Origin of the sequence: Micromonospora sp. B11E3, assembly GCF_039871625.1 — a bacterium.
In the GTDB taxonomy this organism is placed as follows: Bacteria; Actinomycetota; Actinomycetes; order Mycobacteriales; family Micromonosporaceae; genus Micromonospora.
The window spans coordinates 56,953-139,172 of record NZ_JBDPMC010000011.1 but is presented as its reverse complement, the minus strand read 5'-3'; the positions used below and the strand labels follow the sequence as shown (position 1 = coordinate 139,172).

Annotated in this window: 73 protein-coding genes and 2 pseudogenes (1 of these 75 running past the window's edge); 42 read left to right on the top strand and 33 right to left on the bottom strand. The window is 73.7% G+C overall.

The genetic code is table 11. The annotated features are described in order from the left end of the window. The first annotated feature begins 217 nt into the window (after positions 1 to 217). Positions 218 to 1,789, top strand: a complete 1,572-nt coding sequence (locus tag ABGB16_RS09050) for an ATP-binding cassette domain-containing protein (RefSeq protein ID WP_347667515.1) — start codon at positions 218 to 220, stop codon at positions 1,787 to 1,789. A 145-nt stretch (positions 1,790 to 1,934) separates the two neighbouring features. On the opposite strand, the gene ABGB16_RS09045 is transcribed toward ABGB16_RS09050, so the two are convergent. Then, positions 1,935 to 2,357 (bottom strand): protein-tyrosine phosphatase family protein, encoded by a 423-nt coding sequence (locus ABGB16_RS09045; protein ID WP_347667514.1) that lies wholly within the window; start codon positions 2,355 to 2,357, stop codon positions 1,935 to 1,937. A gap of 94 nt (positions 2,358 to 2,451) precedes the next feature. Beyond that, complete coding sequence (locus tag ABGB16_RS09040) at positions 2,452 to 3,051, bottom strand: hypothetical protein (protein ID WP_347667529.1); 600 nt, start codon at positions 3,049 to 3,051, stop codon at positions 2,452 to 2,454. A gap of 711 nt (positions 3,052 to 3,762) precedes the next feature. On the opposite strand from ABGB16_RS09040, the gene ABGB16_RS09035 reads away from it, so the two are divergent. The 3 genes from ABGB16_RS09035 (at position 3,763) to ABGB16_RS09025 (ending at position 6,896) form a co-directional block, all read left to right on the top strand. After that, positions 3,763 to 4,104: a hypothetical protein gene (locus tag ABGB16_RS09035; protein ID WP_347667513.1), complete on the top strand. Its 342-nt coding sequence runs from the start codon at positions 3,763 to 3,765 to the stop codon at positions 4,102 to 4,104. Next, positions 4,101 to 4,763 (top strand): nucleotidyl transferase AbiEii/AbiGii toxin family protein, encoded by a 663-nt coding sequence (locus ABGB16_RS09030; protein ID WP_347667512.1) that lies wholly within the window; start codon positions 4,101 to 4,103, stop codon positions 4,761 to 4,763. Before ABGB16_RS09035 ends, ABGB16_RS09030 begins: the two co-directional genes overlap by 4 nt. Before the next feature lie 339 nt (positions 4,764 to 5,102). Further along, on the top strand, positions 5,103 to 6,896 hold the full coding sequence (locus tag ABGB16_RS09025; RefSeq protein WP_347667511.1) for a 5'-nucleotidase C-terminal domain-containing protein: 1,794 nt from the start codon (positions 5,103 to 5,105) through the stop codon (positions 6,894 to 6,896). A gap of 99 nt (positions 6,897 to 6,995) precedes the next feature. Here the strand turns inward: ABGB16_RS09025 and ABGB16_RS09020 are convergent, their stop codons facing one another. Further along, entirely contained in the window at positions 6,996 to 8,153 is a 1,158-nt protein-coding gene (locus ABGB16_RS09020; RefSeq protein ID WP_347667510.1) for a geranylgeranyl reductase family protein, read from the bottom strand. A gap of 181 nt (positions 8,154 to 8,334) precedes the next feature. Between ABGB16_RS09020 and ABGB16_RS09015 the strand changes: the two genes are divergently transcribed. The 3 genes from ABGB16_RS09015 (at position 8,335) to ABGB16_RS09005 (ending at position 11,895) form a co-directional block, all read left to right on the top strand. Then, positions 8,335 to 8,571 carry a hypothetical protein gene (locus ABGB16_RS09015; RefSeq protein ID WP_347667509.1) on the top strand — a complete coding sequence of 79 codons (237 nt, stop codon included), beginning with the start codon at positions 8,335 to 8,337 and terminating at the stop codon, positions 8,569 to 8,571. Between the two features lie 79 nt (positions 8,572 to 8,650). After that, positions 8,651 to 10,102 carry an MFS transporter gene (locus ABGB16_RS09010; RefSeq protein WP_347667508.1) on the top strand — a complete coding sequence of 484 codons (1,452 nt, stop codon included), beginning with the start codon at positions 8,651 to 8,653 and terminating at the stop codon, positions 10,100 to 10,102. A gap of 1,199 nt (positions 10,103 to 11,301) precedes the next feature. After that, positions 11,302 to 11,895 (top strand): hypothetical protein, encoded by a 594-nt coding sequence (locus ABGB16_RS09005; protein WP_347667528.1) that lies wholly within the window; start codon positions 11,302 to 11,304, stop codon positions 11,893 to 11,895. 105 nt (positions 11,896 to 12,000) lie between these two features. Here ABGB16_RS09005 and ABGB16_RS09000 read toward each other — a convergent pair whose 3' ends face one another. Next, a complete protein-coding gene (locus ABGB16_RS09000; RefSeq protein ID WP_347667507.1) occupies positions 12,001 to 12,618 on the bottom strand; it encodes a DUF4126 domain-containing protein in 618 nt (205 codons plus the stop codon). A 71-nt stretch (positions 12,619 to 12,689) separates the two neighbouring features. On the opposite strand from ABGB16_RS09000, the gene nucS reads away from it, so the two are divergent. Next, positions 12,690 to 13,349 (top strand): endonuclease NucS, encoded by a 660-nt coding sequence (gene nucS, locus ABGB16_RS08995; protein ID WP_347667506.1) that lies wholly within the window; start codon positions 12,690 to 12,692, stop codon positions 13,347 to 13,349. A gap of 133 nt (positions 13,350 to 13,482) precedes the next feature. On the opposite strand, the gene ABGB16_RS08990 is transcribed toward nucS, so the two are convergent. After that, positions 13,483 to 14,985, bottom strand: coding sequence for an aldehyde dehydrogenase family protein (locus ABGB16_RS08990; protein WP_347667505.1), 1,503 nt, complete (start codon positions 14,983 to 14,985; stop codon positions 13,483 to 13,485). 215 nt (positions 14,986 to 15,200) lie between these two features. On the opposite strand from ABGB16_RS08990, the gene ABGB16_RS08985 reads away from it, so the two are divergent. The 3 genes from ABGB16_RS08985 to ABGB16_RS08975 all read left to right on the top strand — a co-directional run bounded on the left by ABGB16_RS08985 (position 15,201) and on the right by ABGB16_RS08975 (position 18,709). After that, positions 15,201 to 15,620 carry an FHA domain-containing protein gene (locus tag ABGB16_RS08985; protein ID WP_347667504.1) on the top strand — a complete coding sequence of 140 codons (420 nt, stop codon included), beginning with the start codon at positions 15,201 to 15,203 and terminating at the stop codon, positions 15,618 to 15,620. A gap of 83 nt (positions 15,621 to 15,703) precedes the next feature. Then, positions 15,704 to 16,768 (top strand): alpha/beta hydrolase, encoded by a 1,065-nt coding sequence (locus ABGB16_RS08980; RefSeq protein WP_347667503.1) that lies wholly within the window; start codon positions 15,704 to 15,706, stop codon positions 16,766 to 16,768. A gap of 150 nt (positions 16,769 to 16,918) precedes the next feature. Next, positions 16,919 to 18,709: a 3-hydroxybutyryl-CoA dehydrogenase gene (locus ABGB16_RS08975; RefSeq protein WP_347667502.1), complete on the top strand. Its 1,791-nt coding sequence runs from the start codon at positions 16,919 to 16,921 to the stop codon at positions 18,707 to 18,709. A gap of 78 nt (positions 18,710 to 18,787) precedes the next feature. On the opposite strand, the gene ABGB16_RS08970 is transcribed toward ABGB16_RS08975, so the two are convergent. Further along, complete coding sequence (locus ABGB16_RS08970) at positions 18,788 to 19,072, bottom strand: hypothetical protein (RefSeq protein WP_347667501.1); 285 nt, start codon at positions 19,070 to 19,072, stop codon at positions 18,788 to 18,790. Positions 19,073 to 19,170: 98 nt separating this feature from the next. Here ABGB16_RS08970 and ABGB16_RS08965 point away from each other — a divergent pair, with 98 nt between their 5' ends. The 3 genes from ABGB16_RS08965 to ABGB16_RS08955 all read left to right on the top strand — a co-directional run bounded on the left by ABGB16_RS08965 (position 19,171) and on the right by ABGB16_RS08955 (position 20,749). Continuing rightward, on the top strand, positions 19,171 to 19,413 hold the full coding sequence (locus ABGB16_RS08965; protein ID WP_347667500.1) for a hypothetical protein: 243 nt from the start codon (positions 19,171 to 19,173) through the stop codon (positions 19,411 to 19,413). A 142-nt stretch (positions 19,414 to 19,555) separates the two neighbouring features. Beyond that, positions 19,556 to 19,882: a hypothetical protein gene (locus tag ABGB16_RS08960; protein WP_347667499.1), complete on the top strand. Its 327-nt coding sequence runs from the start codon at positions 19,556 to 19,558 to the stop codon at positions 19,880 to 19,882. A 66-nt stretch (positions 19,883 to 19,948) separates the two neighbouring features. After that, the gene (locus ABGB16_RS08955) at positions 19,949 to 20,749 is read left to right on the top strand and encodes an alpha/beta hydrolase (RefSeq protein ID WP_347667498.1); all 801 of its coding nucleotides are present in this window, start codon (positions 19,949 to 19,951) and stop codon (positions 20,747 to 20,749) included. Positions 20,750 to 20,811: 62 nt separating this feature from the next. Here ABGB16_RS08955 and ABGB16_RS08950 read toward each other — a convergent pair whose 3' ends face one another. The 4 genes from ABGB16_RS08950 to mce form a co-directional block, all read right to left on the bottom strand. Then, a complete protein-coding gene (locus tag ABGB16_RS08950) occupies positions 20,812 to 23,121 on the bottom strand; it encodes a hypothetical protein (protein WP_347667497.1) in 2,310 nt (769 codons plus the stop codon). A gap of 173 nt (positions 23,122 to 23,294) precedes the next feature. Then, the gene (locus ABGB16_RS08945) at positions 23,295 to 24,560 is read right to left on the bottom strand and encodes a cell division protein DivIVA (protein ID WP_347667496.1); all 1,266 of its coding nucleotides are present in this window, start codon (positions 24,558 to 24,560) and stop codon (positions 23,295 to 23,297) included. A 400-nt stretch (positions 24,561 to 24,960) separates the two neighbouring features. Next, a complete protein-coding gene (gene ccrA / locus ABGB16_RS08940) occupies positions 24,961 to 26,325 on the bottom strand; it encodes a crotonyl-CoA carboxylase/reductase (protein ID WP_347667495.1) in 1,365 nt (454 codons plus the stop codon). A 411-nt stretch (positions 26,326 to 26,736) separates the two neighbouring features. Next, complete coding sequence (gene mce, locus ABGB16_RS08935; RefSeq protein WP_347667494.1) at positions 26,737 to 27,204, bottom strand: methylmalonyl-CoA epimerase; 468 nt, start codon at positions 27,202 to 27,204, stop codon at positions 26,737 to 26,739. 61 nt (positions 27,205 to 27,265) lie between these two features. On the opposite strand from mce, the gene ABGB16_RS08930 reads away from it, so the two are divergent. The 6 genes from ABGB16_RS08930 (at position 27,266) to ABGB16_RS08905 (ending at position 34,077) form a co-directional block, all read left to right on the top strand. Beyond that, positions 27,266 to 28,465, top strand: coding sequence for an acetyl-CoA C-acetyltransferase (locus ABGB16_RS08930; RefSeq protein WP_347667493.1), 1,200 nt, complete (start codon positions 27,266 to 27,268; stop codon positions 28,463 to 28,465). Between the two features lie 127 nt (positions 28,466 to 28,592). Continuing rightward, positions 28,593 to 29,528: a methylmalonyl Co-A mutase-associated GTPase MeaB gene (meaB, locus tag ABGB16_RS08925; RefSeq protein WP_347667527.1), complete on the top strand. Its 936-nt coding sequence runs from the start codon at positions 28,593 to 28,595 to the stop codon at positions 29,526 to 29,528. Positions 29,529 to 29,610: 82 nt separating this feature from the next. Further along, positions 29,611 to 30,024 (top strand): Asp23/Gls24 family envelope stress response protein, encoded by a 414-nt coding sequence (locus ABGB16_RS08920; protein WP_347667492.1) that lies wholly within the window; start codon positions 29,611 to 29,613, stop codon positions 30,022 to 30,024. Positions 30,025 to 30,156: 132 nt separating this feature from the next. Continuing rightward, entirely contained in the window at positions 30,157 to 31,845 is a 1,689-nt protein-coding gene (locus ABGB16_RS08915) for a methylmalonyl-CoA mutase family protein (protein WP_347667491.1), read from the top strand. Between the two features lie 121 nt (positions 31,846 to 31,966). Next, entirely contained in the window at positions 31,967 to 32,890 is a 924-nt protein-coding gene (locus ABGB16_RS08910) for a tetratricopeptide repeat protein (RefSeq protein ID WP_347667490.1), read from the top strand. Positions 32,891 to 32,955: 65 nt separating this feature from the next. Then, the gene (locus ABGB16_RS08905) at positions 32,956 to 34,077 is read left to right on the top strand and encodes an arginase family protein (protein ID WP_347667489.1); all 1,122 of its coding nucleotides are present in this window, start codon (positions 32,956 to 32,958) and stop codon (positions 34,075 to 34,077) included. Between the two features lie 512 nt (positions 34,078 to 34,589). On the opposite strand, the gene ABGB16_RS08900 is transcribed toward ABGB16_RS08905, so the two are convergent. Continuing rightward, positions 34,590 to 36,560: a penicillin-binding transpeptidase domain-containing protein gene (locus ABGB16_RS08900; protein ID WP_347667488.1), complete on the bottom strand. Its 1,971-nt coding sequence runs from the start codon at positions 36,558 to 36,560 to the stop codon at positions 34,590 to 34,592. Positions 36,561 to 36,844: 284 nt separating this feature from the next. Between ABGB16_RS08900 and ABGB16_RS08895 the strand changes: the two genes are divergently transcribed. After that, positions 36,845 to 41,890 carry an NAD-glutamate dehydrogenase gene (locus tag ABGB16_RS08895; RefSeq protein ID WP_347667487.1) on the top strand — a complete coding sequence of 1,682 codons (5,046 nt, stop codon included), beginning with the start codon at positions 36,845 to 36,847 and terminating at the stop codon, positions 41,888 to 41,890. Between the two features lie 61 nt (positions 41,891 to 41,951). Here ABGB16_RS08895 and ABGB16_RS08890 read toward each other — a convergent pair whose 3' ends face one another. The 5 genes from ABGB16_RS08890 to ABGB16_RS08870 all read right to left on the bottom strand — a co-directional run bounded on the left by ABGB16_RS08890 (position 41,952) and on the right by ABGB16_RS08870 (position 46,339). After that, positions 41,952 to 42,674 carry a class F sortase gene (locus ABGB16_RS08890; protein WP_347667526.1) on the bottom strand — a complete coding sequence of 241 codons (723 nt, stop codon included), beginning with the start codon at positions 42,672 to 42,674 and terminating at the stop codon, positions 41,952 to 41,954. A 1-nt stretch (position 42,675) separates the two neighbouring features. Further along, positions 42,676 to 43,695, bottom strand: coding sequence for a hypothetical protein (locus ABGB16_RS08885; protein ID WP_347667486.1), 1,020 nt, complete (start codon positions 43,693 to 43,695; stop codon positions 42,676 to 42,678). A gap of 331 nt (positions 43,696 to 44,026) precedes the next feature. After that, positions 44,027 to 44,395, bottom strand: a complete 369-nt coding sequence (locus ABGB16_RS08880; RefSeq protein WP_347667485.1) for a hypothetical protein — start codon at positions 44,393 to 44,395, stop codon at positions 44,027 to 44,029. A 184-nt stretch (positions 44,396 to 44,579) separates the two neighbouring features. Then, positions 44,580 to 45,629: a hypothetical protein gene (locus tag ABGB16_RS08875; RefSeq protein ID WP_347667484.1), complete on the bottom strand. Its 1,050-nt coding sequence runs from the start codon at positions 45,627 to 45,629 to the stop codon at positions 44,580 to 44,582. Positions 45,630 to 45,640: 11 nt separating this feature from the next. After that, on the bottom strand, positions 45,641 to 46,339 hold the full coding sequence (locus tag ABGB16_RS08870; RefSeq protein ID WP_347667483.1) for a hypothetical protein: 699 nt from the start codon (positions 46,337 to 46,339) through the stop codon (positions 45,641 to 45,643). Between the two features lie 420 nt (positions 46,340 to 46,759). Here ABGB16_RS08870 and ABGB16_RS08865 point away from each other — a divergent pair, with 420 nt between their 5' ends. The 7 genes and pseudogenes from ABGB16_RS08865 (at position 46,760) to ABGB16_RS08835 (ending at position 54,055) form a co-directional block, all read left to right on the top strand. Beyond that, positions 46,760 to 49,075, top strand: coding sequence for a nitrate- and nitrite sensing domain-containing protein (locus tag ABGB16_RS08865; RefSeq protein WP_347667482.1), 2,316 nt, complete (start codon positions 46,760 to 46,762; stop codon positions 49,073 to 49,075). Then, entirely contained in the window at positions 49,075 to 49,497 is a 423-nt protein-coding gene (locus tag ABGB16_RS08860) for a roadblock/LC7 domain-containing protein (protein ID WP_347667481.1), read from the top strand. Before ABGB16_RS08865 ends, ABGB16_RS08860 begins: the two co-directional genes overlap by 1 nt. Continuing rightward, positions 49,487 to 49,876 (top strand): DUF742 domain-containing protein, encoded by a 390-nt coding sequence (locus ABGB16_RS08855; protein WP_347667480.1) that lies wholly within the window; start codon positions 49,487 to 49,489, stop codon positions 49,874 to 49,876. Before ABGB16_RS08860 ends, ABGB16_RS08855 begins: the two co-directional genes overlap by 11 nt. Beyond that, positions 49,857 to 50,459 carry an ATP/GTP-binding protein gene (locus tag ABGB16_RS08850; protein ID WP_347667479.1) on the top strand — a complete coding sequence of 201 codons (603 nt, stop codon included), beginning with the start codon at positions 49,857 to 49,859 and terminating at the stop codon, positions 50,457 to 50,459. The genes ABGB16_RS08855 and ABGB16_RS08850 overlap by 20 nt, the downstream gene beginning before the upstream one ends. Positions 50,460 to 50,632: 173 nt before the next feature. Beyond that, a complete protein-coding gene (locus tag ABGB16_RS08845) occupies positions 50,633 to 51,670 on the top strand; it encodes a lactonase family protein (RefSeq protein WP_347667478.1) in 1,038 nt (345 codons plus the stop codon). A 161-nt stretch (positions 51,671 to 51,831) separates the two neighbouring features. Further along, positions 51,832 to 52,356, top strand: a pseudogene (locus ABGB16_RS08840) (VWA domain-containing protein); the annotation flags it as partial. A gap of 283 nt (positions 52,357 to 52,639) precedes the next feature. Then, complete coding sequence (locus tag ABGB16_RS08835) at positions 52,640 to 54,055, top strand: sugar transferase (protein ID WP_347667477.1); 1,416 nt, start codon at positions 52,640 to 52,642, stop codon at positions 54,053 to 54,055. 46 nt (positions 54,056 to 54,101) lie between these two features. Here the strand turns inward: ABGB16_RS08835 and ABGB16_RS08830 are convergent, their stop codons facing one another. Further along, on the bottom strand, positions 54,102 to 55,232 hold the full coding sequence (locus ABGB16_RS08830) for a PP2C family protein-serine/threonine phosphatase (RefSeq protein ID WP_347667476.1): 1,131 nt from the start codon (positions 55,230 to 55,232) through the stop codon (positions 54,102 to 54,104). Positions 55,233 to 55,331: 99 nt separating this feature from the next. On the opposite strand from ABGB16_RS08830, the gene ABGB16_RS08825 reads away from it, so the two are divergent. Continuing rightward, entirely contained in the window at positions 55,332 to 55,946 is a 615-nt protein-coding gene (locus tag ABGB16_RS08825) for a MarR family transcriptional regulator (protein WP_347667475.1), read from the top strand. 318 nt (positions 55,947 to 56,264) lie between these two features. Here the strand turns inward: ABGB16_RS08825 and ABGB16_RS08820 are convergent, their stop codons facing one another. Next, positions 56,265 to 57,503, bottom strand: coding sequence for an ROK family protein (locus ABGB16_RS08820; protein ID WP_347667474.1), 1,239 nt, complete (start codon positions 57,501 to 57,503; stop codon positions 56,265 to 56,267). Between the two features lie 66 nt (positions 57,504 to 57,569). On the opposite strand from ABGB16_RS08820, the gene xylA reads away from it, so the two are divergent. The 4 genes from xylA to ABGB16_RS08800 all read left to right on the top strand — a co-directional run bounded on the left by xylA (position 57,570) and on the right by ABGB16_RS08800 (position 62,883). Then, the gene (gene xylA, locus ABGB16_RS08815) at positions 57,570 to 58,757 is read left to right on the top strand and encodes a xylose isomerase (RefSeq protein WP_347667473.1); all 1,188 of its coding nucleotides are present in this window, start codon (positions 57,570 to 57,572) and stop codon (positions 58,755 to 58,757) included. 11 nt (positions 58,758 to 58,768) lie between these two features. Further along, a complete protein-coding gene (xylB, locus tag ABGB16_RS08810; RefSeq protein ID WP_347667472.1) occupies positions 58,769 to 60,214 on the top strand; it encodes a xylulokinase in 1,446 nt (481 codons plus the stop codon). Positions 60,215 to 60,293: 79 nt separating this feature from the next. Continuing rightward, positions 60,294 to 61,394 (top strand): DUF5925 domain-containing protein, encoded by a 1,101-nt coding sequence (locus tag ABGB16_RS08805; RefSeq protein ID WP_347667471.1) that lies wholly within the window; start codon positions 60,294 to 60,296, stop codon positions 61,392 to 61,394. Positions 61,395 to 61,458: 64 nt separating this feature from the next. Next, a complete protein-coding gene (locus tag ABGB16_RS08800) occupies positions 61,459 to 62,883 on the top strand; it encodes an MFS transporter (RefSeq protein WP_347667470.1) in 1,425 nt (474 codons plus the stop codon). A 58-nt stretch (positions 62,884 to 62,941) separates the two neighbouring features. On the opposite strand, the gene ABGB16_RS08795 is transcribed toward ABGB16_RS08800, so the two are convergent. From ABGB16_RS08795 to ABGB16_RS08775, 5 genes and pseudogenes are all read right to left on the bottom strand, one after another. Beyond that, positions 62,942 to 64,618, bottom strand: a complete 1,677-nt coding sequence (locus ABGB16_RS08795) for an alpha-amylase family glycosyl hydrolase (RefSeq protein ID WP_347667525.1) — start codon at positions 64,616 to 64,618, stop codon at positions 62,942 to 62,944. A gap of 63 nt (positions 64,619 to 64,681) precedes the next feature. After that, a complete protein-coding gene (locus tag ABGB16_RS08790; RefSeq protein ID WP_347667469.1) occupies positions 64,682 to 65,740 on the bottom strand; it encodes a LacI family DNA-binding transcriptional regulator in 1,059 nt (352 codons plus the stop codon). A gap of 61 nt (positions 65,741 to 65,801) precedes the next feature. Continuing rightward, positions 65,802 to 66,767 carry a carbohydrate ABC transporter permease gene (locus ABGB16_RS08785; protein WP_347667468.1) on the bottom strand — a complete coding sequence of 322 codons (966 nt, stop codon included), beginning with the start codon at positions 66,765 to 66,767 and terminating at the stop codon, positions 65,802 to 65,804. A gap of 1 nt (position 66,768) precedes the next feature. Further along, entirely contained in the window at positions 66,769 to 67,818 is a 1,050-nt protein-coding gene (locus tag ABGB16_RS08780) for a sugar ABC transporter permease (RefSeq protein WP_347667467.1), read from the bottom strand. Positions 67,819 to 67,889: 71 nt separating this feature from the next. Then, positions 67,890 to 69,250 (bottom strand): annotated as a pseudogene (locus ABGB16_RS08775) (carbohydrate ABC transporter substrate-binding protein). Positions 69,251 to 69,512: 262 nt separating this feature from the next. Here ABGB16_RS08775 and ABGB16_RS08770 point away from each other — a divergent pair. Beyond that, positions 69,513 to 70,286 (top strand): peptidoglycan DD-metalloendopeptidase family protein, encoded by a 774-nt coding sequence (locus ABGB16_RS08770; RefSeq protein ID WP_347667466.1) that lies wholly within the window; start codon positions 69,513 to 69,515, stop codon positions 70,284 to 70,286. Positions 70,287 to 70,444: 158 nt separating this feature from the next. On the opposite strand, the gene ABGB16_RS08765 is transcribed toward ABGB16_RS08770, so the two are convergent. Genes ABGB16_RS08765 through ABGB16_RS08750 form a run of 4 tightly spaced genes read right to left on the bottom strand, consistent with a single transcriptional unit; the run spans position 70,445 to position 72,223 of the window. Continuing rightward, complete coding sequence (locus ABGB16_RS08765) at positions 70,445 to 70,588, bottom strand: GPGG-motif small membrane protein (RefSeq protein WP_347667465.1); 144 nt, start codon at positions 70,586 to 70,588, stop codon at positions 70,445 to 70,447. A gap of 6 nt (positions 70,589 to 70,594) precedes the next feature. Beyond that, positions 70,595 to 71,356 (bottom strand): metallophosphoesterase, encoded by a 762-nt coding sequence (locus ABGB16_RS08760; RefSeq protein ID WP_347667464.1) that lies wholly within the window; start codon positions 71,354 to 71,356, stop codon positions 70,595 to 70,597. 10 nt (positions 71,357 to 71,366) lie between these two features. Beyond that, positions 71,367 to 71,642 (bottom strand): hypothetical protein, encoded by a 276-nt coding sequence (locus tag ABGB16_RS08755; RefSeq protein ID WP_347667463.1) that lies wholly within the window; start codon positions 71,640 to 71,642, stop codon positions 71,367 to 71,369. Further along, positions 71,639 to 72,223, bottom strand: coding sequence for a nucleotidyltransferase (locus ABGB16_RS08750; RefSeq protein WP_347667462.1), 585 nt, complete (start codon positions 72,221 to 72,223; stop codon positions 71,639 to 71,641). The genes ABGB16_RS08755 and ABGB16_RS08750 overlap by 4 nt, the downstream gene beginning before the upstream one ends. 159 nt (positions 72,224 to 72,382) lie before the next feature. Here ABGB16_RS08750 and ABGB16_RS08745 point away from each other — a divergent pair, with 159 nt between their 5' ends. Next, entirely contained in the window at positions 72,383 to 73,120 is a 738-nt protein-coding gene (locus ABGB16_RS08745) for a dTMP kinase (protein WP_347667461.1), read from the top strand. Here the strand turns inward: ABGB16_RS08745 and ABGB16_RS08740 are convergent. After that, positions 73,105 to 73,797, bottom strand: coding sequence for an SDR family NAD(P)-dependent oxidoreductase (locus ABGB16_RS08740; protein WP_347667460.1), 693 nt, complete (start codon positions 73,795 to 73,797; stop codon positions 73,105 to 73,107). The two genes, ABGB16_RS08745 and ABGB16_RS08740, sit on opposite strands and share 16 nt — an antisense overlap. 216 nt (positions 73,798 to 74,013) lie before the next feature. Here ABGB16_RS08740 and ABGB16_RS08735 point away from each other — a divergent pair, with 216 nt between their 5' ends. The 3 genes from ABGB16_RS08735 (at position 74,014) to ABGB16_RS08725 (ending at position 77,353) form a co-directional block, all read left to right on the top strand. Next, positions 74,014 to 74,928 (top strand): MurR/RpiR family transcriptional regulator, encoded by a 915-nt coding sequence (locus tag ABGB16_RS08735; RefSeq protein ID WP_347667459.1) that lies wholly within the window; start codon positions 74,014 to 74,016, stop codon positions 74,926 to 74,928. Next, positions 74,925 to 75,875 (top strand): N-acetylmuramic acid 6-phosphate etherase, encoded by a 951-nt coding sequence (locus ABGB16_RS08730; RefSeq protein ID WP_347667458.1) that lies wholly within the window; start codon positions 74,925 to 74,927, stop codon positions 75,873 to 75,875. The genes ABGB16_RS08735 and ABGB16_RS08730 overlap by 4 nt, the downstream gene beginning before the upstream one ends. Positions 75,876 to 76,363: 488 nt before the next feature. Beyond that, entirely contained in the window at positions 76,364 to 77,353 is a 990-nt protein-coding gene (locus ABGB16_RS08725; RefSeq protein ID WP_347667524.1) for a sigma-70 family RNA polymerase sigma factor, read from the top strand. A gap of 96 nt (positions 77,354 to 77,449) precedes the next feature. On the opposite strand, the gene ABGB16_RS08720 is transcribed toward ABGB16_RS08725, so the two are convergent. After that, the gene (locus tag ABGB16_RS08720) at positions 77,450 to 78,421 is read right to left on the bottom strand and encodes a C40 family peptidase (RefSeq protein WP_347667457.1); all 972 of its coding nucleotides are present in this window, start codon (positions 78,419 to 78,421) and stop codon (positions 77,450 to 77,452) included. Positions 78,422 to 78,954: 533 nt separating this feature from the next. On the opposite strand from ABGB16_RS08720, the gene ABGB16_RS08715 reads away from it, so the two are divergent. Further along, entirely contained in the window at positions 78,955 to 79,434 is a 480-nt protein-coding gene (locus ABGB16_RS08715) for a DUF6232 family protein (protein ID WP_347667456.1), read from the top strand. Positions 79,435 to 79,476: 42 nt separating this feature from the next. Here ABGB16_RS08715 and ABGB16_RS08710 read toward each other — a convergent pair whose 3' ends face one another. After that, positions 79,477 to 79,803 (bottom strand): DUF3817 domain-containing protein, encoded by a 327-nt coding sequence (locus ABGB16_RS08710; RefSeq protein ID WP_347667455.1) that lies wholly within the window; start codon positions 79,801 to 79,803, stop codon positions 79,477 to 79,479. Between the two features lie 53 nt (positions 79,804 to 79,856). Then, entirely contained in the window at positions 79,857 to 80,300 is a 444-nt protein-coding gene (locus tag ABGB16_RS08705; protein ID WP_347667454.1) for a hypothetical protein, read from the bottom strand. Between the two features lie 122 nt (positions 80,301 to 80,422). On the opposite strand from ABGB16_RS08705, the gene ABGB16_RS08700 reads away from it, so the two are divergent. The 3 genes from ABGB16_RS08700 to ABGB16_RS08690 all read left to right on the top strand — a co-directional run bounded on the left by ABGB16_RS08700 (position 80,423) and on the right by ABGB16_RS08690 (position 81,707). Next, positions 80,423 to 80,749: a DUF6158 family protein gene (locus ABGB16_RS08700; RefSeq protein ID WP_347667453.1), complete on the top strand. Its 327-nt coding sequence runs from the start codon at positions 80,423 to 80,425 to the stop codon at positions 80,747 to 80,749. After that, the gene (locus ABGB16_RS08695; RefSeq protein ID WP_347667523.1) at positions 80,749 to 81,081 is read left to right on the top strand and encodes a hypothetical protein; all 333 of its coding nucleotides are present in this window, start codon (positions 80,749 to 80,751) and stop codon (positions 81,079 to 81,081) included. Before ABGB16_RS08700 ends, ABGB16_RS08695 begins: the two co-directional genes overlap by 1 nt. Before the next feature lie 86 nt (positions 81,082 to 81,167). Further along, a complete protein-coding gene (locus tag ABGB16_RS08690; protein ID WP_347667452.1) occupies positions 81,168 to 81,707 on the top strand; it encodes a DUF1360 domain-containing protein in 540 nt (179 codons plus the stop codon). Between the two features lie 19 nt (positions 81,708 to 81,726). On the opposite strand, the gene ABGB16_RS08685 is transcribed toward ABGB16_RS08690, so the two are convergent. Then, positions 81,727 to 81,924, bottom strand: a complete 198-nt coding sequence (locus ABGB16_RS08685) for a hypothetical protein (protein ID WP_347667451.1) — start codon at positions 81,922 to 81,924, stop codon at positions 81,727 to 81,729. Positions 81,925 to 82,042: 118 nt separating this feature from the next. Beyond that, on the bottom strand, positions 82,043 to 82,220 hold the 3' portion of the coding sequence (locus tag ABGB16_RS08680) for a hypothetical protein (protein WP_347667522.1). Its footprint extends 131 nt past the window's final position; the window shows 178 of its 309 coding nt (coding positions 132-309); its start codon lies beyond the right edge, outside the window; the stop codon is at positions 82,043 to 82,045.

Below are 82,220 nucleotides of genomic sequence, written 5' to 3'. Positions count from 1 at the left end.
CAAAGCGGAGTTCCTGGTCTCGAGGGTTTCTTGGAGTGACTCACCTCAATACCGGAACTCCGCTTCTGTTTGCCTGAGCGACACACCCCTCGACAGCCGCCACAACGCCTTAACCGAGCGGCGTTGGGACTACACCCCGCAGCAGTGGCAGGACCTGCTGCACAAACCCCTCACGAAGCTGAGGGTCGGTGGCGGCAACCTCACGTACGAGGGCCTTGTGGTCAAGGTCCGCCGGCTCTACCTGGGCGACAAGGAGCCGACGCAGCCGCACATCCGGGCGTTCGTCGAGCGGGCGGTCACCTTCACCACCTGCGGCGACTGCCACGGCGCCCGGCTCAACGAGGCCGCCCTGTCCGCCCGGATCGACGGCCGCAACATCGCCGAGTGCTCGGCGATGCAGATCAGCGACCTGGCCGAGTTCGTCCGGGGCGTGGACGACCCGTCGGTCGCGCCGCTGGTGGGCAACCTGCGGGACCTGCTGGCGTCGCTCGTCGAGATCGGCCTGGGCTACCTCAGCCTCGACCGCGAGTCGGCCACCCTCTCCGGCGGCGAGGCGCAGCGGGTGAAGATGGTGCGCCATCTCGGCTCCAGCCTCACCGACGTCACGTACGTCTTCGACGAGCCGACGGTCGGCCTGCACCCGCACGACATCGCCCGGATGAACGCCCTGCTGCTGCGGCTGCGGGACAAGGGCAACACGGTGCTGGTGGTGGAGCACAAGCCGGAGACCATCGCGATCGCCGACCACGTGGTCGACCTCGGCCCGGGGGCCGGCCCGGACGGCGGGCGCGTCTGCCACGTCGGCGACGTGGCCGGGCTGCGCCGCTCCGGCACGCTCACCGGACGGCACCTGGACCACCGGGTACGCCTGCGCGAGCACGTCCGCCGGCCCACCGGACACCTGCCCATCCGCGGGGCCGACCTGCACAACCTGCGCGACGTCGACGTCGACGTGCCGCTCGGCGTGCTGACCGCGGTGACCGGTGTCGCGGGCTCCGGCAAGAGTTCGCTGATCCACGGCTCGCTTCCCCGCCGCGAGGGGGTGGTGGTGGTCGACCAGTCCGCGATCCGCGGCTCCCGGCGCAGCAACCCCGCCACCTACACCGGGCTGCTCGACCCGATCCGTGCCGCCTTCGCCAGGGCGAACAAGGTCAAGCCGGCCCTGTTCAGCGCCAACTCCGAGGGCGCCTGTCCGGGATGCAAGGGCATCGGCCTGGTCTACACCGACCTGGCGATGACGGCCGGGGTCGCCTCGGTGTGCGAGCAGTGCGAGGGGCGCCGGTTCACCCCCGAGGTGCTCGCCTACACCCTGCGCGGGAAGAACATCAGCGAGGTCCTCGCCATGTCCGTCACCGAGGCCCGGGACTTCTTCCCCAGCGGCGCGGCCCGGTCGGTGCTGGACCGCCTGGCCGACGTGGGGCTGAGCTACCTGAGCCTCGGCCAGCCGCTGACCACCCTGTCCGGCGGCGAGCGGCAGCGGCTCAAGCTGGCCATTCACATGGGCGACAGGGCGAACACCTACGTGCTGGACGAGCCGACGACGGGGCTGCACCTGGCCGACGTCGACAACCTGCTGGCCCTGCTGGACCGCCTCGTGGACGCCGGCAACACGGTCGTGGTCATCGAGCACCATCAGGCGGTCATGGCGCACGCCGACTGGATCATCGACCTCGGCCCGGGCGCGGGCCACGACGGTGGGCGCGTCGTCTTCACCGGCACCCCGGCCGACCTCGTCGCGCGCGGCGACACGCTCACCGCCACCCACCTGCGCGAGTACGTCGCGCGCTGACGGGCCGGGACGTCGGGGCAGCAGTCGCCGGCGGGCGCCGGGACGTCGGGGCAGCAGTCGCCGGCGGGGGCCGGGACGTCGGGGCAGCAGTCACCGGCGGGCCGGACCGTCTGGCAGCGGCCAGCACGGCCGCCGCCGGAGGGGGTCAGCCCGGCAACCGCCGGAGCCAGCGCCGCTGCCACGGCGTCTCCACCGCGCGCGGATGGTAGCGCTCGCGTACCCACGCCACCGCCCGCTCGGCGGGCAGCCCGTCGAGCACGGCGAGCGCCGCGAGCGCCGTCCCGGTGCGGCCGACACCGCCGCGGCAGGCCACCTCCACCCGTTCCCCGGAGTACGCCCGACGCAGCGCCTCGCCGAGGGCGTCCAGGGCGTCGGCCCGGTCCAGCGGCAGCAGGAAGTCCGGCCAGCGCACACGCCGGTACGCCCACGCCGGCACCGGCCCGGGCGCCAGCAGCAGGGCGAAGTCGGCGGGCGTGGCCGGATCGCCGATCCGTCGGCCGCGTACCGTCGCCCCGCGCGGCAGCACCACCACCCCGGTCCGCTCCAACCATTCCCCCGTCGCACCCACGCCCTCATTCTGCTCCGAAGACACCGCTGGCCGGCACCCGTCCTCTGGGGTGCCGGCCAGCGGCGTCCTGCGTGCGTGTTCGATCGTGCTCGGGTCAGCTGTTCCAGTGCTGGGCGACGAGGTCGGCGGCCTGCTGCTCCCACTGGGCGTACGCGTCCGGGTACGCCGACACCTGCACCGTCTGCGCGGCCTCGGTCAGCGGCATGTCCTGCCACCCGTCCACCTGCTTCAAACCCTTCAGGAACGCCGTCGTCGAGTACTGCGGGTCCGTGATCTGCTCCGGGGTGCCCCAACCCGACGACGGACGCTGCTGGAACAGCCCCAGCGAGTCGTGGTCGTTACGGTCACCCAGGTGCCCCAGGTTCTCCAACTTCGACTCCTGCAGACTCGTGGCGATCGAGATCACCGCAGCCCGCTCGGGCAGGCCGGCCTTCTTCGTCGCCGCGATGATCGCCTCTGCGTTCGCCACCTGCTCGCCATCAAGGTCGATGCGCGACTGGGCGCCCTGCACCCCGTGCGGAATCAGCTTGGCCTTGCCCACGCCCGGCTTGTCGGCCTGCACGGCCACGGCAACCGGCTTCACCTGCGCCGGGACGGCGTGCGCGGCGGTGGCGTGCAGGGGACCGGCGGCCAGCCCACCGGCGAACGCGAGACCAGCAACACCGAGAACGCTCTTACGCAGCATCGTGTTCATCATCAAAGCTCCATTCGGGGGTTGGCGCACACACTGCCCAAGGGGGGTCGGGCGGGCGTGCGCAAGCACCGTCAGGCGCTCGAAAGAGGGGAAGTCTCTGGCCGGTGCGACCGCGGGGCAGGCGGTGCCTCGTCACGGGCGCCGGGACCATGCACAACGACCGGCGGCCCGTCACCATTCCGGGCCCGGCCCACCCGCCTCACGGACACGGAAGCGGGACGCCGTCCTCGGCCGTGCGTCAGGTGTAACGACCCCGCCCCGGCCACGATTCCGCCCCCACGATGCCGCCGATCACACCCAGCAGCAGCCGCGAACCAGACACACGGTGGCGAATCGCCGCACCCGGGCCGGGATGATCCACTCCGTGTCACCGACATCGGGGCATCCGTGTCACTCGGACAGCCCCATGTCGCCACCATGGAGTCGATCACGGCACCGGCATCCACCCCGCCCCGGCCACGACTCCACCCCGACGCCGGTCACACCCCAACCCACGGACCGGACATACGGGGCTGATCGCCGCACCCGGGTCGGGTGATCCACCCCCATGTCGCCGACATGGCGGCATCCGGAGGGCTCGGACACCCCCATGTCGCCGACATCGAGTCGATCAAGACGCGGCGGCCACCCTCGGGCCGGGGCGGACCCCACCGCACACCAACCGGGCAACGGCACCGCCCCACCACCCCGACCAGGCGTTACCCTGACACCATGCAGGGCGTCTCCCCCACCTCCACCGGCGTGGCCTTCCTGGCCCGGCCGGGCCGCCCCGCCGTGGTCGCCTCCACCCTGGCCGAGCTGACGGGCCCCACCCGAGGCATCGTCGAGTTGCCCGTACGCCTGATGTGGAACGCGGAGCGCACCTTCGACCTGGCCGACCCGGACGACCTGCTCTGGATGTACGAGAACGTGCTGCGCGAGACCACCCGCGCGGACGACCTGCGCGAACTGGTCAACGGTCACCTGCTGCGCCAGGTGTGGTGCCTGCTCAACCTGCCCCGCGGGGTCCGCGAGGCGTGGGAGCACCGGCACGACGAGCTGCGCGCGGCGTGAGTGACAACGCCCCGCCGGACGACTTCTACCGCGAGGTCGCCCGGGTCGCCCTGTCGGTCGCCGGGCGGCACCGGTTCGTGCTCGGCGGCGGGGTGGCCTGGGCCGCGCACGGGTTGACCTTCCGGCCGACGGAGGACGTGGACCTCTTCGCCGACGTCGAGGGAGCGGCGGCCGCGGCGGCGACGGGGGTACGGGCGGCGCTGGAGGAGGCCGGCTTCGAGGTGACCGACGCCGACCCGGACAGCGACCTGGGCGAGCTGTTCGCCGGGTTCGACCGGGACTTGAAGGACTTCGTGGTCAGCCGGGGCTCCCGGCAGATCCGGCTGAGCCTGGCCCGGCTCGACCGGCGACGCAGCCCGGTGGTGATGGACCTCGGACCGGTGATGGACCTGCGCGACCTGGTGGCGAACAAGACGGCCGCGCTGGTCAACCGGCGGGAGGTGCGCGACTTCATCGACGTGGCGGCGGCCCTGGAGCACTACCCGGTGCCCGAGCTGCTCGACCTGGCCCGCCAGGTGGACCCGGCGCTCGACCCGGAGGACGTCCGGGCCGCCGGCCGCTACCTGGACCGCCTGCCGGACCGCCGCTTCGCCCGGTACGGCCTGGGCCCGGAGCAGGTCGCCCGCCTCCGCGCCCGCCTGGCAGCCTGGCCCCGCTGAAGCCGAATGACACCTGAGCGGACGACCCCGCTGAAGCCGACAGACACGCCGGGCGGACGACCCCGCTGAAGCCGACAGACACGCCGGGCGGACGACCCCCGCTGAAGCCGGAAACACGCCGGGCGGGTGGCTCCGCTGCAGCTGAAAGACTCGTCGAGCGAATGGTCGGCTGCCACGCCGGGCTGTCGCTCGGCGCGTGCCGCGATGTCGGCGACACGGCGGTGTCCGGCCGCCGGGGTGGTGTGGAACAGCTCGGGCCGCTGTGACACCGGTGACCAGGGATGGTTATGGTGCGCTCGGCGTCCACGAGACGCGTACACCCCCATGGAAAGGCTCCTCATGACCTCTTCCTCCGGCGCATCGCGCCGCCAGGTGCTGGCCGTCGCGGCCGCCGCCGCGACCGCCCCCCTGATCGTCGGCGCTCCCGCCCGGGCGGCCGAGTCGAAGGGCACGAAGACCTGGGACCTGACGATCCTGGGCACCTCGGACACCCACGGCAACGTCTACAACTGGGACTACTACAAGGACGCCGAGTACGACGACAGCCGGCACAACGACATCGGCGTCGCAAAACTGGCCACCCTGGTCAACCAGATCCGGGCGGAGCGCGCGGGCAAGGCGACCCTGGTGCTCGACGCCGGCGACACCATCCAGGGCACCCCGCTGGCCACGTACTACGCCAAGCAGGAGCCGATCACCGTCACCGGCGAGACGCACCCGATGGCCAACGCGATGAACGTGCTGAGGTACGACGCCGTCACGCTGGGCAACCACGAGTTCAACTACGGGCTGCCGCTGCTGGCCAGGTGGATCGGCCAGCTCGGCTTCCCGGCCCTCGCCGCGAACGCGATCAACGAGGCCACCGGCAAGCCGGCGTACCTGCCGTACGTCATCAAGGAGGTCGACCTCGGCGGCGCCGGCGCGCCGAAGCTGAAGGTCGGCATCCTGGGCCTGACCAACCCCGGCGTGGCGATCTGGGACAAGGGCAACGTCGAGGGCAAGCTGGCCTTCGCCGACATGGTGGCGACCGCCGCCAAGTGGGTGCCGATCATGCGGGTGCGCGGCGCCGACCTCGTCGTGATCTCGGCGCACGGCGGCGACAGCGGCACCTCCAGCTACGGCCCGGAGCTGCCGAACGAGAACCCGTGCACCATGATCGCCGAGCAGGTGCCCGGAATCGACGCGATCCTCTTCGGCCACGCGCACAACGAGGTCGTCGAGAAGTTCGTGACCAACACGGAGACCGGCGCCCAGGTGCTGATGTCCGAGCCCTCGAAGTGGGGCCAGCGGCTGACCCGGATGGACTTCACCCTGGTCCGCGAGCGGGGCGGCTGGAAGGTCGCCGCCAAGCGCGCCAGCATGCTGAACACCAACACGGTGGTCGAGGACCCGGCGGTCCTCGCGGCCGTGCGCGGCCAGCACGGCAAGACCGTCGCGTACGTCAACCAGGTCGTCGCCCGGTCGAGTGTGGAGCTGTCGGCCGCCGAGTCCCGGTACAAGGACACCCCGATCCTGGACTTCATCAACCACGTCCAGACCGAGGTGGTCACGGAGGCGCTGGCCGGCACGGCGTACGCGGGCCTGCCGGTGCTGTCGATCGCGGCCCCGTTCAGCCGCACGGCGGTCTTCCCCGCCGGTGACGTGCGCATCCGCGACGTGGCCGGGCTCTACGTGTACGACAACACCCTCGAGGCCGTGGTGCTCACCGGCGCAGAGGTGCGGGCGTACCTGGAGTACTCGGCGAAGTACTTCACCACCCTGGCGGTGGGCGCGCCGGTCGACCCGGCAACGATCAGCGACCCGGCCGTCCCGGACTACAACTACGACGTCATCTCCGGGCTCGACTACGACATCGACATCAGCAGGCCGGTCGGCCAGCGGATCACCCGCCTGGTCCTGCCGGGCACCGGCACACCGGTGGCCGACGACGCGCAGTTCGTGATCGCGGTGAACAACTACCGGCGCAGCGGCGGCGGCAACTTCCCGGGCATCGTGAAGACCCAGGTCTACAACCAGCAGCAGGAGATCCGCCAGCTGCTGATCGACTGGGCGCAGGCCAAGGGCGTCATCGACCCGGCCGACTTCTACGTCCCCAACTGGAAGCTGGTGCGCGAGGGCGTGCCGGTCTTCTGACGCGACGTCGTGCGGCGGGCCGCGGGTGACCACACCCGCGGCCCGCCGGCGTAGGCGGCAGACGTGCCCGCGGGCCGCGGACGCGAGCAGATGTGCGGATCAGCCGGCGGCGGCCCGCCGACGGGTCTGCCGGGCCGACGGGAGGCGGTCCAGCAGGGCCAGCCCCGCCCGCACCGGCGCCCGCGTCAGTGTCTCCTCGAAGCTCGTCAGGCCCTGGCAGAACCGGACGAACATCCGCCAGCCGGGCGGGGTGGCCAGCAGCGCGTGGAAGACGTCCGGTCGCCGGGAGAACACGTCCAGCAGCCGGTACCCGGCCCGCATCGGGGGCACCAGGTCCCGCTCCACCGACCGCTGGTAGCCGTCCAGGTCGCCGTCGACGACGGCCGCCCCGGCCAGCGCCCCGGAGCGCAGCGCGTAGCTGATGCCCTCCCGGCTCCACGGTTCCAGCAGGCCGGCCGCATCGCCGGCGACCAGCACCCGGCCGTGGCGCAGCGGCGCGTCGTCGGCGCGGCAGCGGGTCAGGTGCCCGGAGTCGTGCTCCGCGCTCACCCCGGACAGGCCGAGCCGGTCGACGAATCGGCGCAGGTACTCGCGGGTCCGCTCCCCCTCGCCCCGGGCCGCGATCACCCCGACCGTCAGCCGGTCGCCTTTGGGGAAGACCCACGCGTACGACCCGGGGATGCGCCCCCAGTCCAGCAGGAGCCGCCCGCGCCAGCGGCGCTGCTCCCGCTCCGGCACCGGCAACTCCAGTTCCAGCCCCAGATCCACCTGCCGGTACCGGACGCCGACGTGCCGGGCGGTCACCCCGGAGGAGCCGTCGGCGCCGATCACCGTACGGGCGTGCACGGTCTCGCCGTCGGCGAGCCGCAGGCGTACCCCCTCGGGGTGCTGCTCCAGTGCGCGGACCGCGACCCGCTCGCGCAGCTCGGCCCGGGCGGCGACGGCGGCGGCGCGCAGCCGGTCGTCGAACTCCTCGCGGCGCACCATCGCCAGCAGGGGCGCCGCGTGCCGGCGGGTGAACTCCCGCCGGCCGTCCCGGGTGAACGTCACCCGGTCCACCCGGTCGTGCGCCGGCACGTCGATCCGGTCGCCGACGGCCGCGACGGACGTGCCGATGAGGCCACCGCCGCACGTCTTGTACCGGGGATGGGCGGCCCGCTCGACGACCAGGGTGCGCAGCCCGGCGGTGGCCGCGACGTGGGCGGCGGAGAGCCCGGCGGGGCCACCGCCGACGACGACCAGGTCCCAGTTGATCACGGTTGCAGCCTAGGGCACGGCCCGCCGCGACGGCCCGCGCGCCGCGCCCCGGCAGGTGGCGGGGCGCGTCCGGTACGGCGGGGCCGAACCGCTCGATCGGGCGGGCATCAACGGCGGGGCGGCGGGTAACCGCGCAGCGCAGTTCCGCCCCTGGCGGGCGGTCACGCCGAGGAGGAGAGCGATGCAGCAGGTACGTCTGTCGGACGTCGAGGAACGGGTGTACCAGGCGGTGGCGGCGCTGGAGGCCCGGGGACAGGTCCCGTACCCTGACATGATCGCGCAGGAGTCGGGGCTGTCCGCCGAGGAGATCCGCGCCCCGCTGCACATGCTGACCGAGAAGAACCTCCTGCACCGGGAGGACTCCCCCATGGCGGGCCTGGACTTCGGCCCCCGCTGGTGCGCCCGCCAGATGGCGTGAGCCCACCCGGTCGCGGTTTGCCCCCACGGGGCCCGGGTAGCGGTCAGGGACAGTCGACCGCCGGGCGACGGGGGGCACCGTGACCAGCGCCGAACAGCCGGGCCGGCCGGCGGACCCCGGCGACGAGCGGCGACGGTGGCAGGCGGTCGGCGTCGGGCTGGTCGCCGCCTTCATGACGCTGCTCGACGTGAGCATCGTCAACGTCGCGGTGCCGTCGATAGACCGGGCGCTGCGGGCCACCCCGAGCGACCTGCAGTGGGTCCTGTCCGGGTACGCGCTCACCTTCGGCCTGGCGCTCGTGCCGGCGGGCCGGTTCGGCGACGCCCGGGGACGGCGCAACGCGTTCGTTCTCGGCATCGCCCTGTTCACCCTCACCAGCGCCCTGGCCGGGCTGGCCCGCTCGCCAGAGTGGCTGGTCGGGGCGCGGCTGTTGCAGGGCGCCGCCGCCGGCATCGTCAACCCGCAGGTCACCGGCCTGATCCAGCAGCTGTTCCGGGGCCCGGAACGGGGTCGACCGTTCGGGCTGCTCGGCGCGACCATCGGCATCTCCACCGCGATCGGGCCGCTGCTCGGCGGGCTGTTGATCCAGCTCGGCGGCGAGCAGGACGGCTGGCGGTGGGTGTTCTTCGTCAACGTCCCGGTGGGCGTCGTCGCGGTCGTCCTCGGCTGGCGCCTGCTGCCGGCGCAGCCTGCCGGCACGGCCGACCGCAACCGACTCGACCCGCTCGGGGTGCTGCTGCTCGGCGCCGGCGTGGTGCTGGTACTGCTGCCGCTGGTGCAGGAGCGGCAGTGGCAGACGCCGTGGAAGTGGCTGCTGATCCCCGCCGGACTCGTCGTGCTCGCCGGCTTCGCGCTGTGGGAACACCGGTACGCGCGACACCGGACGCCGCTGTTCGACCTGCGGCTGTTCCGGTTCCGGTCGTACTCGCTGGGAGCCCTGATCGCGCTGCTCTACTTCGGCGGGTTCACCGCGATCTTCTTCATCTTCACGCTGTACCTGCAGATCGGTCTCGGCTACAGCGCCCTGGTCGCCGGCCTGGCGATCACGCCGTTCGCCCTGGGGTCGGCCGCCGCCTCCGCGCTGGGCGGCCGGATCGTCAACCGGTACGGCCGGCCACTGGTCGCCGTCGGCCTGTTCGTCGTGGTGCTGGGCCTCGGCGCGGTGGTGTTCGTGCTGCACGGCGAGCCGCACGGTGGCGTCCCGCTCCGTACGGCCGTCCCGCTCCTGGTCGCCGGGCTGGGCAGCGGCCTGGTCATCACGCCCAACCAGACCCTCACCCTCTCGCAGGTGCCGGTGCCCCAGGCGGGCAGCGGCGCGGGAATGCTCCAGACCGGCCAACGGATCGGTTCCGCCGCCGGCATCGCGGCCGTCGGCGCGCTCTTCTTCTCGTCGTTGGCCGCCACGCACGGGGACTGGGCCGCGGCGTTCCGGCACTCGCTGCTGCTGGCCGCCGGCATCGTCGCGCTCGCCCTGCTGGCCGCCCTGCTGGACATCCAGCGCGGACGGCGAAAGGGCAACGTCCCTCGCTGACACCCGTCACCATCGGCCACGCCGTCACCCTTCTGTGAGGTGCAAGGAGGGGGGCTGGGGGCGACCGTGCCCGGCTCCGGGCGGTCAGGCTTGATCCCTGCGCCGGTCACGGCGGGCCCCACCCGGCCCCGTCCCGGTTGCTGCCCGTTCGGCTCGTCCCGGTTGCTGTCCGTTCGGCTCGTCCCGGTTGCTGTCCGTCGGCTCGTTTCGGTTACTGCCCGTTCGGCCTGGTTGCGGTTCGGTAGCCGTGTGCACGGTTTGTGCCGATGTGCCCTACTCGTGCGGCAGGCCGGCGCGGTCTTTGCCTCGGTGTTCATGTTCGGGTGCCCGGTTCAGGTGGTGATCGACTCCATGTCGGCGACATGGCGGGCATCCCGGGGCTCGGACACCGCCATGTCGCCCGACATGGAGTGGATCAACTCGTCCGGGTGTGCCCATTCGCGTCGAATGTCCGGCCTGGGTGTGCCGGTGGGCGACCGGGGGCCCATCGTCGGGGCGGAATCGTGGCGGGGGTGGGGGCGTTGAACACCGGTGCGCGCCGAGAGGGCGCCCCGCGGGGTGGGTGACCCGGGTCCCCCGGAATGATGGCGGGCCGCCGGTCGTTGTGCATGGTCCCGGGCGCTGCGACGAGGCAATCCTCCGCCGAGGCACCCCCGCCCCGACCGAGGCGCCCCGCCGAGGAACCTCCACCGAGGCATCTCCACCGAGGCATCTCCGCCGAGGCATCTCCGCTGAGGCACCTCCGCTGAGGCACCTCCGCCGACGCGCCTTTCGCCCAGACCGAGGCACGCGCCCCCGGCTCGACCGAGGCACGCGCCCCCGGCTCGACCGAGGCATCCCCGGCTCGACCGAGGCATCCCCGGCTCGACCGAGGCGCCCCCGGCTCGACCGAGGCATCCCCGGCTCGACCGAGGCGCCCCCGGCTCGACCGAGGCGCCCCCGGCTCGACCGAGGCGCCCCCGGCTCGACCGAGGCAGGCACCTTCGCCCCGACCGAGGCATCCCCGCCCGGAACCGAGGCATCCCCGGCTCGAGCGCAGGCATCCTCGCCTTGACCGGGTCCCTGCCCCGCGGCGCGGCGGGCAGATCTTTCCCCTCTTCTTCCAGGCTTTCGAGCGCCCCGACGGTGCTCACACCCTGCACAGGGCCGTCCCCCTTGTGGCCCGGCGTGGGTGTCGACCCCCGAATGGAGCTTTGATGATGAACACGATGCTGCGTAAGAGCGTTCTCGGTATCGCCGGTCTCGCGTTCGCCGGTGGCCTGGCCGCCGGTCCGCTGCACGCCACCGCCGCCCACGCCGCCCCGGCGCAGGTGAAGCCGGTCGCGGTGGCCGTGCAGGCCGACAAGCCCGACAGCGGCAAGCTGGTCCCGCATGGGGTGCAGGGCGCCCAGTCGCGCATCGACCTTGATGGCGAGCAGGTGGCGAACGCGAAGGCGATCATCGCGGCGACGAAGAAGGCCGGCCTGCCCGAGCGGGCCGCGGTGATCTCGATCGCCACGAGCCTGCAGGAGTCGAAGCTGGAGAACCTGGGGCACCTGGGTGACCGTAACGACCACGACTCGCTGGGCCTGTTCCAGCAGCGCCCGTCGTCGGGTTGGGGCACCCCGGAGCAGATCACGGATCCGCAGTACTCGACGACGGCGTTCCTGAAGGGTTTGAAGCAGGTGGACGGGTGGCAGGACATGCCGCTGACCGAGGCCGCGCAGACGGTGCAGGTGTCGGCGTACCCGGACGCGTACGCCCAGTGGGAGCAGCAGGCCGCCGACCTCGTCGCCCAGCACTGGAACAGCTGACCCGACGAGCACAACCGAACACGCACGATCGAACAGGCAGGCACGACGCCGCTGGCCGGCACCCCGGAGGACGGGGGTGCCGGCCAGCGGCGTACCCGAGGTGGTTCAGACGCGGAAGCCGGCGGCGCGGGCCGCCTGGCGTTCCCGGCGGCGGTCCTTGCGCCGGCGGAAGAACCAGAACAGGAAAAGGACCAGGCCGAGCAGGAACGCCAGCACCAGCACCGGCAGGATGATCGCCACCAGGGACATCGCGATGCTGGTGGCGTCCTCGGCCGTGCTGGCCACCGGGGCGCCGACGCCGGCGGTGGTCGCGTTGATCACCGGGCGGGCGGCGGACTTGAGCGCGTGGACGCCGAAGGCGATCAGGATGCCGGTCACCACCGGCACCCACTGGTTGGACGAGAAGAAGTGGCCGGGGTCGGTGACGGTGACGGTCTCGGAGCTGGAGCCGGCGCCGAAGGCGAGCCCGCCGGCGGTCGGCCGGACCACGGTCTGCACGATGTCGTTGACGTGGTCGACCACGGGAACCTTGTCGGCGACGACCTCGACGGCGAGCAGCACCGCGAGGATCATCATGATCCATCCGTTGCCGAGCCACTGCCAGCCGCTGGGCAGCTCGATCAGGTCGGTGTAGCGGGCCAGCAGCCCCATGGTGAGCAGGGGTATGTAGGCGTTCAGACCCGCCGAGGCGGCGAGACCGGTACCCGTGAGCACTTCGAACACCGTCTCAGCATCGCACCGGCACGCCAGTGCCGCTCGGTGGCGCGGGCCGGGGTCTCCGTTACCCTCGTCGGGTGCGGCTGGTGATTGCGAAGTGCTCGGTGGACTACGTCGGACGGCTCTCGGCCCACCTGCCGATGGCCACCCGGTTGTTGATGGTGAAGGCGGACGGGTCGGTGTCGATCCACGCCGACGACCGGGCGTACAAGCCGTTGAACTGGATGAGCCCGCCCTGCCGGCTGGAGGAGGCCCCGGGCGTCTGGCGGGTCGTGAACAAGGCCGGTGAGGAACTGCGGATCACCCTGGAGGAGATCTTCCAGGACACCTCGTACGAGCTGGGGGTCGACCCGGGCCTGCGCAAGGACGGCGTCGAGGCGCACCTGCAGGAGCTGCTGGCGGCCAACCCGGGCACGCTCGGCGAGGGCTACACGCTGATCCGCCGCGAATACATGACGGCGATCGGGCCGGTGGACCTGCTCTGCCGGGACGCCGAGCAGGGCACGGTCGCGGTCGAGGTGAAGCGGCGCGGCGAGATCGACGGCGTGGAGCAGTTGACCCGCTACCTCGAACTGCTGAACCGGGATCCGCTGCTCGCCCCGGTGGCCGGCGTCTTCGCCGCCCAGGAGATCAAGCCGCAGGCCCGGGTGCTGGCCACCGACCGGGGCATCCGGTGCGTGGTGGTCGACTACGACAAGCTGCGCGGCATCGAGCGGGACGAGCTGACGCTGTTCTGAGCAGGCTCGGACCGCCGGGCCCGGGCGCTGTGGGCCGGTGGTCCATGTCGGCGACATGGTGGTGTCCGAGCCGCGGGATGCCCGCCATGTCGGCGACATGGAGTGGATCAACGTACCCGGCGGCCAGGGGCGGTCAGCGGCGGCGACCGTACATGAGCTTGGTGGCCTTGACCAGGCGGGCGACGTCGGCCGGCGTGCGCTCGAAGGTCATCGCCGGCAGCAGGGAGCGGGCCCGGCGGCGGGTGACGGCCTTGGCCCGGCCGAACTCGCGCAGCCCGTCCTCGCCGTGGATCCGGCCGAAGCCGGAGTCGCCGACGCCACCGAACGGCAGCGTGGACATCCCGGCGAAGGCCAGGGTCGAGTTCACCGCGGCCATCCCGGAGCGCAGCCGCCGCGCGATGGCCATGGCCCGACGCCGGCCGAAGACCGAACCCCCCAGGCCGTACGGGAGGGCGTTGGCCCGGGCGACCGCCTCGTCGGCGTCGCGGACCCGGTTGACGGTCAGGGTCGGCCCGAAGGTCTCCTCCCGGACGGCGTCCGAGTCCTCCGGTACGTCCACGAGCACGGTCGGGTGCACGTACGGGGGCCGCACGGCATCGGCGCCGCCGAGCACGGCGCGGCCGCCCCGGGCCAGCGCGTCGTCGATGTGCCGACGGATCACGTCGAGCTGGCCGGGCATGGTGATCGGCCCGATGTCGGCCCCCTCGGCGCCGACCGTCAGCCGGCCGGCCCGCTCCACCACCTTGCCGACGAACGCGTCGAAGACGGGCTCGGCCGCGTACACCCGCTCGATGCCGATGCAGGTCTGGCCGGCGTTGGTGAGCGCGCCCCAGACGCACGCCTCGGCGGCGGCGTCCAGGTCGGCGTCGCTGTCCACGATCATCGCGTCCTTGCCGCCCGCCTCCACCAGCACCGGCGTCAGCGACTCGGCGCAGGCGGCCATCACCTTCTTGGCCGTGGCCGTCGAGCCGGTGAAGGCCAGCTTGTCCACCCCGGACCGGCACAGCGCCGCGCCGACGTCGCCGAGGCCGTGCACGGCGGTGAACACGGGGTGCTCCGGCACCACCTCGGCGAAGGTGTCCACCAGCCACTGCCCGACGGCCGGGGTGTACTCGCTGGGCTTGAACACGACGGCGTTGCCGGCGGCGAGGGCGTACGCGGCGGAGCCGAGGGGGGTGAAGACGGGGTAGTTCCAGGGGCCGATGACGCCGACCACCCCGTACGGCTGGTATTCGAGGTGGGCGGAGAACTCGGCCAGGATGAGTCGGGAGCGCACCCGGCGCGGCCCGAGCACCCGCCGGGCGTTGCGGGCGGCCCAGTCGACGTGCTCGATCGCGGTGAGGATCTCGACGACGGCGTCGGCGACCGGCTTGCCGCCCTCGGTGTGCACCAGCGCGGCCAGCTCCTCGATCCGCCGGGCGAGCAGGCTCCGCCAGCGCAGCAGCCGTTCCCGGCGGCCGGCGAAGCCGAGGCCGGCCCACCACTGCCCCGCCCCGCGGGCGCGGTCGACGGCCCGCGCGACGTCGGTGGGGGTCGCGAGCGGCAGCCGCCCCGCCTCCGCGCCGGTGGCCGGGCTGGTCGACACCAGTCGGCCGTCCTCGATGACCGGGGTACCCGGGGCATGCACAGCCGTCATAGCCGAAGTCTAGACCCGCAGGCTACCCGTCGGTAGGTCCGCCGGCGGCGGACCGAGGGGCCGACGGTCGGCGGGCGGAAAGGGACGTCGGGTGCCGAACCGGCCAACGGTACCTGTCCGGCCGGTGCCGCTGGGGTGACCTTGTGGTGGTGGGGACGGGTGCGGTGTGATGGCAGTCTGACGCCCGAACCCTGGTGGCTGGAGGCGTACCGTCCATGGAGGACCTTTTTCCGGAACTGCTGCCGTTGCTGACGGTGGCGGGCGGGCCGATGCGGGGGGCGAGCTTCCGGCTCAGCCCGCGACCGCAGGTGATCGGCCGCGGGTCGAGCGCGGACATCGGAGTCGACGACCCGCACCTGAGCCGCCGGCACGCCACCGTGTGGCTCACCGCCGAGGGTGTGTCGCTGATGGACCTCGGCTCGACCAACGGCACCTGGCTCAACGACCGCCGGATCGAGGGCCCGGAGCAGTTGACCGACGGGGACGTGCTCCGGGTGGGCCGCACCGAGCTGCGCTTCTTCGACCCCGGACTGGCCCGTACCGACCCGGTGGGGCTGGCCTTCGGTGGTCGTCGTCGGGACCGGCGCACCACCCTGCCGCTACCGCTGCCCGCCCCGCCCGCCACCAGGGCCTGAGGCGCGCGCACACACCCCGGACCCGGGTGGGCAGTGGGATGGCCACATGGAGCGGACGGGCGGGACGTGGCACGATGCCGCGGATGGAGACGGCACAGCACACCCGCACGGCGAACGGGATCGTCCAGCGGCTTCGGGTCGCCGGACCGCCGGACGGGGTGCCTGTGCTGTTCATTCACGGCAACTGCTCGTCGTCGGCGTTCTGGGAGCCGCTGGTGCGCCGGCTGCCCCCCACCCTCCGGGTCGTCGCTCCCGACCTGCGCGGGTACGGCGACACGGAGATCGCCCCGGTGGACGCCACCCGGGGGCTGCGGGACTTCGCCGACGACGTCGCCGCGCTGCTCGACGCGCCGGGGCTGTTCCCGGCCGGGGCGCGGCCCGTGGTGGTGGGGCACTCGCTCGGCGGGGGAGTGGCGATGCGGCTGCTGGTCGACCGCCCCGACCGGGTGGCCGGCCTGCTGCTGGAGGCGCCGGTCTCCCCGTACGGCTTCGGCGGCACCCGCGACCTCGACGGCACGCCGACCACTCCCGACTTCGCGGGCACCGGTGCCGGCACCGCGAACGCGGACTTCGTCGCCCGGCTGGCCGCCGGTGACCGGGGCACGGACGGCCCGACGAGCCCGCGCAACGTGCTGCGGACGGCGTACGTGGCCGACCCCGCCTCGCTCGGCGAGGACGAGGAGCTGCTGCTGGACAGTGTGCTGTCCACCGCGACCGGGGACGACAACTACCCGGGCACGGCCGCCGGATCGCCGCACTGGCCGGGCACCGCGCCGGGCGGGCGGGGCGTGCTCAACGCCCTGGCCCCGACCCACTTCCGGATCGCCGACGAGCTGGTGTCCGTCGCCGCCAAGCCCCCGGTCACCTGGGTACGCGGGGACGCCGACGTGATCGTCTCGGACACCTCGCTGTTCGACCTGGCGTACCTGGGCTCGCTCGGGGCGGTGCCGGGCTGGCCGGGGGCGGCGGACTGCCCGCCGCAGCCGATGGTCGGCCAGACCCGGGCGGTGCTCGAGCGGTACGCGGCGGCCGGCGGGACGTACCGGGAGGTGGTGCTCCCCGGCTGCGGGCACAGCCCGCACCTGGAACGGCCGGTGGAGTTCGTCGCCGAGCTGCTGGCGCTGGCCGGGGTGCCGGCGACGGTCTGAGCCGGGCGCGGCGGCACCGACTGTGCGGCAAGCCGGCACGGACCGTGAGATAGTCCACCGCGTCTCGACAACCGAGCGTCACGTGGCAGACTCGCGCGCATAACCTTAGTGGCCGTTCATGCGGTCCCGCGGACTTTGGGGAGGCCGGTCGTGGCGCGCGAGTTCACCAGCGTGGGCGTTGTGGGGCTGGGCACCATGGGTGCGGGCATCGTCGAGGTGTTCGCGCGCAACGGCCTCGACGTCGTCGCGGTCGAGATCTCCGACGCCGCCCTGGAGCGCGGCCGGGCGAACCTCACCGGCTCGACCGACCGGGCGGTCGCCCGGGGCAAGCTCGCCGAGGCCGACCGGGACGCGCTGATGTCCCGGGTGCACTTCGCCGTCGGGCTGGACGCGCTGCGCTCGGTGGACCTGGTGATCGAGGCGGTTCCCGAGCACCTCGACCTCAAGCAGCGGATCTTCGCCGAGCTGGACCGGGTCTGCAAGCCCGAGGCGATCCTGGCCACCAACACCTCGTCGCTGTCGGTCACCGAGATCTCGGTCGCCACCACCCGGCCCAACCAGGTCATCGGCATCCACTTCTTCAACCCGGCGCCCGTGATGAAGCTGGTCGAGGTGGTCCGTACGGTGGTCACCTCGTCCGACGTGGTCGACGACGTGGAGGCGTTGTGCGCCCGCCTCGGCAAGGTCGACGTCACCATCAGCGACCGGGCGGGCTTCATCGCCAACGCCCTGCTGTTCGGGTACCTCAACCACGCTGTGACGATGTTCGAGGCGCGCTACGCCAGCCGCGAGGACATCGACGCCGCGATGAAGCTCGGCTGTGGCCTGCCGATGGGCCCGTTGGCCCTGATGGACCTGATCGGCCTGGACACCGCGTACGAGATCCTGGACACGATGTACCGGCGGGGCGGGCGGGACCGCCGGCACGCCCCGGCGCCGCTGATCAAGCAGATGGTCACCGCGGGCCTGCTCGGCCGCAAGTCCGGCCGGGGCTTCTACACGTACGAACGGCCGGGCTCGCCGAAGGTCGTACCGGACGAGCACACGCCCGTGGCGGCGGAGCCGGCGCTGACCGACGGCGCCCGGGCGACCGCCAAGGTCGGTGTGGTGGGCTCCGGGACGATGGCCATCGGCATCATCGAGGTCTTCGCCAAGGCCGGGTACGAGGTCGTTTCGGTCACCCGGGGCGCGGAGAAGTCCGCGAAGGTCTGCGAGGCGGTCAAGACCTCGCTGAACAAGGGCGTGGTACGGGGCAAGTTGAGCGAGGCCGACCGGGACGCCGCGCTCGGCCGGGTCACCTGGTCGGCCGCCCTGGAGCACCTCGCCGACGTCGACCTGGTGGTGGAGGCGGTCGTCGAGGAGTTGAGCGTCAAGAAGGCCCTCTTCGCCAGCCTCGACGAGATCTGCAAGCCCGGCGTCGTGCTCGCCACCACCACCTCGTCGCTGCCGGTGATCGACGTCGCGATGGCCACCCAGCGGCCGGCCGACGTGCTCGGGCTGCACTTCTTCAACCCCGCGCCGATCATGCCGCTGGTGGAGATCGTGCGGACCATCCGCACCTCGGGGGAGGCCACCGCCACCGCCCGGGCGGTCTGCGCGCGGCTCGGCAAGACCAGCGTGGTCTGCGGCGACCGGTCCGGCTTCATCGTCAACGCGCTGCTCTTCCCGTACCTGAACGACGCGGTGCGGATGCTGGAGGCCAACTACTCCACGGCCGACGACATCGACCACGCGATGAAGCTCGGCTGCGGCTACCCGATGGGGCCGTTCGAGCTGCTCGACGTGGTCGGCCTGGACGTCGCGCTGGCCATCCAGCGCGAGCTGTACCTGGAGTTGCGCGAGCCCGGCTTCGCCCCGGCGCCGCTGCTGGAGCACCTGGTCACCGCCGGCTACCTGGGTCGCAAGAGCGGCCGGGGGTTCCGCGACCACACCAGCCGCTGACCCGGGTCGCCACCTGAATCCGCAGACGACGGAACCCCAGCCCAAGAGGCGGTTGGGTTCCGTGCGCCGGGAATCGGGTCACCTCCGGCAGCGGTAGGTGCGTAGGTTGTAAATGGCCGCCTGGCCCTGGCCGTCGTCCAGCTCGGAGAGCGTCAGGTCTTCGTGGCGAACGCTGATCTTGTGCCCCGGACCGCTTCCGCTGTCGATCCAGACCCACGCCCGCCCGTCCGTCGGAAGCTCACGCGGGCCGACCACGATCGCCCCCGTTGGTTGGAACTCGGCCACGTCGGTCCCCTTCTCCCGCTCGATCCCCGCTGAGGTTTTCGATGCCACGCATTCCGTCAGGCGCTGAGCCGATGCCAAGTATCACACCATTAACTTGGCCAATCAGCAAGAGATGTAATTGGCCAATCAAGGGGATTGTTGGCTTGGCCTAACGGTTGGCCAGGGACGATGGCCAAGTGGCGGACCTGGAGGCGGCGGTACGGAAGCTTCGCGCGGCGCAGGCTGGCGTGCCCCGCGCGGAGGAGCGGGCCGCCCGGCTGATCGCCGAGGCCCGATCCCGGGTAGACGCGGCGCGCGCCGAACTGGCCGAGGCGATCCGGGCCGAGGCGGCGGCGGGGGCGCGACAGGTCGACATAGTGGCGGTCACCGGCTACTCGCGCGAGCGCATCCGGCAAATCGTCCGGGACGGGGAGGAATGACCGCTCCGCGCGTTCGGGGCCGCGTTGGCGCTTGCTGACCTGTTGACCACCACTGGCCGGGAGACCTGAGACTGGCCGGGATCGCCGGCCGGACGGCCTGCCCCGGGCTGGTCGGGGGCGCCGGCCCGTACGCTTGTTGACCGTGAGCCCCCGTCGCAACCGTCCCCGGCGGGACGAGCACGCCCACCTGGACGCCGAGCGGGCCCGGCAGGGCGTGCCCTCGGTGCAGCAGTGGCGCGACGGCGACTGGCAGGTACGCGGAATCTCGGGCGGCGCGTCGGTCAAGACGTACCGCTGTCCGGGCTGCGACCAGGAGATCCGGCCCGGGGTGGCGCACGTGGTGGCCTGGCCGGCGGACGACCGGGGGGACCTGACCGACCGCCGGCACTGGCACAGCGGGTGCTGGCGGGCCCGGGACCGGCGCGGCCCGAGGATCCAGCGGGGCCGCGGCGCTCCCCGGTACGGCTGAGCGATCTGGGTCACCCCGTTTCCGCCCCGGCGGGCGGGACGCGTGGCGGCGCGCGAGACTTGGGCGGTGAGCACACCGATCCGCGCGTCGTCGATCCTGCCCGGTCTCCGGGAGGACATCGAGCTGCACACCGCCGACGGGCTGCGCCTGGTCGGTGAGCTGGCCCGGCCGGTGGACCGGGAGCCGGTCGGCACCCTGGTCTGCCTGCACCCGCTGCCCACCCACGGCGGGATGATGGACAGCCACGTCTTCCGCAAGGCGGCGTGGCGGCTGCCGGCGCTGGCCGGCCTGGCCGTGCTCCGGTTCAACACCCGGGGCACGAGCAGCGTGCGCGGCACCAGCGAGGGCGAGTTCGACGCGGCGGTCGGCGAGCGGTTCGACGTCGCCGCCGCCATCGAGTACGCGGAGTTCGCCGAGCTGCCGAACATCTGGCTGGTCGGCTGGTCGTTCGGCACCGACCTGGCGCTGAAGTACGGCTGCGACCCGGCGGTGGCCGGTGCCGTCCTGCTCTCCCCGCCGCTGCGCTTCTCCACCCCCGACGACCTGAGCAACTGGGCCGAGGCGGGCAAGCCGCTGACCGCCCTGGTGCCGGAGTTCGACGACTACCTGCGGCCGGACGAGGCCCGACGGCGGTTCGCGGCGGTGCCGCAGGCCGAGGTGGTCGGGATGCCCGGCGCCAAGCACCTCTGGGTGGGCGACGCCGAGGCCGTGCTCGACGAGATCGTCCGCCGGGTCGCCCCGGGCACCCCGCTGCCCCTGCCGCGTACCTGGGACGGCCCGATGGAGACCGGCGACGTCAGCGCGTACGCCGATCGCACCGTCGCCGCCTTCGCCGACACCCCGGTCCCCGGCCCCCGCCCCACCTGACCCGCCCCGACCGCCCGGGGCCGGGCACGGCGGGCCCCACCCCGACCGCACCCACCCGAGGACTACTCGGACTCGACGGTCACCTTGCTCGGCTTCGCGCTCCGCTCGTCGGTGGTCGGCTTCGTCGGGCGCTTGCCGTTCTCGCCGGTGCTGGTGATCTTCGTGGGCGTGGCCTCCCGGCCACCCTCGCCGGGCACCGCGGCGATCGTCGGCTCCCCGTCCACGCCGGCGCTCGCCGCTCCGCCGTCCACCGTGGTGACCGGCTCGCCCACCGGCCGGGCCTTCGCGGGCCCGGTGCCGTCCGCCGGGGTGGCCTTCGTCGGCGCGCCTTCGTCGGCGGGGGCGAGCTTCGCCGGCGCCGAACCGTCGGCTGTGGGCGTTGTCGGCGAATCGTCGGCCGTGGGCGTCGTCGCCGGCGCGGCGGCGTCGGCCGGGGAGATCTTCGCCGAGCCGGCGTCGGCGGTCGCCCTGATGGCCGCGGTGGGGGGCCCGGACGGGGCGGCCCCGGCCCTGGCGGGCTCGTCGGTCGGCTCGGCCCTGACCGGCCCGGTGGTCGGGTCCGTGGGGCCGGTGCCGGTGGCGGTGGCGGTGGCGGCCCCGATCGGTACACCGTTGACCCGGGCGGGGGCGTCGACGGCCCCGGCCCGTGCGGCTTCGGCCAGGGCGGCGGGGGCCGGGCTCGCCGGGCCGACCCGGGCGGGACCGGCGCCGTCGGCGGACAGGCCCGCCGCGGCGGCCTGCTGCCGCAGGTCGAGCAGCTGGCGCTGGAGCTCGTCGGACTCCTGCCGGGACTGCCAGGTCTCCTGCCGCAGGTCGGCCAGCTGCTGCTGGGCCTTGGCGATCTCCAGCATCACGTGCGCCAGCTGCTGCCGGCCGGCGGCCACCTCCTGCTGCGTCGCCGCGAGGTGCTGCTGTGTCGTCGCCAGGTGCTGCTGCGTCGTGGCCGCGTACTCCTCGAACTGGCGGCGGGAGGCGGAGACGTGCTCGTCGGCCTTGCGGCGCCTGTCGTTCGCGTCGTCCTCGGCCCGGCGCAGCAGCTCGGCGGCCTCCTCCTCGGCCTGCTGACGCATCGCCAGGGCGTCCTGCTCGGCGGCGCGACGGATCTCCGCGGCGCCCTCCTCGATCTCCTCCCGCCGGGCCGTGTACTGCCGCTCCAACTCGGCCTGCCGGGCGGTGAACTGCTGCTCCAGCGAGTCGCGGCGCTCGGCGTACTCCCGCTCGGCGGCCGCCTTGCGCTGGACCAGCTCGCGGTCGGCGGCCTCCCGGCGGCCGTTGACCTCCTTCTCGACGCCGGCCCGCCACGCGCCCAGTTCCTCCTGGGTCTGGGACCGGGTCTGCTGCACGTACGCCTCGGTCTCCGTGCGCATCCGCTGCACGTACGCCTCGGCCTCGGCGCGCTGGCGCTTCGCCGCCTCACCGGCCTGGGTGGTGAGCCGCTCCGCCTCCTGCCGGGCCCGGTCACGGGTGCCCTTCGCCGCCGCCTCGGCGTCGTCGGTGATCCGCTTCGCCTCCTGCAGCGCCTTGGCGTGGGTGGCCCGCCCGGCCTCCGTGGCCGCGTCGGTGAGCCGCTTGGCCTCCTGCTGGGCCTTGGCGTGCACCTCCTTGGCCGCCTCGCGGAGCTGGGTGGCCTCCTGCTGGGCCTTGGCGTGCGCCTCCTTGGCCGCCTCGCGCAGCTTGGTCGCCTCCTGCTGGGCCCGGGTGTGGATCTCCTTGGCCGTGTCGCGGAGCTGGGTGGCCTCCTGCTGGGCCTTCGTCAGCGCCTCCCGGGCGGTCGCGCGGAGCCGGGCGACCTCCTCCTCGGCGTTCGCGCGGAGCCGGGCGACCTCGTCCTGTGTGGTCGTGCGGAGCCGGGCGGCGTCCTCCTTGGCGGCCTTGAGGGCGGCGTCCGCCTCGTCGCGCCGGGCCTTGCTGTGCCGCTCCTCCTCGGCCCGCCGGGCGGCGAGGGCGATCTCGAAGTCCTTCAGCGCCTGGGCCGCCTGCTCCTTGGCCTCGGCGACGATGTGCTCGGCGGCGGCCCGCCGCGCCTCGATCTCCTCGTTGGCGGCGATCAGGATGGCGTCGGCCTGCTCCTCGGCGAGGGTGAGGATCTGCTCGACCCGGGGGCCGAGGTGGCGGAACGAGGCGCGGTCCACCACCCCGATCTGCTTGCGCACCTGCGCGAGGTCGCGTTGCAGCACCTCGACCTGGCCGGCGAGCTTGTGGATCTGCGTGTACGCCTGTTCCCGCTCGGCCGTCAGTGTCGCGATCTCGTGCTCGGCGCGAGCGACGTACCGGTCGACCTGCCGTTTCTCGTACCCCCGCAGGGCGGACTCGAAGCTGGGCTCCGTGGTCACGTCCCCGCCGAGGGCGAACAGTTCCTCGCCGTGCGACATGCCCCCCATCCTCACACGCATCCGGCTCTGCCGGGGCGATACGGACGCGCCTGTTGGGACCTACTTCACCCGGTTCGTACCCGGGCATGCCAGGGATTGGGAAACGCACACGGCGCGGGGTCCACCGGTGACCCGGTGTCGCCCCGCGCCGTTCATGCCCCGGCCGCGCGGTGTCAGCCGGCGGACTCCGTGCTCACCGACTCGTCCTTGGCGTCGGCCTTGGCCTCCGGCTTGGCCGGCGCAGCCGCGGGGGTCGCCGCCGGCACGCCCGGCACGATGCCGGCCAGGCCGGAGAGCATCTGGCCGAGCTGCGCGGTGACCGCGTCCTTCTGTCGGGTGAGGTCCTCGACCTCGCGGCGCGCGGCCTGCGTGGTCAGGTCGGCCTCGGTGCGGGCCTCGGTGACCAGGCGGTTTGCCTCGGCCTTGGCCTCGTTGAGGGTCTTCTCGGAGAGCGCCTTGGCCTTCTCGATCGTCTCGTTGGCGGTGCGCTCGGACTCGACCCGGCGCGCCTCGGCGCGCTGCTCGATCTCCTTGGCCCGCTCCTGGGCGGCCCGGGCCCGCTGCTCGGCCTCGCTGACCAGCTTCTGGGTCTGCGCGACCTGGGCGGCGTGCCGCTCGGACTCCTCGCGCTCGGCCTTCTCACGCCGCTCGGCGAGCTGCAGCTCCAGGGCCTGAAGGTCCTTGTCGCGCTTGTCGCGGGCGTCGGTGAGCAGCTTGGTCGCCTCGGCGCGCTTCTCCTCGGCCTCCCGGGCCGCCTTCGCCCGCTGCTGGGTGATCTCCCGCTCGGCGGTCGCCCGCAGCGTCGCCACCTCGCGCTCGACCGTCGACTTCAGCTCGGCGACCTCGTGTGCGGTGACGGTGCGCAGCTGCTTGGTCTCGCGCTCGGCGTCCGCCCGCAGGGTGTCCGCCTCCCGGCGGGCCTGCACGCGCACCTCGGCGGCCTCGCGCTCGGCGGCGGTGCGGACGCTGCCCGCCTCGCGCTCGGCGGTGGCCTTCATCGCGGCGGCCTCGGCGCGGGCCTTGTCGGTGATCTCGCGGGCCTCGAGGCGGGCCGCGGAGAGGATGCCCTCGGACTCGCGCTTGGCCTCGTTGCGGTGGTCGTTGGCCTGCTCCTCGGCCAGCCGCAGGATCTGCTCGACCCGGGTGCCCAGGCCGGAGAGGGTCGGCCGGCTGTTCTCCTCGAGCTGCTTGTTGGTCTCGGCGAGCTTCTGCTCCAGCGCGCTCTGGCGCTGCTCGGCCTGGCGGAGCCGACGCTGGGCGTCGTTCATCCGCTGCTCGGCCTCGGCGCGGGCCTGCTCTGACTGGGTCAGCGCGGCGGTCAGCCGACCGATGAAGTCATCGACCTGGCCGACGTTGTATCCGCGCAGGCCAACGGTGAAGTCTGGCTGCGAGTTCGCGTTATCGAAGAACGCAAGAGGGGAGGACTGCTGCTGGGGCATTGGGACATAGTGGCAGACGCCCCGGGGTGGTTCGCAAGACCGGTGCGCGGCTTTCGGGTCCTCTTCACATGGTCAACTCGCTGCCTTTACCCGGCCGGCCCGCGGTCGCGCGCAGGGCCGGTGCCGGACGACGATCCCGCAGGTCCGGGCCGGGTCGGGCGGCCGGGCGAGCGGACGGGAATAAGGGGTCGCCCGGCCTCCCCGCGACCCTTTGTCGATCACTGACGGTTCTTTCCTGAGACGGCGTACGGCGGCCTGTGCCGAAAGGCACGTGCCAAGCACCGGACGGCCGCCCGGGCCTCGCCCGGACGGCGCGTGCGGCGGGCGACCGTCGCGGCGCGCGAACCGCCCGGCATCCCCCCGGCCCCCCGGCCCGCCGGCCCGTCGCGCGGCGGTGTGGTCAGCGCCCCCGGAACCGGTTGATCGCGTCCTCGTGCCGGGCGCGCAGCCGCGGGTCGCGTACCCCGAGGCCGTCGGTCGGGGCCAGGCAGCGCACCCCGACCTTGCCCTGGTGCAGGTTGCGGTGCACCTCGTACGCCGCCTGGCCGGTCTGCTCCAGCGGGTACGTCCGCGACACGGTCGGGTGGATCCGGCCGAGCGCCACGAGCCGGTTGGCCTGCCACGCCTCGTGGTAGTTGGCGAAGTGGCTGCCGACGATCCGCTTGAGGTGCATCCAGAGGTACCGGTTGTCGAACTGGTGCTGGTAGCCGCTGGTCGACGCGCAGGTGACGACGGTGCCGCCGCGCTTGGCGACGTAGACGCTGGCGCCGAAGGTCTCCCGGCCCGGGTGCTCGAAGACGATGTCCGGGTCCTCGCCGCCGGTGAGCTCCCGGATCCGCTCGCCGAAGCGCCGCCACTCGTCCTGGTCCGGGGTGTGCTCGTCCCGCCAGAAGCGGTAGCCCTCCCCGGTGGCCTCGGACCGGTCGATCACCAGCTCGGCGCCCATCCGGCGGCACAGCTCGGCCTTGTCGGGCGAGGACACCACACAGACCGGGATCGCCCCGCCGTTCAGGGCCAGCTGGGTGGCGTAGCCGCCCAGGCCGCCGGACGCGCCCCAGATCAGCACCACGTCGCCCTGCTTCATGTTCGCCCCGTGGTGCGAGACCAGCTGCCGGTACGCGGTGGAGTTGACCAGCCCGGGGCTGGCCGCCTCCTCCCAGCTCAGGTGGCGCGGCTTCGGCATGAGCTGGTTGGCCTTGACCACGGCCAGCTCGGCGAGCCCGCCGAAGTTGGTCTCGAAGCCCCAGATCCGCTGCTGCGGGTCGAGCATCGTGTCGTCGTGCCCGGCCGCGTCCTCCAGCTCCACCGACAGACAGTGCGCCACCACCTCGTCGCCGGCCTTCCAGCGGGTCACCCCGGGGCCGGTACGCAGCACCACGCCGGCCGCGTCCGACCCCACCACGTGGTACGGCAGGTCGTGCCGGGCGGTCAGCGGGGAGATCCGGCCGTAGCGGTGGAGGAACCTGAAGGTGGAGACCGGCTCGAAGATGCTGGTCCAGACGGTGTTGTAGTTGACGGCGCTGGCCATGACGGCGACCAGCGCCTCGCCGGGCCCCAGCTCCGGGGTCGGGACCTCCTGGACGTGCAGCGCCTTGCGCGGGTCCTTGTCGCGGGTCGCCACGCCTTCGAACATCCGGGTCTCGTCGGCGCGTACCACCACGCCCCGGTAGCTCTCGGGCACCGGCAGGCCGGCGATGCCCGCGAGGTGCCGCTCGGGTTGGTCGGAGCCCTCCGCCGCCATGATCGCTTCGAGGATGTCCTGCACGGTGACCTCCCGTTCGTCGGCGCCCGCGCCGGGGCCTGGGTGCTGCCTATCGTCGGCACGGGTGCGGATGGACCGCCATGTCGCCGTCCGACACATTCGGCGTCGGTCGCGCTCCTGTTGGGCGGACGTTACTGAGCGGTAGTTAGGTCAGGAAGGGTTCTGTGAAAAACCGCATCGGCCGATGCGTGGAGCTGCCCGAAGTCCTGCGTGACCGCGCACCGGCGTGCGCGGGGCGCGTACGCCGGGGGCGGGGCGCGTACGCCGGGGGCGGGGCTCGTGTCGGCGACATGGCGGTATCCGGGGCGTATGGACACCGCCATGTCGGCGAAACGGCCGTGGATCAGGCGAAACGGCCGTGGATCAGGCGAAACGGCCGTGGATCAGGCGAAGCGGCCGTGGAACAGGCGGGGCTCAGTGGGCGGGCTCGACCAGCTCGACGAGGACGCCGCCGGCGTCCTTGGGGTGGACGAAGTTGATCCGGGAGTTCGCGGTGCCCCGGCGGGGGGTCTCGTACAGCAGCCGTATCCCGCGCTCGCGCAGCGCCGCGCAGGCCGCGTCGACGTCCGCCACGGTGTACGCCACCTGCTGGATCCCCGGGCCCCTGCGATCCAGGAACTTCGCGATGGTCGACTCCGGGGTCAGCGGGGCGAGCAGTTGCACGCAGCCGCCCTCGGCGGTCGGACCGACGGCCAGCATCGCCTCGCGGACGCCCTGCTCGGTGTTCGTCTCGACGTGCACGCAGCGCATCCCGAACGTCTTCCGGTAGAAGTCGATCGCGGCGTCCAGGTCGGCGACCGCGACCCCGACGTGGTCGATGCGGAGCAGGCCGATGTCTGTGACATAGTCGGCAGCGGTCTCGACGGGGGTGTTCTCAGCCATGGCGCTAGTCTGACCGAACAATCGTTAAGGTGTACAGGTCGGCACCCCCTCGGAGGCAGGCATGGCTTCGGTGATCGTCAGCGGCGCGCGGACCCCCATGGGGCGCCTGCTGGGCAACCTCAAGGACCTTCCGGCGACGAAGCTCGGCGGCGTCGCGATCAAGGCGGCCCTGGAGCGCGCCGGGGTGGCCCCCGAGCAGGTGCAGTACGTCATCATGGGCCAGGTGCTGCAGGCCGGCGCCGGGCAGATCCCGGCCCGGCAGGCGGCCGTCGAGGCCGGCATCCCGATGTCGGTGCCGGCGCTGACGATCAACAAGGTCTGCCTCTCCGGCCTGGACGCGATCGCCCTGGCCGACCAGCTCATCCGGGCCGGCGAGTTCGACATCGTGGTGGCCGGCGGCATGGAGTCGATGACCAACGCCCCGCACCTGCTGCTCGGGCAGCGGTCCGGCTACAAGTACGGCGACGTCACGGTCTCCGACCACATGGCGCTCGACGGGCTGACCGACGCCTGGGACTGCTGCTCCATGGGCGAGTCCACCGAGCGGCACGGCGCGCGGCACGGCATCACCCGCGAGGAGCAGGACGCGTTCGCCGCGGCCAGCCACCAGCGGGCCGCCGCCGCGCAGAAGAACGGCCACTTCGCCGACGAGATCACCCCGGTGGTGATCCCGCAGCGCAAGGGCGACCCGCTGGTGATCAGCGAGGACGAGGGCATCCGCCCGGACACGACGGTCGATTCGCTGGCCAAGCTGCGTCCAGCCTTCACCTCCGACGGCACGATCACCGCCGGCAGCTCCTCGCCGATCTCCGACGGTGCCGCCGCCGTGGTCGTGATGAGCAAGGCGAAGGCGAAGGAGCTGGGGCTGACCTGGCTGGCCGAGGTCGGCGCGCACGGCAACGTGGCCGGCCCGGACAACTCCCTGCACTCGCAGCCCTCGAACGCGATCAACCACGCGCTGCGCAAGGCCGGCCTGGGCATTGCCGACCTCGACCTCGTCGAGATCAACGAGGCGTTCGCCGCCGTCGGCATCAAGTCCACCCGCGACCTGGGCATCAGCCCGGACAAGGTGAACGTCAACGGCGGGGCGATCGCGCTCGGCCACCCGATCGGCATGTCCGGCGCCCGGCTGGTGCTCACCCTCGCGCTGGAGCTGAAGCGGCGCGGCGGCGGCACCGGCGCGGCGGCGTTGTGCGGCGGCGGCGGCCAGGGCGACGCCCTGATCATCCACGTCCCGGCACCGGGCGAGACCGGCCAGTAAGGGACGCAGTGAGCGCGAGGAGCGAGCCGGTTTTGCGAGCCCCGCAGTCGCGAACAGAGAAAGCACAGTGAGCGGCGAACAGGTGGAGCGGGTCGCCGTCCCGGTGCGGCGCAGCCGGGACGTGCCGATGCTCGTGGAACGGGCCCGCGCGGGAGACCCCCGCGCGGTGGCCCGGCTGATCACCCTGGTCGAGTCCGGCGACGAGGTGCTGCCGCGGGTCGCGGCGGCCCTCGCCCCGTACGCCGGGCAGGCCCAGGTGGTGGGGTTGACCGGCTCGCCCGGGGTGGGCAAGTCGACCACCACCAACGAGCTGGTCCGGGCGCTGCGGGCGCGCGGGCGCCGGGTCGGGGTGCTGGCCATCGACCCGTCGAGCCCGTTCACCGGCGGGGCGATCCTGGGTGACCGGGTGCGGATGCAGGACCATGCCACCGACCCGGGCGTCTACATCCGCTCGATGTCCAGCCGGGGCCACCTCGGCGGCCTCTCCGCGGCCACGCCACAGGCGGTGCGGGTGCTGGAGGGCGCCGGCTGCGACGTGGTGCTGGTCGAGACGGTCGGCGTGGGGCAGGCCGAGGTGGAGGTCGCCTCCCTGGCGGACACCACGCTCGTGCTGCTCGCCCCGGGCATGGGCGACGCGATCCAGGCGGTCAAGGCCGGCATCCTGGAGATCGCCGACGTGTTCGTGGTGAACAAGGCCGACCGGGACGGCGCCGACGCCACGGTCCGCGACATCCAGGGCATGATCGCCCTGGGCGAGCGCGGCCCCGGCGAGTGGCGGCCCCAGGTGGTCCGCACGGTCGCCGCGCGCGGCGAGGGGATCGACGACGTCGCCGCCGCGATCGACAAGCACCGCGACTGGCTGGAACGGCACGGCGAGCTGCGCCGCCGTCGGGAGGCGCGGGCCGCCGCCGAGATCGAGGCGATCGCGCTGGGCGCGCTGCGGGACCGGATCGGCTCGCTACGCGACGGTACGGAGCTGCCGGCGCTCGCGGCGAAGGTGGCCGAGGGGTCGCTCGACCCGTACGCCGCCGCCGACGAGCTGCTGTCCCAGCTGGGCTCCTGAGTGCCCGTCCCGCAGGCCCGGAACTAGTACGCTCGCACCGCTCCACGCACCCGTGGGGCGGTGCGAGCCTGTGGGAGAGAGCATGGCTGACGAGGTGACCCAGGAGCTGTCGGTGACGCCGGACGCGGTGGCGGGCGGTAGCACGCTCGTCTCCGACGAGGTGGTGGAGAAGATCGCGGTGGCCGCCGCGAAGTCCGTGCCCGGGGTGGCCGAGTTGGGCGGCGACGTGGCCCGGTTCTTCAACGCCGTGCTGGACAAGGTCGGGCTGGACCAGGTGGGCGACGCCCGGCGGGGCTGCTCCGCCCACGTCACCAACGGGGCGGCCGTGGTCAACCTGGTGATCGTGATCGACGCCGGCCAGCCGGTGCCGCAGGTGACCGATGCGGTCCGGGTGAAGGTCACGGAGGCCGTCGAGGCGTACGGGCTGCGGGTCGACGAGATCAACATCCGGGTCGACGACGTGGCGATGGGCGACCCCGCCGCGCCCGTCGCCTGACCGGTCGCGACCTCCTCGCCCGGGGCGTACCGGCCGGCCGGATTACCGGCCGGTACGAACTGCCTTAGCGATCGTTCAGGACGGGGCTCTACACTCGGTCTTCAGACGAGGACTCGAGGAGGAGCCCTGCCCATGAACGCCGACGAGATCGCTGCCGGACGGGCACGCTGGCAGGCCCGCTACGACGCCGCGCGCAAGCGGGACGCCGACTTCACCACGCTCTCCGGGATGACCGTCGACCCGGTGTACGGCCCGCCGGAGGGCACCGCGTACCCGGGGTTCGAGCGGATCGGCTGGCCGGGCGAGTTCCCGTACACCCGGGGTCTCTACCCGACCGGTTACCGCGGACGGACCTGGACCATCCGGCAGTTCGCCGGCTTCGGCAACGCGCGGCAGACCAACGAGCGCTACAAGATGATCCTCGGCGCCGGCGGCGGTGGGCTGTCGGTGGCGTTCGACATGCCCACCCTGATGGGCCGCGACTCCGACGACCCGCAGTCGCTGGGCGAGGTCGGGCACTGCGGGGTGGCCGTCGACTCCGCCGCCGACATGGAGGTGCTGTTCGGCGGCATCGACCTCGCCGGGGTCACCACGTCCATGACCATCTCCGGCCCCGCCGTGCCGGTCTTCTGCATGTACCTGGTGGCCGCGGAGCGGCAGGGCGCCGACCTGTCCACCCTCGACGGCACCCTGCAGACCGACATCTTCAAGGAGTACATCGCGCAGAAGGAGTGGCTGTTCGACCCGGAGCCGCACCTGCGCCTGATCGGCGACCTGATGGAGTACTGCGCGCACCAGATCCCCCGGTACAAGCCGCTCTCGGTCTCCGGCTACCACATCCGAGAGGCCGGGTCGACCGCCGCGCAGGAGCTGGCGTACACCCTGGCCGACGGGTTCGGGTACGTGGAGCTGGGGCTGTCGCGGGGCCTGGACGTCAACGTCTTCGCCCCGGGGCTCAGCTTCTTCTTCGACTCGCACGTGGACTTCTTCGAGGAGATCGCCAAGTTCCGGGCCGCCCGCCGGATCTGGGCCCGCTGGCTGCGCGACGTCTACGGCGCGACCAGCGAGAAGGCCCTTTGGCTGAGGTTCCACACCCAGACCGCCGGGGTGTCGCTGACCGCCCAGCAGCCGGTCAACAACGTCGTACGCACCGCCGTGGAGGCCCTCGCCGCCGTGCTCGGCGGGACCAACTCGCTGCACACCAACGCGCTGGACGAGACCCTGGCCCTGCCCACCGACGAGTCTGCCGAGATCGCCCTGCGTACCCAGCAGGTGCTGATGGAGGAGATCGGGGTGACCAACGTGGCCGACCCGCTCGGCGGCTCCTGGTACGTCGAGGCGCTCACCGACCGGATCGAGGCCGAGGCGGAGGAGATCTTCGCCCGGATCCGGCAGCTCGGCGGGGACGGTCCGCACCCGATCGGCCCGATGACCTCCGGCATCCTGCGCGGCATCGAGGACGGCTGGTTCACCGGCCAGATCGCCGAGTCCGCCTTCGCCTACCAGCAGGCGCTGGAGAAGGGCGAGAAGAGGATCGTCGGCGTCAACTGCCACACCGGCACGGTCGCCAAGGACCTGGAGATCCTGCGCATCTCGCACGAGGTCGAGCTGGAGCAGCGCCGGGTGCTGGCCGAGCGCAAGGCGGCCCGGGACGCCGCCGCCGTCAAGACCGCGGTCGAGCGGATGGTGGCGGTCTCCCGTACCGGCGAGAACATGATCCCGGCCATGCTGGACGCCGTCCGCGCCGAGGCGACCCTCGGCGAGATCTGTGACGCGCTGCGCGCCGAGTGGGGCGTCTACCGGGAGCCGGCCCGGTTCTGACCGGCGCGCGTCGGCGGTGCCGGACGAGCTCCGGCACCGCCGACGACCAGCCGCGAGAGTCACATTTGTCGCCGCCGCGGTTGATCTGACTTGGGCGGCGGCCGTGCGAGACTAGGTAACCATGAGCGACCCACGGATCACCTCGTCGATCTTCACCCGCGGCGCGGTCGACCTCAGCGCACTGCGCAGCACCGCGCCCGCCCCCGCCCGTCCCAGCACACCGACCCAGGCCGGCCCGCCCGCCGGTCTGCCCGGCGGCGCCGCCACCGGTGGCGGGGTCACCGTGATCGACGTGACCGAGGCGACCTTCCAGTCCGAGGTCCTCGAACGGTCGCTCAGCACCCCCGTCGTCGTGGACTTCTGGGCCGAGTGGTGCCAGCCCTGCAAGCAGCTCTCGCCGGTGCTGGAGCGGCTGGCCGCCGAGGGCGGCGGCGCCTGGGTACTCGCCAAGGTGGACGTCGACGCCAACCCGCGTCTCGCCCAGATGTTCCGGGTGCAGGGCATCCCGATGGTCTACGCGGTCGTCGGCGGGCAGCCGGTCGACGCCTTCTCCGGGGTGGTCCCCGAGGCCCAGCTGCGGCAGTGGATCTCCGCGGTGCTCCGGGCCGGCGGCGTCGAAGCCGCCGAGCCGGTGGACCCGCGCCTCGACGAGGCCGACGACGCCCTGATGAGCGGGGACCTGGACGTCGCCGAGCAGGCGTACCGGAAGATCCTCGCCGAGACGCCGGGGGACGCCGCGGCCGAGGCCGGCCTCGCCCAGGTCGGGCTGGCCCGCCGCGTCGCCGGGGCCGATCCCGGCGCCGCGCTGGCCGCCGCCCAGGCCAACCCCGACGACGTCGAGGCCCAGCTGCTCGCCGCCGACGTCGAGGTGCTCAGCGGCCAGGCCGAGGCGGCGTACGCCCGGCTGGTCGGCCTGGTGCGTCGCACCGCCGGCGACGACCGGGAGAGGGTTCGCCAGCACCTGGTCGGCCTCTTCACCCTCGCCGGGCCGGACGACCCCGCGGTCGCCGCCGCCCGCCGGGCCCTGGCCAGCGCCCTGTTCTGAGTTCCGCCGTACGCCAGCGCGGGCCGGCGTCGCCGGCCCGCCCGACCCACCGAGGACGGGAGCCCATGACGCGCCGCATCGCCGTCCTCGACGCGCCATCCAACCTCGGGCTGCGCCCGCCGACGCTGACCTCGGTCCCCGGCTGCGCCAAGGCCCCGGGGGCGCTGCGCGACCAGGGCCTGCTCGCCAGGCTGCGGGCCCGGGACGCCGGTTGCCTCACCCCGCCCCGGTACGACCCCGGCGACTGGCGCCCCGGCGACGGAGTCTGCCACGCCCCGGGGATCGCCGCGTACTCGGCGGCGCTGGCCGACCGGATCGGCTCGATCATCGACCGGGGGGAGTTCCCGCTGGTCCTGGGCGGCGACTGCTCGATCCTGCTCGGCTCGGCGCTGGCCATGCACCGGCTCGGCGAGGCGGTCGGCGGCCGGATCGGGCTGGTCTTCGTCGACGGGCACTCCGACTTCCGGCACCCCGGCAACGCCTCGTACGTCGGAGCGGCGGCGGGGGAGGACCTGGCCCTGGTCACCGGGCGGGGGCAGGCCGACCTGACCGCCATCGAGGGGCGGCGTCCGTACTTCCGCGACATCGACGTGGTGGTCCTCGGCATCCGGGCCCAGGACGAGTACCGCCTCGACCTGCAGGCCGCCGGGATCACCACGCGGCCCGTGCCGGCGCTGCGCGCCGAGGGCGCTGCCCGTACCGCCCAGTGGGCGCACGAGGAGTTGGCCGACTGCGCCGGCTACTGGGTGCACATCGACGTCGACGTGCTCGACCCGGCGGTGATGCCGGCGGTCGACGCGCCCGACCCGGGCGGGATCGCCTTCGCCGAGCTGGAGATCCTGCTGGCCGGTCTGGTGGGCACGCCGCACTGTCTGGGCGTCGAGCTGACCGTCTTCGACCCCGACTACGACCCGGACGGCGCGTACGCCGCCGAGATCGTCAACACCCTGGTGGCCGGGCTGGCCCCGGTCACCGCCCCGGCCGCGGTGCCACCCCACCTGCTTCCGTCCGCGCCGCCCGTCCCGCGCCGGGCCCCCGCCCGTCGTCCCACCCTCGCCGATGGCCTCGCCGAGCCCACCGAACCGGCCGACGGGGCGGCGAAGGACCCGGTCGAGCCGCCGCAGTCCCTCGGGCTCGTCGGTCCCACACCGCTCGAACCGCCGCATTCCGCCGCCGGCATCGCCTGACGCGCGCCCATCGTCGCCGGGCCGGCGCTGCCCCGGCCAGCCGGGCCATCCGTTTCCGGCGGCCTGTGGAGCTGCCCCGTCCGTGCGCCCGCCCGTCGGCGCTGGGTTACGACCAGTGACGGGCCGGCGTCGGGGGCGGGTGCTGCGGGGCCGTCGGGGGTCCGACGCGCAGGCCGGGGCGCCTGGTGCCCGGGGCGCCTGGTGCCCGGGGCGCCTGGTGCCCGGGGCGCCCGGTGCCCGGAGTGCGGGCCGCAGCGGTTGCCCCGTCCATGCGGGCAGCTCCACAGGGCCCGTCCCGACAGCGTGGCTCCGGGCAGCTCCACAGGGCCCGTCCCGACAGCGTGGCTCCGGGCAGCCCCACAGGGCCCGTCCCGACAGGGTGGCTCCGGGCAGCCCCACAGGGCCCGTCCCGACAGGGTGGCTCCGGGCAGCCCCACAGGGCGCGGCCAGCGGGTTCCGGGGCAGCCGCGCAGGGCTCCGCCCCGCGACGCGGCTCCGCCCGCGGTGGGCGGTCAGCGGGCGGCGAGGGCGCGCAGGAAGCGTTCGGTGATCGGCACGGCGCTGGCCGTGCTCGCCCCGCCCTTCTCGACGAAGACCGCGAACGCCACGTCGCCCTGCCAGCCGACGAACCAGGCGTGGGTGTGCGCCGGGTTGTCGTCGTACTCGGCGGTGCCGGTCTTGCCCTGCACCGGTGCGCCGGGGACGTCCTTCAGCGCCGTGCCGCTGCCCGCGGTCACCACCTCGCGCATCATCGTCCGCAGCGGCTCGACCGACTCGGCCCGCAGTTGCGGCCCGGCGGGGGCGGACTTGGCCGGGACGGGGTCGAGGAGGAGCTTCGGCTGCTCCCAGCGGCCCCTGGCCACGGCGGCGGTGGCGGCGGCCATGGCCAGCGGGCTGACCACGGTGGTGCCCTGGCCGAACGCGGCGGCGGCCTGCTCCACCGGGGACCCGTTGGCCGAGACCTTGCCGGTGAACGCGTCCATGCCCAGATCCCACTCGCCCTCCAGCCCGAGCGCCCGGCCGGTCTGGGCGAGGCCGTCGGGCCCGAGCTTCGGGGCCAGCGCCGCGACCGCCGTGTTGCAGGACCTGGCGAAGTTGGTGCGGAACGGCACCGTGCCCAGCTCGAAGTCGTCGGAGTTCTTGAACGAGCGGCCCTCCACCGTGAACGTTTTCGGGCAGTCGACCGGGCCGTCCAGGGTGACCGCGCCCCGGTCGAGCAGGCCGAGGGCGCTGACCATCTTGAACGTCGAACCGGGCGGTACCTGGGCGGTGAAGGCGAGGTTCTCGCCGGCCGGGCCGGGGCCGTTGGCGGCGGCCAGCACGGCGCCGTCGCTGATCCGCACCGCCACCAGGGCGGCGCGGCGCCTCTCGCCCCGCAGCGCGGCGTCGGCGGCGTTCTGGGTGGCCACGTCGAGGGTGGTCCGCACCGCCTGGCCGGGCTTCGGCTCCTGCTTGAACAGTTCGGTGCCGGTCGGAGCCAGCGTCCCGTCGGGCCCGCGGCGCTCGACGAGCACCGTCAGCCCGGGGGCCCCGCGCAGCCGTTCGTCGTACCGGCCCTGGAGTCCGCCGTGGCCGACCAGGTCGCCCGGCTGGTACCGGTCGGGGTGGGCGGCCAGGTCGTCGGCCTGGGCCGGGTCCACCGAGCCGAGCAGGGCCCGGGCGAACTCGCGGGTGGGGGCCAGGTCGAGCTTGTCGGCCTGGAACTTCGTGCCGGGCAGGTCGTAGATGCGCGACTTGATCTGCCGGTACGCCTCCTCGCGCAGCGTCACCACCTCGACGAACGCGCCCTCGTCGGCCTCGGCGAGGCGCTTCGGCAGGCCGGAGAGGTCGACCGGCGGGGTGATCGCCGGCCGGATCGCGCGGAACGCGGCGTCGAGTTGTCGGATGACGGACTTGGCGTCGGTCACCTCGCCCGGCTGGAGGCCGACCCGGACCACCGGGCGGGGCGCCACGATGGGCGCGCCGGCGCCGTCCAGCACGCCGGCGCGGGGGCCGGTGTCGCGGCGCAGTCCGAGCCGGTCGCCCCGGGCGAGCTGCTCGTGGACCACCTGCGGCTCCCAGATCACCTGCCACTGGCCGTCGCGGCCCTTGGCGAGGCGCACCTCGCGGTCGTACCCCCAGCGGGTTCCGCCAGGCAGGGTCCACTCGACGCGTACGCCGACGGTCGCGATGTCGGCCGAGATCTCCAAGTCCTCCGTGCGGCGCAGCGCCGGCGGCGTGGCCACCAGCTCGCCGGAGAGCTGCCTGATCTCCTTGGTCACCTCCGCGGCCGGGACCTTGGCCCGGGTCGGGTCGATGAAGCCGACGGACTGGAGGTCGCCGGTGCGCCAACCGGACAGGAAGGCGTCCAGGGTGCGTTCCGGGCCGCCGGCGTCCGAGCAGCCGACCAGCGCGCCGGCGACCAACGCGGTGGCGGCCAGCGCCGCGAGCGGCCGTCGGGAGCGTGGTGGGCGGAGGCGGCGGAGCGGGTACGACAGACGCATGACTGTCCTTCCGGATCTCGGACTGCCCGTCACCGTAGTACGGCGGCGCCTCGCGCACGGCCCCGTCGGGCCGCCGACGTGCGGGAAGACGGCCGCGACAGGGTGATGAACATCCCGAGTCGGGGTACTCAGAATGCGGTCAACCTCGTACCCGCAACGGGTGAAAGGACGGAGTCCGGATCCGGACGTCCGGCCAGTGGTCCCCTGATGAACGATCTGGCCGGGGGCCTAGGCTTGGGCGGCAGAGTGACCCACAACGCTGTGGGTCGAGGGGAGTGGCACCGATGGACCGGCGTCCGGCGATCAAACCGGGACCCGACCTCCGGCAGGCTGACACCAGCCGGGCCGACGACAGCTTCGACACGGCGACCGACGGGGACGGTTACGGCCGACTCGACACAGGGACGACCGGGGTGACCGGTTCGAGTATAGACACCATCTTCGATCTAGGGCTGCCGGCGGAGGCGCTGGCCGACGCCGTGGAGGACGCCGAGCTCGACGAGCCGGTCCCGAACGCGGAACGGCTGATCGCCCAGGCCGTCTCCCTCGCTGGCGACGACCACGACGTGGCGACGCTGGTCAGCCGGTTCTGGCGGTTCGCCCCGGACGAGGAGCTGATCGGGTTCACCGCCGAGGAGATGCTGGAGGCGACCCGGGCGCACCAGGACCTGGCCCAGCAGCGGGTGCCAGGCGAGTTGAAGCTGCGCATCCACGAGCCGGACGCCGACCAGCACCACACGGTGATCGAGATCGTCACCGACGACATGCCGTTCCTGGTCGACTCGGTGACCGCCCTGCTCAACTCGCACCACCTCGACGTGCACCTGCTGGTCCACCCGCTGATGGTGGTGCGCCGCGAGCCGCTGGGCCGGCTGACCGAGGTCTCGGCGGACACCGAGCCCGACGACGCGATCGCCGGGGACATCGTCGAGAGCTGGATGCGGATCGAGATCGACCCGGTCCGCGACGCCGGCGAGCGGGAGCGGCTGCGCCGGGAGCTGCAGCGGGTGCTCACCGACGTGCGGGAGGCCGTCGAGGACTGGCCGAAGATGCGCCAGCGCGCCCTGGCACTGGCGGACGAGCTGGCCGCGGCCCGTACGTCGGACAGCCGCCCGCCGGTGCCGGAGAAGGACATCACCGACTCGGTCGAGCTGCTCCGCTGGCTCGCTCATGATCATTTCACGTTCCTCGGGTACCGGGAGTACCGGCTGGTCGACAGCGACGGCGGCCCGGCGCTGGAGGCGGCGCTGGGCACCGGGCTGGGCATCCTGCGTTCGGACTCCCCGGAGGCACGGTCGCTGGCGTCGATGACGCCCGAGGCGCTCGAGAAGGTGATGGAGAAGCGGCTGCTCGTCATCACCAAGGCCAACTCGCGGGCCACGGTGCACCGGTCGGCGTACCTGGACTACATCGGCTTCAAGGTCTTCGACGACGCCGGCGAGGTGGTCGGCGAGCGGCGCTTCCTCGGGCTGTTCTCCACCGCCGCGTACCGCACCAGCGTCCGCGAGCTGCCGGTGGTGCGCCGGAAGGTCGCCGAGGTGCTGGACCGCTCGGGCCTGAGCCAGCGCAGCCACTCCGGCAAGGACCTGCTCCAGATCCTGGAGACCTACCCGCGCGACGAGCTGTTCCAGATCAAGACCGAGGACCTGTACCACGCGGCGATCGGCGTGCTGCGCATGGCCGGCCGCCGGCAGCTGCGGGTCTTCCTGCGCCGCGACGCGTACGGGCGGTTCATCTCCTGCCTCATCTACCTGCCCCGCGACCGGTTCACCACGCAGAATCGGCTGCGCATGCAGGACATCCTGCTGCGGGAGCTGAACGGTCTCGGGGTGGACTACACGACCCGGGTCACCGAGTCGATGCTGGCCCGGGTGCACTTCATCGTCCGGACCGACCCGACCAACCCGCCCGGCGAGATCGACGCCGACCTGCTCGCCGAGGAACTGGCCGACGCGACCCGGCTCTGGGACGACGACTACCGGCTGGTGCTGGAGCGCAAGCTCGGCGACGAGCAGGCCAAACATCTGTTCCGCCGGTACGCCGACGCGTTCCCGGAGGGCTACAAGGACGGGCACACGCCGTACGAGGCGATGAAGGACCTGGCCAAGCTGGAGCTGCTGGAGGAGCCAGGCCAGCTCGAGATGCACCTGTTCCGCAAGCAGTTGGGGCCGCGCACCGACGGCCACGCGGAGCTCACCGAGGCCATGGACGTGCGGTTCAAGGTCTACCGGTACGGCGAGCCGATGATGCTGTCGGCGGTGCTGCCGGTGCTGCACTCCCTCGGCGTACGGGTGGTCGACGAGCACCCGTACGAGGTGGAACGCGTCGACGGCCGGATCTGGCTGTACGACTTCGGGCTGCGGCTGCCGGAGGTCCACCAGGACCTGGCCGAGGTGCGCCCGCACGTGGAGAACGCCTTCGCGGCGGCCTGGCGGGGCGAGGCCGAGGTCGACGGCTTCAACGAGCTGGTGCTGCGCGCCGGGCTCACCTGGCGCCAGGTGGTGGTGCTGCGGGCGTACGCGAAGTACCTGCGCCAGACCGGCACCATCTTCTCCCAGGAGTACATGGAGCAGACCTTCATCACGTACCCGCGGATCGCGGAGCTGCTGGTGCACCTGTTCGAGACCCGCTTCGAGCCGGGAGAGTCGACCGCCGAGCAGCGCCAGCAGCGCAGCGGCGAGCTGGTGGCCGCGATCGGCGCGGCGCTGGACGACGTGGCCAGCCTCGACCAGGACCGGATCCTGCGCTCGTACCTGACGCTGATCCAGGCCACGCTGCGCACCAGCTTCTACCAGAAGCCGGTCGGCGGCCGGCCGAAGACGTACGTGGCGTTCAAGCTCGACCCGCAGGCCATCCCGGACCTGCCGGCCCCGCGCCCGAAGTTCGAGATCTTCGTGTACTCGCCGCGGTTCGAGGGCGTGCACCTGCGCTACGGGCCGGTGGCCCGCGGCGGGCTGCGCTGGTCCGACCGGCGGGAGGACTTCCGGACCGAGGTGCTCGGCCTGGTCAAGGCGCAGATGGTGAAGAACGCCGTGATCGTGCCGGTGGGCGCCAAGGGCGGCTTCGTGCTCAAGCAGAAGCCGGGGGACCGGGACGAGGCGGTCGCCTGCTACAAGGAGTTCGTCGGGGCGATGCTCGACATCACCGACAACATCGCCGCCGGCGAGATCGTGCCGCCCGAGGACGTGGTCCGGCATGACGGCGACGACCCGTACCTGGTGGTGGCGGCCGACAAGGGCACGGCGACCTTCTCCGACATCGCCAACGAGATCTCCGCCGGGCACGACTTCTGGCTCGGCGACGCGTTCGCCTCCGGCGGCTCGGCCGGCTACGACCACAAGAAGATGGGCATCACCGCCCGGGGCGCCTGGGAGTCGGTGAAGCGGCACTTCCGGGAGCTGGGGCACGACACCCAGACCCAGGACTTCACGGTGGTCGGCGTCGGCGACATGTCCGGCGACGTGTTCGGCAACGGGATGCTGCTCAGCGAGCACATCCGGCTGGTGGCCGGGTTCGACCACCGGCACATCTTCCTCGACCCCGACCCGGACGCGGCCACCTCGTACGCCGAGCGCCGGCGCCTGTTCGAGCTGCCGAGGTCGTCGTGGGAGGACTACGACACGAAGCTGATCTCGGACGGTGGCGGGGTGTACCCGCGGACCGCGAAGTCGGTGCCGGTCTCGCCGCAGGTCCGCGCCGCGCTCGGGCTGGCCGACGACGTGAGCCAGCTGTCGCCGCAGGAGCTGATGCGGGCGATCCTGACCGCGCCGGTCGACCTGTTCTGGAACGGCGGCATCGGCACGTACGTCAAGGCGTCCAGCCAGACCAACGCCGAGGTGGGCGACAAGTCCAACGACGCGATCCGGGTGGACGGCCGGAGCCTGCGCTGCCGGGTGGTCGGCGAGGGCGGCAACCTCGGCTGCACCCAGCTCGGCCGGATCGAGTACGCCCAGGCCGGCGGGCGGATCTACACGGACTTCATCGACAACGCGGCCGGGGTGGACTGCTCCGACCACGAGGTGAACATCAAGATCCTGCTCAACACGGCGGTCGCCGACGGTGCGCTGACCGTGCCCGAGCGCGACGAGCTGCTCGCCGAGATGACGGACGAGGTCGCCGAGCTGGTGCTGCGGGACAACTACGACCAGGCCCGGGCGATCAACAACTCGCAGGCCCAGGCCGCCTCGCTGCTCCCGGTGCACCGCCGGATGATCACCGAACTGGAGCGCTCCGGCGCGCTGGACCGGGCGCTGGAGGCGCTGCCGCCGGACGAGGAGCTGGCGGTGCGCACGGAGTCCGGGCTGACCGCGCCGGAGTTCGCGGTGCTGCTCGCGTACACCAAGATCGTGCTGGAGCGGGAGATCCTCGCCGAGGGGCTCGCGGACGACGAGTGGACGACCGACGTCCTGGTCAAGTACTTCCCGACGCCGATGCGGGAGCGGTTCGCCGACCGGATGGGCCGGCACCGGCTGCGCCGGGACATCGTCACCACGGTCCTCGTCAACGAGGCGATCAACCGGGGCGGCATCACGTTCGTCTTCCGGGTCGTCGAGGAGACCGCGGCGTCGGCGGCGGACGTCCTGCGGGCGTACGTGGTGGTCCGCGAGGTGTTCGGGCTGGGCGAGCTCTGGGACGCGGTCGAGGCGCTGGACAACAAGGTGGCGCCGGAGCTGCAGACCAACGTCTACCTGGACACCCGGCGCCTGCTGGACCGGGCGGTGCGCTGGCTGGTGACCAACCGGCGCTCGCCGATCGACGTGCCGGCGGAGATCGCCCGGCTGCGCGACGGGGTGGCGCGACTCCTGCCCAACCTGGAGAACCTCTTCGTCGGCAGCGAGCGCGAGGGCATCGCCGCCCACATGGACGCGATGACGGCGAAGGGGCTGCCGCGCGGGCTGGCCGAGCAGGCGACCCGGCTGATGTACAGCTTCGGCCTGCTCGACGTGGTGGAGACGGCGGCCGGCACCGGTCGGGACGTGGGCGAGGTGGCCTCGGTCTACTTCGTGCTCTCCGACCTGTTCCGGGTCGACGCGCTGCTGTCGAAGATCTCCCTGCTGCCGCGGGAGGACCGCTGGCAGACCCTCGCCCGGATGGCGCTGCGCTACGACCTGTACGCCGCGCTGGCCGCGCTCACCGCGGAGGTCCTCGGCTCCACGCCCGACGACCTGCCCCCGCAGGAGCGGGTGCAGCAGTGGGAGCAGTCGAACGCCACCTCGGTGCACCGGGCGCGCCGGGCGATGGGTGAGTTCGACGAGTCGCGGGCGGACCTCGCCGCCCTGTCGGTGCTGCTGCGCCAGATCCGTACCCTGGTGCGCACCTCGGCGGCCTGAGCGTCGTCCGGACACGCCACGGCCGGTCGGTTGTCCCGACCGGCCGTGGCGCGTCGCGGCGTCAGCCCGTCATCGTCGCGAAGACGATCACGTTGTTGAGGTAGCTGCCCGAGCCCCGGTCGAACTGGCCGCCGCAGGTGACGACCCGCAGGCCCGGCTGGTCGTTCGGGCCGTAGACCACCTCCGCGGGGAACTCCGTCTTCGGGTACGACTTCACGGCGTCGACCGTGAAGGAGACCTGCCGGCCGTCGGACCGGGACACCGTGATGACGTCGCCCGGCTGCATGGCGCCCAGCTCGAAGAAGACCGCCGGCCCGAGCTTGGCCGAGTCGACGTGCCCGACGATCACCGCGTTGCCGGTCTCGCCCGGGCTCGGCCCGGGGGAGTACCACCCGGCGTTCTGCGCCTGGTCGAGCGGGGGGACCTCGACGCTGCCGTCCGGGTTGGTCCCCAGCTTCATGATCGACGCCTGCACCCCGATCCGCGGGATCGAGATGGTGGTGGGTGTGGCGCGGCCCAGGCTCGGGGCGGCCGACCGGCTGGCCTGCGGGTCGCCCGTGGCGTCGGCCGGCTGCTGCTGCTCCCGGATCGTCCCCGTCCGGCCGGACGCGGTCGGGAGGTCGGGGGCGGCCTGGGCGAGCGGCTGCGGCGGCCGGGGGGGCGGGACGGTGCGGTGCGAGGCGCCGAGCAGCCACGCCCCCGCCATGGCGAGGAGGACGACGACGGCGGCGCCGACGGCGCGCCACGGTGTCCCGTGACGGCCGCCGGCCCCTGTCGCCGTCACCTCAGGCCACAGACCCATCGGTCCGACGCCGCCGCAGCAGCACGAGCCCGCCGAGCGCCGAGGCGCCCAGCAGGCCGGCCCCGGTGGTGGCCATGGTGCGGTCGGTGCTGGTGCTCGTCATGCCGCCGTCACCGCCGTCGACGTGCCCCTTCGGGAGCACCACCAGTTCGCCCTCGCCGCAGGAGCCGTGGAGCTCGTAGCGGCCCGGACGGGCGTCCTTGTCGACCTTGGCCTCGCCCAGGTAGACGAAGTCCCGGCCGTGCTCCCAGCTGTCGTCGTCGTCCTTGCCCCACTTGTCGTCCTCGTGGCGGCCCTTGTCGTCGTCCTTGGCCCACTTGTCGTCGTCCTTGGCCGACTTGTCGTCGTCCTTGGCCCACTTGTCCTCGTGGCGGCCCTTGTCCTCGTCCTTGGCCCGCATGTCCTCGTCGTGGCCGGCCTTGTCCTCGTCGCGGCCCTTGGCGCCCTTCTCGTCCTCGGGCTTCTGGCCGTGCTCGTAGCCGCCCCAGTCCTCGCGGCCGGACGCGTCGGCGCCGCCGCCCCACCCGCCGGGCCGGCCCTCCTCGCCCTTGCCGTGCTCGTCCTTGCCCTTGTCCTTGTCCTTCTCCTTGCCGTGCTCCTCGCCCCGGCCCATTTCGTCCTTGCCGTGCTCGTCCTTGCCGTGCTCGTCCTTGCCGTGCTCGCCCTTGCCGTGCTCGCCCTTGCCGTGCTCGCCCTTGCCCTTGCCGTGCTCGTCCTTGCCCTTGCCGTGCTCGTCCTTGTCCTTGTCCTTGTCGACCTTGTGCAGCTCGACCCGGCCGGTGACCTTGGACCAGACGAAGGCGTCCTGCTGCGACTCCTCGCAGACCTCGATCAGCTTGACCTCCTCGCCGGCCCGGACGACGTGGGGCTTGGCGAAGACCTTCCCCCCGTCGCCGTCGTGGTGGCCGCCGTCCGCGAACGCGATCCCCGGCGTGAACACCAGCAGGGACGCACCGCCGAGGGCGGCACCCGCAACGACCTTTCCGAGCTTCTTGTTAGCCATGACCTGCGTCACTCCATCCCCTGTTGTCCTGAGCCCGACGTCAGTCGAGCTACGAGAGACGTTAGACCGTTTCGCGACCTATCAGAGGAAATATTCGTGTTTTAGAGTTTGTGAACGTGAAGCGTTGTTGGGGTGCTAAGGCCATTTCACGGCTTATGTCGTTCATGTCGGGATCGCGCTGCCCGTTGCGTCTTGGCCCAGGCGTCCGGCTCCGGGGTGAGGCCGGCCCGTCGGGCCGTGGTTGTCGAAGCGCTCCCATGTCAAAAGCCCTGGCCCGACCGATGACCGGTCGGGCCAGGGCTACCGCCCGGCAGGGCCGTGGTGACCCGGGTCAGGGCACCGTGCGCTCCACCGCCGCCCGCCCCAGCTCGGCCAGGTCCCGGCGGGCCCGCTCGATGTTCTCCGGGGTCAGATCCTGGCCCCGTGCCGCCACCAGGTCCTCGGGGTCCCACGGCTGCTCGGCGCCGGTGCGGATGGTGGGCCCGGCGGCGCCCGTGCCGGCCCCGAACGGGGCACCGAGCTGGTCCTCGGTCCTTCCGGCGTCGGCCGGCCGTTCCCGGGGCTCCGCGAAGGACGGGGTGTCCCGGTCGGGCCCGCCGTCGGTCATGAGCTGCGGCACCGTCGTCTCGTCGTCCACCGCCGCGGCCACCTCGGGGCGCTCCTCCAGCGGCCGCGCGGCGTTCGGGTCACGATCGGTCATGGTGCTGCCCTCCTGTCCCAGGTGCTCCTGATCCCACCGGCGTACCCCGCGGACCCCCGCGCATGCCGGCGGCCCGGATCCCGGCGATGCCCACCGGCCTGTGACGCGGCTTACCAACGGCCCGCGCGTGCCTGAACACGGCGGACGCCCCGACCGGTCGGGTCGGGGCGTCCCGCGCCGGGCGTCAGCGGCCGAGCACCCGGTCCAGGAAGTCCCGGTAGCGGCGTACGGCCACCCGGAGCTGCTCGGTGTCGTCGGCGCCGGCGCGCTGCCAGTCACCGAGCCGGTTCTTCTGCTCCGCGAGCGCGTCGGCGAGCGCCTGGATGGCCTCCTCGACCAGCGACTGGGCCTCGGCGGCGGCGGCCTTCGGGTCGTCGACGAAGCGGAGCTGGACATCGCGCCAGCGATCCCGGAACCCCTGGGCGGCGGCCGGCTCGAACAGGGTGGCGGCGTCGTCCGGCACCGCGCGGCCGGTGGGCCGCGCCGCCGCCGCGACGCCGGCCGCGCCGGCCCCCGCCGCGCCGACCAGGCCCGCACCGGCGGCGGCCGAGGCGTCCGGGGCCGTGGTGTCCGGGTCCACCATGGTGGGGGCGGCGCTGCCGTACCCGGCGGCGCCGGCCGCCGCGGCGGCGCGCGGGTCGCGGTCGGCCCCCTCCGTCCCTCCGGCCTCGCCGGCCCGGCCCGACCCGCCGATCCGGCCGGTCTCGCTCGTCTCGCCGGCCCGGCTGGCCGCGCCGGGCCGGTCGTGCCGGGCGGCGGTGGGGGTGCCCGCCGCCCAGCGGGCCGGGTCGTGCAGTCGGTCCGCCGCCGTCGGGTCGGCCCGAGCGTCGTCGAACGCGTCGGTCCGCCCCGGCGCCCCGTCGCCCGGCCGGGCCATCTCCTCGCCCCGCGGGTCCCGCTCGTCCTCCGGGCGGCCACTCGCCATCGCCGACGCCGCCACCGCGTCACCCACGCTGGTGGCGCCGAAGGCGGTCGGCAGCGGCGCCGGCTGGTGGAACTCGGGCTTCCCGTCGGCGTCCGCGTCGGGGCGCTGCCCGGCCGGCCGGCTGTCGGCCCGCTCGCCGGTCCCGGCCGGGTCGTCGAAGGTGCCCCGCTCGTCGAGCACGTCCTCGGGCACGTCGGCCCGGCCCTCGGCGTCGCGGCCCTGGTGGGTGGGCGGCTGGCCGCCGGGCACCGGCGCCGACCGGAGGGCCTCCGGGTGGTCGCTGGTCACCTGCTGCTGATCCTGGCGCATCATGGCTCCCCTCAACGGCTCGTGACGTCGTGCGGTCGGTCGGTGGGCGCGGCGTCCTGCTGGTGCTGTTCGGGCTGGTGCCGCTCCGGCTCGCGCTGTCGCGGCGTGGTGCTCACCGCATCCGGCCGGTCGGCGGGCGTGGCGTGGGGCTGGCGCTGCTGCGGGGTGGGGCCCACCGGAGCCGCGCCGAGCAGGTCGGCGAAGAGTTCCCGGTAGTGGACGAGGGCCTGGCGCAGGTCCTCGGTGCCGGCCTCGCCCCGCTCGTCGCGCAGCCGGATCTCGTGCGCGTCCCGGTAGTGGGAGAGCGTCCGGGCGTGTTCGACGGAGAGCCGGGCGATCTGGTCGTCGAAGTCACCGGTGGGATAGCCGCGTTCCGCGATGAGCCGGCTGACCAGCTCGTCGGCGTCGCGCAGCGTCTCCGCCGGGGAGTCGACGAAACGGACCTGAAGCTCCTCCCAGGCCGCGGCGTATCGCGCCCGGGACCCGGGGGTGAGCGGGGTGAGGGTCAACTCGGCGTGGCGGCGTTCCCGGTCCCGCAGCTCCCGCTCGGCGGCCCCTCGGCTGTCGCGCTCCGCGACCACCCGGTCGTACTCGGGCCCGAACCGGGCGCGCAGCGCGCGGCGGCGGGCGGCCTGCCGGCCGACGACGGCCAGCGCCGCGAGCACCGCGAGCACGACCAGGACGATGACGACTACCTGCGTGGGCGACATGGCTCCTCCTTCGTCACCCGGTATTCCCTCCCGACACGGATGGCCAATCCCGATCCGGGCGACTTTCCTGGTCTTTCCCGCCCGGCGGCGCCGCGCGTGGTCCCGCCCGGCTTGTTCCCTGTCGGTGCCCCCGGCCCCGATGACCAGGACGCAGGTCCGGCCGGAGCAAAGACTTGACTCGTTCCAGGAAAGCCGTCGGGGTTGCCGACGGAAGGCCGTCGGGGTTGCCGCGTGTCCGCGTCCGGCGCCTCCACAGCGGAGCGTGCCGGGGCGAGCGCGCCCGGCGAGAGGCCGGTACCGGAACGGGCGTTGATTACGTATCCTGCCCAAGGCGCCCATGCCGGTGCCCCGTCAACCATGGCGGGGCGATGCCCGGCCGGTGCGGCGCCATCCACTGCCACACCTTCCGGGCGAGGTCTGATGAACACCCGCGACTGGCCGATCCGCTCGAAGCTGACCGCGCTGGTCGTCGCCCCGGTGAGCGCGCTGCTGGCGCTCTGGATCTTCGCGACCACGCTCACCTTCGGTCCCGCCCTGGACCTGCTCTCCGCCCGCACGCTGTTCTACGACCTCGGCCGGCCGGGCGAAGCCGTCGTCGTCGAGCTGCAACGGGAGCGCCGGCTCACCGTGCAGCAGCTCGCCGGCAACGACGAGCTGCCGGCCCTGAGCGAGCAGCGGCAGCGCACCGACCGGGCGCTCGCCGAGCTGCGGCACCGGGTCGCCGGCGAGCGGCTGCGCGACGCGGCCGACGACCTGCTCGACAGCCGCGTCGACCACCTGCTCGGTGAGCTAAACGCGCTGCCCGCCGGCCGGGGGTTCGTCGACGGTCGTCAGGTCGACCGGGCCGGAGCGATCGGGCTGTACAGCGGGATGATCGACGCGGCCTTCCACACGTTCGCCGCGATGGCCAACCTGCCCGACCACGATTTCAACCGGCAGGCCCGGGCGTTGACCGCCCTCGGCCGGTCGCGGGAACTGCTCACGCGGGCGGACGCGTTGCTCGCCGGCGTGCTGGCCAGTGGGCGCTACGCCGAGGGCGAGCACGCCCAGCTCGTGCAGACCATCGGCAACCAGCGTTTCCTGACCGACACGGCGGTGGCCGACCTGCCGGCCGCAGCCCGGAGCGCGTACCAGCGGCTGGCCGAGGGCGAGGCCTTCGTCCGGCTGCGCGCCCTCCAGGACGCGCTGGTCCGGGCCGACCCCGCCGAGCCACCCGCGCTGGACGCCGGCGCCTGGCAGGCCAGCCAGGGCGCCGTCCAGCGCGACCTGCGCGACTTCGAGCTGGCCCAGTTCGACGGGCTGGCCGAACGGAGCGTCCCCGTGGCCGTCGGCATCCTCGCCCGACTCGGCGCCGCCGGCGTGCTCGGGCTGGCCGCCGTGGTGGTGTCGGTCCTCGTGGCGCTGCGAGGGGGCCGGTCGCTGGCCGAGCGGCTGTCCGGGGTGCGCACCGCCGCGCTGGAGATGGCCGAGCACCGGCTGCCGGACGTGGTCGCCCGGCTGCGTCGCGGCGAGGAGGTCGACGTGGCCCGGGAGGCGCCTCCCCTGGAGTACGGGCGCGACGAGATCGGCCAGGTGGGGCACGCCTTCAACGAGGTCCGCCGCACCGCCGTCCGGGCCGCCGTCGACGAGGTCACCCTCCGGCGCGGGCTCAACGAGGTCTTCCTGAACATCGCCCGGCGCAGCCAGGGGCTGGTGCACCGGCAGCTCGCCCTGCTCGACAAGATGGAGCGGCGTACCGAGGATCCGGACGACCTGGCCGAGCTGTTCCAGGTGGACCACCTGGCCACGCGGCTGCGCAGGCACGCCGAGGACCTGGTCATCCTCGCCGGCGCAGCGGCCGGCCGGGGCTGGCGCAACCCCGTCGCCATGCTCGACGTGATCCGGGGCGCGATCTCCGAGGTCGAGTCCTACGAACGGGTCGACGTCGTCGAGGTGCAGCCCGCGGCCACGGTCGGTCCGGCGGTCGGCGACATCATCCACCTGCTCGCCGAGCTGATCGAGAACGCCACCGCGTTCTCCCCGCCCGGCACCCGCGTCACCGTCCGGGGCCAGCGCCTGCCCAACGGGTACGCCGTGGAGATCACCGACCGGGGGCTGGGCCTGTCCGACCCGGCGATCGAGGAGGCCAACGAGCGCCTGGCCACCCCGCCGGAGTTCGACCCGGCCGACAGCGCCCGGCTCGGGCTGTTCGTGGTAGCCCGGCTCGCCGACCGACACGGCGTCCGGGTGCGGCTGCGCCGCGCCGTGCCGAACGGGACCACCGCGGTGGTGCTGGTCCCGTCCGACCTGGTGACCGCCGAGCCGTCGCCCGACCTCGGACCCGAGGGCTCGACCGACAGCCGGCGGATGGCCAAGGTGACCCGGCTCAGCACCGTGCCCCGGAGCCGGGCCGCCGGCCGGACCACCCGCGAGCGCGGGGACGCCGAGACGGCGGTGTTGCCGCTGGTGCCCAGCCGCTCCGTGCCGGCGGATCCGACCGCCGGCGGTGACGGCCTGCCCCGCCGGGTGCGCCAGCGCGGTCCCGCCGTGCATCCCCGACCGGCCGACCCCGACGCCCCGGCGCCGCGCGCCCCCGAGGAGGCCCGGCGCCTGATGTCCGCGCTGCAGGCCGGCACCGCCCGCGGCCGGCGCGACGGCACCGTGCCCGGTCCGGCGACCGCCGACCCTGCTTCTGCCGCGCCGCCCGCTCCGGCGGCGCTGCCGCAATCCCCGACCGCAACTGAGAGGGACGCCTAGTGGTGCAGACGACAAAGCCGAACGTGGATCTCGACTGGTTGCTCGACGACCTGGTGGGACGGGTGCCGGCCGCCCGCCAGGCGGTGGTGCTGTCGGCGGACGGGCTGCCGCTCGGCTCCTCCGCCGGCCTGGACCGCGCCGACGCCGAGCACCTCTGTGCCCTGGCCTCCGGGTTCTCCAGCCTGGCCAAGGGCGCCAGCCGCCACGTCGCCGGAGGTGGCGTCCGGCAGACGGTGGTGGAGATGGAGTCCGCGTACCTGTTCGTCACCGCGGCCGGGAAGGGCGCCTGCCTGGCGGTGGTCTGCGAGGCCGACGCCGACATCGGCCTGGTGGCGTACGAGATGGCGAGGCTGGTGATCCGGGTGGGCGAGTACCTCACGGCCCCGCCCCGGACCCGCTCGGGTGCCCACGATGTGGGCTGAGTTCCCGGCACGACAGCACGAGTGGCTGGACGCCGACGCGGGCCCGGTGGTCCGCCCGTACACCCTGACCGGCGGCCGCGTCCGGCCGACGGTCGGGCTCGACCTGGTGGCGTTCGTGCTGGCGGCCCGGGGCGCCGACCCGTCCGCCCACCCGCAACTGCACCCGGAGCATCGGCGCCTGGTCGAGCTGACCCGACGGCCGGTCCCGGTCGCCGAGCTGGCCGTCGAGCTGGACCTCGCCGTGTGCGTGGTCCGGGTGCTGGTCGGCGACCTGCTCGCCCGCGGCCTGGTCACCGTGCACCAGCGGCAGGCGGGCGCCGCGTTCCTACCCGACGACAACATCCTCAAGGCGGTGGTCAATGGACTCCGTGCGCTATGACCGTGACGGATCCGGGCCGCGGATCCCGCTGGCACTGAAGATCCTCATCGCCGGGGGCTTCGGCGCGGGCAAGACGACACTGGTGAGCGCGTTGAGTGAGGTCCGGCCACTGCAGACCGAGGAGGTCCTCACCGGGGCCGGTATCGACATCGACGACGTCTCCGGTGTGGAGGGGAAGTCCACCACGACCGTGGCGATGGACTTCGGCCGGATCACCATCAACGAGGACCTGCAGGTCTACCTGTTCGGCACCCCCGGGCAGGACCGGTTCTGGTTCCTCTGGGACGAGTTGGCCTTCGGCGCGCTCGGGGCGGTGGTGCTCGCCGACACCCGGCGCCTGGCGGACTGCTTCCCGTCCATCGACTACTTCGAGCAGCGGGGCATCCCGTTCGTGGTCGGGGTCAACTGCTTCGACGGCAGCCGGCGGTTCAGCCTGGACGCCGTACGCAACGCCCTCGACCTGGACCCGGACGTGCCGCTGGTGTTCTGCGACGCCCGGGACCGCCAGTCCTGCAAGCTGGTGCTGATCTCCCTGGTGGAGCACGTCGCCCGGCAGCGCGGCGAGCCGGTGCCGGCGGCCTGAGCCGCCCCGCGACGTCGCCCGGGCCAGGCGGTCGCGCCCCGCCACCGGCGGGGCGCGACCCGGGGGGTCGGCCCGGCCGCCGCCCGGCGGATCCGGCGGAATCACGGCTGGCGGGCCGGCTGGCGGGTACACCTCTGGTTGGATCGACGGAAGACCGGCGAAAGGTGGTTCGGGTGACCGGGCAGCAGGCGATCGTCCACATCGGGGGGTACACGGCGGCCAGCGGCGGGCGGGGCGAGGGCATCGTCGCCGCCCGGCGCGACCCGGCGACCGGCGCGCTGACTCCGCTCGGCACCGTGGCGGTCACCCCGTCGCCGTCCTTCCTGGCCCGGCACCCCGCGCTGCCGGTCCTGTACGCCGTCAACGAGCTGCCCGAGGGGCAGGTCAGCGCGTTCCGGGTCGGGCCGGACGGCGCCCTGACCCCGCTGGGCGTACGGGCCACGGGCGGTGCGGAGCCCTGCCACCTGGCGGTCACTCCGGATGGCGGGCACCTCGTCGTCGCGAACTACGGCGGTGGGAGCGTGACGGTCCTCCCGCTCGACCCGGAGGGCGTCCCGGGGGACCGCAGCGACCTGGTGGTGCACGAGGGGCGCGGGCCCGACCCGGAGCGCCAGGGCCGGGCGCACGCCCACATGGTCGACCCGGCACCGGACGCCGGGCCGCTGTTCGCCGTCGACCTCGGCACCGACTCGGTGTACCGGTACGACCTCGACGCGCCGTCCGGCCGGCTGGTGCCCCGGGCGCCTCGGGTACGCGCCGTGGCCGGCAGCGGCCCGCGCCACCTGGCCCGGCACCCCGACGGGCGGCGCTGCTGGGTGGTCGGCGAGCTGGACGGCACGGTCACCGCGTACGACCTGACCCCGGACGGGGCGCTGCACCAGCGGGGCAGGGTGGACGCCAGCGGCCGGGCCGGGCACGTCCAGCCCTCCGAGATCGCGGTCGGGCCGGACGGCCGCTTCCTCTACGTGGCCAACCGGGGCGTCGGCACGGTGTCGGTGTTCGCCCTCGACGGCGAGCTGCCGGAGCTGGTCGCCGAGGTGGAGACCGGCGGGGGGTGGCCGCGGCACTTCGCCCTGGCGGGGGAGCACCTCTACGTCGCCGACGAGCGCGCCGACATGATCCGGGTGCTCCGGGTGGACGCCGCCACGGGCGTCCCCACGCCGGTCGGCGAGCCCGTCGCGGTGCCCAGCCCGACGTGCGTGCGGCCGTGAGGGGCGCCCGCGCCGATGCTGGTCGGGGCCGCGCCCGCCACACCGCCGGAGCCGACCGGTAACTGGAAGTGACGGACCTGCTGCGCGAGGTGAACAACAGCAAGCCGTTGCGCGCCGGGATCGTCGAGCCGACCCGGGACGCGGCCGGCCTGTCCGGGCTGCTGTCGCTGCGCGCGCCGGACGGCAGCTGGGGCGACGGCTTCGAGGCGCCGCAGGGGGCGCCCGGTCCGGCCGCCGGCGACGCCGCCACGCCGGCGGCGGGCGGCAGCGGGGCGGGTGGGCTGGACCCGGCCGCGATCGAGCGGGCGGTCTCCGGCTGGTCGATCGCCACCCAGTCCGGCCGGATGCTCGCCGTCATCGACGTCTCCGGCTCGATGAAGCAGCCGGTGCCGGGCGCCGGCAACGCCAGCCGCGAGCAGGTCACCGTGGCGGCGGCCAGGCGCGGCCACCGACGGCTGCTGGACCAGGGGCTTGCCGCGATCCGGCCGTCGGCCGGCGACACCGGCCTGTACGACACGATGCTGGCCGCGTACCAGGAGGTCCAGAACGACTGGGAGCCCGGCCGGGTCAACTCGGTGGTGCTGTTCACCGACGGCAAGAACGACGACGCCGACGGCGAGGACCCCACGAAGATCGGCGACATCTTCCTCAGTGCGATCGCACTGCGCCCGAACGCGCCGCGCTGAGTCATACTCGTGGCCGGCAGACCCGTCGCGCCGGGGAGCCGGCACGCGGACGGGTTCCCTCGGGACGCCGGGTCCAGGGAACTGACGGCAATCTGTCCGAAACGGTCGGCGGACACGTTCTTGGGACAAGATGTCGGGGTGCTCCGGCGCCGCCGGTTCCGTTCAGAGGGCCGGCCATCGACCGGGGCCGTCCTCAGCAGGATGGGGAGGGCCGGTGACGTCGGCGACGCTGTTGACCCCCACCAGTACGCCGTCACGGCCTGGTGCTGACCGACCGGGGCCGGTGGCCCGCGTCGACGAGCGGGCGTACGTCCGCATGCTGGTGGTCCTGGACACGGCCGTGCTGGCCGTGGCGGTGCTCGTCGGCTACGTGACCCGCTTCGGCGACGACGAGCCGGTCGGCTCGGAGATCCCGTACGTCCTCGTGGCCCCCGCGCTGGTGGTCACCTGGCTGCTCTCGCTGAAGGTGCTGCGCTGCTACGACGACCGGGTGCTCGGCTATGGCGCCGAGGAGTACCGGCGGGTGAGCGCGGCCAGCCTCCGGCTCGCCGGCGGCACCGCCATCGCCGGGTACATCGCCGACGTCGGCGTCTCCCGGGGTTTCCTGGCGATCTCGTTCGCGGTCGGCACGCTGGGGCTGGAGGTGGCCCGGTTCGCGGCCCGCAAGCGGCTGCACCGGGCCCGGTCGCAGGGCCGCGGGTGGTCGCGCCGGGTCCTGGTCGTCGGCGACACGGCGCACGTGCTGGAGCTGGTGCACCAGCTGCGCCGGGAGCCGTACGCCGGCTACCACGTCGTGGGCGCGTGCATACCGGACGCGCTGCTGGCGCCGGTGCCGCAGCGGCTGGGCGACGTGCCGGTCGTCGGGTCGTTCCGGGGCATCCCCGAGGCGGCCACCGCGATCGGCGCGGACACGGTGGCGGTCACGGCCTCCGGCGAGCTGACCGCGACCCGGCTGCGGCGGCTCGGCTGGCAACTGGAGGGCACCGGCGTCGACCTGGTCGTCGCGCCCGCGCTGACCGACGTGGCCGGCCCCCGCATCCACACCCGGCCCGTCGCCGGCCTGCCGCTCATCCACGTCGAGGCGCCCGAGTTCCGGGGCGCCCGCAAACTCGTCAAGGGCTTCGTCGACCGGGCCGTCGCGTCGGTGGCCCTGGCCCTGGCGTCGCCGCTGCTGGTGGCCATCGCGCTGGCCGTCAAGCTCGACAGCCGGGGGCCGGTGCTGTTCCGCCAGACCCGGGTCGGTCAGGGCGGCCGGGAGTTCGGCGTGTTCAAGTTCCGCACCATGGTCGTCAACGCCGACGCGCTGCTGGCCGAGCTGGCCGCCCGCAACGAGACCGACGGCCTGATGTTCAAGATGCGCGACGACCCGCGGGTGACCCGGGTGGGCCGGGTGCTGCGCAAGTGGTCGCTGGACGAGCTGCCCCAGCTGGTGAACGTGCTGCTGGGCCAGATGAGCCTGGTCGGCCCGCGCCCGCCGCTGCCCTCCGAGGTGGCCCGCTACGACGGCGACGTCGCCCGCCGGCTGCTGGTCAAGCCCGGCATGACCGGCCTGTGGCAGGTCAGCGGCCGGTCCGACCTGAGCTGGGAGGACGGCATCCGGCTCGACCTGTACTACGTGGAGAACTGGTCGCTCGCCGCCGACCTGACCATCCTGTGGAAGACCTTCGGCGCCGTGGTGCGCAGCCGGGGCGCGTACTGACCGCGGCGCCTCGCCTGCGCGGGGGCGGGCGACCGGTGCGGCCCGGTCAGGGTTGGGGGCCGGTCCAGTCGAGGCAGACGACCACCGCGTCGTCGACCAGGTCGCCGGCCACGAACGCCCGCAGCTCGCCGATCAGGGACCGGACCGCCTCCAACGGCTCCATGGACCCCGTCCGGCGCAGGAACCGGGTCAGCGCGTGCTCGCCGTACCGGACGTTCCCGCCGGTCGCCTCGGCGACGCCGTCGCTGACCACGAACAGCCGGTCGTCGCGGCGGAGCGTGAACCGCTGCCCGCGGTAGTCCGTGCCGTCGAACATGCCGAGCGGGAACTGCGCCTCCAGGGGCTGCTCGACCACCCGTCCCCCGCGCAGCAGCACCAGGTGGGGCGAGCCGGCGTCGATCACCGTCGTCACCCCGCTGGCGAGGTCCAGCTCCAGCAGCAGGGCCGAGACGTGCTGCGCGCCGCGGTGCGCGGCGTACACCGCCTGGTCGGCGAGGGCGGCCTGGTCGGCCAGGGGAATCCCGGCCCGCCGGGCGTTGCGCAGAGCGTGGGTGGCCAGCGCGGTCAGCATGGCGGCGGCGACCCCCTCGCCCGTGCCGTTGATGACCGACAGCCACAGCCGGTGCCCGTCGTCGGACCAGTCGAAGCTGTCGCCCCGCACGGCGTACGCCGGTTCGAGCTGTCCGGCCAGGCTGAACGAGGGGCGTACCCGGCTCCGCCCGGGCAGCAGGTCCCACTGCATCTCGGCGGCCAGGGTGAGCCGCCGGCTGCGCCGGGCGGTCCGGTAGCGGTCGGTGGTGTCGTTCACCGCGGTCAGCTCGTGGCCGAGGGCGGTGGCGACGCCGAGCAGCTCGCCGACGGCGGCCGGATCGTCCGGTACGGGTGCCACCCGCAGCACCCCGCGCCGCTCGCCCCGCATGCCGACCGGCAGGTAGCCGGCGTCGCCGGCGACGACCGGCTCCTGGTGGTCGAAGCACCGCCACGCGGGGTGCCCCGGGTCGGTCACCGGCTCACCCTGGGTGAGCGGCAGCAGCGCCGAGAGTCGGTAGTCGACCTGAAGGAGTTCGACGTCCGTGATCGCGTACGACGCCTCGAGTTCCGCGGTGACGTGGTCGACCAGCAGGTCGGCGGGCGCGTCGGCGAGCGCCCGGCGGACCCGGTCTGCCACACCGCTCATCGTCTCTCCTTCGTTCGGACGGGCCGGCCAACCCCGACGCCGGGTAGTCTCGTGGCCACCATGGCCGAAGAACACGGTCCACGTGGACCAGAAGCGAGTATGGCCGCCGCCCTGGAAACGGCGGCCGGTGCCCTGCTCACGGTCTTCGAGGCGGCGCGCGAGCGGACCACCAGCCGGCTATCCGGGGCGCAGCTGCGCGCGGTGATGATGGTCGAGCAGCACGACGGGATCAACCTGCGCCGGCTGGCGACGCTGCTGGACATGCTGCTCTCCTCGGCCAGCCGCTTGTGCGACCGGCTGGTGGCGGCGGGGATGCTGGAGCGTGAGCCGGGCCGCTCGGACCGGCGCGAGATCTCCCTGCACCTGACGTCGGAGGCCGAACGACTCCTGGCCGAGCTGCGCGCCGACCGCCGGCAGCGGCTGGCCGCGATCCTGGCCGGCATGACCCCCGAGGGTCGGGCGGCCCTGCTCGCGGGCATGCGGGAGTTCGACGAGGTGGCCCGGCTCCGGCACCCGCCGGAGCCGGAGCTACCGGCGGAGGCCCGGCCGGACCGGTGGGTGGCAGAGACCGGCGGCTGGGCGGCGGGGGAATCCGGCTGGCCCGCCGGGGGCGCGCCGCGCGTCCGGGCGACCGACGCGGGTCCGGGCTGGTCCGGTGAGCCGGCCGGCGGCGGCTGGCCGGGCGGCGAGCCCTCGATGGGGCGTACGGCCTGACGCGCACCCGGCCCGGCCGGTGACGCTCCGCCCCCTGGCGTGGGCCCGCTGCGGGGGCCTGGCCGCGGACCGCTCGGGGCGCCTGGCGGTGGACCGGCTCGGGGCGCCTGGCGGTGGACCCGCTCGGGGCGCCTGTGGAGCTGCCCGCACATCCGGGGCGGGCGGTGCGGCCAGGTGACGCGACCGCCACCCCAGGCGCTGCCGAGACCGCAACTCGGCGATGGGCGGGGGCGGGCGCATAACCGGGGCAGCTCCACAGCCGCCGGTGAAGGTAACCCGTCGGCCCGCCCCGCCCGCGGCCCGGACCCGTGGCGGGGGTCAGCCGGCGCGGCCGAGCCAGCCGACCGGGTCGGCGACGATGCGCCGGACGACCGAGCCGGCGGCGCCGACGACGGCGGCCTCCGGGCCGAGCGCCGAGGGCCGTACGGTCACCGGCGACCAGGCGGCGGTCAGCACCCGCTGGGAGACCTCGGCCAGCACGGGCGGCCGCAGCCACGGGGCGAGCAGGGCGTACCCGCCGCCGAGGACCACGGTGTCCAGGTCCAGCAGGTTCACCACGCCCGCGACGGCCACCCCGAGCGCCCGTCCCGCCTCGGCGAGGGCGGCCCGGGCGGCGGGGTCGTCGGCGGCGGCCAGGTCGGCCAGCCGGGCGGCGGCGGTGTCGGCGGGCAGGTCCACGCCGGCCAGCCCGGCGGCGGCGAGGACGGCCTCCTGGCCGGCGTACTGCTCCAGGCAGCCCCGGCCGCCGCAGCGGCAGGGCCGCCCCTCGGGTTCGACGGGCAGGTGGCCGATCTCGCCGCTCCACCCCCGTACGCCCCGGAACAGGGCCCCGTCGAGCACGATCCCGGCGCCGATGCCCACCTCGCCGGAGACGTGCAGGAAGCTGGTCGGCCCGTCCGGGGCGGCGTGCAGCTCGCCCAGGGCGGCCAGGTTGGCCTCGTTCTCGACCACCAGGGGCGGAACGCCGGGGACCGGTTCGACCAGCGGCGGGTGCCCGGCCAGCAGTTCGGGGACGGCGACGTCCCGCCAGCCGAGGTTCGGGGCGAGCCGGACCAGCCCGGCGGCGTCGACCAGGCCGGGCACCGCGAGGGCGGCCCCGGCGAGCGTGAGGCCCTGCCGCTCGGCGTCGGCCCGGGCCGCGGCGGCCAGCCGGGCGAGCCGGGTCAGGGCGTCGGCGGGGGAGGCCGGGCGCAGGTCGGCGCGGCGCACGGTGTGGTGCCGGACCCGGCCGGCCAAATCGACCACGCAGGCGGCCAGGTAGTCGACGTTGACCTCCAGGCCCAGCCCGGCCGGCCCGTTGTCGGCCAGCACCAGGCCCCGCGCGGGCCGGCCGGCCCTGGTGCGGGGCGCCGGGTCCGACTCGGTCACCAGCCGGCCGGAGATGAGGTCGTCGACCACGGCGGAGACGGTGGCCCGGGTCAGGCCGGTCGCGGCGGCCACGTCGGCCCGCGACGGCGGACGCGGCGCGACGGCGATCCGGCCGAGCACCACGGCGAGGTTCAGCTCGCGCAGGCTGCCCTGGCGGACGGCCGAGGTCGGGGTGGCGGGGCGGGTCACCCCTTGACACTGCCACAGCCCGGCCAAATAATTCAACCACTGAACAAATAGCTCCGGAGGTCTGCCATGGCACCCCGTCCCACTCCCGCCGACAAGTTCTCCTTCGGCCTCTGGACGGTGGGCTGGCAGGCCCGCGACCCGTTCGGTGACGCCACCCGCCCCGAGCTGGACGCGGTCGAGGCGGTGCACCGGCTCGCCGAGCTGGGCGCGTACGGGATCACGTTCCACGACGACGACCTGATCCCGTTCGGCGCCGACGCGGCGACCCGCGACGCCCGGCTGACCCGGTTCCGCAAGGCGCTCGACGAGACCGGCCTGGTGGTGCCGATGGTCACCACCAACCTGTTCACCCACCCCGTGTTCAAGGACGGCGGCTTCACCAGCAACGACCGCGACGTCCGGCGGTACGCGCTGCGCAAGGTGCTGCGCAACGTCGACCTCGCCGCCGAGCTGGGCGCCCGCACCTTCGTGATGTGGGGCGGCCGGGAGGGCACCGAGTACGACGTGGCCAAGGACGTCCGCGCGGCCCTGGAGCGCTACCGCGAGGCCGTCGACGTGCTCTGCCAGTACGTGCTCGACCGCGGCTACGACCTGCGCTTCGCCATCGAGCCGAAGCCGAACGAGCCGCGCGGCGACATCCTGCTGCCCACCGTCGGGCACGCCCTGGCGTTCATCTCCAGCCTCGCCCACCCCGAGCTGGTCGGGCTCAACCCCGAGGTCGGCCACGAGCAGATGGCCGGGCTCAACTACGCCCACGGCATCGCCCAGGCGCTCTGGCACGGCAAGCTGTTCCACCTCGACCTCAACGGCCAGCGGGGGATCAAGTACGACCAGGACCTGGTCTTCGGCCACGGCGACCTGCTCAACGCGTTCGCCCTGGTCGACCTGCTGGAGCACGGCGGCCCCGACGGCGGCCCGGCGTACGAGGGCCCCCGGCACTTCGACTACAAGCCGTCCCGCACCGAGGACGTCGCCGGGGTGTGGGCGTCGGCGGAGGCGAACATGCGGACGTACCTGCTGCTCAAGGAGCGGGCCGCGGCGTTCCGGGCCGACCCGGAGGTGGCCGAGGCGTTGGCCGCGAGCAGGGTGACCGAGCTGGCCACCCCGACCCTGGGCGCCGGGGAGGGCTACGCCGACCTGCTTGCCGACCGGTCCGCCTTCGAGGACTTCGACCCGGACGCGGCCGGCGCGCGGGGCTTCGGCTTCGTCCGGCTCAACCAGCTGGCCGTCGAGCACCTGCTCGGCGCCCGCTGAAGGCCGCCGCCATGCCCCTGGTCGCCGGGTTCGACTCGTCCACCCAGTCCTGCAAGCTGGTGATCCGCGACGCGGAGACCGGCGCGCTGGTCCGCGAGGGCCGCGCCCCGCACCCCGACGGCACCGAGGTCGACCCGGCGGCCTGGTGGACCGCCCTGGAGGCGGCCACCGGGGCGGCCGGCGGGCTGGCCGACGTCGCCGCCGTCTCGGTCGCCGGTCAGCAGCACGGCATGGTCTGCCTCGACGAGGCGGGCCGGGTGGTGCGCCCGGCGCTGCTGTGGAACGACACCCGGTCGGCCGGGGCGGCCGACGACCTGATCGCGGAGGCCGGCGGGGGCGAGGCGGGCCGGCGGTTCTGGGCCGAGGCGGTGGGCAGCGTGCCGGTGGCCAGCTTCACCGCCACCAAGCTGCGCTGGCTGGCCCGGCACGAGCCGGCGAACGCCGACCGGGTCGCCGCGGTCTGCCTGCCGCACGACTGGCTGACCTGGCGGCTGGCGGGCGCGCCGGGGCTGGACGCGCTGCGCACCGACCGCAGCGACGCCAGCGGCACCGGCTACTGGTCCCCGGCCACCGGGAAGTACCGCCTCGACCTGCTCGAACGCGCCTTCGGCCGGCGGGTGGGCGTACCGGCGGTGCTCGGGCCGGCGGACCGGGCGGGCGTCCTGCACCCGGCCGCGCCCGGCCAGCCGGCCGGTGCGGCGCTCGGCCCCGGGGCCGGGGACAACGCCGCCGCCGCGCTCGGCGTGGGCGCCCGGCCCGGCGACGTCGTCGTCTCGATCGGCACGTCCGGCACCGTCTTCAGCGTCGCCGACGTCCCGGCGGCCGACCCGGGCGGCGCGGTCGCCGGGTTCGCCGACGCCACCGGCCGGTACCTGCCGCTGGTCTGCACGCTCAACGCGGCCCGGGTGCTCGACGCCGCCGCCGCGCTGCTCGGGGTGGGCCTGGACGGCCTGTCCGACCTGGCGCTGTCCGCACCGCCGGGCGCGGACGGGCTGGTCATGGTCCCCTACCTGGAGGGCGAGCGGACCCCGAACCGGCCGTCGGCCACCGGGGCGGTGCACGGGCTGACCCTGCGCACCTCGACCCCCGCCCACCTGGCCCGGGCGGCGGTCGAGGGGATGCTCTGCGCGCTCGCCGACGGCCTCGACGCGCTCGCCGCGCAGGGCGCCCGGGCCGACCGGGTGATCCTGGTCGGCGGCGGGGCGCGCTCGGCCGCCGTGCGCCGGATCGCGCCGCAGGTGTTCGGCTGCCCGGTCGTCGTCCCGCCGCCCGGCGAGTACGTGGCCGACGGGGCCGCCCGCCAGGCCGCGTGGGTTGCCCTGGGCGGTGCGGCCCCGCCCGAGTGGTCCCCGGCGGGCACCCGGGAGTACGCCGCCGAGCCCGTCCCCGCCGTCCGGGAGCGGTACGCCGCGGCGCGCGACCGCGTCCTCGACCGCGCCGACGCGGCGGGGGCGTAGCGGCCGCCCGGGAAACAGCCCTTCGGGGGGGGACGGGAGGGGGGCTGTACGCGGGCGCTCCCACTGCGATCATCGACTGATGCGCGCCACCCCTGCCGACGACACCCACGACCTGCCGTCCGTCCTCCAGTACGACGACGCCGACACCCCGTGCGACGTGATCGACGCGCTGGCGTTGGCGGACTTCGTCACCGGCCGGCACCCCTGGTCACACACCGTACGGCTGTCCCGGGTCCGCCCCGAGGCCACGCTCACGGCGGCGGGCGGACGCCTGCTGCGCACGGCCGTCGAGCCCCGGCAGACCTCCCGCCTGCTCGCCGGCGACGGCTGGACGGCCCGGGTGGTCACCTGGAAGGGCCGGGGCGCCGAGGTGACCGTCACCGCGGTCGGCGACGAGGTCGGGCAGGCCGCCCTCGCCCAGATCGTCGAGGGCGCGGGCGAGCCGGAGGACCCGGACACCGGCCGGATCGGCTTCTGGCACCACAACCCCCGCCGTGGCGCCCAGCGCGACCCGCGCTCGATCGCCGCCCCGGAGTGGTCGCAGATCCGGGGCAACTACACCGCGAGCGCGCGGACCGCGCTGGACGCGCTGATGGCGGTCACCCCGCAGACCGTCACCGGGCGGCTGGTGCTGCTGCACGGCGCGCCGGGCACGGGCAAGACCACTGTGCTGCGGGCGCTGAGCCGGCAGTGGCGGCGGTGGTGCCAGGTCGACTGCGTGCTCGACCCCGACGTGCTCTTCGCCGACGCGGCGTACCTGTCGGAGGTGGCCGTCGGGGAGGACGAGGACGACGACGAGGGCGGCGCCGGCCACCGGTGGCGGCTGCTGGTCCTGGAGGACTGCGACGAGCTGATCCGCGGTGAGGCGAAGCAGGCCGCCGGGCAGGCCCTGTCCCGGCTGCTCAACCTGACCGACGGCCTGCTCGGCCAGGGCAAGGAGGTGCTGGTCGCGATCACCACCAACGAGGACCTGTCCCGGCTGCACCCGGCGGTGGTACGCCCCGGCCGGTGCCTGGCCCGGATCGAGGTGGGCCCGCTGTCGTACGGGGAGGCCACCGACTGGCTGGGGACCACGGCCGGGGTGCCGCCCGCGGGGGCGACCCTGGCCGAGCTGTACGCGCTGCGCGCCGGCGCCCCGGTCGGGCCGGCCGTCCCGGTGGAGATCGGCGGTTACCTCTGAAGCCGGGCCGGCCTGCGCCGCGGCCGTCACCGGGTCGTTATCCGCGTTTGGTTGGCTGCCCGGCATGACCTCGACCAGGAGCGGGCCGCGGCCGGTCCGCGGCGGCGGCCCGGCGCACCGGTACTACAGCGTGGTGGTCTTCGTGGTGCTCGCCTCGCTGGACAACGTGGCGATCGGCCTCGTCCCGCCGCTGTACGGCCCGATCTCCGGGGCGCTCGCCGTGCCGCAGCGCCTGCTCGGTCTCGTCACCGCGGTCGGTTTCCTGGTCAGCGCCGTGGCCGCGGTCGGCTGGGCGTACGTCGGGGACCGGACCGACCGCAAGCCGCTGCTGATGGTCGGCACCCTGATCTGGGCGGCCGGCACCGGCGGCAGCGCGCTCGCCCAGAACTACCCGACGTTCCTGGGCGCCCAGCTCGTCGCGGCGGTCGGCCTCGGCGCGGTCGGCTCGGTCGGCTTCTCCGTGGTCACCGACCTGATCTCGCCACGCCGGCGGGGCCTGGTGATGAGCTTCTGGGGGCTGTCCCAGGGGGTCGGCACGCTGGCCGGCACGCTCGTGGGCGGGCTGCTCGGCGCCACCGACTGGCGGCGGCCGTTCGTGGTGCTCACCGCCGTCGGGCTGGTCGCCACCGCCGCGTACCTGTTCACGTACGACATCCGGCGCGGGCAGAGCGAGCCGGAGTTGGCCGGCGCGCTGGCCACCGGCGCCGAGTACGACTACCGGATCACCCGCGCCGACCTGCCGCGCATCCTCGCCCGGCGGACCAACCGGTGGCTGGTGCTGCAGGGGCTGACCGCGCAGGCCGCCTTCGGGTCGCTGGTCTGGTTGCCCGTGCTGTTCGCGCAGCGCGCCGAGGCGCAGGGCTACTCGGCGGCCACGGCGGTCGTCGTGGGGAGCGTGTTCGCCACCCTGTTCCAGCTCGGCGGGGTGCTGTCCATCGTGGGCGGCCTGGTCGGCGACGCCGTGCAGCGGCGTACCCTGCGCGGCCGGGCGCTGGTGGCGGCGGTGGGCATCCTCGCGGCCCTGCCGTTCTACCTGGTGCTGTTCTTCGTGCCCCTCCGCATCGACGTGCCCGACGGCGCCGGCTCCGGCGCGGTCGTCGCCGCCGTGCTGGCCAGCGTGGTCACCGAGCCCACCGTCGGGCTGAGCCTGCTCACCGCCGTGCTCGCCCTCGCGCTCACCTCGGCCAACTCGCCGAACTGGTTCGCCCTGATCGCCGACGTCAACCCGCCCGAGCACCGGGGCACGGTCTACAGCCTCGGCAACCTGGTCAACGGGGTGGGCCGGGCGGCCGGCAACGGACTGGTCGGGGTGGCCTTCCACGCCCTGCGGGCGGCGTTCCCGCCGCCGCTGAACTACGCCGTCGGCCTGGCCGCGTTCCAGCTCTTCTTCGTCCCCACCGGGGTCATGTACTGGCTGGCCTCGCGCACCTCGCCGCGGGACATCGAGGCGGTGCGCGACCTCCTGCACACCCGCGCCGCCCGCCTGTAGGGAAGGGCCCCCTCTCGACGCTGTGGGCGTCGGGAAGGGGCCTCCTCGCGCACCCCCGTCAGGCCGAGCGGTACCAGACCGTGACGTCCGTCGGGACCCTGCCGTCGTCGGTCAGCGGGCCGCTGGCCCGCAGCGGCTCGGCACCGGACGGCAGCGGCACGGCCGCCTCGCCGAAGTTCGTCAGCACGCCCACCGGCCCGTTGCGGAAGTGCAGCACCTCGTCGGCCGAGGAGAGCCAGTACAGGGAACCCCGGCCCAGCCCGTGCTCGCGGCGCAGCCGCAGCGCGCTCCGGTACAGCTCGTACGTCGAGCCGGGCACCCCGCGCTGGCGGTCCAGGGCGTACTCGGCCCACAGCGGCGGCTGCGGCAGCCAGCTCGCGTCGGTCGGCCCGAAGCCGTACGACGGGGCGTCGGCCTCCCACGGGATCGGCACCCGGCAGCCGTCCCGGCCACGCTGGGTGTGCCCGCTGCGCTCCCAGGTCGGGTCCTGGCGCACCTCGTCCGGCAGCGTCATGTGCTCCGGCAGCCCCAGCTCCTCGCCCTGGTACAGGTATGCGGAGCCGGGCAGGGCCAGCATCAGCAGCGTGGCCGCCCGGGCCCGGCGCAGGCCCAGCGCGGCGTCGGGCTGCGGGTCGCCGATGCCGATGCCGTTCGGCCGGGGCGTGCCCACGGGCAGCCCCAGCCGGGACGCGTGCCGGACGACGTCGTGGTTCGACAGCACCCAGGTGGTGGGCGCGCCGACGGCGTCGGCGGCCTCCAGCGAGCGGGTGATGACGGCGTACTGGGCGGGCGCGCTCCAGGAGGCGAGCAGGTACTCGAAGTTGAACGCCTGGTGCATCTCCTCCGGCCGGATGTACCGCGCCAGCCGCTCGGCGGGCTCCACCCACGCCTCGGCGACCATGATGCGGTCCCCGGGGTACGAGTCGAGCAGCCGCCGCCAGTCCCGGTAGATCTCGTGCACGCCGTCCTGGTCCCACATCGGCGGGCGCGGCTTGTCGACCTCGTTGCCGGAGAGGATCTCCTGCGGTTCCTGCCAGTCCGCCAGGTCGGCCTGCTTGACCAGCCCGTGCGCCACGTCCACCCGGAAGCCGTCCACCCCGCGGTCCAGCCAGAACCGGAGCACGTCCAGGAACTCCGCACGGACCTCCGGGTTGTCCCAGTTGAGGTCGGGCTGGCCCGGGTCGAACAGGTGCAGGTACCACTGCCCGGGGCGGCCGTCCGGCTCGGTGACCCGGGTCCACGCCGGGCCGCCGAAGACGCTGCGCCAGTCGTTCGGTGGCCGGTCGCCGTCGGGGCCGAGGCCGTCGCGGAAGACGTACCGGGCGCGCTCGGGGCTGCCGGCGCCGGCGGCGAGGGCCGCCTGGAACCAGCGGTGCGCCGACGAGGTGTGGTTGGGCACCAGGTCGACGATCACCCTGAGCCCCCGACCGTGGGCCTCGGCGATCAGCCGGTCCGCGTCCGCGAGCCGCCCGAAGAGCGGGTCCACGTCCCGGTAGTCGGCCACGTCGTACCCGGCGTCGGCCTGCGGGGACGGATAGAACGGCGACAGCCAGACGGCGTCCACGCCCAGCTCGACGAGGTGGCCGAGGCGGGCCGTGATGCCCGGCAGGTCGCCGAGGCCGTCGCCGTCGGAGTCGGCGAACGAGCGGGGGTAGATCTGGTAGATGACCGCCTCGGTCCACCAACCGGTGGCCGGGCCGACGGACCGTTCCTGGTGGGTCGCGTTGGTGTTCAGGGTCTTCTCCCGTGTGTCGAAGCCGTCCCGGTCATGTGCCCGCCACGCTACGGGTTGAACCGCTCAGTATGCCCGGGGCGGGGCGGTCGACTCCCGCACCACGAGCCGAGTGGGCAGGACCACCACCCCGGCTCCCAGGTCGCCGCCCGCGGCGGGGGTCCGTCCGGCCAGCGGGGACAGCTCCCGCCCGCCGAGCGGGTCGAGCAGGATACGGGCGGCCAGGCGGCCCTGCTCGGCCGCCGGCTGGGCGATCGTGCTCAGCCCGAGCACGCCGGCCAGGTCGTGGTCGTCGACGCCGATGACGCTGACGTCCTGCGGTACCCGCAGGCCGGCCTCGCGCAGCGCGTTGATGGCGCCCATCGCCATCTCGTCGCAGGCGGCGAAGATCGCCGTCGGCGGCTCGCCCCGGGCCAGCAGTTCGGCGGTGGCCTGGTTGCCGCCGTCGATGGTGAACTGGGACTCGACGTCCAGGCCGGGGTCGGGGACGATGCCCGCGGCCCGCAGCGCCTCCTGGTAGCCCCGCCGTCGGTCCAGGTGGGTGGTGTAGGCCAGCTCGTCCTCCGGGTCGCCGGAGATGTGGGCGATCCGGCGGTGGCCCAGGTCGAGCAGGTGCCGCGTCGCGGTCCGCGCGGCGGCCACGTCGTCGATGCGTACGCAGGGCCAGCCGGGCACCTGGCTGCCGGAGCTGATGGTCACGCCGGGCAGGCCGAGCGCGGCCAGGGCCGTCAGCTCGGCCGCCCGCAGCGGGGTGGCGACCAGCATGACGGCGTCGACCCGCTTGTGCAGGTTGGCGGTGTGCAGCACCCGCTGGCGGGTGTGTTCCCGCCCGCCGAGGTTGTAGAGCAGCAGGTCGTAGCCCGACTCGTGCAGGGTGTCCTCGACCGCCTCGACCACGGTGCCGAAGAACCAGCGGGTGATCCGCGGGACGACCACCGCCACGGTGGCGGTCCGGCCGCCGGCCAGCCGCGAGGCGTTCGGCGACACGGCGTACTGGAGTTGCTCGGCGGCGGCGAGCACCCGGCGGCGGGTGGCCGCGGAGACGGTCGGCAGGCCGCGCAGCGCGCGGGAGACGGTGGCCGTGGAGACCCCGGCCAGGCGGGCGACGTCGTCGATCCTCGTCATGCTTGTTCCGCTCCGGGCCCGACCGCCGCCGCCCGTCCACGGGCGGCGGCGGTCGTCCGGTTCAGCCCTTGACGCTGCCGGCGAGCAGGCCGCGGACGAAGTACCGCTGGAGCGACAGGAACACGATCAGCGGTACGACCAGCGAGACGAACGCGCCGGCGGTCAGCCGCTGCCACTCGTTGCCACGGGTGCCGGCCATCTCGGCCAGCCGGACGGTGAGCGGGGCGGTCTCGTCGCCGCCCCCGGCGAAGATCAGCGCGACCAGCAGGTCGTTCCAGACCCAGAGGAACTGGAAGATGCCGAAGGCCGCCAGGGCCGGGGTGACAAGCGGCAGGACGATGGTGCGGAAGATCTTCGGGTGGGTGGCCCCGTCGACCCGGGCCGCCTCCATCAGGTCCCGCGGCAGCTGCGCGATGAAGTTGTGCAGCAGGAAGACGGCGAACGGGAGCGCGAAGCAGGTGTGCGCGAACCACACCTGCGCGAACTTCTGCTCGTCGACCAGGTCCCAGGCGGGCATCAGGGTGACCCCGCCCAGGGTGACGCCGGTGGAGAAGAACTTCAGCAGCGGCACCAGGGCCATCTGCAGCGGCACGATCTGCAACGCGAAGATCGCGATGTAGAGCCAGTCCCGCCCTCGGAAGTTGATCCACGCCAGCGCGTACGCGGCCAGCGAGGCGAACGCCAGCGGGAACAGCACCGACGGGATGGTGATCGCCAGCGAGTTGATGAAGTAGCTGGCGAGCTGCCCGGACGACGAGGAGGTGCCGAACAGCACCTCCTGGTAGTTCTCCAACGTGAACCGCGGGTCGCTGAAGAACGTCCACCAGCCCGTGGTCTTGATCTGGTCCTCCGGCCGGACCGAGGAGACGAACAGGCCGAAGGTCGGGATCGTCCAGAGCAGCGCGAGCGCGATCGAGACGACGGTGGCGGTGCGGCTGTTCAGCCGCCTACGGACGCGGCCCGCCGCGGTGGTGGCCTTCCCGGTGGCCTGGGTCCCGGCGGGGAGCGTGGGCGTTGCGGTGGTCATCTCAGCCCTCCCGCTGCTGACGCAGGTTGCGGATCTGGTAGATCACGATCGGTACCACGAGGACGAACAGGAACACCGCCAGCGCCGAGCCCTGCCCGTTCTCGCCGTACCGGAAGGCCTGGTTGTACATCTCGTTCGCGATCACACTGGTGTCGTAGTTGCCGTTGGTCGCGGTCCGGACGATGTCGAAGACCTTCAGCGTGGCGATCGACAGCGTCACCACCACGACGATCAGCGCCGGCCGGATGCTCGGCATGGTGATCTGCCAGAACATCTGCCACGGGCTGACGCCGTCGAGCCGGGCGGCCTCCACGATGTCGGCCGGGATGGCCTTGATCGCGGCGGAGAGCACGACCATGGCGAAGCCGGCCTGGATCCAGATCATGATCACGATCAGCAGCAGGGTGTTCAGCGGGGGGTCCAGCAGCCACTGCTTCGGCTCCCCGCCCAGGCTCACCACGATCTGGTTGAGCAGACCGATCTGCTCCTGCCCGTCGCCGCGGAAGGCGTACACGAACTTCCAGATGATCGCGGCGCCGACGAACGAGATCGCCATCGGCATGAAGATCAGCGACTTGGCCACCGACTCGAACCTCGCCCGGTCCACCAGTACGGCGTAGAGCAGGCCGAACGCGGTGGTGATCAGCGGCACGAGGAGGACCCAGACCAGCGTGTTGATCAGCACCCGGACGATCGAGTCATCGGAGAACATCCAGGTGTAGTTCCGGAACCCGACCCAGTCCACGCTGCTGCCGTCCATGAAGGACAACAGCATGGTGCGGATGGCCGGAACGACCAGGCCGACGAGGAGCAACAGCACCGCCGGCAGCAGGAAGAAGAACGCGAACATGCCCTCCCGCGGCTTCGGACGCCGGGGCAGCGGTGCCCCGCTCGCCGATGCGGCGACCAGCTGTGCCTCGCGGCGCCGGGCGAACCAGGCCGGCACGGCGTCGAGGAGCAGCAGCAGGCCCCCGACCACCGCGACGAACGCGATCAGCCCGTACATCAGCATGAGGAGCTTCGGCTGCTCAGCGGCGAAGTCGAACTCCATCAACCCTCCTTCGGGGTCTCGGCTCGGCCGGTGGTCCGGCCCGCGACCGCGGGCCGGACCACCGCCTCAGGTCACTTCGGCCAGCTGCTCTCGATGCCCTGGAGCACCGTCGCGGTGTCCTTGCCGTTGATCCAGTCGACCATGCCCTTCCAGAACGTCCCGGCGCCGACGGCGGCCGGCATCAGGTCGGAACCGTCGAAGCGGAAGACCGTCTTGGGGTCCTGGAGGATCTGCACGGACAGCTTGTCGACCGGGTTCGGCACGTTGGCCAGGTCGAGCTTCTTGTTCGCCGACACCCAGTCGCCGATCTTGGCGCGGCTGTTGGCGTACTCGCCGGAGGCCAGGTAGGTCTGCACCGCCTGGACCTCGGCGCGGTCGGCGAAGGCCGCGACGAACTCGCCGCCGCCCAGCACCGGCTTGCCCTTGGCCGGGTCGACGGCCGGGAAGTAGAACGCGAAGACGTCGCCGTCCTCGGCCACCTTGGTGCCCTCCGGCCACTGGTTGGCGTAGAAGGACGCCTGGCGGTGCAGGGCGCACTTGCCGGTGGTGATCGGCGTGCCGGCCTCCTGGAAGGAGGTGGTGGCGATGCTCTTCACGCCGCCGAAGCCGCCGTTGACGTACTTCTCGTTCTTGAGGATCTGGCCGGCCTTGTCGAGGGCCTCGGCGACCTTCGGGTCGTTGAACGCGACGCCGTGGGTGGTCCACTGGTCGTAGACCTCGGGGGTCTGCGTCCGCAGCATCAGGTCCTCGATCCAGTCGGTGGCCGGCCAGCCGGTGGCGTCACCGGACTCGATGCCGGCGCACCACGGCTTGGTGCCGCTCGCCGCGATCTTGTCGCTGAGGGCGATCAGCTCGTCCCAGGTGGTGGGGACGGTCCAGCCCTTCTCCTTGAACGTCTTCGGCGAGTACCACACGAAGGACTTCACGTTGGAGCCGAGCGGGGCGCCGTAGAACTGGCCGTTGACGGTGCTCCGTTGACGGTGCTGTACTTCAGCCAGTCGGCCGAGTAGTTCTGCTCGGCCATCGCCTTGGTGTCGGCGCCGGCCGGCTTCAGCTTGCCCGAGTCGACGAACCGCTTGAGCAGACCCGGCTGCGGGATGAAGGCGAGGTCGGGGGCGTTGCCGCCGTCGACCCGGACGCCGAGCTGGGCCTCGAACTCACCGCTGCCCTCGTGGTCGATCTCGATACCGGTGCAGTCCTCGAACTGCTTCCAGGACTCGTCGAGGCGGTCGGCCTCGATGTCCCGGATGGACGAGTAGATCGTCACCTTCTTGCCGTCGTGGCCCTGGTACTTCTCGTATGCGGCGCACTCCGCGGAGCCCGCCTTGTCGCTCTTCTTGTCGTTGCCGGTGCCACAGGCGGTGACGCTGAGCGCCAGCCCCAGCACGCCGGCGATCGCGAGAGCCTGGCGTGGTCTGGCAAAGACCGCCATGCCGTTCTCCTTACCTAGCCGGCGCTGCCGTGTCGGACCTGGCGCCGGTTCCGATGGACGTCCACACATGTAAGCGCTTGCATTCGGGTCAGTCCACCCCGGATCGGACACGGACAAGTAACAATCCCGAAATCTGCCGATCCCGCGTAGGAACGTTCCCGGCGACGACGGCGAAAGATCGACGGATGGCACTTCCTTGTGCTGCAAGTTTCTGTCACCCTATGGGCAGCGAATTGAAGGATATGCACATCGGAGGTACTGAATGCGCAAGCGGTGGATGAGCCTCGCGGCGGTCAGCGCGCTGGCCGTGGCGATGCTGGTACCGGCGGCCCCGGCGATGGCCGCCCCGACCTTCAAGGTCCCGTTCCCCTGCGGGCAGTCCTGGTCCGGCCAGACCCGCTCGGACCACAGCCCGGCGTACGCGATCGACTTCAACCGCACCGACGACCTGGGCGACCCGGTGGTGGCCAGCGCGCCCGGCACGGTGGACCGGGTGACCGACCTCGGTGGCACCAGCTACGGCAAGTACGTCCGGATCGACCACGGCGGCGGCTACACCACCTACTACGCCCACCTGCAGGGCTTCAACGTCTCCGTCGGCCAGAGCGTGGGCTACGGCAAGGTGATCGGCTGGGTCGGCAGCACCGGCGGCTCCACCGGGCCGCACCTGCACTACGAGCAGCGGCTCAACGGCAGCGACATCCAGGTCCGGTTCAACGGGTCGCTCGCCCTGTACTGGGGCACGAAGACCTACACCAGCGACAACAACTGCTCCTCCAGCACCGGGTCGGGCACGGTGAACACCGCCGGCAGCCCGCTGACCGTCCGCTCCGGGCCCGGCACCGGCTACACGGCCGTCGGCTCGGTCGCCGACGGGACGCGGGTCACCATCTACTGCCAGACCAGCGGCACCTCGGTCACCGGCACGTACGGCACCAGCTCGATCTGGGACCGGATCGGCAGCGGGCAGTACATCGCGGACGCGTACGTCTACACCGGCTACGACGGTTACATCCCGAACGTCCCCCGCTGCTGAGCAGCCACGGGCCCCGGCGTCTGCCGGGGCCCGTAGCGCGTTCCGCGCAGCAGAACGCCGGGGTCGTCCCGGCCGGTGCGCTCCTGTCTGGGAGGACGGAGCCCCGGTCACGGCGACCCCGGCGGGTCGGTGGGGTACGGGAAACGGCGGGGGTGATCTCAGGTGAAGATGCTGACGCCGCCCGGGCCGACCAGCAGCCCGACGATGATGAGGACGACGCCCCACAGGATCTGCCGGCGGAACAGTGCCAGGACGCCGGCGACCACGAGCACGACTGCGAGAATCCAGAGAAGCAGCTCCATGTCGGATCAGGTACCCGACGCCCCGATCCGGGAAACCTCCGCCTGATCCAGGTGGTCGCCCAGGTGGAAGACGCTGTACGCCTGCTTGATGACCGGGTGGGCCACGTTGCGCACCCGCACCCCGCCCGGGGTGGTGCCGCGCTCGGTGCCCGCGTGCGCGTGCCCGTGCAGCGCCAGCGCCGTCGGCGCGGAGTCGATCGCCTGCCCCAGCTGGTACGCCCCGAGGAACGGGTAGATCTCCAGCGGCTCGCCCGCCAGGGTGTCCGGCACGGGGGAGTAGTGGGTGAGCGCGACCAGCAGGTCGCAGTCCAGGCCGCGCAGCGCCGCGCCCAGCGCCTCCGCGCTCTCGTGGGTGGTCCGGATGAACGCCTTCATCTCGGGCTCGCCGAAGTCGCTGGCGCACCGGCCGGCGAAGCCGCCCCCGAACCCCTTCACCCCGGCCACGCCGAGCCGCCCCCCGGCGCACTCCAGGACGATCCCCTCACCCTCCAGCACCCGGATGCCGGCGTCGCTGAGGACCTTGACCACCTGGGGCACCTGGTCGCACTGGTGGTCGTGGTTGCCGAGCACGGTCACCACCGGCACGCCCAGCCCGCCGAACTCGCGGGCCACGCAACGCGCCTCGGACTCCGTGCCGTGCCGGGTCAGGTCGCCGGCGAGCAGCAGCGCGTCGGCGCAGTCCGGCAGTTCCTCCAGAGCGGGCCGGAACCGGCCGACCACGTCCTCGTCCATGTGCACGTCGCCGACCGCGGCGATCCGGATCACCACTCGACCTCCCTCACGGCAGTTGCTCGATCTGTGTGGGCGCCTGCGTCCGGATCACCCCGATGTCGCTGCTGATCGGCACGTCCGGGAAGCGCTCGGCCACCCGGCGCAGGATCTCCTCGCGCCGGTGCGGGCTCTCCACCTCGCCGTAGAGGACGAGCCCACGCTCCCGGCGGACCACCGTGATCCCCTGCTCGGCGACGTCCGGGTCCTCGGTCAGCAGCCGGTGGATCTCGGCCTCGACGTACTCGTCGGGCGGGCCGGCGGCGCGCTTGCGGTGCTCGTTCACGGGGTCTCCCTCCCCTCGGTGGCGCCGGAGTGCGGCACCACGTCCAGCCGGTCGAGCAGCACCAGGAACGCCTCCGCGTACGGCGAGTGCTGCGTCTCCTTCCGTACCCGTTCCCAGTCGATCTGTTCCCGCAGCGACCGGGCCAGCGGCAGCGCGCGGGCGAAGTCGCAGTAGTGCTGCGAGAAGCTGAGCAGCTTGTGCACCATGAGCTGGGAGGCCGAGAGCACGGGCATGTGGATCGCGTCGACCGGGCGCATGATCGTGTCGGCGAAGGTCTCCTCGGTCACCGGGGTCTCGATCGGGCGGTGGATCAGGTCCACCATCCGGCCGTCGTCGTAGACCTTCACCAGCCAATCCTCCGGCGGGCGCTCCGCGGTGAAGCCAGCCTCGACCAGAGCCTCCAGCGCCCGGTCGACGTCCTGCTCCCGGATCAGGAAGTCGACGTCGTGCTCGCTGGAGTGCCCGCCGTGGGCGTACACGGCGAAGCTGCCGCCGAGCGCGAACGGGATCTCGGACTGCTTGAGCACGGCGGCGACCTTCTTCAACGTGTGCACCAGGGTCTCGTCCCCGCGCTCGGCCATCTGGATCTCCCGTCGGTCGTGAGGGGTGGACAGGCGGATTGAAATTGCGTACCCGGCATTCCGCTCGCCCACACCTACGCCTGCCCCGCTCGGGGACGTACGGAACGGGGGCGGGACAAAACGCCGGGACGCGAGCGCGGCTCCGATAGCCTGTCAAGGGTGGCCAGATCACTGGGGGTGCGGCGCGGCAAGGCCCGACTGCGCGCCGTCGCCCTGATCGGCATCGACGGCTCGGGCAAGACCACCCAGGCGCACCGGCTCGCGGACGCGCTCACCGCCGCCGGTCGGCCGGCGACCTACCACCGCAACGCGGGCGGCCGGCGCTGGCTCGGCCGGCTCGCGCAGCGGCTCGGCCGCCCGGACGCCGAACGGCTGGTCGGCCGGCGGGGTCTGCTCGCCGTGGAGTCCGTGCTGCGCTGGCTGGCCATCGCGGCGGCCCTGCTGAGCTGCCTGGTCACCGGGCGGACTGCCGTCATGGACCGCTACTCGGCCTGCCAGTACGCCAGCATCCGGGCGCATGGCGGGCAGCGCTGGGAGCGGCTGGCCCGGGCCGGCTACCGCGTGTTCCCGACCCCGCAGGTCGTCTTCCTGCTCACCGTCGACCCGGCCGAGGCGTACCGGCGCATCGAGCGGCGCGGCGAGGACCACGAGACCATGGGCTGGCTGACGGCCGCGGACACGGCCTACCGCACCCTGCCCGAGTACCCCAGCTTCGTCGTGGTGGACGCCGGCCGGTCGCCGGAGGAGGTGTCCCGGCAGATCCAGGCACACCTGGCCGAGTGGCTGCCGGCCGAGGACCCGTCCCCGGTCGGCGGGCCGGCCGCGGAAGAGCGCCGGGCCGACCCGCCGGCCCCGGCGCCCCGCAGATGGCTCGCCTGGGCTCAGGCCCGCCCGTAGACCGGGACGCTCGCGCCGCTGGTCGGCGCGGACTCGTCGCTGGCCAGGAAGCGGACCACCGGCGCGATCTCGGCGGGGGAGACCCAGCGGCGGTGGTCGGCGCCCGGCTGGGCGGCCCGGTTGGTGGGGGTGTCGATCACGCTGGGCAGCACGGTGTTGCAGCGCACGCCCCGCTGCCGGTACTCCACCGCCACCGCGTTGGCGAAGGCCAGCACGGCGGCCTTGGCCGTCGCGTACCCGGCCGCGCCGGGGAAGGGGGCCAGCGCCGCGCGGGCGGAGACGCAGACCACCGCGCCGCCGCCGGCCGCCACCAGCCGGGGCAGGGCGGCCGAGGTGACGAGGTACGTCGGCCGCAGGTTGAGCGTCAGCATCCGCTCGAACTCCTCGACCGGGGTCTCGTGCACCAGCCCGCCGCTGGCGTACCCGCCGACGAGGTTGACCACCGCGCGCAGCGGCGCGGCCGGCTCCCCGGCCGCGATCTCCACCGCCCGCGTGGCGTCGGCCGGGTCCAGCAGGTCCGCGGCCAGCCGGACCAGGCCCGGCCGCGCCGGCTCCGCCGGGGCCGGCTCCTCCCGCGCTGGTACGACCACCCGCCATCCCGCCGCCAGGAAGGCGGCGGTGACCGCCCCGCCGAGCCCGCCGGTGCCTCCGGTGACCAGCACACTGCGATCCGCCATGCCCGACAAGTTAGCGGGCCGGCGCCCGGCGCGTGGACCCCGGCCGGACGGCGGGCCGCCGACGCCGTCCGGCAGGAGGCCGGAGCCCCCCGGAGGAGGCGGCGGACGCTGCGGAAATGGCACTCTGCTGGCGACGATTGTGAACGGCCGGAGTACTTTTTCCCGATACGCGGAGACACGGTTGACGCTCACGCCTCATGAAAGTAAGTTTCATCCGTGGCGAATAGTCCGAAGATTTCTGCGAGTCACGAGCCTGGTGGGCTGATCGTCCACATCAGTGGGCTGCTCCCCTCGCTGTCGCCCGCCGAGCAGCGGGTGGCCCGGCTGGTCGTCGCCGATCCGGCGGACGCCGCCCGGCGCACCATCACCGACCTCGCCACCGCCGCCGAGACATCGGAGGCGACGGTCATCCGGTTCTGCCGCTCGGTCGGCATGGCGGGCTACCCCCAGCTGCGGATCCGGCTCGCCGCCGAGGCCGCCCGCCGGGTCGAGCCGCCGGACGCCCGGGTGGTCGGCGGCGACATCCCGCCCGGCGCCGACCTGGCCCAGATCATCGCGACCATCTCGTTCAACGACGCCCGGGCGGTGGAGGAGACGGCGGAGCAGCTCGACCCGGCGGTCTGCGAGCAGGTCGTCGAGGCGATCGTCGGCGCCGGCCGGATCGACGTCTACGGCGCGGGCGCGAGCGGCTTCGTCGCCTCCGACTTCCAGCAGAAGCTGCACCGGATCGGCCGCACGGCCTTCTACTTCCCCGACGTCCACACCGCGCTCACCTCGGCGGCGCTGCTCTCCCGGGGCGACGTCGCCGTCGGCATCTCGCACACCGGCACCACCTCGGACGTGATCGAGGTGCTGGAGCAGGCCCGGTCCCGGGGCGCGGCGACGGTCGCGTTGACCAACTTCCCCCGCTCGCCGATCACCGAGGTCGCCGACTTCGTGCTCACCACAGCCGCCCGCGAGACCACCTACCGCTCCGGCGCGATGGCCAGCCGCCTCGCCCAGCTCACCGTGGTCGACTGCCTCTTCGTCGGGGTGGCCGCCCGTAACCGCGCCCGGGCCCGCCGGGCGCTGGAGGCGACCGCCGAGGCGGTCCAGACCCACCGGGTCGGTGCCGGCCGGAGGCGGGCATGACCGCCAACCGGGTGGAGCCCGGCGAGGTCACCGCCGCCCTCCGCCCCGCGGTCCGGGTGGGTGCGCCCACCGAGCGGCGCAACCCGCTCAGCGCCGACCTCGACCTGATGCCGACCCGGGACGTCCTCGCGGTGATCAACGAGGCGGACCGGCGCGTGCCGGACGCCGTCGCGGCCGTCCTCGACGAGATCGCCGCCACCGTCGACCTCGCGGTCGCCGCGCTGCGCGGCGGCAGCCGGGTGCACTACTTCGGCGCCGGCACCTCCGGCCGGCTCGGCGTGCTCGACGCCGCCGAACTGGCCCCCACCTTCAACTCGCCCCGGCACTGGTTCTGCGCCCACCTCGCCGGCGGGCCGGACGCGATGTGGCGGGCCGTCGAGGACGCCGAGGACGACGAACGGGGCGGCGCGGCCGAGGCGGCCGACTGCGTCCGGGAGAGCGACCTCGTGGTCGGCCTGGCCGCGAGCGGGCGCACGCCGTACGTTCTCGGGGCGCTCGCCGCGTCCCGGGCCCAGGGCGCCTCGACCGTGCTGTTGTGCGCCAACCCGGAGGCCGAGGCCGCGTCGTCCGTGGACGTCTTCATCGGCGTGGACACCGGCCCCGAGGTGGTGACCGGGTCGACCCGGATGAAGGCGGGCACGGCGCAGAAGCTGGTGCTCAACACGTTCTCCACCGCCGTGATGGTGCGCCTCGGCCGGGTCTACTCGAACCTCATGATCGACCTGGTGGCCACGAACGCGAAGCTGCGCGGCCGGATGATCTCGATCCTGATGGAGGCCACCGGCTGCGCCGAGGAGGTCTGCCGGCGCGCCCTGCGGGAGGCCGACGGGGACCTGAAGACCGCCCTCGTCTCGTTGGTCTCCGGTGCCGGCGTCCCCGCCGCCCGGGCCGCCCTGGCCCGCTCCGCCGACCAGGTCCGCGGCGCCCTCGCCCTGCTCGCCCACTGACCCGCGGCCGGGGATCTGCCTGCGCCCTGAGGACGGTGCGGGTGACGGCGGCCACGGCCGGTGTCCGGTGACGCTGGTCACGGCCCGGCGGCGGACGGGACTGCGCAACGGGTGCGGATTGTTCAACCGGGGCGAGGGTATTCCGTATCCGTGAATGAACCGACCGGCCCGCCGGCGCGTTTTTACCGGTGACCAGGATCGCAGTCTGGTGGTGACGCGGGTCGCTGCGCCGCCCGGTTTGGCAGTGGTGCCATGCCTGGGTGGACGCCGTTCCGTCGATCCGCCGACCCGTTCGTGGTGCCCAGCGCCGGGCCACCCACGCGGTGCTGACAGCAAACATGGACCGGGCTCTCAGCTAGTACTCAGGCATTCGTGACACTTTCGACTCACGACATGGAATCCCCGACGCGTCTCAACTGTTGTGCAGGTGTCAGGTCAGCACCGGAGGGCACAGCGGAAGTTACGGGGGAGGGCTGATGGACGTGGGGATGGCAAGGAACCGGGCAACCGGCGCGAGCGAGGGGACCGTGGGCAACGTGGACAAGAACATCAGCATGCGAACCGACGAGGTGGCCGAGGAGCGCGACCTGGTCGGAGTCTACCTGCACGAGATCTCCCGGACGCCGCTGCTGGACGCCGCCACCGAGGTCGAGCTCTCCAAGACGATCGAGGCCGGCCTCTACGCCGAGCACCTGCTCGACATCGACCGGGTTCCCGCGGGCGTCGACCGGGAGGACCTGGAGCGCGTGGTCGCCGAGGGGGAGCGGGCGAAGGACCTCTTCATCCGCGCCAACCTGCGGCTGGTCGTCTCCATCGCCCGGCGTTACGTGCGGTCGGGGATGCCCATGCTCGACCTGATCCAGGAGGGCAACACCGGCCTGGTCCGGGCGGTCGAGAAGTTCGACTACGAGCGCGGCTTCAAGTTCTCCACCTATGCGACCTGGTGGATCCGCCAGGCGATCAGCCGGGCGATCGCCCAGCAGGAGCGCACGGTGCGGCTGCCCGTGCACCTGGTCGAGGACGTCAACCGGATGCGCAACGTGGCCCGTCAGCTCACCCGTGAGCTGGGCAGCGACCCGGAGCCGGAGCAGATCGCGGCGGCCCTCGGCGTCACCGTCGAGCGGGTCAACGAGCTGGTCCGCTGGTCGCAGGACACCGTGTCGCTGGACACCCCGGTGGGCGACGACGGCGACACCAACCTCGGGGACCTGGTCGCCGACAGCGACGCCCCGTCGCCGGAGGAGATCGTCCTGACCGGGCTGGAGCGGCAGCGTATCGAGGGCCTGCTCAACCACCTCGACGACCGGTCGGCCGGCATCATGCGGGCCCGGTACGGCCTCGAGGACGGGCGGGAGCACTCGCTGACCGAGGTCGCCTCGCGCTTCTCGCTGTCGCGGGAGCGGATCCGGCAGCTGGAGATCCAGGCGCTGGGTCGGCTGCGCGAGCTGGCCCGGGCCGAGGGGCTCCAGGCGGCCTGAGCCGGCGCGGGCTGCAGGCGGCCCGAGCCACGGGAATGACGGCGAACGGCCGGCGTCCGACAGGGGACGTCGGCCGTTCGCCGTACGCGGGGCCCGTCAGCGGACCCGGCCGTAGCCGTACGGGGTCATCAGGTCCATCGCGCGCTTCTCCACGTTCCGGCCGAAGGTCGGGGCGTGGATCACCTGCCCGTCGCCGACGTAGAGTGCGACGTGCCCGAGGCTGCGGTAGAAGACGAGGTCGCCGGGCCGTAGCTGGCTGCGGCTGATGTGGCTCACCACGCCCCACTGCATGCGGGCGTTGTGCGGCAGGGACTTGCCGGCGGCGCGCCAGGCGGCCAGGGTGAGGCCGGAGCAGTCGTACCCGTCGGGGCCGTCCGCGGCCCAGACGTACGGCTTGCCGAGCGCGCCGTAGGCGTACCGGACCGCCGTCCCGGCCCGCCCGGAGACGGCCGGCGCGTCGCCTCCGGACTCTCCCCGGGAGCCCGGCGGCTCGGTGGCCCGGCCGTACGCCTGCCGGCGCATCTCGTACAGCTCGGCCAGGTCCTTCTCGATCCGGCGCTTGGCGGCGGCGAGCTGCCTGGCCTGCGCCGCCTGCCGGGCCAGTGTCATCTCCAGCCGGGTCTTCTGGCCGACCAGCCGGCGCTGGTTCTGGGTGAAGCCGGCGACGCGCCGCTGGCGCTGCCGGGTCAGCTGGTCGAGGGTGTCCAGCCGGTCCAGCAGGTTGCTCGGGCCGCCCGTGCCCAGCAGCGCGTTCGCGGTGTCCAGCCGGCCCGTCTTGTACGCGGTGACGGCGATCTCGCCGACGTCCGCCCGGCTCCGCGCGGCCTGCTTCTCCAGCGGTTCGATCCGGGCCACCAGCGCCGCCGCGGCGGCCTTGTTCGCCCGCATGTCCTCGGTGAGCTTGTTGTAGGACTCGACGACCCGCTCCAGCTCGGTCGAGGACTTCTCGATCCGCCGCGTCAGCTCGGCGGGCGAGGGTTCGGCCCGAGCCGCCGACGCCGGGGCGACCAGCGCGAGCGAGGCGCCGACCGTCGCCAGGGCACGTAGCAGCTTCCTGACACACGACAAGAGCGGACGGCTCCTCTCCCACGGCCCGCCGGGCGACACGCGTCGCGGCGGTGCCGGCCCGGGGCTGTCCAGGGTGGACGGCGCTCGACCGGTCCGGCCCGCCCAACCTAACCCGGGGCAGGAGTGAGCCGCAGGGAAAGTAGGGGCGAAAGAGGAAAAACGGGCCGGATGTTTCGCGAGGGATTGTCACGTTCGGTAGTCGGGGCGCGGAATCGCGCCGATGCGCCGGAGCCGACGGTCGAGACGGGCGATCGGTCGCTTTCGTCGTTCTGGGCGGATGCTGCCGGGGCGCCGAGCGCGATAGCATGATAAGTCGGAATTGACGGCAGTTTGCCGGCGTCGGCGAGGGCGGGGCAGCCCGCCACGCGCCGCAAAATGCACGTCTGGGCTGGCGCGGCGGCAACAAAATGAAGGTGAGCCGGGATCCCGTCGGCGTCGATGGGCAGCCGCGGGGACCGCGCCCGGCGCCTCAGCCGTGGGAGACAGCCGTGACCCGAAATGGCTCCGCTACCCGCCCGCCCCGGTCACCGAGAGTGACCCCCGCCTCCCCGATCCTGCTCTACGCCCGGCCCGGCATCGTCGTCACCGCGGACCGGTTCACCGTCGGCAGCACCACCTGGCAGGTCGCCGACATCACCCACCTGCACACCAGCCGGGGGCCGCACGATCGACTCGCCGTCCGGGCCGTCGCGGCGACCGCCGTCGTGATCGCCGGGGTCGGGGTGGTGCTCGGCTTCGCCGGCGGCCTGGAACGGCTCACCGCCCGGGCGTACCTGGCCCTCGGGGCGGTGGTCCTGCTGCCGCTGCTGCTCGCCGCGGTCGGCGACCGCTGGCGTCCGCCGCCGTACGAGCTGTGGGGCTGGTACCGCGGCGTCGAGGTGCTGCTGTTCAGCAGCGACGACGAGCGCCAGTTCGGGCAGGTCAGCCGCGCCGTGCGGCGGGCCCGGGAGGGCGTGCGGTACGGCGGCTGGGGCGACCCGCCCGCCGCCGACCTCTGGCGTCCGGGCCGCTGATCCGCCGTTGGGTCGCTGATCCGTCCCCCCGGGCCGGCCGCTTCAGCCGGCGACCGGCTCCGGGGTGCGGGTCTGCTCCGGGGCGGCCCAGTGGCTGACCTTCCGCTCGGCGTAGAAGGAGACGAACGGCACGGTGCCGGCGAGCATCACCAGCAGCATCCGCTTGAGCGGCCAGTCCGCGCGGCGGGACAGGTCGAACGTCGCGGCCAGGTACAGCATGTAGAGCCAGCCGTGCGCCGTGCCGACCACCGCGACCACGGTCGGCCGGTCGAAGCCGTACTTCAGCGGCATGCCGATCAGGACCAGCACGGCCAGCGCCACGCCCACGATCCAGGCGATCACGCGGTACCGGGTAAGGGCTCCGCCCACCTTCGTCCGTCCTTCCGAGCCCGGCGTCGGCCGGGGTAGTCGCGAACCCGGCGTCAGCCGGGGTAGTCACCGGGCCGGGCGCCCGGGTTGGCGTTCAACCATCGCAGGTAGCGGTTGTAGGCGGCCAGCTCGGCGTCCTCGGCGTCGTCCGCCGGCGCCGCCGGCACCCGGACCCGCACGGGTCGGCGTACCCCCGACGGGGCCGCCGGGGACGGCGCCGGTGCCGCGGCGTCGACCCCGCCCGCAGCGGCGGTGGCGTCGGGACCGGTGGCCGCGTCGTCGGCCGCCTGAGCGCGCAGGGCGTGGCGCAGCTCACGCCACCAGACGTAGCAGACGAAGCCGGCGAAGACCGGCCACTCGACGGCGTAGCCCCAGCTCAGCGTGTTGCCGCCGGCAGCCCGGCTGACCTGCCACCAGCCCAGCCCCAGAAACCCCCCGACCAGCACGACCATGGCCACGTGGCGGGCGATCCACGCCGGTGTCCAGAGCCGCTTCATGCCTACGAGGGTACCGGGGGCGGCGGCGGTCTCCGACGCGGTGTCGTAGTTCCGAGGGGTTTGGTGACACCGGGTCTGGGCATCCGTCTAGACGCCAGCCCAGACGAGACGAGGAGGCGACGATGACCGAATCGGTACGGTGGAGCACCGGCACCACGGACGCCAGCCCCGAGCAGCGGGTGCCCGAGTGGGACGGCGACCACCTCCACGACATGTCGGCCGACGGCGCGGCCGACGGCGTCGAGCTGGGGATCGACCCGGCCGAGCTGGCCGACGAGGACCTGATCCGCGAGATGCACAGCCTGCACCGCACCCGCCTCGACACGCTGCGGCACGCGACGGACTCGGCGTTGGCCAACCACCTGCGCCGCACGGCGGAGTTGGAGACCGAGTACCTCGCGCGGTATCCCGGCCGCGAGATCGACCCCGGTCGGCTCCGGGGCGAGTGATGCGGCACCACGCCGAGCGGGGGATGTCGGCGCCGCCCGAGGTCGTCTTCAACACGGCGACCGACCCCGACCGGGCGGCGGCGTGGCTGCCGGAGCCACTGCGCAGGGACGGCGGCAGCCGTCCCGACGTCAGCACGGGCCAGATGCGCGCCCGGTGGGCCAGCGAATCCGCCCCCGACTGGTCGGCCGAGATCCAGGTGGAGCCGGTCGACGCCGGGGGCGCCCGGGTCAGGCTGGACCTGGCCGGCGGGTCCGCCCAGGACGCGGGACTGGCCGACGAGACCCTCGCCAACCTGGCCCGCGAGGTGGCCGACAACCTGACCGCCGGCTGAGCGCCGCGCCCGTTTCCCCGGCTGGACCTGGCCACCGGCCGCCGGGCCCGCCGCGCCGCGGGCGCCCGAGACGACAGGAGACGGGGTTGACCCAGACCAGCCTGAAACAGAAGGTGGCGCGGCTGCGCCAGGCGTACGCGCCGCACGAGCACCGCCCGCTGGGCGGGTACCTGGCCGCGATGGGCGCGTACGCGGGGGTGACCGCCTCGATCGCGGCGCTGGCCAGGGCGACCGGCCGGCCCGTGCCGGAACGGCCCGCCGTCGCCGACGTGGCGCTGCTCGGCATCGCCACCCACAAACTCAGCCGGCTGCTGGCCAAGGACGCCGTCACCAGCCCGCTGCGTGCCCCGTTCACCCGCTACGACCGCCCCAGCGGCAGTGGCGAGGTGATGGAGCAGGTCCGCGACTCCGGCAGCCCGACCCGGCACGCCATCGGCGAGCTGCTGAGTTGCCCGTTCTGCCTGGCGGTGTGGGTCGCCACCGGGCTCACCGGCGGGCTCGTGCTGGCGCCCCGGCTCACCCGGCTGGTGGCCACCGCGCTGACCGCGGTGGCCGCCTCCGACTTCCTCCAGATGGGCTACGCGGTGGCCCAGCGGGCCGCCGAGGGCGGCGGCCAGCGGGACTGAGCACCGGTGGCCCTGTGGGTCAGGACTGCATGCCCGACCAGCCGCGCGGCGACTCCGGCTCGCGGTCGTCCTCGTCCTCGCCGGTGATCACGTCCCGTGCCACGGCCGTCCGGTCGTGCTCGTCGGCGAAGTCCGGGTCGGGCGCGGTGTCCCGCCCCTCCGGCGGCTCTCCGAGCGCCGCGACGTGCTCGGGGCGTGGCTCCTCGCGATCGGTCATCTCGCTGTCCTCTCCGTCAGGGCCCTCGGGGTCCGGCGTCGCCGGTCACGCTGGCAGGGCGGCTCAGGCCCACGGTGCCGACCAGCGGGCGACGGTGACGTCAACGCCCGCGAGTGGCTCAGGCCACCGTCCCGCCCAGTTGGTCGGCCGCCTCGTCCACGGCGTACTCGCCCTCGGGAAGGGCGGCGATCCGGGTGAGCAACGCCGCGGGCAGGCCGGCGGCGACCGCCCGCCGGTAGATGTCCGCCTGGCTGATCCGCTCCTGACCGTGGTAGAGGTCGTCGAGCAGTTCGTCC

Coding starts and splice junctions, on each gene's coding strand:
- ABGB16_RS08685 (WP_347667451.1), bottom strand. CDS start 81,924: ATGACCGATCGCGAGGAGCCACGCCCCGAGCACGTCGCGGCGCTCGGA.
- ABGB16_RS09025 (WP_347667511.1), top strand. CDS start 5,103: ATGACCTCTTCCTCCGGCGCATCGCGCCGCCAGGTGCTGGCCGTCGCG.
- meaB (WP_347667527.1), top strand. CDS start 28,593: ATGCTCGTGGAACGGGCCCGCGCGGGAGACCCCCGCGCGGTGGCCCGG.
- ABGB16_RS08865 (WP_347667482.1), top strand. CDS start 46,760: ATGAACACCCGCGACTGGCCGATCCGCTCGAAGCTGACCGCGCTGGTC.
- ABGB16_RS09005 (WP_347667528.1), top strand. CDS start 11,302: ATGAACACGATGCTGCGTAAGAGCGTTCTCGGTATCGCCGGTCTCGCG.
- ABGB16_RS08830 (WP_347667476.1), bottom strand. CDS start 55,232: ATGAGCGGTGTGGCAGACCGGGTCCGCCGGGCGCTCGCCGACGCGCCC.
- ABGB16_RS08805 (WP_347667471.1), top strand. CDS start 60,294: ATGCGCGCCACCCCTGCCGACGACACCCACGACCTGCCGTCCGTCCTC.
- ABGB16_RS08945 (WP_347667496.1), bottom strand. CDS start 24,560: ATGCCCCAGCAGCAGTCCTCCCCTCTTGCGTTCTTCGATAACGCGAAC.
- ABGB16_RS08705 (WP_347667454.1), bottom strand. CDS start 80,300: ATGAAGCGGCTCTGGACACCGGCGTGGATCGCCCGCCACGTGGCCATG.
- ABGB16_RS08950 (WP_347667497.1), bottom strand. CDS start 23,121: ATGTCGCACGGCGAGGAACTGTTCGCCCTCGGCGGGGACGTGACCACG.
- ABGB16_RS08905 (WP_347667489.1), top strand. CDS start 32,956: ATGACGCGCCGCATCGCCGTCCTCGACGCGCCATCCAACCTCGGGCTG.
- ABGB16_RS08915 (WP_347667491.1), top strand. CDS start 30,157: ATGAACGCCGACGAGATCGCTGCCGGACGGGCACGCTGGCAGGCCCGC.
- ABGB16_RS08855 (WP_347667480.1), top strand. CDS start 49,487: ATGTGGGCTGAGTTCCCGGCACGACAGCACGAGTGGCTGGACGCCGAC.
- ABGB16_RS08765 (WP_347667465.1), bottom strand. CDS start 70,588: ATGGAGCTGCTTCTCTGGATTCTCGCAGTCGTGCTCGTGGTCGCCGGC.
- ABGB16_RS08790 (WP_347667469.1), bottom strand. CDS start 65,740: ATGACGAGGATCGACGACGTCGCCCGCCTGGCCGGGGTCTCCACGGCC.
- xylA (WP_347667473.1), top strand. CDS start 57,570: ATGGCACCCCGTCCCACTCCCGCCGACAAGTTCTCCTTCGGCCTCTGG.
- ABGB16_RS09015 (WP_347667509.1), top strand. CDS start 8,335: ATGCAGCAGGTACGTCTGTCGGACGTCGAGGAACGGGTGTACCAGGCG.
- ABGB16_RS08885 (WP_347667486.1), bottom strand. CDS start 43,695: ATGGCTAACAAGAAGCTCGGAAAGGTCGTTGCGGGTGCCGCCCTCGGC.
- mce (WP_347667494.1), bottom strand. CDS start 27,204: ATGGCTGAGAACACCCCCGTCGAGACCGCTGCCGACTATGTCACAGAC.
- ABGB16_RS08900 (WP_347667488.1), bottom strand. CDS start 36,560: ATGCGTCTGTCGTACCCGCTCCGCCGCCTCCGCCCACCACGCTCCCGA.
- ABGB16_RS08870 (WP_347667483.1), bottom strand. CDS start 46,339: ATGTCGCCCACGCAGGTAGTCGTCATCGTCCTGGTCGTGCTCGCGGTG.
- ABGB16_RS08880 (WP_347667485.1), bottom strand. CDS start 44,395: ATGACCGATCGTGACCCGAACGCCGCGCGGCCGCTGGAGGAGCGCCCC.
- ABGB16_RS08725 (WP_347667524.1), top strand. CDS start 76,364: ATGGCAAGGAACCGGGCAACCGGCGCGAGCGAGGGGACCGTGGGCAAC.
- ABGB16_RS08895 (WP_347667487.1), top strand. CDS start 36,845: ATGGACCGGCGTCCGGCGATCAAACCGGGACCCGACCTCCGGCAGGCT.
- ABGB16_RS08770 (WP_347667466.1), top strand. CDS start 69,513: ATGCGCAAGCGGTGGATGAGCCTCGCGGCGGTCAGCGCGCTGGCCGTG.
- ABGB16_RS08750 (WP_347667462.1), bottom strand. CDS start 72,223: ATGGCCGAGCGCGGGGACGAGACCCTGGTGCACACGTTGAAGAAGGTC.
- ABGB16_RS09040 (WP_347667529.1), bottom strand. CDS start 3,051: ATGAACACGATGCTGCGTAAGAGCGTTCTCGGTGTTGCTGGTCTCGCG.
- ABGB16_RS08875 (WP_347667484.1), bottom strand. CDS start 45,629: ATGCGCCAGGATCAGCAGCAGGTGACCAGCGACCACCCGGAGGCCCTC.
- ABGB16_RS08850 (WP_347667479.1), top strand. CDS start 49,857: ATGGACTCCGTGCGCTATGACCGTGACGGATCCGGGCCGCGGATCCCG.
- ABGB16_RS08785 (WP_347667468.1), bottom strand. CDS start 66,767: ATGACCACCGCAACGCCCACGCTCCCCGCCGGGACCCAGGCCACCGGG.
- ABGB16_RS08980 (WP_347667503.1), top strand. CDS start 15,704: ATGGAGACGGCACAGCACACCCGCACGGCGAACGGGATCGTCCAGCGG.
- xylB (WP_347667472.1), top strand. CDS start 58,769: ATGCCCCTGGTCGCCGGGTTCGACTCGTCCACCCAGTCCTGCAAGCTG.
- ABGB16_RS08920 (WP_347667492.1), top strand. CDS start 29,611: ATGGCTGACGAGGTGACCCAGGAGCTGTCGGTGACGCCGGACGCGGTG.
- ABGB16_RS08990 (WP_347667505.1), bottom strand. CDS start 14,985: ATGACGGCTGTGCATGCCCCGGGTACCCCGGTCATCGAGGACGGCCGA.
- ABGB16_RS08930 (WP_347667493.1), top strand. CDS start 27,266: ATGGCTTCGGTGATCGTCAGCGGCGCGCGGACCCCCATGGGGCGCCTG.
- ABGB16_RS08825 (WP_347667475.1), top strand. CDS start 55,332: ATGGCCGCCGCCCTGGAAACGGCGGCCGGTGCCCTGCTCACGGTCTTC.
- ABGB16_RS08910 (WP_347667490.1), top strand. CDS start 31,967: ATGAGCGACCCACGGATCACCTCGTCGATCTTCACCCGCGGCGCGGTC.
- ABGB16_RS09035 (WP_347667513.1), top strand. CDS start 3,763: ATGCAGGGCGTCTCCCCCACCTCCACCGGCGTGGCCTTCCTGGCCCGG.
- ABGB16_RS08740 (WP_347667460.1), bottom strand. CDS start 73,797: ATGGCGGATCGCAGTGTGCTGGTCACCGGAGGCACCGGCGGGCTCGGC.
- ABGB16_RS08695 (WP_347667523.1), top strand. CDS start 80,749: ATGCGGCACCACGCCGAGCGGGGGATGTCGGCGCCGCCCGAGGTCGTC.
- ABGB16_RS08800 (WP_347667470.1), top strand. CDS start 61,459: ATGACCTCGACCAGGAGCGGGCCGCGGCCGGTCCGCGGCGGCGGCCCG.
- ABGB16_RS08730 (WP_347667458.1), top strand. CDS start 74,925: ATGACCGCCAACCGGGTGGAGCCCGGCGAGGTCACCGCCGCCCTCCGC.
- ABGB16_RS08780 (WP_347667467.1), bottom strand. CDS start 67,818: ATGGAGTTCGACTTCGCCGCTGAGCAGCCGAAGCTCCTCATGCTGATG.
- ABGB16_RS08985 (WP_347667504.1), top strand. CDS start 15,201: ATGGAGGACCTTTTTCCGGAACTGCTGCCGTTGCTGACGGTGGCGGGC.
- ABGB16_RS08700 (WP_347667453.1), top strand. CDS start 80,423: ATGACCGAATCGGTACGGTGGAGCACCGGCACCACGGACGCCAGCCCC.